At 73.4% G+C, this 112,611-nt stretch carries 97 protein-coding genes, 2 pseudogenes and 1 riboswitch (1 of these 100 running past the window's edge); of the genes and pseudogenes, 52 read left to right on the top strand and 47 right to left on the bottom strand.

Annotation, left to right across the window (positions count from 1 at the left end; all coding sequences use genetic code 11):
- A protein-coding gene (locus tag AB0A69_RS24450; protein WP_361425783.1) for a helix-turn-helix domain-containing protein crosses the window boundary here: on the bottom strand, positions 1-489 show its 5' portion. Its footprint begins 573 nt before the window's first position; only the first 489 of its 1,062 coding nucleotides appear in the window; its start codon is at positions 487-489; the stop codon falls past the left edge of the window.
- A gap of 212 nt (positions 490-701) precedes the next feature.
- Here AB0A69_RS24450 and AB0A69_RS24445 point away from each other — a divergent pair, with 212 nt between their 5' ends.
- The 3 genes from AB0A69_RS24445 (at position 702) to AB0A69_RS24435 (ending at position 8,498) form a co-directional block, all read left to right on the top strand.
- The gene (locus AB0A69_RS24445; RefSeq protein ID WP_361425780.1) at positions 702-1,316 is read left to right on the top strand and encodes a hypothetical protein; all 615 of its coding nucleotides are present in this window, start codon (positions 702-704) and stop codon (positions 1,314-1,316) included.
- A 72-nt stretch (positions 1,317-1,388) separates the two neighbouring features.
- Positions 1,389-3,434 carry a flotillin family protein gene (locus tag AB0A69_RS24440; protein WP_361425777.1) on the top strand — a complete coding sequence of 682 codons (2,046 nt, stop codon included), beginning with the start codon at positions 1,389-1,391 and terminating at the stop codon, positions 3,432-3,434.
- Between the two features lie 153 nt (positions 3,435-3,587).
- Positions 3,588-8,498, top strand: a complete 4,911-nt coding sequence (locus AB0A69_RS24435; protein WP_361425774.1) for a DNA repair ATPase — start codon at positions 3,588-3,590, stop codon at positions 8,496-8,498.
- Positions 8,499-8,666: 168 nt separating this feature from the next.
- Here AB0A69_RS24435 and AB0A69_RS24430 read toward each other — a convergent pair whose 3' ends face one another.
- Together AB0A69_RS24430 and AB0A69_RS24425 are read right to left on the bottom strand one after the other, a co-directional pair.
- Positions 8,667-9,326, bottom strand: coding sequence for a response regulator transcription factor (locus tag AB0A69_RS24430; protein WP_361425771.1), 660 nt, complete (start codon positions 9,324-9,326; stop codon positions 8,667-8,669).
- Positions 9,299-10,561, bottom strand: a complete 1,263-nt coding sequence (locus AB0A69_RS24425; protein WP_361425837.1) for a sensor domain-containing protein — start codon at positions 10,559-10,561, stop codon at positions 9,299-9,301. The genes AB0A69_RS24430 and AB0A69_RS24425 overlap by 28 nt, the downstream gene beginning before the upstream one ends.
- 392 nt (positions 10,562-10,953) lie before the next feature.
- On the opposite strand from AB0A69_RS24425, the gene AB0A69_RS24420 reads away from it, so the two are divergent.
- Both AB0A69_RS24420 and AB0A69_RS24415 read left to right on the top strand, forming a co-directional pair.
- Entirely contained in the window at positions 10,954-11,691 is a 738-nt protein-coding gene (locus AB0A69_RS24420) for an ABC transporter ATP-binding protein (RefSeq protein ID WP_361425768.1), read from the top strand.
- Positions 11,685-14,141 carry an ABC transporter permease gene (locus tag AB0A69_RS24415; RefSeq protein WP_361425765.1) on the top strand — a complete coding sequence of 819 codons (2,457 nt, stop codon included), beginning with the start codon at positions 11,685-11,687 and terminating at the stop codon, positions 14,139-14,141. The genes AB0A69_RS24420 and AB0A69_RS24415 overlap by 7 nt, the downstream gene beginning before the upstream one ends.
- A gap of 91 nt (positions 14,142-14,232) precedes the next feature.
- Here AB0A69_RS24415 and AB0A69_RS24410 read toward each other — a convergent pair whose 3' ends face one another.
- The gene (locus AB0A69_RS24410; protein WP_361425762.1) at positions 14,233-14,754 is read right to left on the bottom strand and encodes a MarR family transcriptional regulator; all 522 of its coding nucleotides are present in this window, start codon (positions 14,752-14,754) and stop codon (positions 14,233-14,235) included.
- Positions 14,755-15,022: 268 nt separating this feature from the next.
- Between AB0A69_RS24410 and AB0A69_RS24405 the strand changes: the two genes are divergently transcribed.
- The 3 genes from AB0A69_RS24405 (at position 15,023) to AB0A69_RS24395 (ending at position 17,808) form a co-directional block, all read left to right on the top strand.
- Positions 15,023-16,420, top strand: a complete 1,398-nt coding sequence (locus AB0A69_RS24405) for a DUF2252 domain-containing protein (protein ID WP_361425759.1) — start codon at positions 15,023-15,025, stop codon at positions 16,418-16,420.
- A gap of 156 nt (positions 16,421-16,576) precedes the next feature.
- Positions 16,577-17,341, top strand: coding sequence for a hypothetical protein (locus AB0A69_RS24400; RefSeq protein WP_361425834.1), 765 nt, complete (start codon positions 16,577-16,579; stop codon positions 17,339-17,341).
- A 122-nt stretch (positions 17,342-17,463) separates the two neighbouring features.
- On the top strand, positions 17,464-17,808 hold the full coding sequence (locus AB0A69_RS24395) for a rhodanese-like domain-containing protein (RefSeq protein WP_361425756.1): 345 nt from the start codon (positions 17,464-17,466) through the stop codon (positions 17,806-17,808).
- 89 nt (positions 17,809-17,897) lie between these two features.
- Here the strand turns inward: AB0A69_RS24395 and AB0A69_RS24390 are convergent, their stop codons facing one another.
- From AB0A69_RS24390 to paaA, 5 genes are read right to left on the bottom strand one after another with little or no spacing between them, the layout of a single operon-like run.
- A complete protein-coding gene (locus AB0A69_RS24390) occupies positions 17,898-18,959 on the bottom strand; it encodes a 2Fe-2S iron-sulfur cluster-binding protein (protein WP_361425753.1) in 1,062 nt (353 codons plus the stop codon).
- A complete protein-coding gene (gene paaD / locus AB0A69_RS24385) occupies positions 18,960-19,502 on the bottom strand; it encodes a 1,2-phenylacetyl-CoA epoxidase subunit PaaD (protein WP_361425750.1) in 543 nt (180 codons plus the stop codon).
- Positions 19,496-20,221: a 1,2-phenylacetyl-CoA epoxidase subunit PaaC gene (paaC, locus tag AB0A69_RS24380; protein WP_361425747.1), complete on the bottom strand. Its 726-nt coding sequence runs from the start codon at positions 20,219-20,221 to the stop codon at positions 19,496-19,498. Before paaC ends, paaD begins: the two co-directional genes overlap by 7 nt.
- Complete coding sequence (gene paaB, locus AB0A69_RS24375; protein WP_361425744.1) at positions 20,218-20,505, bottom strand: 1,2-phenylacetyl-CoA epoxidase subunit PaaB; 288 nt, start codon at positions 20,503-20,505, stop codon at positions 20,218-20,220. The genes paaC and paaB overlap by 4 nt, the downstream gene beginning before the upstream one ends.
- Entirely contained in the window at positions 20,502-21,464 is a 963-nt protein-coding gene (paaA, locus tag AB0A69_RS24370) for a 1,2-phenylacetyl-CoA epoxidase subunit PaaA (protein ID WP_361425741.1), read from the bottom strand. Before paaA ends, paaB begins: the two co-directional genes overlap by 4 nt.
- A 95-nt stretch (positions 21,465-21,559) precedes the next feature.
- Between paaA and AB0A69_RS24365 the strand changes: the two genes are divergently transcribed.
- Genes AB0A69_RS24365 through AB0A69_RS24355 form a run of 3 tightly spaced genes read left to right on the top strand, consistent with a single transcriptional unit; the run spans position 21,560 to position 24,368 of the window.
- Positions 21,560-22,426, top strand: a complete 867-nt coding sequence (locus AB0A69_RS24365) for a DUF5819 family protein (protein WP_361425738.1) — start codon at positions 21,560-21,562, stop codon at positions 22,424-22,426.
- On the top strand, positions 22,423-23,685 hold the full coding sequence (locus AB0A69_RS24360; protein ID WP_361425735.1) for an HTTM domain-containing protein: 1,263 nt from the start codon (positions 22,423-22,425) through the stop codon (positions 23,683-23,685). The genes AB0A69_RS24365 and AB0A69_RS24360 overlap by 4 nt, the downstream gene beginning before the upstream one ends.
- Positions 23,682-24,368: a TrmH family RNA methyltransferase gene (locus AB0A69_RS24355; protein WP_361425732.1), complete on the top strand. Its 687-nt coding sequence runs from the start codon at positions 23,682-23,684 to the stop codon at positions 24,366-24,368. Before AB0A69_RS24360 ends, AB0A69_RS24355 begins: the two co-directional genes overlap by 4 nt.
- Positions 24,369-24,404: 36 nt before the next feature.
- Here AB0A69_RS24355 and paaN read toward each other — a convergent pair whose 3' ends face one another.
- Positions 24,405-26,099, bottom strand: a complete 1,695-nt coding sequence (paaN, locus tag AB0A69_RS24350; RefSeq protein ID WP_361425729.1) for a phenylacetic acid degradation protein PaaN — start codon at positions 26,097-26,099, stop codon at positions 24,405-24,407.
- Positions 26,100-26,222: 123 nt separating this feature from the next.
- On the opposite strand from paaN, the gene AB0A69_RS24345 reads away from it, so the two are divergent.
- Together AB0A69_RS24345 and AB0A69_RS24340 are read left to right on the top strand one after the other, a co-directional pair.
- Positions 26,223-27,791, top strand: coding sequence for a 3-hydroxyacyl-CoA dehydrogenase (locus tag AB0A69_RS24345; protein WP_361425726.1), 1,569 nt, complete (start codon positions 26,223-26,225; stop codon positions 27,789-27,791).
- Complete coding sequence (locus AB0A69_RS24340) at positions 27,788-28,390, top strand: TetR/AcrR family transcriptional regulator (protein WP_361425723.1); 603 nt, start codon at positions 27,788-27,790, stop codon at positions 28,388-28,390. The genes AB0A69_RS24345 and AB0A69_RS24340 overlap by 4 nt, the downstream gene beginning before the upstream one ends.
- A gap of 1 nt (position 28,391) precedes the next feature.
- On the opposite strand, the gene AB0A69_RS24335 is transcribed toward AB0A69_RS24340, so the two are convergent.
- Positions 28,392-28,931, bottom strand: coding sequence for an Lrp/AsnC family transcriptional regulator (locus AB0A69_RS24335; protein WP_361425720.1), 540 nt, complete (start codon positions 28,929-28,931; stop codon positions 28,392-28,394).
- 183 nt (positions 28,932-29,114) lie between these two features.
- Between AB0A69_RS24335 and pdhA (AB0A69_RS24330) the strand changes: the two genes are divergently transcribed.
- The 7 genes from pdhA (AB0A69_RS24330) (at position 29,115) to AB0A69_RS24300 (ending at position 36,948) form a co-directional block, all read left to right on the top strand.
- Positions 29,115-30,248: a pyruvate dehydrogenase (acetyl-transferring) E1 component subunit alpha gene (gene pdhA / locus AB0A69_RS24330; RefSeq protein WP_361425717.1), complete on the top strand. Its 1,134-nt coding sequence runs from the start codon at positions 29,115-29,117 to the stop codon at positions 30,246-30,248.
- A complete protein-coding gene (locus AB0A69_RS24325; protein ID WP_361425714.1) occupies positions 30,248-31,273 on the top strand; it encodes an alpha-ketoacid dehydrogenase subunit beta in 1,026 nt (341 codons plus the stop codon). The genes pdhA (AB0A69_RS24330) and AB0A69_RS24325 overlap by 1 nt, the downstream gene beginning before the upstream one ends.
- Positions 31,273-32,655, top strand: coding sequence for a dihydrolipoamide acetyltransferase family protein (locus AB0A69_RS24320; RefSeq protein WP_361425711.1), 1,383 nt, complete (start codon positions 31,273-31,275; stop codon positions 32,653-32,655). The genes AB0A69_RS24325 and AB0A69_RS24320 overlap by 1 nt, the downstream gene beginning before the upstream one ends.
- A 100-nt stretch (positions 32,656-32,755) precedes the next feature.
- A complete protein-coding gene (locus AB0A69_RS24315; protein WP_361425708.1) occupies positions 32,756-33,598 on the top strand; it encodes an NTP transferase domain-containing protein in 843 nt (280 codons plus the stop codon).
- The gene (locus tag AB0A69_RS24310) at positions 33,595-34,824 is read left to right on the top strand and encodes a molybdopterin molybdotransferase MoeA (protein WP_361425705.1); all 1,230 of its coding nucleotides are present in this window, start codon (positions 33,595-33,597) and stop codon (positions 34,822-34,824) included. Before AB0A69_RS24315 ends, AB0A69_RS24310 begins: the two co-directional genes overlap by 4 nt.
- Positions 34,825-34,844: 20 nt before the next feature.
- Positions 34,845-35,903: a potassium channel family protein gene (locus AB0A69_RS24305; RefSeq protein ID WP_361425702.1), complete on the top strand. Its 1,059-nt coding sequence runs from the start codon at positions 34,845-34,847 to the stop codon at positions 35,901-35,903.
- Positions 35,904-35,967: 64 nt separating this feature from the next.
- The gene (locus tag AB0A69_RS24300; RefSeq protein ID WP_361425699.1) at positions 35,968-36,948 is read left to right on the top strand and encodes an NAD(P)H-quinone oxidoreductase; all 981 of its coding nucleotides are present in this window, start codon (positions 35,968-35,970) and stop codon (positions 36,946-36,948) included.
- 90 nt (positions 36,949-37,038) lie between these two features.
- Here AB0A69_RS24300 and AB0A69_RS24295 read toward each other — a convergent pair whose 3' ends face one another.
- The 5 genes from AB0A69_RS24295 to AB0A69_RS24275 form a co-directional block, all read right to left on the bottom strand.
- On the bottom strand, positions 37,039-37,581 hold the full coding sequence (locus tag AB0A69_RS24295) for a bacterial proteasome activator family protein (protein WP_361425696.1): 543 nt from the start codon (positions 37,579-37,581) through the stop codon (positions 37,039-37,041).
- 88 nt (positions 37,582-37,669) lie between these two features.
- Entirely contained in the window at positions 37,670-40,522 is a 2,853-nt protein-coding gene (locus tag AB0A69_RS24290; RefSeq protein ID WP_361425693.1) for an FtsX-like permease family protein, read from the bottom strand.
- Positions 40,519-41,262, bottom strand: a complete 744-nt coding sequence (locus AB0A69_RS24285) for an ABC transporter ATP-binding protein (RefSeq protein WP_361425690.1) — start codon at positions 41,260-41,262, stop codon at positions 40,519-40,521. Before AB0A69_RS24285 ends, AB0A69_RS24290 begins: the two co-directional genes overlap by 4 nt.
- A 96-nt stretch (positions 41,263-41,358) precedes the next feature.
- Positions 41,359-42,060, bottom strand: coding sequence for a PadR family transcriptional regulator (locus AB0A69_RS24280; RefSeq protein WP_361425687.1), 702 nt, complete (start codon positions 42,058-42,060; stop codon positions 41,359-41,361).
- Between the two features lie 95 nt (positions 42,061-42,155).
- The gene (locus AB0A69_RS24275) at positions 42,156-42,335 is read right to left on the bottom strand and encodes a hypothetical protein (protein ID WP_361425684.1); all 180 of its coding nucleotides are present in this window, start codon (positions 42,333-42,335) and stop codon (positions 42,156-42,158) included.
- Between the two features lie 130 nt (positions 42,336-42,465).
- Here AB0A69_RS24275 and AB0A69_RS24270 point away from each other — a divergent pair, with 130 nt between their 5' ends.
- A complete protein-coding gene (locus AB0A69_RS24270; RefSeq protein WP_361425681.1) occupies positions 42,466-42,921 on the top strand; it encodes a hypothetical protein in 456 nt (151 codons plus the stop codon).
- Between the two features lie 249 nt (positions 42,922-43,170).
- Here AB0A69_RS24270 and AB0A69_RS24265 read toward each other — a convergent pair whose 3' ends face one another.
- The gene (locus tag AB0A69_RS24265; RefSeq protein WP_361425678.1) at positions 43,171-44,853 is read right to left on the bottom strand and encodes a protein kinase; all 1,683 of its coding nucleotides are present in this window, start codon (positions 44,851-44,853) and stop codon (positions 43,171-43,173) included.
- Between the two features lie 501 nt (positions 44,854-45,354).
- Between AB0A69_RS24265 and AB0A69_RS24260 the strand changes: the two genes are divergently transcribed.
- Positions 45,355-47,007, top strand: a complete 1,653-nt coding sequence (locus AB0A69_RS24260; protein ID WP_361425831.1) for a protein kinase — start codon at positions 45,355-45,357, stop codon at positions 47,005-47,007.
- A 121-nt stretch (positions 47,008-47,128) separates the two neighbouring features.
- Here the strand turns inward: AB0A69_RS24260 and AB0A69_RS24255 are convergent, their stop codons facing one another.
- The 3 genes from AB0A69_RS24255 to AB0A69_RS24245 all read right to left on the bottom strand — a co-directional run bounded on the left by AB0A69_RS24255 (position 47,129) and on the right by AB0A69_RS24245 (position 49,299).
- Positions 47,129-48,157: a phosphotransferase gene (locus AB0A69_RS24255; protein WP_361425675.1), complete on the bottom strand. Its 1,029-nt coding sequence runs from the start codon at positions 48,155-48,157 to the stop codon at positions 47,129-47,131.
- A 15-nt stretch (positions 48,158-48,172) separates the two neighbouring features.
- Positions 48,173-48,553, bottom strand: a complete 381-nt coding sequence (locus AB0A69_RS24250) for a pyridoxamine 5'-phosphate oxidase family protein (RefSeq protein ID WP_361425672.1) — start codon at positions 48,551-48,553, stop codon at positions 48,173-48,175.
- A gap of 89 nt (positions 48,554-48,642) precedes the next feature.
- Positions 48,643-49,299: a response regulator transcription factor gene (locus AB0A69_RS24245; RefSeq protein ID WP_361425669.1), complete on the bottom strand. Its 657-nt coding sequence runs from the start codon at positions 49,297-49,299 to the stop codon at positions 48,643-48,645.
- Positions 49,300-49,639: 340 nt separating this feature from the next.
- On the opposite strand from AB0A69_RS24245, the gene pdhA (AB0A69_RS24240) reads away from it, so the two are divergent.
- From pdhA (AB0A69_RS24240) to AB0A69_RS24220, 5 genes are all read left to right on the top strand, one after another.
- Complete coding sequence (gene pdhA, locus AB0A69_RS24240) at positions 49,640-50,812, top strand: pyruvate dehydrogenase (acetyl-transferring) E1 component subunit alpha (protein ID WP_361425666.1); 1,173 nt, start codon at positions 49,640-49,642, stop codon at positions 50,810-50,812.
- 2 nt (positions 50,813-50,814) lie between these two features.
- On the top strand, positions 50,815-51,795 hold the full coding sequence (locus tag AB0A69_RS24235; protein ID WP_361425663.1) for an alpha-ketoacid dehydrogenase subunit beta: 981 nt from the start codon (positions 50,815-50,817) through the stop codon (positions 51,793-51,795).
- Between the two features lie 30 nt (positions 51,796-51,825).
- Positions 51,826-53,262 carry a dihydrolipoamide acetyltransferase family protein gene (locus AB0A69_RS24230; RefSeq protein ID WP_361425828.1) on the top strand — a complete coding sequence of 479 codons (1,437 nt, stop codon included), beginning with the start codon at positions 51,826-51,828 and terminating at the stop codon, positions 53,260-53,262.
- A 98-nt stretch (positions 53,263-53,360) separates the two neighbouring features.
- Complete coding sequence (locus AB0A69_RS24225; protein ID WP_361425660.1) at positions 53,361-54,014, top strand: GntR family transcriptional regulator; 654 nt, start codon at positions 53,361-53,363, stop codon at positions 54,012-54,014.
- Positions 54,011-55,321, top strand: a complete 1,311-nt coding sequence (locus AB0A69_RS24220) for an MFS transporter (RefSeq protein WP_361425657.1) — start codon at positions 54,011-54,013, stop codon at positions 55,319-55,321. The genes AB0A69_RS24225 and AB0A69_RS24220 overlap by 4 nt, the downstream gene beginning before the upstream one ends.
- A gap of 14 nt (positions 55,322-55,335) precedes the next feature.
- Here AB0A69_RS24220 and AB0A69_RS24215 read toward each other — a convergent pair whose 3' ends face one another.
- A complete protein-coding gene (locus AB0A69_RS24215) occupies positions 55,336-56,160 on the bottom strand; it encodes a maleylpyruvate isomerase family mycothiol-dependent enzyme (RefSeq protein ID WP_361425654.1) in 825 nt (274 codons plus the stop codon).
- Positions 56,161-56,295: 135 nt separating this feature from the next.
- Here AB0A69_RS24215 and AB0A69_RS24210 point away from each other — a divergent pair, with 135 nt between their 5' ends.
- Together AB0A69_RS24210 and AB0A69_RS24205 are read left to right on the top strand one after the other, a co-directional pair.
- The gene (locus tag AB0A69_RS24210; protein WP_361425651.1) at positions 56,296-57,081 is read left to right on the top strand and encodes a carbon-nitrogen family hydrolase; all 786 of its coding nucleotides are present in this window, start codon (positions 56,296-56,298) and stop codon (positions 57,079-57,081) included.
- 102 nt (positions 57,082-57,183) lie between these two features.
- Positions 57,184-59,013, top strand: coding sequence for an NHL domain-containing thioredoxin family protein (locus AB0A69_RS24205; protein WP_361425648.1), 1,830 nt, complete (start codon positions 57,184-57,186; stop codon positions 59,011-59,013).
- Positions 59,014-59,021: 8 nt separating this feature from the next.
- On the opposite strand, the gene AB0A69_RS24200 is transcribed toward AB0A69_RS24205, so the two are convergent.
- Positions 59,022-59,252, bottom strand: a complete 231-nt coding sequence (locus AB0A69_RS24200) for a hypothetical protein (RefSeq protein WP_361425645.1) — start codon at positions 59,250-59,252, stop codon at positions 59,022-59,024.
- A 78-nt stretch (positions 59,253-59,330) separates the two neighbouring features.
- Complete coding sequence (locus AB0A69_RS24195; RefSeq protein ID WP_361425642.1) at positions 59,331-60,629, bottom strand: M18 family aminopeptidase; 1,299 nt, start codon at positions 60,627-60,629, stop codon at positions 59,331-59,333.
- Between the two features lie 123 nt (positions 60,630-60,752).
- Here AB0A69_RS24195 and AB0A69_RS24190 point away from each other — a divergent pair, with 123 nt between their 5' ends.
- Positions 60,753-61,001, top strand: coding sequence for a hypothetical protein (locus AB0A69_RS24190; protein ID WP_361425639.1), 249 nt, complete (start codon positions 60,753-60,755; stop codon positions 60,999-61,001).
- A 104-nt stretch (positions 61,002-61,105) separates the two neighbouring features.
- On the opposite strand, the gene AB0A69_RS24185 is transcribed toward AB0A69_RS24190, so the two are convergent.
- A complete protein-coding gene (locus AB0A69_RS24185) occupies positions 61,106-62,932 on the bottom strand; it encodes an acyl-CoA dehydrogenase (protein ID WP_361425636.1) in 1,827 nt (608 codons plus the stop codon).
- A 263-nt stretch (positions 62,933-63,195) separates the two neighbouring features.
- On the opposite strand from AB0A69_RS24185, the gene AB0A69_RS24180 reads away from it, so the two are divergent.
- The 3 genes from AB0A69_RS24180 to AB0A69_RS24170 all read left to right on the top strand — a co-directional run bounded on the left by AB0A69_RS24180 (position 63,196) and on the right by AB0A69_RS24170 (position 64,848).
- The gene (locus tag AB0A69_RS24180) at positions 63,196-63,648 is read left to right on the top strand and encodes an SseB family protein (protein WP_031072101.1); all 453 of its coding nucleotides are present in this window, start codon (positions 63,196-63,198) and stop codon (positions 63,646-63,648) included.
- A 60-nt stretch (positions 63,649-63,708) separates the two neighbouring features.
- Complete coding sequence (locus tag AB0A69_RS24175; RefSeq protein ID WP_361425631.1) at positions 63,709-64,290, top strand: hypothetical protein; 582 nt, start codon at positions 63,709-63,711, stop codon at positions 64,288-64,290.
- Positions 64,291-64,356: 66 nt separating this feature from the next.
- The gene (locus AB0A69_RS24170; RefSeq protein WP_361425628.1) at positions 64,357-64,848 is read left to right on the top strand and encodes a GNAT family N-acetyltransferase; all 492 of its coding nucleotides are present in this window, start codon (positions 64,357-64,359) and stop codon (positions 64,846-64,848) included.
- Here the strand turns inward: AB0A69_RS24170 and AB0A69_RS24165 are convergent.
- The gene (locus tag AB0A69_RS24165; protein ID WP_361425625.1) at positions 64,820-66,115 is read right to left on the bottom strand and encodes a DUF4241 domain-containing protein; all 1,296 of its coding nucleotides are present in this window, start codon (positions 66,113-66,115) and stop codon (positions 64,820-64,822) included. The two genes, AB0A69_RS24170 and AB0A69_RS24165, sit on opposite strands and share 29 nt — an antisense overlap.
- 155 nt (positions 66,116-66,270) lie before the next feature.
- Between AB0A69_RS24165 and AB0A69_RS24160 the strand changes: the two genes are divergently transcribed.
- Both AB0A69_RS24160 and AB0A69_RS24155 read left to right on the top strand, forming a co-directional pair.
- Positions 66,271-67,251 carry a pirin family protein gene (locus AB0A69_RS24160; protein WP_361425622.1) on the top strand — a complete coding sequence of 327 codons (981 nt, stop codon included), beginning with the start codon at positions 66,271-66,273 and terminating at the stop codon, positions 67,249-67,251.
- 130 nt (positions 67,252-67,381) lie between these two features.
- A complete protein-coding gene (locus AB0A69_RS24155) occupies positions 67,382-68,428 on the top strand; it encodes an AI-2E family transporter (protein WP_361425619.1) in 1,047 nt (348 codons plus the stop codon).
- Here the strand turns inward: AB0A69_RS24155 and AB0A69_RS24150 are convergent.
- The gene (locus AB0A69_RS24150) at positions 68,401-70,527 is read right to left on the bottom strand and encodes a SpoIIE family protein phosphatase (RefSeq protein ID WP_361425616.1); all 2,127 of its coding nucleotides are present in this window, start codon (positions 70,525-70,527) and stop codon (positions 68,401-68,403) included. The two genes, AB0A69_RS24155 and AB0A69_RS24150, sit on opposite strands and share 28 nt — an antisense overlap.
- A gap of 123 nt (positions 70,528-70,650) precedes the next feature.
- Here AB0A69_RS24150 and aspS point away from each other — a divergent pair, with 123 nt between their 5' ends.
- Positions 70,651-72,468 (top strand): aspartate--tRNA ligase, encoded by a 1,818-nt coding sequence (aspS, locus tag AB0A69_RS24145; protein WP_361425613.1) that lies wholly within the window; start codon positions 70,651-70,653, stop codon positions 72,466-72,468.
- 343 nt (positions 72,469-72,811) lie between these two features.
- A complete protein-coding gene (locus AB0A69_RS24140; RefSeq protein WP_361425825.1) occupies positions 72,812-73,369 on the top strand; it encodes a Uma2 family endonuclease in 558 nt (185 codons plus the stop codon).
- Positions 73,370-73,388: 19 nt separating this feature from the next.
- Here the strand turns inward: AB0A69_RS24140 and AB0A69_RS24135 are convergent, their stop codons facing one another.
- The 3 genes from AB0A69_RS24135 to AB0A69_RS24125 form a co-directional block, all read right to left on the bottom strand.
- On the bottom strand, positions 73,389-74,162 hold the full coding sequence (locus tag AB0A69_RS24135; protein WP_361425610.1) for a hypothetical protein: 774 nt from the start codon (positions 74,160-74,162) through the stop codon (positions 73,389-73,391).
- An 8-nt stretch (positions 74,163-74,170) separates the two neighbouring features.
- Positions 74,171-75,778, bottom strand: coding sequence for a methionine--tRNA ligase (gene metG, locus AB0A69_RS24130; RefSeq protein ID WP_361425607.1), 1,608 nt, complete (start codon positions 75,776-75,778; stop codon positions 74,171-74,173).
- Positions 75,779-75,879: 101 nt separating this feature from the next.
- Positions 75,880-77,100, bottom strand: a complete 1,221-nt coding sequence (locus AB0A69_RS24125) for a VWA domain-containing protein (protein ID WP_361425604.1) — start codon at positions 77,098-77,100, stop codon at positions 75,880-75,882.
- Between the two features lie 654 nt (positions 77,101-77,754).
- Between AB0A69_RS24125 and AB0A69_RS24120 the strand changes: the two genes are divergently transcribed.
- Positions 77,755-79,815: a PhoX family protein gene (locus tag AB0A69_RS24120; RefSeq protein WP_361425601.1), complete on the top strand. Its 2,061-nt coding sequence runs from the start codon at positions 77,755-77,757 to the stop codon at positions 79,813-79,815.
- 11 nt (positions 79,816-79,826) lie between these two features.
- On the opposite strand, the gene AB0A69_RS24115 is transcribed toward AB0A69_RS24120, so the two are convergent.
- From AB0A69_RS24115 to AB0A69_RS24100, 4 genes and pseudogenes are all read right to left on the bottom strand, one after another.
- Positions 79,827-80,837, bottom strand: a complete 1,011-nt coding sequence (locus AB0A69_RS24115) for a hypothetical protein (RefSeq protein ID WP_361425598.1) — start codon at positions 80,835-80,837, stop codon at positions 79,827-79,829.
- Positions 80,837-82,315: an APC family permease gene (locus tag AB0A69_RS24110; protein ID WP_361425595.1), complete on the bottom strand. Its 1,479-nt coding sequence runs from the start codon at positions 82,313-82,315 to the stop codon at positions 80,837-80,839. Before AB0A69_RS24110 ends, AB0A69_RS24115 begins: the two co-directional genes overlap by 1 nt.
- A 57-nt stretch (positions 82,316-82,372) precedes the next feature.
- Positions 82,373-82,731, bottom strand: a pseudogene (locus tag AB0A69_RS24105) (hypothetical protein); the annotation flags it as partial.
- A 108-nt stretch (positions 82,732-82,839) separates the two neighbouring features.
- Positions 82,840-83,067 carry a DUF2630 family protein gene (locus tag AB0A69_RS24100; RefSeq protein WP_361425592.1) on the bottom strand — a complete coding sequence of 76 codons (228 nt, stop codon included), beginning with the start codon at positions 83,065-83,067 and terminating at the stop codon, positions 82,840-82,842.
- Positions 83,068-83,215: 148 nt separating this feature from the next.
- Between AB0A69_RS24100 and AB0A69_RS24095 the strand changes: the two genes are divergently transcribed.
- Entirely contained in the window at positions 83,216-83,617 is a 402-nt protein-coding gene (locus AB0A69_RS24095) for a hypothetical protein (RefSeq protein WP_361425589.1), read from the top strand.
- A gap of 74 nt (positions 83,618-83,691) precedes the next feature.
- On the opposite strand, the gene AB0A69_RS24090 is transcribed toward AB0A69_RS24095, so the two are convergent.
- A complete protein-coding gene (locus AB0A69_RS24090; protein ID WP_361425586.1) occupies positions 83,692-84,759 on the bottom strand; it encodes an LLM class flavin-dependent oxidoreductase in 1,068 nt (355 codons plus the stop codon).
- A gap of 104 nt (positions 84,760-84,863) precedes the next feature.
- Here AB0A69_RS24090 and cbiE point away from each other — a divergent pair, with 104 nt between their 5' ends.
- Both cbiE and cobM read left to right on the top strand, forming a co-directional pair.
- Positions 84,864-86,117, top strand: coding sequence for a precorrin-6y C5,15-methyltransferase (decarboxylating) subunit CbiE (cbiE, locus tag AB0A69_RS24085; protein WP_361425583.1), 1,254 nt, complete (start codon positions 84,864-84,866; stop codon positions 86,115-86,117).
- On the top strand, positions 86,114-86,863 hold the full coding sequence (gene cobM, locus AB0A69_RS24080; RefSeq protein ID WP_361425580.1) for a precorrin-4 C(11)-methyltransferase: 750 nt from the start codon (positions 86,114-86,116) through the stop codon (positions 86,861-86,863). Before cbiE ends, cobM begins: the two co-directional genes overlap by 4 nt.
- Before the next feature lie 4 nt (positions 86,864-86,867).
- On the opposite strand, the gene AB0A69_RS24075 is transcribed toward cobM, so the two are convergent.
- Positions 86,868-87,986 carry a cobalt-precorrin-5B (C(1))-methyltransferase gene (locus AB0A69_RS24075; RefSeq protein WP_361425577.1) on the bottom strand — a complete coding sequence of 373 codons (1,119 nt, stop codon included), beginning with the start codon at positions 87,984-87,986 and terminating at the stop codon, positions 86,868-86,870.
- 11 nt (positions 87,987-87,997) lie between these two features.
- Here AB0A69_RS24075 and AB0A69_RS24070 point away from each other — a divergent pair, with 11 nt between their 5' ends.
- Together AB0A69_RS24070 and AB0A69_RS24065 are read left to right on the top strand one after the other, a co-directional pair.
- The gene (locus AB0A69_RS24070; RefSeq protein WP_361425574.1) at positions 87,998-88,753 is read left to right on the top strand and encodes a cobalt-precorrin-6A reductase; all 756 of its coding nucleotides are present in this window, start codon (positions 87,998-88,000) and stop codon (positions 88,751-88,753) included.
- A 276-nt stretch (positions 88,754-89,029) separates the two neighbouring features.
- The gene (locus tag AB0A69_RS24065) at positions 89,030-89,302 is read left to right on the top strand and encodes a hypothetical protein (RefSeq protein WP_361425571.1); all 273 of its coding nucleotides are present in this window, start codon (positions 89,030-89,032) and stop codon (positions 89,300-89,302) included.
- A 24-nt stretch (positions 89,303-89,326) separates the two neighbouring features.
- Here the strand turns inward: AB0A69_RS24065 and AB0A69_RS24060 are convergent, their stop codons facing one another.
- From AB0A69_RS24060 to AB0A69_RS24045, 4 genes are all read right to left on the bottom strand, one after another.
- Positions 89,327-90,820, bottom strand: coding sequence for an alpha/beta hydrolase (locus AB0A69_RS24060; RefSeq protein ID WP_361425568.1), 1,494 nt, complete (start codon positions 90,818-90,820; stop codon positions 89,327-89,329).
- A gap of 153 nt (positions 90,821-90,973) precedes the next feature.
- Positions 90,974-92,476 (bottom strand): precorrin-2 C(20)-methyltransferase, encoded by a 1,503-nt coding sequence (locus tag AB0A69_RS24055; RefSeq protein ID WP_361425822.1) that lies wholly within the window; start codon positions 92,474-92,476, stop codon positions 90,974-90,976.
- A 32-nt stretch (positions 92,477-92,508) separates the two neighbouring features.
- Positions 92,509-93,156, bottom strand: coding sequence for a precorrin-8X methylmutase (locus tag AB0A69_RS24050; protein WP_361425565.1), 648 nt, complete (start codon positions 93,154-93,156; stop codon positions 92,509-92,511).
- A complete protein-coding gene (locus AB0A69_RS24045; RefSeq protein WP_361425562.1) occupies positions 93,153-94,370 on the bottom strand; it encodes a cobalamin biosynthesis protein CobG in 1,218 nt (405 codons plus the stop codon). The genes AB0A69_RS24050 and AB0A69_RS24045 overlap by 4 nt, the downstream gene beginning before the upstream one ends.
- Before the next feature lie 56 nt (positions 94,371-94,426).
- Positions 94,427-94,567, top strand: a riboswitch (cobalamin riboswitch).
- A gap of 54 nt (positions 94,568-94,621) precedes the next feature.
- Here AB0A69_RS24045 and cobN point away from each other — a divergent pair.
- From cobN to AB0A69_RS24030, 3 genes are all read left to right on the top strand, one after another.
- Positions 94,622-98,215: a cobaltochelatase subunit CobN gene (gene cobN / locus AB0A69_RS24040; RefSeq protein ID WP_361425559.1), complete on the top strand. Its 3,594-nt coding sequence runs from the start codon at positions 94,622-94,624 to the stop codon at positions 98,213-98,215.
- Positions 98,212-98,919, top strand: a complete 708-nt coding sequence (locus AB0A69_RS24035; RefSeq protein WP_361425556.1) for a GNAT family N-acetyltransferase — start codon at positions 98,212-98,214, stop codon at positions 98,917-98,919. The genes cobN and AB0A69_RS24035 overlap by 4 nt, the downstream gene beginning before the upstream one ends.
- Before the next feature lie 87 nt (positions 98,920-99,006).
- Positions 99,007-100,188 (top strand): DUF418 domain-containing protein, encoded by a 1,182-nt coding sequence (locus AB0A69_RS24030; RefSeq protein ID WP_361425553.1) that lies wholly within the window; start codon positions 99,007-99,009, stop codon positions 100,186-100,188.
- On the opposite strand, the gene AB0A69_RS24025 is transcribed toward AB0A69_RS24030, so the two are convergent.
- From AB0A69_RS24025 to AB0A69_RS24015, 3 genes are all read right to left on the bottom strand, one after another.
- The gene (locus AB0A69_RS24025) at positions 100,189-101,127 is read right to left on the bottom strand and encodes a nucleoside hydrolase (protein WP_361425550.1); all 939 of its coding nucleotides are present in this window, start codon (positions 101,125-101,127) and stop codon (positions 100,189-100,191) included. It abuts the gene before it with no gap.
- 113 nt (positions 101,128-101,240) lie between these two features.
- Positions 101,241-101,645, bottom strand: coding sequence for a hypothetical protein (locus AB0A69_RS24020; protein WP_361425547.1), 405 nt, complete (start codon positions 101,643-101,645; stop codon positions 101,241-101,243).
- A 60-nt stretch (positions 101,646-101,705) separates the two neighbouring features.
- A complete protein-coding gene (locus tag AB0A69_RS24015) occupies positions 101,706-102,920 on the bottom strand; it encodes a serine hydrolase (RefSeq protein WP_361425544.1) in 1,215 nt (404 codons plus the stop codon).
- 179 nt (positions 102,921-103,099) lie between these two features.
- On the opposite strand from AB0A69_RS24015, the gene AB0A69_RS24010 reads away from it, so the two are divergent.
- The 4 genes from AB0A69_RS24010 to AB0A69_RS23995 all read left to right on the top strand — a co-directional run bounded on the left by AB0A69_RS24010 (position 103,100) and on the right by AB0A69_RS23995 (position 105,258).
- Entirely contained in the window at positions 103,100-103,522 is a 423-nt protein-coding gene (locus tag AB0A69_RS24010; RefSeq protein ID WP_361425541.1) for an SsgA family sporulation/cell division regulator, read from the top strand.
- A gap of 31 nt (positions 103,523-103,553) precedes the next feature.
- A complete protein-coding gene (locus AB0A69_RS24005) occupies positions 103,554-103,973 on the top strand; it encodes a CrcB family protein (protein WP_361425538.1) in 420 nt (139 codons plus the stop codon).
- Between the two features lie 46 nt (positions 103,974-104,019).
- Positions 104,020-104,364: a fluoride efflux transporter CrcB gene (gene crcB, locus AB0A69_RS24000; protein ID WP_361425535.1), complete on the top strand. Its 345-nt coding sequence runs from the start codon at positions 104,020-104,022 to the stop codon at positions 104,362-104,364.
- 93 nt (positions 104,365-104,457) lie between these two features.
- Positions 104,458-105,258: a (2Fe-2S)-binding protein gene (locus AB0A69_RS23995; RefSeq protein ID WP_361425532.1), complete on the top strand. Its 801-nt coding sequence runs from the start codon at positions 104,458-104,460 to the stop codon at positions 105,256-105,258.
- Positions 105,259-105,261: 3 nt separating this feature from the next.
- On the opposite strand, the gene AB0A69_RS23990 is transcribed toward AB0A69_RS23995, so the two are convergent.
- From AB0A69_RS23990 to AB0A69_RS23975, 4 genes are all read right to left on the bottom strand, one after another.
- The gene (locus tag AB0A69_RS23990) at positions 105,262-105,954 is read right to left on the bottom strand and encodes a hypothetical protein (protein WP_361425530.1); all 693 of its coding nucleotides are present in this window, start codon (positions 105,952-105,954) and stop codon (positions 105,262-105,264) included.
- Positions 105,951-107,180, bottom strand: a complete 1,230-nt coding sequence (locus tag AB0A69_RS23985; protein WP_361425527.1) for an MAB_1171c family putative transporter — start codon at positions 107,178-107,180, stop codon at positions 105,951-105,953. The genes AB0A69_RS23990 and AB0A69_RS23985 overlap by 4 nt, the downstream gene beginning before the upstream one ends.
- A 38-nt stretch (positions 107,181-107,218) precedes the next feature.
- Positions 107,219-107,779, bottom strand: a complete 561-nt coding sequence (locus AB0A69_RS23980; protein WP_361425524.1) for a toxin — start codon at positions 107,777-107,779, stop codon at positions 107,219-107,221.
- A gap of 75 nt (positions 107,780-107,854) precedes the next feature.
- Complete coding sequence (locus tag AB0A69_RS23975) at positions 107,855-108,298, bottom strand: hypothetical protein (protein WP_361425521.1); 444 nt, start codon at positions 108,296-108,298, stop codon at positions 107,855-107,857.
- A gap of 448 nt (positions 108,299-108,746) precedes the next feature.
- Between AB0A69_RS23975 and AB0A69_RS23970 the strand changes: the two genes are divergently transcribed.
- Positions 108,747-109,556: a VOC family protein gene (locus tag AB0A69_RS23970; RefSeq protein ID WP_361425519.1), complete on the top strand. Its 810-nt coding sequence runs from the start codon at positions 108,747-108,749 to the stop codon at positions 109,554-109,556.
- Between the two features lie 44 nt (positions 109,557-109,600).
- On the opposite strand, the gene AB0A69_RS23965 is transcribed toward AB0A69_RS23970, so the two are convergent.
- The gene (locus AB0A69_RS23965) at positions 109,601-110,842 is read right to left on the bottom strand and encodes a serine/threonine-protein kinase (protein ID WP_361425517.1); all 1,242 of its coding nucleotides are present in this window, start codon (positions 110,840-110,842) and stop codon (positions 109,601-109,603) included.
- A 179-nt stretch (positions 110,843-111,021) separates the two neighbouring features.
- Here AB0A69_RS23965 and AB0A69_RS23960 point away from each other — a divergent pair.
- A pseudogene (locus AB0A69_RS23960) lies at positions 111,022-112,611 on the top strand (hypothetical protein); the annotation flags it as partial.

Raw genomic sequence — 112,611 nt, 5'->3', positions numbered from 1 at the left:
GAGGGACGACTCGACACCGCGGGTGACGGGGTAGCCGTCGTCGTACGGCTCCGGGCCCTCGGCGACGGCCACCGCGTGGGCGTGGGACAGCAGGAGCCCGAACCGCCCGGCCCGCTCGGCCAGCCGTCCCGGATCGCTGCGGCCGTGGAGCAGGTCGTCGATGAACTCGCGGCGCATCGCCTCCTGCTGACGGATTGCCATCCGCTGGGCCCGCTCGTGCCCCTCCGCGAAGGCGTCCACCGCCTGCGCCACGGCGGCGAGCAGGTGGTCGGCGGCCGGGCCGCGCAGCTCCGCGCGTACGTCCTGGGCGGTGGCGAGGTGGGCGCGGACCAACAGGCGCAGGCCGATGCCGGCTTCGGCGGCCCGCTCGCCCTGGGCCCGCAGCGCTTCCAGTTCGTCCCGGGACAGGCGCCGGCCGGTGGCACAGGCGGCGGCCAGGATGCGCGCGTACCCCGCCAGATACTCCTCGGCCGTGTCCCGCTCCGCCATGGCCCTCCCCGTTCTTGTCGCCTGGCATCAGGGTGGCATGCGGGTTCGGGGGGTCGGCCACCGGCATCAAGAGGACGTAAAGATTGCCGGGCGGCGGCAATGCGAACGGATGTGCTGCCCTGCCAGCATGAGCGGGCCGGGCCCGGCGGCAGAAGACCATGCCGGTCCGCGGAAACCAAGGTGCCAGGCGGAAGACGCGAGGGGGATGGACCATGGCCGAGTTCCTGAGGGCGGTCGCCACCTTCCCCGCCGTGCTGTTCACCGCCGCCCTCGTGGTCGTCGTCGGCTTCTGGCTGCTGGTGCTGCTGGGCGCCGCCGACCACGACGGCTTCGACGCGGACGTGGACACCGACGCCCTGCACCTGGGCGGCGTGCCCGTCTCGGTGGCGGGCTCCCTGCTGATCGCCCTGGCCTGGTTCTTCAGCGTCACCGGCTCCGTCGTCCTCGCCCGTACGGGATGGCCCGGCGCCCTGGTCCACCTGCTCGGTGCCGTCGTGCTCTTCGCCTCCCTCTTCGGCGCCTGGCGGCTGACCCGGGCGCTCGTACGTCCGCTGGCCAAGCTCTTCCCCGATGAACGCGGGCCGTCCCGGCACGACTTCGTCGGGCTGACCTGCACCATCCGCACCGGGCGGGTGGACGCGGACTTCGGCCAGGCGGAGGTCGCCGCCCGGGACGGCTCCACCGCGGTCGTACAGGTCCGCCAGAACGACGGCGGCGCGCTCGGGCCGGGCAGCACGGGGCTGCTCTACGCGTACGACGACGCCGGCGAGTTCTTCTGGGTCGCGCCCTTCAGCCACGCCGACGGGCTGCTGGACCCGCGCGGCTGACGCCGCCGCTCCCCCTCCCCCTCCCCCTTTCCCTCCCCCTCCAGCTTCCATCCTTCGAACCGGGGATCACTCATGGATGCCATCACCGTGGGGCTCGGCGTGCTCATCGCCGTGGTCCTGCTCATCGCCATCGCCACGCTCTTCGTGATCAGCCGCCTGTTCCGCAAGGTGGAGCAGGGCAAGGCCCTGATCGTGTCCAAGATGCGGAAGGTCGACGTGACCTTCACCGGGCAGGTCGTCCTGCCCGTGCTGCACAAGGCCGAGACCATGGACATCTCGGTGAAGACCATCGAGATCTCCCGCACCGGACGGGACGGCCTGATCTGCCGGGACAACATCCGTGCCGACATCCGCATCTCGTTCTTCGTCCGCGTCAACAAGACCGTCGAGGACGTCGTCAAGGTCGCCCAGGCCATCGGCACCGCCCGCGCCAGCGACCAGGCGACCCTGCAGGAGCTGTTCAACGCCAAGTTCTCCGAGGCGCTGAAGACCGTCGGCAAGCAGCTCGACTTCACCGACCTCTACACCATGCGCGACGAGTTCCGCGACCGGATCATCCAGGTCATCGGCACGGATCTGAACGGCTACAGCCTGGAGGACGCGGCGATCGACTACCTGGAGCAGACGCCGCTCGCGCAGCTGGACGCCTCCAACATCCTCGACGCCCAGGGCATCCGGAAGATCACTGAGCTGACGGCCGTGGAGCACGTGCGCACCAACGAGTTCCGGCGCACGGAGGAGAAGGAGATCACCCGGCAGAACGTCGACGCCCGCGAGGCGATCCTGGAGCTGGAGCGCCGCCAGGCCGACGCCGAGATCAAGCAGAAGCGCGAGATCGAGACCGTACGGGCCCGGGAGGAGGCCGAGACGGCCCGGGTGGCCGAGGAGGAGCGGCTGCGGGCGCAGAGCGCGTTCCTGAAGACCGAGGAGCAGCTCGGCATCCAGCGCGAGAACCAGGCCCGCGAGGTCGCGGTCGCGCAGAAGAACCGCGAGCGGGTCATCGCCATCGAGAACGAGCGCATCGAGAAGGACCGCCTCCTCGAGGTCATCGCCCGCGAGCGGGAGACCGAGCTGACCCGCATCTCCGCGGAGAAGGAGGTCGAGACCGAGCGGCGCGAGATCGCCGAGGTGATCCGGGAGCGGGTCGCCGTGGACCGTACGGTCGCCGAGCAGGAGGAGTCCATCAAGCGGCTGCGCGCCGTCGAGGAGGCCGAGCGGCAGCGTCAGGCCGTCGTCATCGCCGCCGAGGCGGAGGCGCAGGAGCGGCTGGTCAAGGACATCAAGGCCGCCGAGGCGGCCGAGCAGGCCGCGGTCCACCGCGCCGCCGAGGAGCTCACGCTGGCCGAGGCCCGCAACAAGGCCGCCGACCTGGACGCCCGCGCCAAGGTCCGCCTCGCCGAGGGCGTCCAGGCCGAGGCGGCGGCCGAGGGCCTGGCCGCCGTCCAGGTACGGGAGAAGGAGGCGGACGCCATCGAGAAGGCGGGCCGCGCCGAGGCCGGGGCGATGGCCGCCCGGCTGAAGGCGGAGGCCGAGGGCGCCCGCGAGAAGGCGCTGGCCGAGGCCACCGCCATCGGCGAGAAGCTCAAGGCGGAGGCCGCGGGCCTCACCGAGAAGGCGGCCGCCATGGCCGCACTGGACGAGGCGTCCCGTACGCACGAGGAGTACCGGCTGCGCCTGGAGGCGGAGAAGGACGTCCGGCTCGCGGGGCTGGAGGCGCAGCGGCGGGTCGCCGAGGCGCAGGCCGCGGTGCTCGCCACCGGCCTGGAGAAGGCGGACATCAACATCGTCGGCGGGGACTCGGTCTTCTTCGACCGGCTGGTGTCGTCCATCGCGCTGGGCAAGGGCCTCGACGGCTTCGTCGAGCACTCGCGGACCGCGCAGGCGCTCGCCGGACCGTGGCTGGACGGCTCGGCCTCCTTCACCGAGGACCTGACGACGGTGCTGGGCTCGGTCTCCACCGCCGACGTACAGAACCTCACCGTGTCCGCGCTGCTGATGAAGCTGATGCCGGCCGGGTCCGGGCAGCTGGACGAGCTCATCGGCAAGGCACGGCAGCTGGGCCTCGCCGACATGCCGGTCGCGGAACTCGCGGGCCTGAACGGCACCGCGAAGAACTGACGGCCGGCCAGGGGCTTCCGGAGCTGCCGCGCGGGGGGCGGCAGCTCCGGAGGAACGACCACACGGGGGCGGCGGCTCCGGAGGAACGACCGCGCGGGGGGCGGCGGCTCCGGAGGAACGACCACACGTACACGAGGGAGCGGGACGGGATCCATGGAGACGACGGGGATGGACGCCGGTACGTACGAGGTGCTGCGCGACCGGCTCGGAGCGCGGGCCGATGAGCTCGCCCGGCGCGCCGACGCCCTCAACACCGCCCGCGTCGAGGCCTTCGGCTCCACCGGCCTCGCCCTCCTCGGCACCGAGCGGATCCGCACGGAACGCACCGCCGTACCCCGCGACGCCGTCGCGGTCGGCGACACGCTGCTCGTGGGGTACGAGGCCCCGGCCGCGGAGGACGTCTTCGCCCTCTACGACCGCGACCTGAACCGGCTGCCGGACGACGCGGTGCCCGGCCTGCTCGACGACCCGACCTTCGTCCGCGAACACGCCGCCCTGCACCGCTACTTCCAGGGCGCGCGGCTCCTGCGCCTGCGCACAGTGGACGGCAGGCTGCTGGCGGTGTTCCGGACCGGGGAGCAGGCCGAGGACGTCCGCGTGCTGCGCTGGTCGGTCGCGGCCTCCGGCGAGGTGCGGTTCCTGGACGCCCGGGGGGACCGGGACCACGTCCTGCCCGCCCCGTACGACTTCGCGTGGGTCGAGACGACCCGCGACGACCACGTCCTGGGCCGCCACCCGCACGTGTCCGTCGCCGGCGGCGCGGTCTTCGTCTCGACGGCCGGCGGCACGCTGACCGTCAAGACGGAGAACGACACGGAGTCGGGCGAGGGCATCTACAGCGAGCCGGTCGACGAACCGCTGCAGTCGCTCGCCGACGCCGAGGTGGCGTACGCGGTCGTCGGCCCCCTGGTGCTGATCCGCGTCCGGCCGTACAAGGAGGAGACCCGCCGGTACCTGGTCTTCCAGACCCTCACGAAGTCCGTGGTGCGGCTGGACGGCATCGGGCAGGCGTGCCGCCGCCTGCCCGACGACCAGGGCATCGTCTTCCCCGGCGGCTACTGCCTCGCCACGGGCGCGGTGAAGATCTTCGACGCGGAGCGCACCGAAGGACTGGAGTACGAGCGCGCCGTCCGCTCGCCCAACGGCGAGGACGTGCTCTACGTCTTCCACGAACGGGCCGAACGGGCCGAGTCGGCCGACCGGGCGGACTCGGCCGACCGGGCCGGGGGCCGCACCCTCCTCCTGCCGTACAACCTCATCCGCAAGGAGGCCGCCGCCCCGCTGACCTGCCGCGGTCACGCCCTCTTCGACGACGGCACCCTGGTCCTGCTGCGCCCGGAGTCCGGCGAACCGGCGCGCGTCCACCCGGTGCGGGTGTGGCGCACGCCGTACGTCTCCGACACCCACACCGTTCCCGTGGGCGACGGACCGCTCGCCCGGATCGGCAACGCCGACCTCGTGCGCGGCATCTCCGACTGCCTCGCCATCGCCCGCCAGGCCCGCGAGACCACCGCCACCACCGAGCTGTACGAGGCGCTCGTCGCCGCCTGCGCGCGGGCCGCCGACCGCTTCCACTGGCTGGGCGACGCGGACGCCGGCGACCTGCGCACCCCGCTGGAGGAGGTGAGGGCCACCGCCGAGCAGGTGCTGGAGGAGTTCGCGTCCGTCCAGGACCTGACCCGGCGGGCGGCCGAGGCGGTCGCCGAGAGCGCCGAGCACCTGCAGCGGCTGGTGCGGCGCGTCCGGGGCGAGGCCCCCGCGACGGCCGGCGAGTGGATCGAGCGCCTCTCCGCGCTGCGCCGGGCCCAGGGACGCCTGGTGACCCTGAAGGAGACGCGGTACGCGGACACGGAGGCCATCGACGCGCTCGCCGGGGAGACCGAGCGCCACATCGCCTCCACCGCGCAGCGGGCGGTGGCCTTCCTCCGGCGCGACGACGCGTTCGCCGGCCACCACGCCGCGGTGGAGCGGCTCACCGCCGACGCCGGGGCGATCGCCACGACCGCCGAAGCCGACCCGGTCACGGAGCGGCTGGACGAGCAGGTCTTCGGCCTCCAGACCCTCACCGAGGTCGTCGCCGGCCTCGACATCACCGACGCCACCGTGCGCACCGCGATCCTGGAGCGGCTCGCGGACGTACTCGCCGGACTGAACCGCGCCCGCGCGATCCTCGCCGCCCGCCGCCGCGAGCTGGTCGAGCAGGAGGGGCGGGCGGAGTTCGCGGCGCAGTTCGCGCTGCTCGCGCAGTCCGTCACCGGGGCGCTGGCGGCAGCCGACACCCCGGAGACCTGCGACGCGCAGCTCGCCCGGCTGCTGCTCCGGCTGGACACCCTGGAGTCGCGGTTCGCCGACCACGACGGCTTCCTCGCCGAGATCGCCGACAAGCGCGCCGAGGTCCACGACGCCTTCTCCGGCCGCAGGCAGGCCCTCCAGGACGCCCGGGCCCGGCGCGCCGAGCGCCTCGCCGGGTCCGCCGCGCGCGTCCTGGAGACGATCGCCCGCCGGGCGGCCGGCCTGGACGGCGCGGACGCGGTCAACACGTACTTCGCCTCCGACCCGATGGTGGCCAAGGTCCGCCGTACCGCGGACGAGCTGCGCGACCTCGGGGACCAGGTCCGCGCCGAGGAGCTGGAGGGGCGCCTCAAGGCCGCCCGCCAGGAGGCCGGCCGGGCCCTGCGGGACCGCACCGAGCTGTACGCGGACGGCGGCGAGACCCTCCGCCTGGGCGCCCACCGCTTCGCGGTCAACACCCGGCCGCCGGAGCTCACCCTCGTACCGGACGCGGACGGAGGGATGGCGTTCGCGCTCACCGGCACCGACTACCGCCGCCCCGTCACCGACCCCGGGTTCGCGGACACCCGCGCCTACTGGCGGCAACCGCTGCCCTCCGAGAACGCCGACGTCTACCGCGGCGAGTACCTCGCGGCGCGGCTGCTGACCGAGCACGGCGCGGAGGCCCTCACCGACGCGGACCTCCCCGCGCTCACGCGGCGGGCGGCCGAGGCCGCGTACGACGAGGGGTACGAGCGCGGCGTCCACGACCACGACGCGGCCGCGATCCTCTCCGTGGTCCTGCGCCTGCGGGAACGGGCCGGGCTGCTGCGGTACCCGGCCGCCGACCGCGCCGCCGCCCAGCTGTTCTGGGCGCACGGGACGACGCCGGAGGACCGGGACCTGTGGGCGCGGCAGGCCGCGTCGCTGGTCCGGGCGCGGGAGACGTTCGGCACCGCCCCGGCCGCGCTGGGCGCGCTGCGCGGCGAACTCGCCGACGCGGGCGGGCTGACCGCCCGTGCGGCCGCGTACCTCGTCGAGGAGCTCGCGACGGGCGGGTCCTTCGTCGCGGGCCCTGCGGCGCGCACGCTGCTGGAGAAGTTCCACCGGTCGGTGGGTTCGACGCCGTACGCGGACGACGTGCGCGACCGGCTGGCCGCCGGGGACACCGCGGGCGCGCGCCGGCTGGCCGAGGGCTGGCTCGCCTCGTACGCCGCCGCGAGCGGCGAGGACCCGGACGCCGGTGACCTCGCCGAGGCCGTCGCGATCGAGGTCTGCCCCGCGCTGGTGCGCCACGACGCCGACGCCGCGCTCACGGCCACGGTCGGGGGCCTGCTGGGGACGCACCCGCGGATCGCGCGGGGCGCCCTCGCCCTGCGGCTCGACGAGTTCCTGGCGAGGACCGCCGACTTCGCGTCCACGGTGGTGCCCGGCTTCCGCGCCTACCAGCGGCGCAGGGCCGCCCTGGTCGCCGCCGAGCGCCGACGGCTGCGCCTGGACGAGTACCGGCCGCGTGTCATGTCGTCGTTCGTCCGCGGGCGGCTGGTCGACGAGGTGTACCTGCCGCTCGTCGGGGACAACCTGGCCAAGCAGCTCGGTGCCGCCGGGGACGCCAAGCGGACCGACAGCCACGGCCTGCTGCTGCTCGTCTCTCCGCCCGGCTACGGCAAGACGACCCTCATGGAGTACGTCGCCGACCGCCTCGGCCTGCTCCTGGTCAAGGTCGACGGACCGGCTCTCGGGCACACCACCACCTCCCTCGACCCGGCCGAGGCGCCGAACGCCGCCGCCCGTCGGGAGGTCGAGAAGATCGACTTCGCGCTGGCGGCCGGGAACAACGTCCTGCTGTACCTGGACGACATCCAGCACACGTCGCCCGAGCTGCTGCAGAAGTTCATCCCGCTGTGCGACGCCACCCGCACCCTGAACGGCCACGACCTGCGCGGCAAGCGCTTCGCCGTCTGCATGGCCGGCAACCCCTACACCGAGTCCGGGCAGCGCTTCCGCATCCCCGACATGCTCGCGAACCGGGCCGACGTCCGGAACCTCGGTGACGTCCTGGCCGGGAAGGAGGACGCCTTCGCGTTCAGCTTCATCGAGAACGCCCTCACCTCCAACGCCGTGCTCGCCCCCCTCGCCGGACGCGACCGCGCCGACCTGGAGCTGCTGGTACGGCTCGCCGCCGGCGACCCGGCGGCCCAGCGGACGGGGCTCACGCACGCCTACGCGGCGGCCGAGCTCGACCGGATCCTCGCGGTGCTGCGCCACCTGCTCACCGCACGCGACACGGTCCTCGCGGTCAACGCCGCGTACATCGCCTCCGCCGCCCAGGCCGACGCGACGCGCACCGAGCCGCCGTTCCGGCTCCAGGGCTCGTACCGCGACATGAACAAGATCGCGGCGCGCGTCTCACCCGTCATGAACGGCGCCGAGCTGGCGGCCGTCATCGACGACCACTACGCGGGAGAGGCACAGACCCTCACCACCGGGGCCGAGGCCAACCTCCTGAAGCTGGCCGCCCTGCGGTCGACCCTCACCGAGGAGCAGCGGGCGAGGTGGCAGGTCCTGACGTCGGCGTACCTCCGCTCCCAGGAACCGGGCGGCGCCGCCGACGACGCTCTCGGCCGGGCGGTGGCCGTGCTCGGCCTGCTCGCCGACCGGGTCGCGGCCGTCGAGAACGCGATCGACCGGGCCACGGACCCACGCCGCCTGCTGAGCCGTCCACCCGGCCGCCACGCGGCCCGTCACGCGGGCGGGGGCGGGGGCGGGGGCGGGGGCGAGGGCCCGCAATGACGCGTTGCCCGCGCTGAGGAGCGCCGGGAGGTCGGCTCGGCTCGGCGAACAGAGGTCGTCGTCGAACCGGCGCTGGACGCAGGCCGGGTCACGGCCGGGTCAGTCGAGCTCGTCCACCGCGTGCTGGCAGGTCCACGGCGTCGCGTCGCACGCCGTCGTGCGCGCGGCTCACGCCCGCAGGTAGGCCAGCACGGCGAGCACCCTGCGGTGGGTCTCGTCCGTCGGAGGCAGGTCCAGCTTGGTGAGGATGCCGCTGATGTGCTTGCCGACCGCCGCCTCGGAGACCACCAGCTCGCGGGCGATCGCGCCGTTCGACTTGCCCTCCGCGATCAGTGCCAGGACCTCGCGCTCGCGCGGGGTGAGGCGCTCCAGCGGGTCGCGGCGGCGGCGCAGGAGCTGGCGGACCACCTCGGGGTCGACGACGGTCCCGCCGTTCGCGACCTCGTGGAGGGCGTTCACGAACTCCTCGATCTGGCCGACCCGGTCCTTCAGCAGGTAGCCGATGCCCGAGCCGTCTCCGGAGTCGAGGAGTTCGGAGGCGTACGTCCGCTGCACGTACTGACTGAGCACCAGGACCGGCAGGGTGGGCCGTGTCTCGCGGAGCCGCACGGCCGCGTGCAGCCCCTCGTCCTGGAAGCCGGGCGGCATGCGCACGTCCGTCACGACGATGTCGGGTGCGTGGTCCTCGACCGCGGCGATCAGCGCCTCCGCGTCGCCGACGGCCGCGACCACCTCGTGGCCGCAGCGGTTGAGCAGGCCGATGAGGCCTTCCCGCAGCAGCACGCTGTCCTCGGCCAGTACTACGCGGAGCGATCGATCCACTCGCAAGGGAACTCCACACGCAACAGAGTCGGTCCGCCCGGCGGACTGGACAGGGAAAGTCTGCCATCCAGCACCGACACCCGGTCCGCCAGACCGGTGAGCCCGCTGCCCGCGGAGGCGTCGGCGCCGCCGCGGCCGTCGTCGTGCACCTCCAGGGACAGCCGGCCGTCGCGGTGACCGCCCGTCACGCGCGCCCGTGTGGCGCCGCTGTGCTTCGCTATGTTGGCGAGCGTCTCGCAGACCACGAAGTACGCGGCCGCCTCCACCGCTTGGGGCAGCCGCCCCGGCAGTTCGACGTCGACGTCCACCGGCACCACGGAGCGGTCGGCGGCGTCGGCGACCGCCGCCTCCAGGCCGTAGTCCGCGAGGACCTTGGGATGGATGCCGTGGATGAGCTCGCGCAGCTCCGCAAGTGCCTTGCCCGCCTCATCGTGGGCCTTGGCCAGCTGGTCGGCGAGCGGGCCGGGTGGCGCGTCCAGCCGGGCGAGGCCCAGCGTCATCGTCAGGGCCACCAGCCGCTGTTGGGCCCCGTCGTGCAGATCGCGCTCGATGCGGCGCCGCTCCGCCTCGAAGGCGTCGACCAACCGGACGCGGGAGCGGGCCAGTTCGACGACCTTGGCCCCCAGGTCCCCGTCCCGGGAGGCGATCAGGAGCCGGGTCAGTTCGCCGCGGGCGCCCGCCGCGACCCCGAGCACGTACGCGCCCAGCGCCATCAGGACGAGCCCCAGCACGGCCACCCCGAAGGCGGCCGGCCACGTGGTGACCGTCCACTGCTTGAGCACCTTCGCCTCGTGGCCGTCGCCGACCGTGGCCATCAGCAACGGGGTGGCCACCATGGACACCGGGAAGAGCAGCGCGACCGTCACCACGAGGGCGTCGACCGGCCACAACAGGACGGCGAACAGGAGCGTGTAGCCGAGCTCCCGCCAGGTCGCCTGTTCGCGCAGCCGGGTCGTGAGCCAGTTCCACAGTCCCGGCGCGGCCGGATCGCGGTGCTCGTCGGCCGCCGGGTCCACGTCGACCAGGCGCAGCCTGCGCCGCTCCACCCAGGCCACCGGGATCCCGGCGAGGGCGACGGCCACGAGCAGGGGCAGCCCCACCAGGAGGATGGCGAGGGCCCCGCCGAGCACGGCCACGGTCAGCACCACCACCAGGGCGACGACGCCCGTCACCGAGCCGGTGACGAGATACGCGACCGAGCGCCACGGCCACGCCGACAGCAGGAAGCCGGGCCGGGACATGGCCTGCCACACATTCCGGGGGTGCATGGGATCACCGTAGGAGCCGCACGCGGTGCGGTGCCATCGGTCCAGCCGGCGCTTCCGGGGTAGGGCCGGCCCTACCCCAAGTCTCGTTCCTGCCGCACTGCGTGGTGGTGCCCTCGCGCGGTTTCGTGGAGACATCGCGGAAGAGAGGGAGGCGGCGCCCCATGACGGCTCGGCTGGACAACTGGACGAGCAGGTGCCGGCGTACGGAGGCTTCGGCGTCCTCGCCGCGGTGCTGCTGCCGCCCGCCCCGGAGGCAGCGCGGAGGCTGCGCGGCGTCCGTTGGGATGGCCTGGCCGACGCCCTTTCCCCAAGCTTCCGTCCCGCCCAGATGCGCGGGAGGACCGACACCACAGGAGTGGGGACAGATGAGTAACGACGCGATCCAGTTGCGCTCCGCCACCAGGCGGTACGGATCGGGAGACCATTTCGTCACCGCGCTCGACGGGGTCTCGCTCTCCTTCCCCAGGGGGACGTTCACCGCCGTGATGGGCCCCTCCGGCTCCGGCAAGTCGACGCTGCTGCAGTGCGCGGCGGGCCTGGACCGGCCCACGTCCGGCTCGGTGACGGTGGGCGGGACCGAGCTGACCAAGCTGAGCGAGACCAAGCTGACCCTGCTGCGCCGCGAGCGCATCGGCTTCGTCTTCCAGGCGTTCAACCTGCTGCCGTCCCTGACCGCCGAGCAGAACGTGGCGCTGCCCCTGCGGCTCGCCGGCCGCCGCCCTCCGAAGGGCCAGGTCCGCGAGGTGCTCCGGCAGGTCGGGCTCGCCGACCGGGCGCGGCACCGGCCGACGGAGATGTCCGGCGGCCAGCAGCAGCGGGTCGCCCTGGCCCGCGCCCTGATCACCCGCCCCGAAGTCCTCTTCGGCGACGAGCCGACCGGCGCGCTCGACTCCCAGACCAGCCGTGAGGTGCTGGCCCTGCTGCGCGGGATGGTCGACCACGAAGGCCAGACGATCATCATGGTGACGCACGACCCGGTGGCCGCCTCCTACGCCGACCGCGTCGTCTTCCTCGTCGACGGGCGCGTCAACGGCGAGCTGGTCAACGGTTCCGCCGAGGAGATCGCCGCCCGCATGACCAAGCTGGAGGCCGTGCCGTGCTGAGCACCGCCCTGCGCACCCTGCGCACCCGCTGGATCACGTTCGTCGGCAGCTTCGTCGCCCTCTCCCTGGGCGTGGCGCTGATCGCCGTCATGGGGCTGGCCCTGGCGTCGTCGCTGGACGCCCCCGAGCGCAAGCCCGAGCGGTTCGCCGCGGCGCCCGTCGTCGTCAAGGGCGCGGACACCCTGCGGGTGCCCACCTCGATCGGCGACCAGGTGCAGAAGCTCGCACACCCGCGCCCCGTGCCCGAGGAGGCCGTCGCGAAGCTCAGGGAGCTCGGGACGGTCGTCGAGGACCGGTCGTTCGCCGTACGGGCCGAAGGCGGGCCCCGGGACCTGGTGGGCCACCCCTGGTCCACCGCCGCCTTCACCCCGTACCGCATCGACGAGGGACGCGCGCCGCGCGCCGCCGACGAGGTCGTCATCAGCGGCGACTGGGCCGAACCGGGTTCACGGGTGAGGACCGACGGCGGCACCGTCCAGGTCGTCGGCACGGTCGACGGGCCCGGCTTCGAGAACGCGGTCTTCTACACCGACCGCCGCGCCGCCGAACTGGCGCCGCACAGCACCCAGCTCGTGGTGGACGCCGACGCCGAGGCCGTGCGCGAGGCGGTGCGCGGCAGTGAGGGCGTACAGGTCCTCACCGGCGACGCGCGCCGGTTCACCGACGCCGACCCCGAGCGGGACAGCGAGGCGCTCACCGCGATGAACGCGATGTTCGGTACGGCCGGCGGCGTCACCGGGTTCGTCTCGGTGTTCGTGGTGGCGTCCACCTTCGCGTTCGCCGTCGCCCAGCGGCGCCGGGAGTTCGGGCTGCTGCGCACCGCGGGCGCGACGCCCGGGCAGATCCGCCGCATGGTGTTCGCCGAGGCGCTCGTGGTCGGCGTGCTCGCCTCCGCCGCCGGGTGCGTGCTCGGCGCGTACGGGGCGCCACGGCTGGCCGAGTGGGTCGTGGACGGCGGTCTCGCGCCGCGCTGGTTCACCATCGGCGACTACACCTGGCCGTACCACACGGCCTTCTGGACGGGCCTGCTCGTCGCGCTGTGCGGTGTGGTGGCCGCGTCCTGGCGGGCCGGGAAGACCGGCCCCACGGAGGCGCTGCGCGAGGCGTCCGTGGACACCAAGGCCATGACGTGGGGCCGCTGGCTGTTCGGCGGAGTCCTGCTGCTGACGGCCGCCGTGACGCTGGGGCTGGCCCTGCTGGGCGACCCGGGTGACCTGCTGCACCGCAAGACCTATGTGAGCCGGCCGATGCTGCTGATCACCGGGGTGGCGCTGCTCGCGCCGGTGCTGGTGCGGCCGCTGGCCCGGCTGATCGCCTGGCTGCCGGCCCAGCTCCCCGGCGCCGCCGGCATGCTGGTGCGGGAGAACGCCTCCGCCGGAGTCCGGCGCACCGCCGCCATCGCGGCGCCCGTCCTGGTCACGGTCGCGCTGGCGGGCTCGCTCCTGGGCGCCACCGCCACGCTGAACGAGGCGAAGGCCACCGAGGTGCGCGAGCAGACGGCCGCCGACTTCGTGGTCACCCCGGCGGGCGGCGCCGGTTTCGACCGGGCGACGCTGGACAAGCTGCGCGCCGTGCCCGGCGCCGAGGTGTCGGCGACCTCGCAGAGCGCCGTGTACGTCCTGGAGGAGGGCGTGGCGCTCATCAGGTCCGACGCCCGCGCGGCCGACCCCGCGCTGCTCGCCGCCACCACCCGGCTGCCGGTCGCCGCCGGGAAGGTGAGCGACCTCGACGACGACTCGATCATCGTCAACGAGGAGTGGGAACGGCACTCCGTGGGGCAGCGGGTGGACGTGTGGCTAGGTGACGGTACGAAGAAGTCGCTGCGGATCGCCGCGGTGATGGCCATCGGCACCGGTGACAACGGCGTCTACGTCACGCCGCGCAACGCTCCGGGCGCGCCCGTCGACCGGGTCGACGTCGGCCTCGCGGACGGGGCGGACACCGCCGCGGTGGCGGCCGGGCTGCGCGACGCCCTGAAGGCCCCGGGCGGGCAGGTCTTCACCAAGGACCAGTGGGTGCAGGCCGGCTATCCCGAGACCAACCGGACCACCCGGCTCGGCTTCCTGCTGGTCCTCGGCATCGCCCTCCTCTACACGGGTATCTCGCTGGCCAACACCATGGTCATGGCGACCTCCGACCGGGTCCGCGACCTGGCCGTACTGCGCCTGGCCGGGGCCACGAAGTGGCAGGTACTGCGCCTGGTGGGCGCCGAGGCGCTGATGGTGGTCGCGGTCGGCGGGGTGCTGGGAGTCCTGGTCGCCGTGCTCAACCTGATGGGTATGTGGGGCGCCCTGGGCCTGCTTTCGGTGTGGACCTCGATCGAGATCCCGTGGGCGGTGATCGGCACGGCCGTGGGTGCCTGTGCGGTGCTCGCCGTGGTCTCGGCCGTCGCCCCGGCCGGGCTCTCCCTGCGGCGCAGGGCCGTGGAGCTGGCGGGCGTACGGGAGTGACCCCCTGACGGCCCCCCGACGCCCCCCTGGCCCGGCGCCGGACGGTCCTCCCCCGGCCGTCGCCCGGGGCCGGACCTTCGGTCGGCGTTTGTCATGAGCCGGGGCCGGGGCCGGGAGGCGGGTCGTCGGCCGCGGCCGCGTTGTAGCGGAGCAGGTACGCGGCGAAGCGGTCGAGGTCCTCGGTGGACCAGTCGGCGAGGCGGGCCTCGTAGGCGGCGCGGCGGCTGGCGTGGGTGGAGGAGAGCAGCCGGCGGCCGGACTCGGTGGGGTGCAGGACCTGGACACGGTGGTCGTTGGGGTCGGGGCGCCGTTCGATGAGGCCCAGCTTCTCCAGGACCGCGATCTGGCGGCTGACGGTCGATTTGTCGAGCATGTAGTGGGCCGCGAGGTCGGTGGCGCGGCAGCCGTGACGGTGGTCGATGTGCGCGAGGAGCGTGTACGAGACGAGGGGCAGCTCCGGGTGCAGCCGGGCGGCCGCGGCGCGGGCGCGGCGGGCGAACGCCGTGAGCTCGCGCTGGATGACGTCGAGGGCCTCGTTGCGGGCGCCGCGGACCTCGTCGATCTCGTGGAACTCGTGGACGTCGCGGACGGACTCGTGGCGCGCCCCGGGCATCGGTCGGCCTTCCTCTGGGGGTGTGTGGCGTGTGCGGTCTGGGGTGTGCATGAGGGCGGGTACCGCGTGGTGCGCGGGTTATCCACAGCGAGTTGTCCACAGGGGGAGACGCGTGTGCGAAAGCGGCGGTACGGTCGGCGTCATTCGAGCGGCCGGGGGTGTGCGGATGGACGGGGACGTCAGGTACGTGGCGGGCGGGGCGGATGTGGCGGATAGGGCGGCCGGGACATACCAGGGGGCAGACGAGGGCGGCGGGCGGATACCGGTGGTGCCGGGGTTCGCGCAGCGGACCGCCGGGACGGGCGGCGCGACCGGCGGCGCGGCGGCCGAGACCCCGAAGGCGCGCGGCAAGGCGCTACGCGCCCGGGTGCCGAGGGCCGCGCAGGGCGAGCTGGTCCTCGACGAGGGGCGGCCGGACGCGGTGCGCGCGGTGAAGGAGTCGAGCCGGGACCGGGTTCCCGCGCTGGCGCCGATACGGGTCGGCCGAATGGCCGCGACACCCTTTGCGTTCCTGCGCGGCGCCGCCGGGCTGATGGCGTACGACCTGGCGGGGTCGCCGGTCACCGGCATCGGTGCGCAGATCTGCGGGGACGCGCACGCGGCCAACTTCGGGCTGTACGGCGACGCGCGCGGCCGGCTCGTGATCGACCTGAACGACTTCGACGAGACCGCGGTCGGCCCCTGGGAGTGGGACCTCAAGCGGTTGGCGACGTCGCTGGTGCTCGCCGGGCGGGTGGCGGGCGCGGACGAGGACGTGTGCCGGTCGGCGGCGTTCGACACGGTGGGCGCCTACCGGCGGACCATGCGGCTGCTCGCCCGGATGCCGGTGCTGGACGCGTGGAACGCCATCGCCGACGAGGAGCTCGTCTCGCACACGGACGCGCGGGACCTGCTGGGCACGCTGGAGCGGGTCGAGGAGAAGGCCCGGGCCAACACCAGCGCCCGCTTCGCCGCCAAGTCGACGGAGGTGTGCGCGGACGGTGGACGCCGCTTCGTGGACGCCCCGCCCGTGCTGAGGCGGGTCCCGGACGCGGAGGCGGCGGCGGTCGCCGCGTCGCTGGGGGAGTACCTGGGGACGCTGCCGGAGGACCGGCTGCCGCTGCTCGCGCGGTACGCCATCCACGACGTGGCGTTCCGGGTGGTCGGCACCGGGAGCGTGGGGACCCGCTCGTACGTGGTGCTGCTGCTCGACCACCGGGGCGAGCCGCTGGTGCTGCAGGTGAAGGAGGCACGGCCCTCGGCGCTGCTGCCCTACCTGCCCCGGGTGGGGTTCGGCGCGCCGGGCGTGGAGCACGAGGGGCGGCGCGTGGTCCTGGGGCAGAAGCGGATGCAGGTGGTCAGCGACAACCTGCTGGGGTGGACGACCGTCGAGGGCAGGCCCTACCAGGTGCGCCAGTTCCGCAACCGCAAGGGCAGCGTGGACCCGGCGGCGCTGTCGGCCGACCAGATCGACGACTACGGACGGATGACGGGCGCGCTGCTGGCCCGGGCCCACGCGCACAGCGCCGATCCCCGGCTGATCGCCGGATACTGCGGCAAGAACGACGAGCTGGACGAGGCGGTCGCCCGGTTCGCCGTGGCGTATGCCGACCGCACGGAGGCGGACCACGCGGAGCTGGTCGCCGCGGTCCGGAGCGGGCGGATAGCCGCGGAGCTGGGGGTGTGACCGGCGAGGGGCTTCCGCCCGTACGCTGGTCGGGTGACGACCCCGAGCGACGACGTGACCGGCGAGCAGAGCACCGACCAGACCGACCAGGCCGCCTGGACCAGCCCGGCTGATCAGGCCGACCAGGCCGATCAGGCCGAGCGGCCCGAGGCGCGGCTGGAGCGGGCGGTGCGCGCGGCCGAGCAGGCGCTGATCGAGTTCGAGATCGCAGTGGAGACCTTCCGGGTCGAGGTGGAGAACTTCTCCCGGCTCCACCACCAGAAGCTCGGCCCGATGTACGCGCGCCTGGACGAGCTGGACGCCCTCATCGCCGAGGCCCGGGCGGCCCGCACCGGCGACCCGGACGACCTGCGCAAGGCGCGGGAGGCCCGGGCGATGGTGCTGCCGATGCCCGGTGTCGAGGAGCTCTTCCACCACTGGGTCGACTCCGATGGCCTGTCCCCCGAGGCCGCCGCGATGCTCACGGACCGGTCCGTGCAGCCCCCGAAGCGGGTGCGGGTCCGCGACGAGGTGCGCAAGCTCTACCGCGAGCTCGCGCGCAAGGCCCACCCGGACCTGGCCCGCGACGAGGAGGAGCGGCAGCGGCGCGAGGAGTTCATCACGCGCGTCAACGCCGCCTACGGCCGTGGCGACGAGGCGCTGCTGCGGGAGCTGTCCGAGGAATGGGCGCGCGGCCCGGTCCCGGCGGCGACCGAACTGAGCGAGAGCGAGGAGCTCTACGCCCGGCTGGACTGGCTGGCACGCCGCAAGGAGCTGCTGACGATCGTGGCCCAGGACCTGGAGGAGAGCGCGATCGGCGCGATGCTCCGGATGGCGCCCGACGACCCGGACCGGCTGCTGGAGGAGATCGCCGAGCAGCTGCTCGCGCAGGTCGCCGAGCGCGAGACGGAGCTGGCCGCGCTCACGCGCCAGGTGCAGTAGGTTCGAGGCGTACGTGACAGGTGGCGTACGTGAGGCGTGACGTACCTGACACGAGACGTATGTGAGACGTGACGTACGTGAGACGTGACGTGCGTTCGATGCGACGAGAGAAGGCGTGACCCATGAACTTCGCCCAGCTGCCCGCGGTGGACGCCGTGTCCGTCCCGGCCGACGGGCTGGTACTGGACGTCCGCGAGGCCGACGAGTGGGCGGCCGGACACGTCGAGGGCGCGCTGCACGTGCCGATGAGCGACTTCGTGGCCCGCTTCGGCGAGGTGACGGAAGCGGTGGCCGACGGGCGGCGCGCCTATGTGATGTGCCGGGTCGGCGGCCGCTCCGCCCAGGTCACGCAGTACCTGGTCCAGCAGGGCATCGACGCCGTGAACGTCGACGGCGGCATGCTCGCCTGGGAGGGCGCCGGCCGCCCGATGGTCACGGACAACGGCACCGAGCCCTTCGTCCTGTAGCAGCCGTACGGAACAGACGGGACGGACAGGACGGGACGGACAGGACGGGACGGGCCGTGGGCTCGGCCCGTTCCCGCCCCCTCGGCGCGTCAGCGGTCGAAGTCCAGCTCGACCTCAGGTGTGGCGGGATGCGACTGGCAGGCCAGCACATAACCCGCCTCGGTCTCCTCGGGCTCCAGTGCGTAGTTGCGGTCCATCCGCACCTCGCCCCTCACCAGGAACGCCCGGCAGGTCCCGCAGACGCCGCCCTTGCACGCGTACGGCGCGTCCGCGCGGGCGCGCAGCACCGTGTCGAGGAGCGACTCCGCCTCCTGCACCGGCCAGGTGCCGGACCGGCCGTCCAGGGTCGCGGTCAGGGTGGCGTGCGCGGGTATCGCGGCCGCCCGCACGGCGGCGGACGCCGTCCCGTCGTCCACGTGGAAGATCTCCTGGTGGACGCGGCCGCGCTCCACACCGAGCCCGCGCAGCGCGCGCTCGGCCGCCTGCACCAGCCCGAAGGGCCCGCACAGATACCAGCCGTCCACCTCGCCGACCGGCAGCAGCCGGGGCAGCAGCTCGGTCAGCCGCTCGCGGTCGAGCCGCCCGGACGGCAGCCCCGCCTGCTGCTCCTCCCGCGACAACGCGGTGACCAGCTGGAACCGGCCGGGGAACCGGTCCTTCAGGTCGGCGACCTCGTCCACGAACATCGTCGAGGCGGCGGTGCGGTCGCTGCGTATCAGGCAGAACCGGGCCTCCGGCTCCCGCTCCAGGACCGTCGCCGCCATCGACAGCACCGGCGTGATGCCGCTGCCGCCGACGATCGCCGCGAAGCGCCCGGGGCGCGGCGCCAGCAGGAACCGGCCCATCGGCTCCATGACGTCGACCGCGTCCCCGGTGGCGAGCTCCTTGAGCGCGTACGTCGAGAACTCGCCGCCGTCCACCAGCCGGATGGCCACCTTCAGCACGGGGTCCACGCCCGGGGGCGCGGCGGGGGAGCAGATCGAGTACGTCCGGCGGATCTCCTCTCCCCGGGCCGTGGTGTGGCGCAGGGTGACGTGCTGGCCGGGGGTGTGGCGGAAGGCCTCGCGCAGCTCGGACGGCACGTCGAAGGTGACCGCCACCGAGTCGTCCGTGAGTCGCTCGACCTCGCTCACCCGGAGCGGGTGGAACATCTACAACTCCTTGAAGTGGTCGAACGGTTCGCGGCAGGCGGTGCAGCGGCGCAGTGCCTTGCAGGCGGTGGAGGAGAACCGGCTCAGCAGCTCCGTGTCGGTCGATCCGCAGTGCGGGCAGCGGATCGCGAGCGACACCGGAACCGGCCCGCCCCCGCCTCCGCCCTGGTGGCGGGGCGGCGCTATGCCGAAATCGGCGAGCTTGCGGCGCCCTTCCGCGCTGATGTCGTCGGTCGACCAGGCGGGGGAGAGCACCGTCACCACGGAGACCTCCGGTACGCCGTGGTCGTGCAGCACCCGCTCGATGTCCGAGGACATCGCCTCGATGGCCGGGCAGCCGGTGTACGTCGGGGTCAGCTCGACCTCCACCCGGCCGGGGGCGAGGAATCGCACCCCCCGCAGCACGCCGAGCTCCTCCAGCGTCAGTACGGGCAGCTCGGGGTCGGGAACCGAGCCGGCCAGCCGGCTCAGCTCCTCCTCCAGCGCCGTCCGGTCCGCTTCCGTCCGGTCCGCTTCCGTCCGGTCCGCCGTGCCGGTCACCATGACGCCCCCGGGTGGCTGCGGTGCAGGTGCTGCATCTCGGCGAGCATCCGGCCGAACGGCTCCGTGTGCAGGCCCTGCCGTCCGGCGCCCGCTCGCCACGCGCCGCCGCGCGGGCCGTCCGGCACGGTGAGCGTGGCCCGCTCCAGGACCGCCGTCACCGACGCCAGCCAGTCGGACTCCAGCTCCGGCCAGTCGACGTCGAGCCCCTCCAGCGGCTGGAACAGCTCACCCGTGAAGCGCCACAGCGCCTGGCAGGCCCGCTGCATCCGCTCATGGCTCTCGGCGGTGCCGTCGCCGAGCCGCAGTGTCCACTGTTCGGCGTGGTCCTGGTGGTAGGCGACCTCCTTGACCGCCTTCGCCGCGAGCCCGGAGAGGTCGCCCGCGTCCGCCGCCGCGGCCAGCCGGCCGTACAGCAGCCGCTGGTAGGTGGAGAAGTACAGCTGGCGGGCGATGGTGTGGGCGAAGTCGCCGTTGGGCTGCTCCACCAGCTGGACGTTGCGGAAGGCCCGCTCCTCGCGCAGATACGCGAGCTCGTCCTCGTCCCCGACGAGGGAGAGCAGCACGCGCGCCTGGCCGAGGAGGTCCAGCGCGATGTTGGCGAGGGCCACCTCCTCCTCCAGGACGGGGGCGTGGCCCGCCCACTCCCCGAGCCGGTGCGACAGCACCAGCGCGTCGTCGCCGAGGGCGAGCGCCGCGGCGGTGCTCACGGTGGCGGTCACAGGTTCTTCACCCCCTCCGGCACCTCGTAGAAGGTCGGGTGCCGGTACGGCTTGTCGGCGGCCGGCTCGAAGAACGGGTCCTTCTCGTCCGGCGAGGAGGCGGTGATCGCCGAGGAGGGCACGACCCAGATCGACACGCCTTCGTTCCTGCGCGTGTACAGGTCGCGGGCGTTGCGCAGGGCGAGCTCCGCGTCCGGCGCGTGCAGGCTTCCCGCGTGAGTGTGGGACAGCCCGCGGCGCGAGCGCACGAACACCTCCCACAGCGGCCAGTCGCTGGTCGTCATGCCGTCGCCTCTCCGTGCTTCGCGGCGTACGCCGCCGCCGCTTCCCTGACCCAGGCGCCGTCTTCGTGTGCCCGCCGCCGCTGGGTGATCCGCTGTTCGTTGCAGGGCCCATTGCCCTTGAGGACGTCCCAGAACTCCGCCCAGTCGATCGGGCCGAAGTCGTAGTGCCCGCGCTCCTCGTTCCACCGCAGGTCGGGGTCCGGGAGCGTGAGCCCGAGGGCCTCGGCCTGCGGCACGCAGATGTCGACGAAGCGCTGGCGGAGCTCGTCGTTGGAGTGCCGCTTGATCTTCCAGGCCATGGACTGCGCCGAGTGCGCCGACTCGTCGTCCGGCGGGCCGAACATCATCAGCGAGGGCCACCACCAGCGGTTCACCGCGTCCTGGGCCATCGCGTGCTGCTCGGGCGTGCCGCGCGAGAGCGCGAGCAGCGACTCGTACCCCTGGCGCTGGTGGAAGGACTCCTCCTTGCAGATCCGGACCATCGCGCGGGCGTACGGGCCGTAGGAGCAGCGGCACAGCGGCACCTGGTTGGTGATCGCGGCGCCGTCCACGAGCCAGCCGATGGCGCCGACGTCGGCCCAGGTCAGCGTGGGGTAGTTGAAGATCGACGAGTACTTCTGGCGGCCCGAGTGCAGCTTGTCGAGCAGCTCGTCGCGGCTGACGCCGAGCGTCTCCGCGGCGCTGTAGAGGTACAGGCCGTGCCCGGCCTCGTCCTGCACCTTGGCCATGAGGATGGCCTTGCGCCGCAGCGAGGGCGCGCGCGTGATCCAGTTCGCCTCGGGCTGCATGCCGATGATCTCGGAGTGGGCGTGCTGCGCGATCTGCCGGATGAGTGAGGCGCGGTACGCCTCCGGCATCCAGTCGCGCGGCTCGATCCGCTCCTCGGCGGCCACGGCGGCGTCGAAGGCCGCCTCGTACGCCTCCTGCGCGCCCTGCGTGTCCGTGGTCACTGCCGTCATCGGACCCCCTACCGACCGATCGTTCGGTTGAATGACTTCAATGGTGAGTCGGCGGCCCGTAAGGTGTCAACCCTGTGGATAACTGCGGTGGATCGATGCGGATGGATGCGGATCGGGGCGGGATGGACTCGTACGACAAGGAGCGCGGGCACACCGAGCCCGCCGCGTACCCGGTGACCAGCACCGCGGCTGCCTCCCGACCTGCCGACCCCGTCCCCGCCGACGCGGAACCCGCTGCCGGATCCGCCCCCGACTCCGGCGCCGACTCCGGATCCGCCTCCAGCGCCGGGCGCCGCGCTGACGCGGGCATAGCCGGGCTCTCGCTGCCGTACCAAGTCGTCGCCTCCGTCGCCGTCGCGGTCGTCGCCGTCTTCGCCTGCTACCACGTGGCCATGGTGTTCCTGCACGTCGCGCCGTCGAACACGCTCACGAAGCAACACGGCGAGGCAGTCGACCAGTGGGTCTTCCCCGAGTTCGAGCAGAACTGGAAGCTCTTCGCGCCCAACCCGCTCCAGCAGAACATCGCCGTCCACGCCCGCGCCGAGGTCATACGCCCCGACGGCAGCCGCCGGACCACCGAGTGGATCGACCTCAGCGCCGACGACGGCGAGGCCATCCGGGGCAACCTCGCCCCGAGCCACGTGGACCAGAACCAGCTGCGCCGCGGCTGGGACTTCTACGCCAACTCGCACACCGCCGACAACCGCGCCAACGGCATGCGCGGCCGGCTCTCCGAGCGCTACATCCGGCGCATCACGATGCTCCGCCTGGAGGCCCACGACCTCGGCGGCCGCGTCGATCGCATACAAGTGAGGAGCTCGACCCGGGCCGTCGGGGCCCCGCCCTGGAGCGAGGAGAAGACCGACACCCGCGCCTACTACCGCACGCTCCCCTGGTGGACGGTGACCGCCGCCGACCTGCCCGCCGGCGTCGACAACGGCCGGACGGAGGCGCACCGGTGAACCAGACCCCCGCCACGCCCCCGGCCTCCGCCTCCGCCCCCGCCCCGGCCCACGCTTCCCAGACGCTCGACCGCCGGCTCGCCCGCGCCGTCCAGCGCGTCACCGCCACGGCCCTCGGCCCGTACCAGACCGCGATCATCCGCATCGGCTTCGCGGCCACCTGGTTCTTCTTCCTGCTGCGGGAGTTCCCCCACCGCCATGAGCTGTACGGACCCGAGGGTCCCTGGGCCTGGGACATGGGCCAGGAGCTGATCGCGCAGAACCACTCCTTCACCGTCCTGATGTGGTCGGACAGCACGGTCTGGTTCGAGATCGTGTACGCGGTCGCCATGCTCTCCAGCGTGCTGCTGCTGATCGGCTGGCGCACCCGCACGGTGTCGGTGCTCTTCATGGCCGGGGTGCTGTCGCTGCAGAACCGCTCCATCTTCATGGGCGACGGCGGTGACAACGTCGTCCACCTCATGGCCATCTACCTCGTCCTCACCCGCTGCGGACAGGTCTGGTCCCTCGACGCCCGCCGTGCGCGCCGCGCCGCCCGAGAAGCCGTGGGTACGGGCTTCCGCCGCGACCCCGTCGGCCCCGCGCTCTGGACGGTGCTCGCCATCCCCCTGGTCGCCGCGACCGTCCTCAGCGACCGCACCGGCGAGACCTGGCTCCTGGTGCTGCTGTGGCTCCTGTGGGCGGCGCAGGGCCTGTGGTGGCTGGTGTGCCGGTACGCGCCCGGCGAGCCGCGCGTCCTGCTCGACTCCTTCGCCAACCTCGCCCACAACGCCACGCTCGCCGTGATCATGGCCGAGGTGTGCCTGATCTACGCCACCGCCGGCTGGTACAAGATCCAGGGCTCGCGCTGGCAGGACGGCACCGCGCTGTACTACCCGCTCCAGCTGGACTACTTCACGCCCTGGCCGTTCCTCTCCGACGTCCTCGCCGGCAGCGGCGTGATCGTGATGCTGGTGACGTACGGCACGGTGATCGTGCAGGTCGCCTTCCCCTTCACGCTGTTCAACCGGCGCGTCAAGAACGTCCTGCTGGTCGCGATGATGCTGGAGCACGCGGGGATCGCGCTGCTGCTCGGGCTGCCGTTCTTCTCGCTCGCGATGATCACCGCGGACGCCGTCTTCCTGCCGACCGCCTTCCTGGTCTGGCTGGGCGCCCGGGTCAGCCGGGGCCGGGAGCGGCTGCGGCCCCGCTCGAAGCGCCCGCCGGCCGAGCAGCGGCCCGCCGACGCGCCGCCCGCCCCCCGTACCCTCGTGGGGTGAGCAGCCAGACCAGCGAGACCAGCGAGACCAGCGGGGACTCCCTCCAGCCCGTCCAGTACGACGAGGGCTACGGCCCCGAGATCGGCGTCGGCCCGCACCCCCTGCCGTGGCCGCAGGGCGAGCGGTACGACCCCGAGCTGCTCGCCCACGGTGACCGGCGCAACGTCGTCGACCGCTACCGGTACTGGACGCGCGAGGCGATCGTGGCCGACCTGGACACCCGGCGCCACGACTTCCACGTCGCCGTGGAGAACTGGGGCCACGACTTCAACATCGGCTCCGTCGTACGCACCGCCAACGCCTTCCTGGCGAAGGAGGTGCACATCGTGGGCCGCAGGCGCTGGAACCGGCGCGGTGCGATGGTCACCGACCGGTACCAGCACGTGCGCCACCACCCGGACACCGAGTCGCTGACCTCCTGGGCCGCCGCCGAGGGGCTGCCGGTCATCGGGATCGACAACCTCCCCGGGGCCGTCCCCCTGGAGCGGACCGAGCTGCCGCGCCGCTGCGTGCTGCTGTTCGGGCAGGAGGGTCCGGGCCTCACGGAGGAGGCCCGCGCGCACGCGGCGATGGTCTGCTCCATCGCGCAGTTCGGCTCGACCCGGTCGATCAACGCCGGAGCGGCCGCGGCGATCGCCATGCACGCCTGGGTGCAGCGGTACGCGGAGATCGACACCCCCTAGGAAAGACAGGCCCTAGATCCCGGTGGATCCCGGGGCCTATGCCTGGCGGCGCACCTCCACCACCCGGAAGCGGTTCGCCACGAAGGCGCCGTCGCACAGCGCGGCGTTCGCCGCCGGGTTGCCGCCGGAGCCGTGGAAGTCGGAGAACGCCGCCGTCTGGTTGACGTACACCCCGCCCGTCAGGTTCAGCGACAGCTGGGCCGACTCCTCCAGGCAGACCTCCTCGACGGCGCGCTCGACGTCCGCCGAGGTCGTGTACGCGCCGACCGTCATGGCGCCCTTCTCGCGCACCGTGCGCCGCAGCAGCTCCAGCGCGTCGGCGGTCGAGTCGACCGAGACGGCGAAGGCGACCGGGCCGAAGCACTCCGACATGTACGCCGCTTCCGCGTCCGGCTTGGAGCCGTCGAGCTTGACCACGACGGGCGTACGGACGACGGCGCCGGGGAAGTCCGGGTTGGTGACCTCGCGGGAGGCCAGGGCCACCTCGCCGAGTCCGGCGGCCGCCTCCAGGCGGGCCTTCACGTCCGGGTTGACGATGGCGCCCAGCAGCGCGTTGGCCCGGGCGTCGTCACCGAGCAGCCCGTCGACCGCGGCCGCGAGGTCGGCCACGACCTCGTCGTACGTCTTCGGTCCGGCGTCCGTCGTGATGCCGTCGCGCGGGATGAGCAGGTTCTGCGGGGTGGTGCACATCTGGCCGCTGTACAGGGAGAGGGAGAACGCCAGGTTCGACAGCATCCCCTTGTAGTCGTCGGTGGAGTCGACGACGACGGTGTTGACGCCCGCCTTCTCCGTGTAGACCTGGGCCTGACGGGCGTTGGCCTCCAGCCAGTCGCCGAACGAGGTCGACCCCGTGTAGTCGATGATCCGGATCTCCGGACGGACGGCGAGCTCCTTGGCGATGCCCTCGCCCGGCCGCTCGGCGGCCAGCGCCACCAGGTTGGGGTCGAAGCCCGCCTCCACCAGCACCTCGCGGGCGATCCGGACCGTCAGCGCCAGCGGCAGCACGGCGCGCGGGTGCGGCTTGACCAGGACGGGGTTGCCGGTGGCCAGGGAGGCGAACAGGCCGGGGTAGCCGTTCCACGTGGGGAAGGTGTTGCAGCCGATCAGCATCGCGATGCCGCGCCCGACGGGCGTGAACGTCTTGCGCAGCTCCAGCGGGTCCCGCTTGCCCTGCGGCTTCGACCACTCCGCGTCCAGCGGCGTGCGGGTCTGCTCGGCGTACGCGTACGCCACCGCCTCCAGGCCGCGGTCCTGCGCGTGCGGCCCGCCCGCCTGGAACGCCATCATGAACGCCTGCCCGCTGGTGTGCATCACCGCGTGCGCGAACTCGTGCGTACGGGCGCTGATCCGGGCCAGGATCTCCAGGCACACCAGGGCGCGGGTCTCGGCGCCGGCGTCCCGCCAGGCGGCCATGCCCGCGCGCATCGCCGGCAGCAGGACCTCGATGTCGGCGTGCGGGTACTCCACGCCCAGCTCCGGCCCGTACGGCGAGACCTCGCCGCCCGTCCAGCCGTCCGTGCCCGGCTGGTCCAGCTCGAAGCGGGTGCCGAGCACCGCCTGGTGCGCCGCGAGGCCGTCGGCGGCGCTGAGTGAGCCGCCCTCCCCGTACGCCTTCGGGTGCTCCGGGTGCGGCGACCAGTAGGCGCGGGTGCGGATCGCTTCCAGGGCCTGATCCAGCGTGGGCCGGTGCCTCTCGGACAGGTGGTCGGGGGTGAGCTGAGCGGCGGCCATGACGGACCAACTCCTCGTCGAGCTGGGCAGGGACAGGCGGACAGAGCTAGAGTAACCGAACGATCGGTCGGGACAAGGGGGCCTCCCGAACCTGTGGACAACTCATCGGGGAGGATCACTGTCATGACCGACAACCAGGCAGAGAGCCAGGCCGCCGAGCCCACCGGCACCACGGCCGTCGAGCGGGCCCGCACCGTCGCCGTCGTCGGCACCGGCACCATGGGCCAGGGAATCGCCCAGGTCGCCCTGGTCGCCGGCCACCCCGTCCGCCTCCACGACACCGTGCCCGGCCGCGCCCGGGAGGCCGCCGCGGCCATCACCGGCCGCCTCGACCGGCTCGTCGAGAAGGGCCGGATATCGGCGGAGGACCGCGCCGCCGCCGTCGCCCGCCTGCGGGTCGCCGACAGCCTCGACGACCTCGCCGACGCCGCGCTCGTCGTCGAGGCGATCGTCGAGCGGCTCGCGGTCAAGCAGGAGCTCTTCACCGCGCTGGAGAAGATCGTCTCCGACGACTGCCTCCTCGCCACCAACACCTCGTCGCTCTCCGTCACCGCCATCGCCGGGGCGCTGCGCCTGCCCGGCCGCTTCGTCGGCATGCACTTCTTCAACCCCGCGCCCCTGCTCCCGCTGGTCGAGATCGTCAGCGGCTTCGCCACCGACGAAACCGCCGCCACGCGCGCGTACGCCACCGCCAAGGCATGGGGCAAGACGCCGGTGCGCTGCGCCGACACCCCCGGCTTCATCGTCAACCGCATCGCCCGCCCCTTCTACGCGGAGGCGCTGCGCCTGTACGAGGAGCGGGCCGCGGACCCGGCCACCATCGACGCCGTCCTGCGCGAGTGCGGCGGCTTCAAGATGGGCCCCTTCGAGCTGACCGACCTCATCGGACAGGACGTCAACGAAGCGGTCACCCGGTCCGTCTGGGAGGCCTTCTACCAGGACCCGAAGTTCACCCCGTCCCTCGCCCAGCGGCGCCTGGTCGAGTCGGGACGCCTCGGCCGCAAGACGGGCCGGGGCTGGTACGCGTACGGCGAGGGCGCCGAGCGCCCCCAGCCCCGTACCGAGGCCCCGGCGCCCGCGCCCGCCAAGATCACCGTGCACGGCGGTCTCGGCCACGCCGAGCCGCTCGTCGGGATGATCGAGGACGCGGGCATCAAGGTCCGGCGCCACAAGCGCGGCAACTACATCATCCTTCCTGGCGGCGGGCACCTCACGCTCGCCGACGGCGAGGCGGTCTTCGAGTACGAAGGCGAGGAGATCGTCTATTTCGACCTCGCGCACGACTACAGGACCGCCACCCGCATCGCCCTGGCCACCGCCCCGACCACCTCGCCCGAGACCCTCCAGGAGGCCGTCGGCCTCTTCCAGGCACTCGGCAAGGACGTCACGGTGGTGGGCGACGTGCCCGGCATGATCGTCGCCCGTACGGTCGCGATGCTGGTCGACCTCGCCGTCGACGCCGTCGAGCGCGGTGTCGCCTCCCCCGAAGACATCGACACCGCCATGCGCCTGGGTGTCAACTACCCCGCGGGGCCCATGGAGTGGGGCGCACTGGTCGGCTACGAGTACGTGGCCGAGGTACTGCGCGCCCTGCACGAGCGTTATCCGACCGGCCGCTACGCCCCCTGCCTCGGCGTCGCCCGCAAGGACCACGAGGAGAGGGCCGCGATGAAGGACCAGGACAGCCGATGACCACCGCCAGGCGTGACACGTACACCCCCGAGACGCTGCTGTCCGTCGCCGTCCGGGTCTTCAACGAGCGCGGCTACGACGGCACCTCCATGGAGCACCTCTCCAAGGCGGCCGGGATCTCCAAGTCCTCGATCTACCACCACGTCACCGGCAAGGAGGAACTGCTGCGGCGCGCGGTCAGCCGGGCCCTGGACGGGCTCTTCGCGGTCCTGGACGAGCCGGGGGCCGCGCGCGGGCGGGCCATCGAGCGCGTCGAGTACGTGACGCGGCGCACCGTCGAGGTGCTGATGGACGAGCTGCCGTACGTGACGCTGCTGCTGCGCGTCCGCGGCAACACGAAGACCGAGCGGTGGGCGCTGGAGCGGCGCCGCGAGTTCGACCACCGGGTCGCCGACCTGCTGAAGGCCGCCGCGGCCGACGGCGACCTCCGCGCCGACGTGGACATACGGCTCGCCACCCGGCTGCTCTTCGGCATGATCAACTCGCTGGTGGAGTGGTACCGGCCGCAGCCGGGCGGTGACACCGAGCGCCAGCAGCTCGCCGACACCGTCGCCCGCCTCGCCTTCGACGGGCTGCGTACGGCCCGGGGCGCTTCGTAGGTCAGGCCTCGTCCGCCGGTAGCCGCCGGTTCAGGTCCGTCTCCTCGAAGACCAGCAGCGTCCGCGTCGACAGCACCTCCGGGATGGACTGGAGCCTGGTCAGGACCAGCTCGCGCAGGGTGCGGTTGTCTGGCATGTGCACCAGCAGCAGGACGTCGAAATCGCCGCTGACCAGGGCGATGTGGGCGGCCCCGGGGAGGGCCTGGAGCTTCTCGCGGACCGTGCGCCAGGAGTTCTGCACGATCTTGAGGGTGATGTACGCGGATGCGCCCTGCCCGGCCCGCTCGTGGTCCACCCGGGCGGTGAAACCGCGGATCACCCCGTCGTCGATGAGCCGGTTGATCCGCGCGTAGGCGTTGGCGCGCGACACGTGGACGCGGTCGGCCACGGAGCGTATCGAGGCGCGGCCGTCCGTTTGGAGGATCCGGAGGATGTCGCGGTCGATCGCGTCGAGCGGGCGCGGCGCCTGGTCCGGCTCGCCTCCCGTCGGCCGCAGCTCCCCGCCGTCCGGCCTGCCGTCGGCCATTTGTTCAGCTGCCATGCCCCCCCGCCTCTCCTCCATGGACGACCTGCCTTCATCCCAGGCTGTGGAGAACCGTTTGTCCACAGGCTGAAGGTGCCTGTAGCCAAAATGCATCCACGACCGAACAATCGGTAGGTGAGGCGCGTCACAGGCGCGCCGCCCTTCGGGTCTTATGCCCCGCTCCCACGAGGAGGTGCTGTCATGACGGTCCAAGAGCTGCCTGGTGCGGCCTCTTACCGGCCCGCCCCGCCCCCGGCGTGGCGGCCGCGCACCGATCCCGCACCGCTGCTCCCGGACCCCGAGCCGTACCGGGTGCTCGGCACGGACGCCGCGGCCGGGTTCGCGCCGGAGCTGCTGCGCAGGCTGTACGCCGAGCTGGTGCGCGGCCGCCGGTACAACGCCCAGGCGACGGCCCTCACCAAGCAGGGCAGGCTCGCGGTGTACCCGTCGACCACCGGGCAGGAGGCCTGCGAGGTCGCCGCCGCGCTCGTGCTGGAGGAGCGGGACTGGCTCTTCCCGTCGTACCGCGACACCCTCGCCGCGGTGGCCCGCGGTGTCGACCCCGTCGAGGCGCTGACCCTGCTGCGCGGCGACTGGCACACCGGATACGACCCGCGCGAGCACCGGGTCGCGCCGCTGTGCACCCCGCTCGCCACCCAGCTGCCGCACGCCGTGGGCCTGGCGCACGCCGCCCGCCTCAAGGGCGACGACGTGGTGGCGCTCGCCATGGTCGGCGACGGCGGCACCAGCGAGGGCGACTTCCACGAGGCGCTGAACTTCGCGGCGGTCTGGCAGGCGCCGGTCGTCTTCTTCGTCCAGAACAACGGCTTCGCCATCTCCGTCCCGCTCGCCAAGCAGACCGCGGCGCCGTCCCTGGCCCACAAGGCCGTCGGGTACGGCATGCCGGGCCGGCTCGTCGACGGGAACGACGCGGCCGCCGTGCACCAGGTCCTCTCCGAGGCGGTGGCCCGCGCCCGGCGCGGTGGCGGCCCGACGCTCGTCGAGGCCGTGACGTACCGCATCGACGCCCACACCAACGCCGACGACGCCACCCGCTACCGCGGCGACGGCGAGGTCGAGGCGTGGCGCGCGCACGACCCGATCCGGCTGCTGGAGCGGGAGCTGACCGAGCGGGGCCTCCTCGACGAGGAGGGGATACGGCAGGCCGCCGAGGACGCCGAGGCCATGGCGGCGCGGCTGCGCGAGCGGATGAACGCCGACGCGGAGCTGGACCCGATGGACCTCTTCACGCATGTCTTCGCGGAGCAGACGGCACAACTGCGGGAGCAGGCGGCACAGTTGCGCGCCGAGCTCGACGCCGAGGGAGAGGCGTGATGACGGCGGCGACGAAGACGGCGGCGAAGACGGCGGCCAAGCCCGCCACCATGGCGCAGGCGCTCCAGCGCGCCATGCGCGACGCGATGGCCGAGGACCCGTCCGTCCACGTCATGGGCGAGGACGTCGGCACGCTCGGCGGTGTCTTCCGGGTGACGGACGGGCTGGCCAAGGAGTTCGGCGAGGACCGCTGTACGGACACCCCGCTCGCCGAGGCGGGCATCCTGGGCACGGCCGTCGGCATGGCGATGTACGGGCTGCGGCCGGTGGTCGAGATGCAGTTCGACGCCTTCGCCTATCCGGCGTTCGAGCAGCTGATCAGCCATGTGGCGCGGATGCGGAACCGCACGCGGGGCGCGATGCCGCTCCCGATCGTGGTGCGCGTGCCGTACGGCGGCGGGATCGGCGGCGTCGAGCACCACAGTGACTCGTCCGAGGCGTACTACATGGCGACTCCGGGGCTCCATGTCGTCACGCCCGCGACGGTCGCCGACGCGTACGGACTGCTGCGGGCGGCGATCGCCTCCGACGACCCGGTCGTCTTCCTGGAGCCGAAGCGGCTCTACTGGTCGAGGGCCGAGTGGTCGCCGGACGCGCCGGAGCCGGTGGAGCCGATCGGCCGCGCGGTGGTGCGGCGGACCGGGCGCAGCGCGACGCTCGTCACGCACGGGCCGTCCGTGCCGGTCTGCCTGGAGGCCGCCGAGGCGGCGCGGGCGGAGGGCTGGGACCTGGAGGTCGTGGATCTGCGGTCGCTGGTGCCGTTCGACGACGAGACGGTCTGCGCGTCGGTGCGGCGCACGGGGCGCGCGGTCGTCGTCCACGAGTCGAACGGCTTCGGCGGCCCGGGCGGGGAGATCGCCGCGCGCATCACGGAGCGGTGCTTCCACCACCTGGAGGCGCCCGTGCTGCGGGTGGCCGGCTTCGACATCCCGTACCCGCCGCCCATGCTGGAGCGGCACCACCTGCCCGGCGTGGACCGGGTGCTGGACGCGGTGGCGCGACTGCAGTGGGAGGCGGACAGCTGATGGCCCAGGTGCTGGAGTTCAAGCTGCCGGACCTCGGTGAGGGGCTCACCGAGGCGGAGATCGTGCGCTGGCTGGTGGAGGTCGGGGACGTCGTCGCCATCGACCAGCCCGTCGTCGAGGTCGAGACGGCCAAGGCGATGGTGGAGGTGCCGTGCCCGTACGGGGGCGTGGTGACCGCGCGGTTCGGCGAGGAGGGGACGGAACTGCCCGTCGGCGCGCCGCTGCTGACGGTGGCGGTGGGGGCGGAGGCCGGGTCTTCCGGGGGGTCTGCCGAGTCCTCCGGGGAATCGAAGGCGTCCGCGTCCGAGGAGGCGTCCGGGAACGTCCTGGTCGGCTACGGGACGGGCGCGCCGGCCGCGCGCAGGCGCCGCGTGCGGACGGGCTCCGCCACGCCTCCCGCCGCCGCGCCTTCCGCCCCGGTGGCTCCTGCCCCCGCCCCCGTCCCCGTCCCCGCCCCGGCGCAGGCTCCGGTGGCTCCGGTGACTCCGGTGGTTCCGGTGGTTCCGGACGGCCCGGTGCCGGTGATCTCGCCACTCGTGCGGAAGCTGGCCCGGGAGCGCGGCCTCGACCTGCGCCAGGTGCGCGGCTCCGGTCCCGACGGACTGATCCTGCGCGCGGACGTGGAACGGGCGACCGCCGAGCGTTCCGCGCCCGCTCCCGCCCCCGCGGAGGCCGCTCCCGTGCCCGCCACGGCCGGCGAGCGGGTGCCCCTGCGCGGCGTGCGCGGGGCGGTCGCCGACAAGATGGCGCGCAGCCGGCGCGAGATCCCCGAGGCCACGTGCTGGGTCGACGCCGACGCGACGGAGCTCATGGCCGCGCGCGCCGCGATGAACGCCGCCGGGGGTCCGAAGATCTCCCTGCTGGCGCTGCTCGCCCGTATCTGTACGGCCGCGCTCGCCCGCTATCCGGAGCTGAACGCCACGGTGGACACCGAGGCGCGCGAGATCGTGCGCCTGCCCGCGGTGCACCTGGGCTTCGCCGCCCAGACCGACCGGGGCCTGGTCGTCCCCGTCGTACGGGACGCGCACCGCCGCACGGCCGAGTCGCTGTCGGCGGAGTTCGCCCGCCTGACGGAGGCGGCACGCGCCGGGACGCTGACCCCGGCCGACCTGACCGGCGGCACCTTCACGCTGAACAACTACGGGGTCTTCGGGGTGGACGGCTCGACGCCGATCATCAACCACCCGGAGGCGGCCATGCTCGGCGTGGGCCGGATCGTCCCGAAGCCCTGGGTGCACCAGGGCGAGCTGGCCGTACGCCAGGTCGTCCAGCTGTCGCTCACCTTCGACCACCGCGTCTGCGACGGTGGCACGGCGGGCGGGTTCCTGCGGTACGTCGCCGACTGCGTGGAGGCGCCCGCGGTGCTGCTGCGCACCCTCTGACGCCCTCCGGCCGCCTCCGGCGCCCTTCGCCGGCACGGCCCCCGGATCGTCCCACCGACCCGGGGGCCGGGGCCCGGGCGGCCCGGGGAATACTGAGGGGGTGACCCGATGTGACGTTGTCGTGCTTGCCGGGGGATCGGCCAAGCGGCTCGGCGGAGTGGACAAACCCGGGGTGAGCGTGGGCGGACGCGCCCTGCTGGACCGCGTGTTGGCCGCCTGCCGGGAGGCCCCGCGGGTCGTGGTCGTCGGCGGTCGGCGGGCCACCGTACGACCTGTGGTGTGGGCGCGGGAGGAGCCGCCCGGGGGCGGGCCGGTCGCCGCGCTCGCGGCCGGGCTGCGGCAGGTGGAGACCGACACCGTGCTCGTCCTGAGCGGGGACCTGCCGTTCCTGGAGGAGGGCAGCGTACGGAAGTTGACCGAGGCCCTCCGGGACGGGACCGCCGAGGGCGTGCTGTCCGTGGACGCCGAGGGGCGCGACCAGCCGCTCGTCGCCGCGTACCGCACCGAACCCCTACGGCGCGAAGTCGCGCTGCTGGCAACGGAATACGGCAGCTTGTCCGGTTTGCCGCTGCGGTTGCTCACCCAGGAGCTGGATCTCGTACGGCTCCCGCTCGGACCGCTGGCCTCCTTCGACTGCGACACCTGGGAGGACATCTCCACGGCCCGTGCCCGCATCAGGGAGCATGGGCACGTGCTGGACGAATGGATCACCGCAGTCAAGGCCGAACTCGGCATCGAGCTGGACGTCGACACCGGCCTCCTCCTCGACCTGGCCCGTGACGCCGCCCACGGCGTCGCCCGGCCCGCCGCGCCGCTCACCACCTTCCTGGTCGGTTACGCCGCGGCCAAGGCCGGCGGTGACGGCCCCGAAGCCGTCGCCGAGGCGGCGCGCAGGGCCGCGGCGCTCGCTGACCGCTGGGCGAAGGAAGCCGACGAGGAATGACCGGACCGGGAGCGCAGGAGCGGCACCGCGCCACACCCTGGGGCGAGGCCCGGGTCGTCGCCGCCTGCGAAGGGCGGGCCGGACCGGCGCGGTCCCGCCGGCTGGCGTCGGCCCACGCGCTCGGGCGGGTGCTCGCCGAGCCGCTCGTCGCGCTCACCGACCTGCCGTCGTTCGACACCTCGGCCATGGACGGCTGGGCCGTCGCCGGGCCCGGACCCTGGACGGTGGCCGGGAGCGGCTCCGTGCTGGCCGGTCACGCCACGGCCGGCGAGCTGCCCGACGGCTCGGCGGTACGGATCGCCACCGGCGCCCGGGTACCGCGGGGGGCCACCGCCGTGGTCCGCGCCGAGCACTCCCGTACGGAGGCCGACGGCACCCGGCTGCACGCCGAGCGCGAGGTCCTGCCCGGGCAGGACATCCGCCCCCGGGGCCAGGAGTGCCGCTCCGGCGACGAACTGCTGCCCGCGGGCAGCCCCGTGACACCCGCCGTGCTGGGCCTCGCCGCGGCCGCCGGGTACGACGACCTGCCGGTCATCGAGCTCCCCCGCGTGGAGGTCCTCGTCCTGGGCGACGAGCTGCTCACCACGGGGCTCCCGCACGACGGGCTCATCCGTGACGCCCTCGGGCCCATGCTCGGCCCCTGGCTCACCGCACTCGGCGCGGACGTCATCGCCACCCGGCGCATCGGCGACGACGCCGAGGCGCTGTACGCGGCGGTCACCGGGTCCTCGGCCGATGTGGTGGTCACGACCGGGGGCACGGCCGCCGGCCCCGTCGACCACGTCCACCCGGTCCTCCGCAAGGCCGGCGCCGAGCTGCTGGTCGACGGCGTGAAGGTGCGCCCCGGCCACCCGATGCTGCTCGCCCGCCTCGCCCCCGGCACGCACCTGGTGGGGCTGCCCGGCAACCCGCTCGCCGCCGTGTCCGGGCTGCTCACCCTCGCCGAACCCCTGCTGCGCGGCCTCGCCGGCCGACCGGCCCCCGAGCCGTACCGGCTGCCCGTACGCGACGAGGTGCAGGGACATCCGTACGACACGCGGCTCGTGCCGGTCGTGCGGCGGGCCGGGCAGGCCGTGCCGCTGCACTACAACGGCCCGGCCATGCTGCGCGGCATAGCGGCGGCCGACGGGCTCGCGGTCGTCCCTCCGGGCGGCGCCGCGTCCGGTGACGTCCTGGAGATCCTGGGCCTGCCCTGGCCATCAACCACCGAAGGGTGTTTCACGTGAAACTTCCCGGCCATGACGCGATGGCCAGACGGGCCGAAGAGCAGCTGATCACCTCACGGATCAGACTGCCCCGCCAGGTCATGGAGCGCCCCCTGCGGCAGGTGGCCAAGCGGCTGCTGATGGCCCTGTGCGTCCTCGCGCTCACCGTCTTCATCGTCGTCGTGGACCGACACGGCTATCACGACAACGCCGACGGGAAGGTCGGCGTCCTCGACGCCATCTACTACGCCACCGTGACGCTGTCCACGACCGGATACGGCGACATCGTCCCGCACAGCGACAGCGCGCGGCTCGTCAATGTGCTGCTGGTGACGCCGCTGCGCGTGCTGTTCCTGATCATTCTCGTCGGCACCACTCTCGAGGTCCTCACCGAGCGCACCCGGGAGGAGTGGCGGCTGAACCGCTGGAGGTCCACGTTGCGCGACCACACCGTCATCGTCGGATTCGGTACGAAGGGCCGCTCGGCGGTCCAGACGCTCTGCGCGACCGGCCTGAAGAAGGAGCGGATCGTCATCGTCGACCCGAGCGACAAGGTGATCGAGACCGCCAACAGCGACGGGCTCGTCGGGGTCGTCGGCGACGCGACCCGCAGCGACGTCCTGCTGAGAGCCGAGGTACAGCGGGCGCGCCAGATCGTGGTGGCGACGCAGCGCGACGACACGGCGGTGCTGGTCACCCTGACGGCGCGCCAGCTCAACCGCGGCGCGAAGATCGTCGCCACCGTCCGCGAGGAGGAGAACGCACCCCTGCTGCGCCAGTCGGGCGCGGACGCCGTGATCACCAGTGCCAGCGCGGCGGGCCGGCTGCTCGGCCTGTCGGTGCTGAGCCCGAGCGCGGGCACGGTGATGGAGGACCTGATCCAGTCGGGCAGCGGCCTCGACCTGGTCGAGCGGCCGGTGATAAAGGCCGAGGTCGGCAAGAGCGTGCGGGAGACCGACGACCTGGTCGTCAGCGTGCTGCGCGGGCACCGGCTGCTGGGGTACGACGACCCGGAGGCGAGCCCGCTCCAGCTGACGGACCGGGTGATCACGATCGTCCGGGCCAAGCCCGTCACACCGCTGAGCACGCCGCCCGAGTAGCGGCAGCCGCCGGAGCAGGAGGAGAAGGAGCAGGAGAAGAAGGAGCAGGAGTAGCGTCGCCGCCATGCATGCGATCACGATTCCGGAACCAGGTGGACCAGAGGCGCTCGTCTGGGCCGAGGTGCCCGATCCCGTGCCGGGCGAGGGCGAGATCCTCATCGAGGTGGCCGCCGGCGCCGTCAACCGAGCCGACCTGCTCCAGCGGCAGGGCTACTACGACCCGCCGCCCGGGACCTCCCCGTACCCGGGGCTCGAATGCTCCGGGCGCGTGGCGGCGCTCGGCCCCGGCGTCGCGGGGTGGTCCGTCGGCGACGAGGTGTGCGCGCTGCTGGCCGGCGGCGGCTACGCGGAGAAGGTCGTCGCGCCGGTGGGGCAGGTGCTCCCCGTGCCCGAGGGCGTGGACCTGGTGACGGCGGCGGCGCTGCCCGAGGTGACCGCGACGGTGTGGTCCAACGTGTTCATGGTGGCGCACCTGCGGCCGGGTGAGACCCTCCTCGTGCACGGCGGCTCCAGCGGCATCGGCACGATGGCGATCCAGCTGGGGAAGGCGGTGGGCGCGCGGGTCGCGGTCACGGCCGGCGGCCCCGAGAAGCTGGCGCGCTGCGCCGAGCTGGGCGCGGACATCCTGATCGACTACCGCGAGCAGGACTTCGTCGAGGAGATCAAGAAGGCCACGGACGGCGCGGGTGCGGACGTCATCCTCGACATCATGGGCGCCAAGTACCTGGACCGGAACATCAAGGCGCTCGCCGTGAACGGCCGCCTCGCGGTCATCGGACTGCAGGGCGGCGTCAAGGGCGAGCTGAACCTCGGGGCGCTGCTGGCGAAGCGCGCGGCGGTGACGGCGACCTCGCTGCGGATGCGGCCGCTGGAGGAGAAGGCGGCGATCGTGGCGGCGGTGCGGGAGCACGTCTGGCCGCTGCTCGCGGCGGGCACGGTGCGGCCGGTGGTGGACCGCGCCTTCCCGATGCCGGAAGCCCCGGAGGCGCACCGCACGCTGGAGTCGAGCACCCACGTGGGCAAGGTCCTGCTGGTCACCCCCTGACCGTGCGCACGGGCGAGGCCCGGCCCCCGTGAAGGGAGCCGGGCCTCGAAGCGCCGTACACGACAAGCCCTACAGGTTACGGAACAAGCCCTACAGGTACGGGCCCGAGCGGATGGCGCCGTGGGAGCGGTCGTCATCGTCGTGGTGCGCGGCGGCGGGAAGCGCGCGGCGCATCTGCTCCAGCTGCGCGCGGGCCGCCATCTGCTGGGCGAACAGCGCCGTCTGGATGCCGTGGAACAGGCCCTCCAGCCAGCCCACCAGCTGGGCCTGCGCGATGCGCAGCTCCGCCTCCGACGGGACCGCCTCATCCGTGAAGGGCAGGGACAGGCGCTCCAGCTCCTCGACCAGCTCCGGCGCCAGACCGTCCTCCAGCTCCTTCACGGAGCCGCGGTGGATCTCCTTGAGGCGGACCCGGCTGGCCTCGTCCAGAGGAGCCGCGCGGACCTCTTCCAGCAGCTGCTTGATCATGCTGCCGATGCGCATCACCTTCGCCGGCTGCTCGACCATCTCGGTCACCGGGATCTCGCGCGGCTCGTCGTCGCCGTCCCCGCCGCCGAGCGCCATCCCGTCCTGCCCCACTACGAGGATGTGGGGGTTGCTCTCCTGCGACCGTTCATTCCTCGGCATCTCCATGGCGCCCATTCTCTCGTACACGTGCGTCATCACACGGTCTGCCCCTGGAGGAGGGTGATCCACCCTCCTCCAGGGGCACACGTGCGGCCTAGGTGGCGGCGCGGCGGGCCAGCGCCCCCCGGGAGCGGGTCACCAGGGCCGCGAGCAGCGCCGCGCCCAGCGGGACGGCGACCAGCAGGGCGGCCAGCGTCTCCCACGGGACGATGATCGGCACGTGCGGCGGCGGGCTGAACGTCATCCCCTGGTCCAGGGCCTCCTGGTACCACTTCATCTCCTGGCGCCGCTCGGTCAGCCGGAGCCCGATCGCGGGCAGTACGCCCGCCGCCGAGCCCAGCAGCACACCCATCACGGCGACCACCCCGCACTGGAAGCCGCTGAGCGTCCGGCGCACCCGCGGCGGCGCCCCCACCGCGGCCAGCGTCTTGAGGTCGGCCTCGGCGTCGGCCTGGGCGAGCCCGGTGGCGATACCGGCCGCGCCGATGGTGATGAGGGTCGCGAAGACGGTCAGCGACAGCAGCACGATGCTGTTCTCGCTGACGAACCCCTCCTCCACGTAGAGCTCGACACCGACGCCCGTCTTGGCGAGGTCGTCGTCCAGCTTCTGGCGCTGCTCACCGCTCGGCATGGTGCCGGTCGTGAAGAGCGCGCCCAGCGGCTGCGTGGCCAGCCCCGCCGCCTTGGCCGCGGCCGGCGACATGATCCCCGCCACGCCGTACCCCTTGGTGCCCTCGGCCACCTGGTACGCGGGGAAGGACTTCACCCGGCCCGGGCGCTCCTTGCCGGCCATGGCGGCCTCGTCGGCCGCCTGCTGGTCGGTGATCAGCCGGATGGAGATGTTCCGGCTCTTGTCGACCATGGGCCGCGAGAAGGCCACGACCTTGCCCTCGGCCAGGGCCTTCGCGGCCCCCGGGTCCTTGACCCCGAGCACCGCCAGCAGCTTGGCGTCGGCGACGACCAGCCCGGACTCGCTGAACGCCATGGTCTCCGTGTTCTGGCAGCGCCAGTCGCGCCCGAGCTTGCGGCGCTCCTCCTTGCTGAGCTTCTCCGCCGGGTCGGAACCGTCCGGCGTGGCGGCCCACAGCGGGCACTCGTTGGCCTTCGGGATGACGACCTCATAGGTGCCACAGCCCTCGGCGCTGCTGTACACGTCGCAGCCGGCTCTGCCGACCACGATCCGGTCCAGATCGGCCCGCAGGTCGACGGGCAGGTTCTTCTGGACCGCGTCGCGCACCGCCGGGACATCCCGGCCGCCGCCCTCCCGCACCAGCACGGAGACCGCGCCGTGCGGCAGCTGTGCCTCGTAGCCGGCCCGCTCCTGCGCGTCGCGGCTCACCGTGTACGTCGCCACGGCGACCGTGCCCGCGACCGCGGCCAGTACCGCGGCGACCGCCGGAGCCGTACGGCCCCGGTTGCGCACGGCGTCCCGCAGCGCCAGTCGTGGCGACAGCGGCAGCCAGCGGCCCACGCGCCCGAACAGTCCGACCAGGGCGGGGGTCATCGCCACCGCGCCGAGCTCGGCCAGGGCGCTGCCGGCCGCGACGAGGAGGAACTGGTCGGAGAAGACCGACCCGTACAGCGCGATCGCGGCGCCCAGTGCCACCGCGCCCAGCCCGATCAGCGGCAGCACCCGGCTGCTGCGGCGCACCCCGCGGCGACCGGTGAGCGAGGCCAGCACCGTCTGGCGCGAGGCCGTGACGGCCGGCACGATCGCGGCAAGCAGACCGGTCAGCACCGCCAGCAGTCCGATGCCCAGCAGCTCCAGCGGGCGGACGTCGAAGCTGCCGAACCGCCGGCCGATGGTCTCCTCCAGCACCGGCTGGAGCGCGAAGGTCAGGACGATGCCGAGGACCGTGCCGGTCACGGCCGCCGCGGCGCCGATCACGAGGCCGCCGGCGAGGACGATGGCCCGGATGTGGTGGCGGTCGCCGCCGTTGGCACCGACCAGGCCCAGCTGGCGGCGCGAGCGGCGGGCGCCGACGGCGAACGCGGGACCGGCCAGCAGGCAGATCTCCAGCATCGCCAGGCCCACGACCGTACCGGCGGCAGCGAGGGCGGCCGCGTTGGCGGCACCGCTCTCCTCGTACGGAGCCCAGCCCTCCTCGGTGTACAGCGGGACGTCGGACTGGGCGGGCGGGTCGAGGAGGACGGCGCGCGAGGTCACCGTCACGCCCTTGGTGTTGGCCTCCTTGACCATGTTCCACGTGAAACCACCGGGCACGCGGAGCAGGTGCGTGGTGGTCGTGGTCGTGCCGGACAGCCCCTCCGCCTTGAGCGCCTTGTCGAGCGGAGCCAGGAACGCGCCGGGCACGGCGATGACCTCGTCGTCCTTGAGCCCGTTGGGCATCTCGTACGTGCCGACGATGCGGTACTCCCGGTCCAGGCCGCGCGCGGTGAGCGTCGAGCCGACACGCAGGCCGCTGGCCTCCAGGAAGTGGCCGGTCACGGCCACCTCGTCGGCCTTCTTCGGGAACCGGCCGTCCAGCAGGTTCACCAGGCCCTCGGCCATCGGGTCGTCGGCCTTGAGCTCCCGGATCTGGGCGTGCAGCAGACCGTACGCGGTGCGCACCTTCCCGTAGCCGACCGAGTCCGGCAGGACCGTCGCGTTCGCCGGGAACGCCTTGGAGACGTCCGTCGCGCCTTCCGGGTACGGCTTGCCGTCGAACTCCCCGACCGGCGTGGACTGGTCGCCCTCCGGGTTCTGGTACAGCGGCGCCCCGCCGTACCCCGGGTCGGATATCCGCGCGTCCGCGGCACCCAGCGTGCGCGTCACCTTCTCCTCGGCGGACAGCTCCGCCGAGCGCAGGGTCAGGTCGGCGGCGCTGACACCGAGGATGGGCAGCGCGATCATCGCGAGGACGAGGAAGCTGCGCCCCTTGAAGCGCCAGGCGTCACGGCGGGCGATGCGCACCGCCGCGCGCCACGAATGGAACCAGTTGTTCACTGTTCGGCCGCCTGGCCCGTGAGCAGGGAGTCGGCGTCGCTGCGGATGGTCTGGTCGACGACCGCGCCGTCACGCAGGAACACCACGCGGTCCGCCCAGGCGGCGAAGCGCGGCTCGTGGGTGACGAGGACACCGGCCGCGCCCGCGTCGCAGCGGGCGCGCAGCAACGCGAGCACCGACTCTCCGGTCTCGGAGTCCAGGGCGCCGGTCGGCTCGTCGGCGAGGACCAGCCGCCGGTCGCCGACGAGCGCACGGGCGATGGCCACGCGCTGCTGCTGGCCGCCGGACATCTCGTCGGGGAACCGGTCGGCGAGGTGGCCGAGGCCCATTTCCTCCAGCGCGGCGATGGCCTCACCGCGCGCCTTGCGGGCGGAGGTGCCGTCGAGCTCGCGCGGCAGGGCGACGTTCTCGGCGGCGGTGAGCGCCGGGATGAGGTTGTAGTCCTGGAAGACGTACCCGATGCTGCGGCGGCGCAGGGCGGCGAGCGTCTTGCGGTCGGCGTCGGTGATGTCGGTGTCCTCGACGATGACCCGTCCGGAGGACGGGGTGTCGAGGCCGCCCGCGATGGTCAGCAGCGTGGACTTGCCGGAGCCGGACGGCCCCATGACGGCGACGAGTTCACCGGGGAAGACGTCGAGGTCGATGCCGCGCAGCGCGTGCACCTCGGTGGCGCCGGAGCCGTGGACCCGGGTGAGCCGCTGGAGTTGCAGCACCGGCTGCTCGGACTGGCGTGGTGACATGGAGGGGTCCCCCCTTGGGCATACGCGCGCGCGTGCGGGCGTACGCAGCGGATGTTCGTACGAGAGTGGTCTGGGGTGGTGCTCAGCCGGTGCGGGTCACGAGCCGGCGGCCTTGCCCGCGCGCCCGGCGGTGGCGGTGCCTCCCGCAGCACCGCCCACGGGAGCGGAGCCGGGTGAGCCGAGTGGCCCGGCCGTGTCGGCCGTGTCGGCCGTGCCAGCTGTGCCGGCCGTGTCCGTCCGTCCGGTCATGACGGCGTGGGACAGCCGGATGAGCCGGGCCTCGCAGTGGTCCAGCCAGCGCGCCTCGGCCTCCGTCTGGAAGATCAGCTGCTCCAGCACGAGCAGCCAGGCCACGTCGTCGCGCTCGCGCGACGCCCCGCTCTCCAGGGCGGCGATCGCCTGGTGCTTGAGCCGGGTGTAGTCCTGCATCGCCCTGACGGTGTGGCGGCGCTGCGACTGGATGACGGCCCGGATGTCGACGCCGGGGGCGCCGACCGCCATGGCCAGCTTGATGGCCAGCTCGTCGCGCGCCGGACTGGTGCGGTCGACGGGCTTCTCGAACCAGCTCCTGAGCTCGTCGCGGCCCGCCTCGGTGATCGCGTAGAGCGCGTGCCCGGCCTCGTCCGCGCCGCCCTGTTCCACCATGCCGTCGCGCTCCAGGCGGCTGAGCGTGGTGTAGACCTGGCCCACGTTGAGCGGCCAGGTGGAGCCGGTGCGCGACTCGAACTCCGTACGGAGCTGGGAGCCGTAGCGCGGGCCGTGTTCGAGGAGGGCGAGCAGCCCGTGGCGGATGGACATACTCAGTATGTATACCGAGTATGTCGTGCCCGGCAACCGTCGCCCGGAGGACCGGGAACGTCCGTCTCAAGGGGGATCGACGGGGCGGGAAAGGATCAGCGGCGGCGCATCCGGAGTCCCAGGAAGCCGAGTCCCAGGCCCATCGTGGCGAGCCCCACCCCCAGGGTGAGAACGGGAAGCTGCCGGTCAGCGGCGGTCTCGGCGGAGTTTTCGGCGGCCCGCGCGGCGGGCTCGTACGCGTCGGCGGCCGGCGTACGGGAGGGCTCGCCGGGCACCGCGGCGTCCGTCTCCGGTACCTCGTCCCACGGCTCGTCCCCGTCGGGGGCGTCCGGCGCTGTTGCAGTTTTGGTACGTGACGGGTCTCCCGCGCCCGACTCCGTCCCCGACGGGTCCCCCGACGGGTCCGTGGACGGCGACGCCGATGGCGACGGCGACGGCGACGGTGGCTGGGGCCGCCCCGGCCGCTCCCGCCCCGCCCCGGCGGGCCGCCCGGCGAGCGACGGCGACGTCGACGGCCTGCCCGGCACCTGGGCCGGGTGCAGCGCCCCGTCCGCGCCTCCGGGAAACGTGGGGGACGTCCCAGGCGTCGGAACCCCCGGGGAGGCGCCCGGACCGCTGGGCACCGGCGCGACCGGTGCCGGGACCGGGACCGGGACCGGTGTGGCCGGCCGTGCCGCCGCGCTCCCGGCGGGGTTCAGCGGCCGGACGGCGGGCCGGCCCGCGCCCGGCGGCGTACCCGGGGGCGTACCCGGGGGCGTGCTCTCGTCCGCGTACGCGGAGCCGACCGGCGCGACCGCCCAGACGAGCAGTATGAGGAACGCGCACCGCGACCGTGAGCCGAGTTTCGGAGTCACCGCGTGACCCCCTCCCGTGGCGAGCCACTTCGTACAGTGGCCTCAGCGTCACACGGGGCGGGGGCCCCGGCATCCCGGGCGGCCCCAGGGCCACCCGCAGGGGTTACGACGGCGGAATCCACCGACGGATCCACCGACCGATCCACCCGACCGATCCACCGACGGTCGGCCGCGCACTCGACCGGCGCGAGCGGGCGAGCGGCCGCGCGATCAGCGCCCGCCGGTCACTGACCCGGGCCGCCCGTCGCGTCCCCGGTCACTGACCCGGGTCGCCCGTCGCGACCGTCAGCTCGAAGGTCTGGTTGCCCGGCACCACGGCGGTCCCCTCCGTCGGGAACTGCGAGATCACCTGGTCCTCGGCGTACTGCGGGTTGTCCACTTCCTTGACGCTGTACTTCCAGCCCGCCGCCTGGAGGCACGACTTGACCGACAGCACGTCCTTGTAGGTGAAGCTCGGCGCCTGCACCTTCTGCGGGTCGTCGCTGTCCTCCCGGGCGTCCGTGCACTCTTCCTTGTCGATGGTGCGGTTCCGCTCCGGCGGCTTGTGTCCCGCCTGGGCCTGCTCACCGGAGGCCGTGGCGCCGCCGCCCGCCGCCGGGCCCGGGTCGTCCTCGCCGCCGCTGAGCACGACCGCCGTGACGACGCCGCCGATGACGATGAGCGCCGCCACGACCGCGCCCACGACGACCGCCGTGTTGCCGCCGCGCCTGCCGCCGCCGCTGCCACCGGGGGCCGGGGCCGACTGCGGCGCGATCGTGTACGGCGGCGGGGTCTGCTGGTACGGCGCCGGGCCGGGGCCCGGGGCCGGGGTGTGCACCTGCTGCGGGTAGCCGTAGCTCGGCGGCGCCGGGGTCGGCGCACCGTACGGGCCGGGAGCCGGGGTCGCAGCCGGGCCGGGGCCGGTCTGGTACGGGGTCTGGACGCTGTGCGGCCCGGGCGCCGGGGTGGTGTGGTCGACCGGCGGGAAGACCGCCGAGCCGACGCCCGCGCCACTGTTCACCGGCCCGCCACCGGCCACGATCACCGGCGCGCCGGTCTGGCCGGCCGACAGCAGCCGCAGGCACTCGTCGCGCATCGCGGCAGCGCTCGGGAAGCGCTCGTTCGGGTTCTTCTTCAGCGCCCGCGCCACCAGCGCGTCCATCGCCGGCGTGACCGCCCGGTTGATGGAGGAGGGCGCGACCGGCTCCTCCTGCACATGGGCGTACGCGATGGCCAGCGGCGAGTCGGCGTCGAACGGGATGCGGCCGGTCAGCAGCTGGAAGAGCATGATGCCGACCGAGTACAGGTCGGAGCGCGCGTCGACGCCGCGCCCCAGCGCCTGCTCCGGCGACAGGTACTGCGGCGTGCCGACCACCATGCCGGTCTGCGTCATCGAGGTGACGCCCGACTGCATGGCGCGCGCGATGCCGAAGTCCATCACCTTGACCACGCCGCGCTTGGTCATCATCACGTTGCCCGGCTTGATGTCCCGGTGGACCAGGCCCATCTCGTGGCTGGTCTCCAGGGCGGCGAGCACGTCGGACGTGACCTTGAGCGCCTTGTCGGCCGGCATCGCGCCGTACTGCCGGATGTCCGCCTGCAGGACGGACCCGAGGGGCTGGCCCTCGACGTACTCCATGACGATGTACGGCATGACGCCGTCGCCCGCGGCGGAGCCGCCGAATGTCACCGTGTCCTCGCCCGTGTCGAACACCGAGACGATGTTGGTGTGCTGGAGCTTGGCGACGGCCTGCGCCTCGCGGCGGAACCGTTCGCGGAAGGACTGCTCGCGCCCCAGCTCCGTGTGGAGCGTCTTGATGGCGACCTGGCGGTCCAGGGCCGTGTCGTACGCCAGGTACACGGACGCCATGCCGCCTTCGCCGAGCAGATCGCGAAGCTGGTACCGGCCGCCCGCGACCGAACCGCCCGCATAGCGGCCCCGTGCGCCGTCCTGGCTCATTCCTTGCTCCCCCGTGCGCGCGCGTGGCCGCGGTGATCCGGTTTTACGGGCCCAGTCTGCCCGAGGGCCGGGACACGTCAAGCCGGGTGCCCGTTCCGTGACCGTACGCACAAGAAGCGTCTCGGAAGCGTTACACGCCGGGAACGCAATTTGCACAGGTGTACGTGGAACCGATTGGATGGCCGGTCCATCCGGAACCGGCCCGGCGCGCGGAGGCTGTAGCGTGACGGGGCGTAGTACCCCTTAGGAACACGGCGGCACACCGCAGGCACACCCAGCACGCGGGCACAGAAACGACGGCGAGGACTGATGGCACCCGGATCCGAAGCAGGCGGCGGCGGAGGAGTGTCGGATGGCGGCGGAGTGTCGGACGGCGGAGCGCGCGACGCCCGGGCGGACGTGAGCGACTCGCCGGACCAGCGTGACGGGCGCGACCAGCAAGGCCACCGTGACGAGCGTGACCAGCGCGATGAGGACAGTGGGTCCCGCGGCGGACGCGAGATCCGCGACGAGGCGTCCGACTGGGGCGTCGGCGGCCTCGTCGGCGACGGCCGCTACCGCCTGACCCACCGCCTCGGCCGCGGCGGCATGGCCGAGGTGTTCGCCGCCGAGGACGTACGCCTCGGGCGCACGGTCGCCGTCAAGCTGCTGCGCGCGGACCTCGCCGAGGACCCGGTCTCCAAGGCCCGCTTCACCCGCGAGGCGCAGTCCGTCGCCGGGCTGAACCACCACGCGATCGTCGCCGTGTACGACTCCGGCGAGGACGTCGTGGGCGGTCAGTCCGTCCCCTACATCGTGATGGAGCTGGTCGAGGGCCGCACCATCCGCGACCTGCTGCACACCGCCGAGGCGCCGCCGCCCGAGCAGGCGCTGATCATCGTCTCCGGCGTGCTGGAGGCGCTCGCGTACTCGCACCAGCACGGCATCGTGCACCGCGACATCAAGCCCGCGAACGTCATCATCACCCACAGCGGCGCCGTCAAGGTGATGGACTTCGGCATCGCCCGCGCCCTGCACGGGGCGTCCACCACCATGACGCAGACCGGCATGGTCATGGGCACCCCGCAGTACCTCTCGCCCGAGCAGGCGCTCGGCAAGGCCGTCGACCACCGCTCCGACCTGTACGCCACGGGCTGCCTGCTCTACGAGCTGCTCGCGCTGCGGCCGCCGTTCACCGGCGAGACACCGTTGTCCGTGGTGTACCAGCACGTCCAGGACATCCCGGTGCCGCCGTCGGAGGTCTCCGACGTGGCGCCGCCGGAGCTGGACGGGCTGGCCATGCGCGCGCTCGCCAAGGACCCGGACGACCGGTTCCAGAGCGCCGAGGAGATGCGCGGCCTGGTGCAGTACGGGCTGCAGATGCTTCAGCAGCAGGGCGGCCACTCCGGCACCTGGAACACCGGCCCCGTCGACACGCACGACGGTGTCCGCACCCCGGCCGGCGGCGTCGCCGCGACCTCGGTCATGGGCCACCCCGTCCACGGCGAGACCTCGCAGGGCCCGATACTGCCGCCGATGAACCCCGACGACGGGGCGTACGCGTACGGGTACGACGGCGGCCACGGCGGCAAGGGCGGCTCCGGCCGCGGCAAGCTGGTGCTGTTCGTCGCCCTCGCGCTCATCGCGATGGTCGCCGGTGCGGTGTACGCGCTCAACAAGGCCGACACCCCCAAGGGCGGGCAGGACACCAAGACGCCGAAGACGACCGCGCCCTCCACGCCCGGCAAGGACAGCAGCCCGTCGCCGAGCGACGACCCGACGGAGGAGACCCAGGAGCCCGACGGCTCCTCGGGCGGTGGCAACAACTGGAACGACAACCCGCCGTCGTACCGCCCGCCGACGGACTCGAAGACGGACGAGCCGTCACCCTCCGGCGGCACCCCCTCGTCCCCCGGCACGACCGACGGCGGTACGGACCAGGGGACGACGGACGGCGGCACGGACACCGGGGGCCAGACCGACGGCGGACAGACCGACGGCGGCCAGACGGACACGGGTGGTCAGACGGACGGTGGTCAGACGGACACCGGCGGCCAGACCGACGGCGGTCAGACGGACGTCGGCGGCCAGACCGACGGCGGCAACACCACCACCGGCGGCCAGGCGGACGGCGGCAACGCCACCACCACGGGCTCGACCACGCAGGGCCAGTAGCCACTCGCCGGACCGCCCGACCGCCGGACCGCCCGACCGCCGCGCCGCCCGACCGCCGCGCCGCCCGACCGCCGCGCCGCCCGACCGCCGGACCGCAGCGCCGCCGGGCCGTGCGGCAGGGTCAGGCGGTGAAGGCGTCGCGCACCGCCTCGTACTCCCGCGTCCACCACACCGCCAGGGCCGACGCCGCAGGAAACTGCGGGTCGGCCCTGCCGTCGTGCAGCTGGTAGCGCCAGCGCAGTATCCAGAAGTCGTTCAGCCGCTCCCACCACACCCGGTGCACCGCCGCCGCCAGCTCGGCCGCGTCGGCCCCGGCCGCCCGCCGGTAGGCGCGCGCGTACGCCCGTACCTTGGCCAGCTCCAGTTCACCCGCCGGCTGGACGAAGAAGATGACGGCCGCCCGTACGGCCTCCTCGGCGCGCGGCTGGACGCCCAGGCGGTCCCAGTCGATGATCGCGGCGGGCTCCGCGCCCCGGTAGAGCAGGTTCAGCGGGTGGAAGTCGCCGTGCACCCAGCCGCCCGCGTCGGCCCGCGGGGGGCGGCGGTGGGCGTGCTCGGCGAGGAGCCGGCGCCGTTCCAGCAGCCGGTGCTCGGCGAGCTCGTCGAAGGTGTCGCGGGGGCGGCGGGCGCGGGAGAGGGCCAGCAGCCGGTCGATGAGCCGGAAGGTGTCCTCGGGGTCGGCGCTGCGGTGCCCGTGGTCACGGTCCGGGTGCGGTTGCGGCTCCATCACCTGCTCCAGGCACGTGTGGACGAGCCCGAGGAGCGCGCCGAGGCGCCGCGAGCCGGCCGTCGTCAGCTGGGCGCCGTCCCGGTGGCGGCCGTCGACCCACGGGTGGAGCGCGTAGCACCGGCCGCCGATCTCGGCGACGGTCCGGCCCTCGGTGTCCGCGAGCGGCGGGGCCACCGGGACGCCGAGGTGGTGCAGGCGCTGGGTGGCGCGGTGCTGGCGGACGATGGTGTCGCGGTCGGCGGTGGGGGCGTCGAGGTGCTGTTTCAGGAAGTACGCGCCGCGGGTGGTGGCGAGGCGGTAGCCGCGGTTCAGCAGGCCCTGGGTGACGGGGACGCAGGAGAGCGGCTCGCCGGGGCCGTCGTAGCGGCGCAGCAGCGCACTCAGGGGTGGGGCGGGGGGTGTTGCAGATGAGCGCGGCACTCCGCAGATGTTAGATCACGCAGCGTGGGGGGTGTGCACGGAGACGAACCTCGGCTCGACGCGCAGGTAGGCCGGGTCCAGGTGGTGCGGGGCCGGGCCGAAGAGGGCGAGCTCGCGAGGCGTGGGGTCGGCGAGGCGGGCAGTGCCGGTGACCTGGACGGACCACAGGACGTCGGCGCCAGAGTGGAAGTTGTCGGCGCCGTACGCGACGACGGTGCCGTGGCAGGCGCGGTGGTGGCCGAGGCGCCGGTCCATGCGCAGCACGACGTCGCCGTCGCCGCTCACGATGTGCCGCGCGGGGGCCACGGCGGGCATGGCCCGCAGGCTGGTCGCGATGCGGCCGTACGGCACGCGCGCGAGCAGCTCGATGGCGCGCGGTTCGTCGGTGAGGGGCATGGCTCCACCCTCACGCGCCCCCGCGCCCCCTAGAAGGGCCGCCCGGCCCGGCGGGGACGGGACCTAAGTCCCGCGTGAGGCTCAGGGGCTCAGCGGCGTTCCGACTGGAGGCGGGCCACGTACGCCGCCGCCTGGCTGCGGCGCTCCATGCCCAGCTTCGACAGCAGGCTGGAGACGTAGTTCTTGATGGTCTTCTCCGCCAGGTGCAGCCGCTCACCGATCGCGCGGTTCGTCAGGCCCTCGCCGATGAGGTCGAGGATCCGGCGTTCCTGCTCCGTCAGGGAGGCGAGTCTGGCGTCGCCCTTCGGGGCGCCGTCGCGCAGGCGCTCCAGGACGCGGGCCGTGGCCACCGGGTCCAGCAGGGACTTGCCGGCGGCGACGTCGCGGACCGCCGTGAGGAGTTCGCTTCCGCGGATGGCCTTCAGGACGTACCCGGAGGCGCCCGCCATGATCGCGTCGAAGAGGGCCTCGTCGTCGGCGTACGACGTGAGCATCAGGCATTTCACGGAGTCGTCGTGGGAACGGATCTCGCGGCAGACCTCGACGCCGCTGCCGTCCGGGAGGCGTACGTCGAGGATGGCGACGTCCGGACGCGTCGCCGGGATGCGGGAGAGGGCCTCCGCCGCCGTGCCGGCCTCGCCGACGACCTCGATGTCGGGTTCACCCGAGAGCAGCTCGTGCACGCCACGGCGTACGACTTCGTGGTCATCGAGCAGAAATACCGTGATTTTTCCGTCTTCGCGCACGGAATCAGTCTCACATACTCACTCTTCCCGTGCCCGGGGTCCGCGGGATAACGTGCCCGTGTTCCGGCGGCCCGCAAGGCTGTGACCAGTGCTGTTTTCGTTCCTCGCCCCCGCAATTCTCGATTTACTTGGAAATCCAAGCAAAATCGCAGGTCAAAGGGGGTTTCGCAGTAATGCGGCGCACTGGGTAACGTGCCTTTGACGGGGTGCTCGCCGGGGCACCTGTCACGCCTGTTCCCGGCCGAGGGCACCCACCCCGTGCGCGTACGTACGGAAACAGGCGGAGCCGACTGGCCTACCCGGCGGACCCCGGGGGCCGGACAGACGGAGGAGCACGCACGTGACCGTGGAAGGCACTGCCGCGCGCAAGCCGCGACGCAGCAGTAAGCGCACCAGCGCGAGCGGGACCAAGGCAGCCGGCGCCCAGGGCGGCGCCGAGCCCCAGCTCGTACAGCTGCTCACCCCCGAGGGTGAGCGCGTCCAGCACCCCGAGTACGACATCGACCTCAGCCCCGAGGAGCTCCGCGGTCTGTACCGCGACATGGTGCTGACCCGCCGCTTCGACGCGGAGGCCACCTCCCTCCAGCGCCAGGGCGAGCTGGGCCTGTGGGCCTCGCTCCTCGGCCAGGAGGCCGCCCAGATCGGCTCCGGCCGCGCGCTGCGCGACGACGACTACGTCTTCCCGACGTACCGTGAGCACGGCGTCGCCTGGTGCCGGGGGGTCGATCCGACCAATCTGCTCGGAATGTTCCGTGGCGTGAACCACGGCGGCTGGGACCCGAACAGCAACAATTTTCACCTGTACACGATCGTCATCGGGTCGCAAACGCTGCACGCCACCGGATACGCCATGGGCGTGGCGAAGGACGGCGCGGACAGCGCGGTCATCGCCTATTTCGGTGACGGCGCATCCAGCCAGGGTGACGTCGCCGAGGCCTTCACCTTCTCCGCGGTCTACAACGCCCCCGTCGTCTTCTTCTGCCAGAACAACCAGTGGGCGATCAGCGAGCCCACCGAGAAGCAGACCCGCGTGCCGCTCTACCAGCGCGCGCAGGGCTTCGGCTTCCCCGGCGTCCGCGTCGACGGCAACGACGTCCTCGCCTGCCTGGCCGTGACCCGGTCCGCCCTGGAGCGGGCGCGGCGCGGCGAGGGCCCGACGCTGGTCGAGGCGTTCACGTACCGCATGGGCGCGCACACCACCTCCGACGACCCGACCCGCTACCGCCACGACGACGAGCGGGCGGCCTGGGAGGCCAAGGACCCGATCCTGCGGCTGCGGACGTACCTGGAGAAGCAGGGGCACGCCGACGCCGCCTGGTTCGAGGAGCTGGAGGCGGAGAGCGAGGCGCTCGGCAAGCGCGTCCGCGAGGCGGTGCGGGCCATGCCCGACCCCGACCACCTGGCGATCTTCGAGAACGTGTACGCCGACGGGCACACGCTCGTCGATGAGGAGCGCGCGCAGTTCGCCGCCTACCAGGCGTCGTTCGCCGACGCGGATGGCGAGGTCAAGTAACCATGGCTGTACAGAAACTCCCGCTCGCGAAGGCGCTCAACGAGTCCCTGCGCACGGCGCTCGAGAACGACCCCAAGGTCCTCATCATGGGTGAGGACGTCGGCAAGCTCGGCGGCGTCTTCCGTGTGACCGACGGTCTCCAGAAGGACTTCGGCGAGGAGCGGGTCATCGACACCCCGCTCGCCGAGTCCGGCATCGTGGGCACGGCCATCGGCCTCGCGCTGCGCGGCTACCGGCCGGTCGTCGAGATCCAGTTCGACGGCTTCGTCTTCCCCGCGTACGACCAGATCGTCACGCAGCTCGCCAAGATGCACGCCCGCTCGCTGGGCAAGGTCAAGCTGCCGGTCGTCGTCCGCATCCCGTACGGCGGCGGCATCGGCGCCGTCGAGCACCACAGCGAGTCGCCCGAGTCGCTCTTCGCCCACGTCGCCGGGCTCAAGATCGTCACGCCGTCGAACTCCTCGGACGCCTACTGGATGCTCCAGCAGGCCATCCAGAGCGACGACCCGGTGATCTTCTTCGAGCCGAAGCGCCGTTACTGGGACAAGGGTGAGGTCGACACCGAGGCCATCCCGGGCGAGCTGCACCGCGCGCGGACGGTGCGCGAGGGCACCGACCTGACGCTGGTCGCGTACGGGCCGATGGTGAAGGTGTGCCTGGAGGCGGCCGCGGTCGCGGCGGAGGAGGGCCGGTCGGTCGAGGTGCTCGACCTGCGCTCGGTCTCGCCGCTCGACTTCGACAGCGTGCAGGCGTCCGTGGAGAAGACCGGGCGGCTGGTGGTCGTGCACGAGGCGCCGGTCTTCTTCGGCTCCGGTGCCGAGATCGCCGCGCGCATCACGGAGCGGTGCTTCTACCACCTGGAGGCGCCGGTCCTGCGGGTGGGCGGCTACCACGCGCCCTATCCGCCGGCCCGGCTCGAAGAGGAATACCTGCCGGGTCTCGACCGGGTGCTCGACGCCGTCGACCGCTCGCTCGCGTACTAGAGGAGGCCCGCTGTGATCCGCGAGTTCAAGATGCCGGACGTCGGCGAGGGCCTCACCGAGGCCGAGATCCTGAAGTGGTACGTCCAGCCCGGTGACACCGTCACCGACGGGCAGGTCGTCTGCGAGGTGGAGACCGCGAAGGCGGCGGTGGAGCTGCCGTGCCCGTACGACGGGGTGGTGCACGAGCTGCGCTTCCCGGAGGGCACGACGGTCGACGTCGGCGAGGTCATCATCTCGGTGGAGGTCGCCGGTGGCGCCGCCGCCGAGGAGCAGCCGCAGACCGCCCAGCCGGCGGCGCAGGAGCCCGCCGCGAAGGACGCTGCCGCGTCCGACGACGCCGAGCCCCAGGGGCGCCAGCCCGTGCTGGTCGGGTACGGCGTCGCCGCGACGTCCACCAAGCGCCGCCCGCGCAAGCAGGCGCCCGGGGCCCCGGCCCAGGAGCCCGCGGCCGCGGCGATCCAGGGCGAGCTGAACGGGCACGGGGCCCCGGCCCCTGCCCCGGAGGCTCCCGCGCCCACCACCGCGCCCGCCGGCCCCCGGCCGCTGGCCAAGCCGCCGGTGCGCAAGCTGGCGAAGGACCTGGGGGTCGACCTGGCGACGGTCACCCCGACCGGGCCCGGCGGGACCGTCACCCGCGAGGACGTCCACGCGGCCGTGTCCCTCGCCGCCGCCTCGGTCGGCGCGCCCGCCGCCGTACCCGTACAGGCCCCGGCGCAGGCCCCGGCTCCGGCCCCGCAGCCGGAGGCGCCGGTCACCACAGGTGCCGGCCGGGAGACGCGCATCCCGATCAAGGGCGTACGCAAGGCGACGGCCCAGGCGATGGTCGGCTCGGCCTTCACCGCGCCGCACGTCACCGAGTTCGTCACGGTCGACGTCACCCGCACCATGCGGCTCGTCGAGGAGCTCAAGTCCGACAAGGACATGGCCGGGCTCCGGGTGAACCCGCTGCTGCTCATCGCCAAGGCGCTCCTGGTCGCGATCAAGCGGAACCCGGAGATCAACGCGTCATGGGACGAGGCCGCCCAGGAGATCGTGGTCAAGCACTACGTGAACCTCGGCATCGCGGCGGCCACGCCGCGCGGTCTGATCGTGCCGAACATCAAGGACGCGCACGCCAAGACCCTGCCGCAGCTGGCGGAGGCGCTCGGCGAGCTGGTGGCCACCGCCCGCGAGGGCAAGACCACCCCGGCGGCCATGCAGGGCGGCACCGTCACCATCACCAACGTCGGCGTCTTCGGCGTCGACACCGGTACGCCGATCCTGAACCCGGGCGAGTCCGCGATCCTCGCGGTCGGCGCGATCAAGCTCCAGCCCTGGGTCCACAAGGGCAAGGTGAAGCCCCGTCAGGTCACCACCCTCGCGCTCTCCTTCGACCACCGGCTGGTCGACGGCGAGCTCGGCTCCAAGGTCCTGGCGGACGTCGCCGCGATCCTGGAGCAGCCGAAGCGGCTCATCACCTGGGCGTAGGGACCTGGGCGTAGGGCCCGCGCACGGCTCATGTGAGGCCCGTCCCATTTCCGGGGCGGGCCTCACTCTTGTACCCATCATGTATCTAAGCTGTACGCATGCCCCCAGCCCCTTCCGCGTCCCCTCCTGCCGCCGACCGCGTCTACACCCACGTCAAGCAAGCCGTCCTCGACCGCCGCTACCAGGGCGGCACTCTCCTCACCGAGGGCGAACTCGCCGAAGCCGTGGGGGTGTCCCGTACTCCCGTGCGGGAGGCGCTGCTCAAGCTGGAGATGGAAGGGCTGCTGAAGCTCTACCCCAAGAAGGGCGCCCTCGTCCTCGCCGTGTCGGCGCAGGAGATCGCGGACGTCGTCGAAACCCGGCTGCTGGTCGAGCAGTTCGCGGTCCGCAAGGCCGTACCGGCGTCACCGCGGCTGATCGAGCGGCTGGAGGAGCTGGTGGAGGAGCAGCGCCGTCGTGCCGAGGACGGCGACCTGGCGGCCGTCGCGCTGACGGACCGCACCTTCCACGCCGAGATCGTGGGCCACGCGGGCAACGAGATCCTCTCCCGCCTCTACGACCAACTGCGCGACCGGCAGCTGCGGATGGGCGTCGCCGTCATGGAGGCCCACCCCGACCGCATCGCCAAGAACATCGCCGAGCACGCCGAGATCCTCGCCGCCGTCCGCGACGGGGACGCCGAGCGCGCCGCGCAGTGCGTGCACCGCCACGTCAGCCGGGTCAAGGACCTGGTGCGGGGTGAGGAGCGGTGAGCCACGCCACTCCCGTGCCCGCGCTGCCGCACGATCCTCCGGGCGGCCGCCGCGCCGCCCTCGTCTGGGGTGTCGGCGTCTGCGTCTACCTGGTCGCCGTCATCTTCCGTACGTCCCTGGGCGTCGCGGGGCTGGACGCCGCCGACCGCTTCGGCATCAACGCCTCCGCCCTGTCCACCTTCTCCATCCTCCAGCTGCTCGTCTACGCGGGCATGCAGATACCCGTCGGCCTGATGGTCGACCGGCTCGGCACGAAGAAGGTCCTCACGCTCGGCGTGGTGCTGTTCACCGTCGGCCAGCTGGGCTTCGCCCTCTCGCCGTCGTACGGCATGGCGCTGGCCTCGCGCGCGCTGCTGGGCTGCGGCGACGCGATGACGTTCATCTCGGTGCTGCGGCTGGGCACGCGCTGGTTCCCCGCGCGGCGCGGACCGCTGATCGCGCAGGTCGCCGGGCTCTTCGGGGTCGTCGGCAACCTCGTCTCGACGATCGTGATCGCGCGGACACTGGACGGGCTGGGGTGGACGGCGACGTTCGCCGGCAGCTCGCTCGCCGGTGTGGTCGTCCTCGTCCTGCTCGTGCTGTTCCTGAAGGACCACCCCGAGGGGTACGCACCGGAGCCCGTGCGCCACGCGGGCGCGGCGTTCGTCCGCCGCCAGATCGCGCGGTCGTGGCGCGAGCCCGGCACCCGGCTCGGTATGTGGGTGCACTTCACCACCCAGTTCCCGGCGATGGTGTTCCTGCTGCTGTGGGGCCTGCCGTTCCTCGTCGAGGAGCAGGGCCTCGCCCGGGGCACGGCCGGCGACATGCTGACGCTGACGGTGCTCGCCAACATGGTCTTCGGCATGACCTACGGCCAGATCATCGCCCGCCACCACGGCGCGCGCGTGCCGCTCGCGCTCGGCACGGTCGCGGCGACGGCGGTCGTGTGGGCGGCCACCCTCGCCTACCCGGGGGACCACGCCCCGATGTGGCTGCTGGCCACCCTCTGTGTCGTCCTCGGCGCGTGCGGGCCCGCCTCGATGATCGGCTTCGACTTCGCACGGCCGGCCAACCCGCCGGAGCGGCAGGGCACGGCCTCCGGGATCGTCAACATGGGCGGGTTCACCGCCTCGATCACGACGCTGCTCGCCGTCGGCCTGCTGCTGGACGCGACCGGCGACGACTACCGGATCGCCTTCTCGTCGGTCTTCGCGCTCCAGGCGCTCGGGGTCACGCAGATCCTGCGCCTGCGGGCCCGTACGGCGCGGCGGGAGCGGGACCGGCTGGTCGCGAGCCGGGTGGAGACCGTGCACGTGCCGGCGGCGTGACGCACGGGCGCTCCTTACGGAGTGACCGCGAAGTGCGCGAGGATCGCGTCGGCCAGCTCCTGGTCGCCCTCGACCTTGACCCGGTCCGCCACGGCCGAGGGCCGTACGCGCCCGCACGCCAGGCGCATGTACGTCTCCCAGTCCGTCGCGATCGTCACGGCGGGCCCGAGGGACGGCGCCCCGTCGATCGTGCCGCGCCCCTCCGCGTCCACCCGTACCGTCCGCAGGAACTCGACCGGCCCGTGGATGTCGAAGACGACCGCGGTGTTCGGGGGCGCGCCCGCGTCCTTGGCGACGACCCGGGGCAGCACGTGCAGGAAGTTGTCGCGGGCGACGTACGCGCCGGGGGAGTCGAGGTTGCCGGGCTGCCCGAGCGCGGTGCGCAGGTCCTGCTCGTGGACCCAGACGTCGAAGGCGCGCATCCGGTAGGCGAGTTCCAGCGACTGCTGGGCGCCGAGGGGGGCGCGGATCAGGGTGTCGGGGGAGCGGTTCTCGTTGCGCAGCCGGCGGGCGCGGCGGATGAGGACGTACTCCAGTTCGGCCGTCATCTCCGGGGCGGTGTGGTGGCGCCGCGCGTCGACCTGCACCTCCATGTAGCGGGCGAAGTCGCCGCGCACGTGGAACAGGTCGCGGGGAAGGGAGTGGATCGGGCGCGGGTCGCCCAGCATCTCGCACTCCATGCCGATGACGTGCGACACGATGTCGCGCACCGACCAGCCCGGGCACGGTGTGGCGCGGTTCCACTCCCCCTCGGCGAGCGGCTGCACCAGCTCGGCTATCGCTTCGATGGAGTGGGTCCAGGCGTCGGCGTAATTCTGGAGGCTGGGATGGACGGTCACGGGACCCCTCGGGCGGTTGGTACGCGGGCTGGGTGCTGTGCAGTTAAGTTACGCTGCCGCGAGGCACCCCGGCAGTGCTTTCGTGTGACGATCGTAGGCCGGAGTTGACGACTCGAATGCCAGGACGGTGGTAGTGTGCGCGCCTCGCTGATCCAGATCGCGGTAGACCCGGACGAATCGCCCCAAGCCCGTCGTACGCGCGTGGCGTCGCTCGTGGCCGGACAGCGCGGGGTCGCCGATCTCGTCGTCCTCCCGGAGCTGTGGCCCATCGGCGCCTTCGCGTACGAGTCGTTCGAGGCGGAGGCCGAGCCGGTGCCCGGCGGCCCGACGTACGAGGCGATGGCGAAGGCCGCGGCCGAGGCGGCGGTGTGGCTGCACGCCGGCTCCGTCGTGGAGCGCGGGCCCGACGGCCTCCTCTACAACACCTCGCTCGTCTTCTCCCCCTCCGGCGATCTCGCCGCGACGTACCGCAAGATCCACCGCTTCGGCTTCGACCAGGGCGAGGCCGTGCTGATGGCGGCGGGCTCCGAGCTCGTCACCGCCCCGGTGCCGGACTTCCCGCTGGGCGTCGCGACCTGCTACGACCTGCGCTTCCCGGAGCTGTTCCGGGGCCTGGTCGACGCGGGCGCGCTCGGGTTCGTCGTCGCGGCCGGCTGGCCCGCGCGCCGCCGCGACCACTGGACGCTGCTGGCCCGGGCGCGCGCCGTCGAGAACCAGGCGTACGTCCTCGCCTGCGGTACGGCCGGCACGCACGCGGGCGTCGAGCAGGCGGGCCACAGCATCGTCGTCGACCCGTGGGGCGAGGTCCTCGCGGAGGCGGGCCCGGGCGAGGAGACCCTGACGGTCGAGCTGGACCCGGAGAAGGTGGCCACCACGCGCGACCGCTTCCCGGCTCTGAAGGACCGCGTCCTCGGCCGCTGAGGGCCTGCGGGGGAGCGGCTGGAACCGCCGCTCCCCGGGGGCGTGCGGGAGCGGCTGGAACCGCCGCTCCCTCGCGGAGTGCGCGGATGGCACCCTTGAACCATGAACGACTCCGCTCGCGCCTCCGCACCCCGCCGTGCCCGTGTCCGCGCCCCCGAGCTCGTCGGCAAGGGCGGCTGGCTCAACACGGGCGGCAAGGACCTGACCCTCGCCGATCTGCGCGGCCGCATCGTCATCCTCGACTTCTGGACGTTCTGCTGCATCAACTGCCTGCACGTCCTCGACGAGTTGCGCGAGCTGGAGGAGAAGCACCGCGACACGGTGGTGATCATCGGCGTCCACTCGCCCAAGTTCGTGCACGAGGCCGAGCACCAGGCCGTCGTCGACGCCGTGGAGCGGTACGGCGTGCACCACCCGGTCCTGGACGACCCCGAGCTGGCCACCTGGAAGCAGTACGCCGTACGGGCCTGGCCCACGCTGGTCGTCATCGACCCCGAGGGGTACGTCGTCGCCCAGCACGCGGGCGAGGGCCACGCCACGGCCATCGAGCGGCTCGTGGACGAGCTGGAGGCCGCGCACGAGGCCAAGGGCACCCTGCGGCGCGGCGACGGCCCGTACGTCCCGCCGGAGCCCGTCGCCACCCACCTGCGCTTCCCGGGCAAGGCGCTCCTGCTCGACAGCGGGAACTTCCTGGTCTCCGACACCACCCGCCACCAGCTGGTCGAGCTGGCGCCGGACGGCGAGAGCGTCGTACGCCGCTACGGCTCCGGCGAGCGCGGTCTCACGGACGGCGCGGCCGGCGAGGCGCGCTTCAACGAACCGCAGGGCCTCGCGCTGCTGCCCGAAGGCCGTGTCGTCGTCGCCGACACCGTCAACCACGCCCTGCGGCTCCTGGACCTCGCCGACGGCGAGGTCTCCACCCTCGCCGGCACCGGCGCGCAGTGGTGGCAGGGCTCCCCCACCTCCGGCCCGGCCCGCGAGGTGGCGCTCTCCTCCCCCTGGGACGTCGCCTGGTGGCAGGGCAGGGTGTGGATCGCCATGGCGGGCGTCCACCAGCTGTGGGCGTACGACCCCGAGCACGGCACCGTCTCCGTCGCCGCCGGGACCACCAACGAGGGCCTGGTCGACGGCCCCGCCGACGAGGCCTGGTTCGCCCAGCCGTCCGGGCTCGCGGCCGCCGGCGACCGGCTGTGGATCGCCGACTCGGAGACCAGCGCCCTGCGCTGGATCGACGCCGACGGCGCCGTCCACACGGCGGTCGGCACCGGTCTGTTCGACTTCGGCCACCGCGACGGCGCGGCCGGTCAGGCGCTGCTCCAGCACCCGCTGGGCGTCACCGTCCTGCCGGACGGCTCGGTCGCCGTCTCGGACACGTACAACCACGCCCTGCGCCGCTACGACCCCTCCTCCGGTGAGGTCACGACCCTCGCCACCGATCTGCGCGAGCCGAGCGACGCGGTGCTCGTCGGCGACGAGATCGTGGTCGTCGAGTCGGCCCGGCACCGCCTGACCCGGCTGCGGCTCCCCGATGAGGCCGTCCAGGTGGAGGCGGTGGCCCACCGCACGCAGCGCGAGGCGACCGAGGTCGCGCCCGGCACGCTGCGGCTGGACGTGGTCTTCCAGGCCCCGGCCGGCCAGAAGCTCGACGACCGGTACGGGCCCTCCACCCGGCTGTTGGTGTCCTCGACGCCGCCGGAGCTGCTCGCGTCCGGGGACGGCACCGGCACGGACCTGTTCCGGGAGCTCGCGCTGAACCCGGAGGTCACCGAAGGGGTCCTGCACGTGTCGGCGATGGCCGCCTCGTGCGACGACGACCCCCAGAACGAGTACCCGGCGTGCCACGTCCACCAGCAGGACTGGGGCGTCCCGGTGAAGGTCACCACCGGGGGCGCCACGCGCCTGCCCCTGATCCTCGCGGGACTCGACGCGTAGGTCCCTCGTCAGAGCGGCGGGCGGCGGTCGTCGCGCGGGTCGGCCATCGGGTCGACCACGGGGGAGACGACCGCCCTGCGGCGCCGGTAGATGCTGGTGAAGGTCGCGACACCGATGAGACCGACCGCCATCAGGATCAGCCCCACGAGATCGAGGTTGACGCTCTCGGCTTCCCAGTCGGTCGCGAAGGTGAGGATCGCACCCACCCCGATGAGGATGATGCAGCCACCCAGGCCCATGATTTCCCGCCTCCTCGTCAACACAACGTAGGCGTTCCGGGTACCCGGACCCGGAACGCCTACGCGGTACGGGAGGTGTCAGTCCGTCAGGAACGCGGTAAGCGCGTTGGCGAGCATGAACGGGTCGTCGGCGCCGCACAGTTCGCGGGCGCTGTGCATCGACAGGATGGCCACGCCGATGTCGACCGTCTGGATCCCGTGGCGCGCGGCGGTGATCGGGCCGATGGTGGTGCCGCACGGCATGTCGTTGGCGGAGACGAACGACTGCCACGGCACGCCCGCCTTCTCGCACGCCGCCGCGAACACGGCCCGCCCGCTGCCGTCCGTGGCGTACCGCTGGTTGACGTTCACCTTGAGGATGGGGCCGCCGCCCGCGCGCGGGTGGTGCGTTGGATCGTGGCGCTCCGCGTAGTTGGGGTGCACGGCGTGGCCCGTGTCGGACGACAGGCACACGGTTCCGGCGAAGGCGCGCGCCCGGTCCTCGTAGCCGCCGCCGCGCGCGAACACCGAGCGCTCCAGGACCGTGCCGAGGAGGGGGCCTTGGGCGCCGGTGTCGGACTCGGAGCCGTTCTCCTCGTGGTCGAAGCCGGCGAGGACCGGGATGTACGACAGGCCGTCGCCCGCGGCGGCCGCGGCGGCGAGCGCGGCGGCGCCCGCGTGCACGGACAGCAGGTTGTCCATGCGGGGCCCGGCGAGCAGTTCGCGGTCCCGTCCGAGGTAGGCGGGCGCCTCCAGGGCGTGCACCATCAGGTCCCAGCCGGCCACGTCGTCGGCGGCCACGCCCGCCTCGTCCGCGACGAAGGCGATCAGGTCGCCGTCGCGGACGTCGTCGCCGAGGCCCCAGATGGGCTGCATGTGCCGCTGGCGGTCCAGCTTGAGGCCGTCGTTGGCCTGCCGGTCCAGGTGGATGGCGAGCTGCGGCACGCGCAGCAGCGGCCGGTCCACGTTGGCGAGGACGTGGCTGCCGTCGCGCAGGGTCAGTCGGCCGGCCAGGCCCAGGTCGCGGTCGAGCCACGTGTTGAGCAGCGTCCCGCCGTACGTCTCCACGGCGACCTGCCGCCAGCCGTGCGCGCCGGTGTCGGGGCGGGGCTTGACGCGCAGGTTGGGCGAGTCGGTGTGCGCGCCGATGATCCGGAAGGGGGTGTGGGGGGCGGCGCCCTCCGGTACGTACCAGGCGATGATCGCGCCACCGCGGATCACGTACTTGCCGCCGGTCGTCCCGTCCCAGGCGGCGGTCTCCTCCACCTGCGCGAAACCGGCCTTCTCCAGCCGTTCGGCGGTGTTCGCGACGGCGTGGTACGGGGACGGGGAGGACGCCAGGAAGGACATCAGGTCGTCGGTGTGGCCGCGGTCGAAGCGGGCGGGAGAGCTGGTCATGAGATCACCATACGGCGGGCACCCGGGCCGGGCCCGGGCGATCGCGAGGCCGATTGTCAGTGGTGGCTGCGACGATCGGAACGAGTCCACCGCAATGGACCGAACGCGACCGGAGGTGTCCTGGTGACCACGACGACGACCGGCTCCACCCGCACCCGTGCCCTTGCCGCCCTCGCCCCGCTCCCGGCGTGCGCCGCGTGCGCGGCCCCCGACGCGCAGTGGCGTGCCCAGCTCCTGATGCCGCTGTGCGCGGCGTGCGCCGACGCGGCGACGGGGACCCCGGAGCGGGACCCCGTGCGCCTCGGCGACCTCCTGCCGGTGACGGCGGCGGTGCTGATCGCGCGCGCGTCGATACGGGCGTCGGCGGCGTGACGGGCACGCCCGCCTTCCCGTACGCCGCCGTGTAAAAGGGCGGCGGCCCGCCCCCGGGAACCTCGGGGAGCGGGCCGCCAGGACCAGGCCGCGTTGCTTGGGACTTAGAACGCGGACTCGTCCAGCTCCATCAGGGCGTTGTCGACGCCCTCGGCGATGGCGCGCTCGGTCGAGACGCCCGGCAGGACGTTGGCGGCGAAGAACTTCGCGGCCGCGATCTTGCCCTCGTAGAACGCCTTGTCCTTGGCGGACGCCGTCGGAAGCTTCTCGGCGGCGACGGCGGCACCGCGCAGCAGCAGGTAGCCGACGACCACGTCACCGGAGGCCATCAGGAGGCGGGTGGTGTTGAGACCGACCTTGTAGATGTTCTTGACGTCCTCGCCGGTGGCGGTGAGGTCGGTCAGCATCGTGCCGACGATCGCCTCCAGGTCGACGGCCGCCTTGGCGAGCGCGTCGCGCGCCGGGGCGAGGTCCTCGCCGCCGGTGCCGACGGCCAGGAACTTCTTGATCTCCTCGGCGAGCGCGTTCAGCGAGGCGCCCTGGTCGCGGACGATCTTCCGGAAGAAGTAGTCCTGACCCTGGATCGCCGTCGTGCCCTCGTACAGGGTGTCGATCTTGGCGTCGCGGATGTACTGCTCGATCGGGTACTCCTGGAGGTACCCGGAGCCGCCGAAGGTCTGGAGCGACTGGGCGAGCTGCTCGTACGACTTCTCGGAGCCGTAGCCCTTCACGATCGGGAGGAGCAGGTCGTTCAGGCCGATGAGCGCCTTGGCGTCCTCGCCGGCCGCCTCCTTGATCTGGATCTCGTCCTGGATCGCGGCGGTGTACATGACGAGGGCGCGCATGCCCTCCGCGTACGCCTTCTGCGTCATCAGCGCGCGGCGCACGTCGGGGTGGTGCGTGATGGTGACCTTGGGCGCGGTCTTGTCCATGAAGTTCGCCAGGTCCGGGCCCTGCACGCGCTCCTTGGCGTACTCCAGCGCGTTCAGGTAGCCGGTGGAGAGGGTGGCGATCGCCTTCGTGCCGACCATCATGCGGGCGAACTCGATGATGCGGAACATCTGGCGGATGCCGTCGTGCTTGTCGCCGATCAGCCAGCCCTTGGCGGGGTGCTTGTCGCCGAAGGTCATCTCGCACGTGTTGGACGCCTTGAGGCCCATCTTGTGCTCGACGTTCGTCGCGTACACGCCGTTGCGCTCGCCCAGCTCGCCGGTCTCCCAGTCGAAGTGGAACTTCGGCACGAGGAAGAGGGACAGGCCCTTGGTGCCCGGGCCGTGGCCCTCGGGGCGCGCGAGCACGTAGTGGAGGATGTTCTCCGACATGTCGTGCTCACCGGACGTGATGAAGCGCTTCACGCCCTCGATGTGCCAGGAGCCGTCCTCCTGCTGGATGGCCTTGGTGCGCCCGGCGCCGACGTCCGAGCCCGCGTCGGGCTCGGTCAGCACCATCGTGGAGCCCCACTGCTTCTCGACGGCGATGGAGGCGATCTTCTTCTGCGCCTCGTTGCCCTCCTCGAAGAGGATGCCGGCGAAGGCCGGGCCCGAGGAGTACATCCAGATCGCCGGGTTCGAGCCGAGGATCAGCTCCGCGTACGCCCAGATCAGCGAGCGCGGCGAGGTCGTGCCGCCGATCTCCTCGGGCAGGCCGAGGCGCCAGTACTCGGAGTCCATGAAGGCCTTGTAGGACTTCTTGAAGGTCTCCGGGATCGGCGCGGTGTTCGTCTCCGGGTCGAACACCGGCGGGTTCCGGTCGGCGTCCGCGAAGGACTCGGCGAAGTCGTTCTCGGCGAGACGGCGCATCTCGTCGAGCACGCTCTTCGCGGTCTCGACGTCCATCTCCTCGAACGGACCGGTGCCGTAGACCTTGTCGCGCCCGAGGACCTCGAAGAGGTTGAACTCGATGTCGCGGAGATTCGACTTGTAGTGCCCCATGGCGACGGCTCCGTAAGGCTCGGGGAGGCGGAATCCTCGTACACGTACCAGCAAGTAGCTACGATGATGCTACCCGCCGGTAATAAGAGCAACCCCTATCGGGCGATCTGTGACGAGCGACGCGCCCCAGGCCCGCCGTCAGGCACGCGGCGTCCACAGGATCCGGGCGCGATGCCGCCGGCGCCGTCGGCGGCTGTCTGAAACCGTGCCCGGGGCGGGTGGTGGGCCCACGAGGCCGCTTCGTACTCAGTACCCTGGTGGCCATGTACGGCTACGACCAGAACCAGGGCGCCCAGCAGCAGTACGCCCCGCCCCAGCAGGGGTACGCGCAGCAGCCGCCGCTGTACCCCGAGCCGTCGCCGCCCTCGCTCGCCGACGCCGTGCGGGCGTTCACCACCGGGTCGCTGTCCGCCGAGGACTTCCAGCAGATCTTCGCCACCTCGAAGGTCTACTGCCCGCGCGGTGACAACCCCGGCTTCCTCGCGCTGCACAACACCCAGCAGCCGGTCATCCCGATGTTCACCTCGCTGAAGGAGCTGCGGCGGTACGCGGGCAAGGAGTCCAAGTACTTCGTGATCACCGGCGCCGAGGTGATCGACCTGCTGCCCACCGGGTACGGCTTCGTCCTCGACATGGAGGGCGACCACCGGATCGTCTTCGACGCCAAGGCCGTCGAGCAGATGGTCGACTTCGCGATGCGGCGGATGTACGGCTAGGGGGCGTCTCCGACCTGAGGATGAGGTACCGGCCTCACCGCGCCGCATAGCGTTCCGCGTATGCAGCAGTTGAGTGAGTTCCGCATGGCCCAGAAGATCACCGCGCTCGTGAACCGCTATGTGATCACGGCCCCCGACGGCGACCACGTCGTCGCCTTCGCCGAGCAGAAGCGGATGAAGCTCAAGGAGGAGGTCACCCTCTGGACCGGCGAGGACCGCTCCCAGGTGCTCGCCCGCTTCAAGGCCCAGAGCCTCATCGACTTCGGCGCCACGTACGACGTGACGGGCGCCGACGGCACCCCCATCGGCAGCTTCCGCAAGGACGGCAAGGCCTCGCTGCTGCGGTCCACCTGGCACCTGACCCAGGGCGAGGAACCGCCCGTCACCGGCAAGGAGCGGAGCCAGGGGATCGCGCTGGCCCGCCGTGCCGTGCAGCTGGCGGACGCGGTCCTGCCGATTCCGGTGCCGATTCCCTTCGTGTTCCACTTCGACTTCGCCCGGGAGGACGGCAGCCCCGTCATGTCGGTCGAGCGGAAGTGGGGACTCCGCGACCGGTACGTGATACGCGTCGAGGACCCGTCGCTCGACCGCCGGCTCGCCCTGTGCCTGACCGTCGCCCTGGACGCCCTCCAGTCGCGCTGAGCGGACGCGCGCCGGGTGCGTAAATGCAGGTGACCGGCCGTCGGCGGGGCACTTAGGGTGCCGGGCATGACAACAGCGCTCCGCCTGGAGAAGATCACCCCCGAGAACGTCCTCGACGCGTGCAAGCTCACCGTCCGCCCGGACCAGGAGCGCTTCGTCGCCCCGGTCGCGCGGTCGCTGGCCGAGGCGTACGCCCGGCCCGAGACCGCCTGGCCCCGGCTGGTCTTCGACGGAGACCGGCTCGTGGGCTTCGTGATGGCCTTCTTCGACATCAGCTTCGCCCCCGAGTGCGAGGACCCGCGCCCGCGCTCCGGTCTGTGGCGGCTGGCCATCGCCGCCGGTGAGCAGGGCAAGGGGTACGGCCGCTTCGCGGTCGAGGCGGTCTGCGAGGAGATCCGCAGACGCGGCGGCACGCGCGTGACGGTGACGTGGGTGCCGGGGGCGGACGGGCCGGAGGAGTTCTACCTGCGGCTCGGCTTCCAGCCGACCGGCGAGAAGGCCGAGGACGAGATCATCGGCGAACTGGACCTCACGGCCGAGGGTCCGACAGGACTCTGAGGTCCTGCAGGTACCCCACCTGTATGTCCACGCAGGCGAGGTCGCCGGAGGCCGCGCGGCCCAGCCAGACGGCGTAGGTGCCGTCCCCGCCGGTGGCGAAGGCCATCAGGTCGGCGCCCGTCGCCTCGTCCGACGTCCGCATGAGGAACATCGAGTCCCTGTTCCCCGAGAGGTCCTCTCCCGCGGTCTCGTCGTTCTCGAACAAGGCCCGGGCGTACAGCCGCTTGAGCGGCTCCCAGGCGGCGCCGTCCGCGAAGCACCCCGTCGCGCTGTCGGTGTCGAAGCCGTACGCCCCGCCGTCCGGCAGCAGCCGGGGGTCGTGGTCCTCCCCGAGGGCCATCTCCCACCGCACCGGCGGCGCGTCGCTCAGCCGGAGCCGTACGGCCGGAAGGTCGGTCGTGGTGACCCAGCGGCCCCGGAACTCGCAGTCGTAGCCGTACGAGAGCCGCGCCGTCTCCAGCGGGTACGTGCCCGGCGGGACCGGGATCGTGAAGGCCGGGCCGTCACCGTTGTCGGGGGCGTCGACGGCCAGGACGCCGCCGGGTATCCGGATCTGCAGGCTCCGGTCCGGTTCCAGCACCGTCATCTCGGGGTGGTGGCGCGTGGCCAGGCGCGTACCGGGCTGGAACAGCGCGCCACGGTCGCCGTAGCCGCCGGGGCGCGGCGGGTGCCACTCCTCCCGGGGCTCCACGCCCGCACCGGGCTCCACCTCGGCCTCGCGGAACGAAGCGTTCTCGGGGACCGCCGCCTGCGCCGCCTCCGCCGAGAACAGCGGCCACCCCCCGAAGGCCGGCCGCGCCAGCCACCGCTCCTCCTCCGCGAGGTCCGGCGTCGTCACGAGGGTGCCGCCGCCCGGCCCGGGCCGGTGGCGCTCCAGCGACCCCCGCCCGTCGGGGAACAGCTCCAGCGTCGTACGGGCGCAGCCGTCGTCGAACTCCGGGGTCCCGGCGTCGGCGTACTCCCAGTGCCGCGTGAGGCGGTGCAGCAGCCTGTCCCCGTCGAGCAGCCGCAGGTCCAGGTGGTGCGTACGCCGGCCCTCGGCGTCGTAGACCCACACCCCCGCGTAGTGGTCCCGCCAGGACACCAGCCGGACCTCGAGGGGCGCCTCGCGGCCCGGTATCCGCAGCGCCACGGCGTACGGCAGGCCCGCGCCGTCCCGCGCGAGCGCCGCCTCCCGGCTCAGGGGCCGTACCAGCGCGCGGGCCGCCAGGTCCCAGCCCTCGCCGTACGCCACCTCGATGACGACCGTTCCCGTCTCGCTCTCCATGCCGGGGATGATCGCAGGCGCCACTGACAACGGGACCACGGGGGAACGGGGGAACGGCGGAACGGGGGAATGCCGGAGCACGCAGCCGTGTTCCAGTGGCAGGAAGTTCAGGATTCAACTAATCTGGAACGCAGCCCCACCCCGAGGAGGACGCCATGCCTGCCGTGACCGCCGAGAACCCGCTCGCCCTGCCGCGCGTCACCGCACCGGCCCAGGCCCCGGCGCGACCCGTGCTGGCCGTGACCACCGCGCCCAGCGGCTTCGAAGGGGAGGGCTTCCCGGTGCGGCGCGCGTTCGCCGGGATCAACTACCGGTACCTCGACCCGTTCATCATGATGGACCAGATGGGCGAGGTGGAGTACGCGCCCGGCGAGCCCAAGGGCACCCCCTGGCACCCGCACCGCGGCTTCGAGACCGTCACGTACCTCCTCGACGGCACCTTCGTCCACCAGGACTCCAACGGGGGCGGCGGCACCATCACCAACGGCGACACCCAGTGGATGACCGCCGGGTCCGGGCTGCTGCACATCGAGGCGCCGCCGGAGGAGCTCGTCCTGTCCGGCGGCCTCTTCCACGGGCTCCAGCTGTGGGTGAACCTGCCCGCCAAGGACAAGATGAAGGACCCCCGCTACCAGGACATCCGCGGCGGCCAGGTCCAGCTCCTCGCCTCGCCCGACGGCGGCGCGCTGCTGCGCGTCATCGCCGGTGAGCTCGACGGGCACCAGGGCCCCGGCATCACGCACACGCCCATCACCATGGTCCACGCCACCCTGCGCCCCGGCGCCGAGGTCACCCTGCCCTGGCGCGAGGACTTCAACGGCCTCGCGTACGTCCTCGCCGGGCGCGGCTCCGTCGGGCGCGAGCGGCGGCCCGTCCACATGGGGCAGACCGCCGTCTTCGGCGACGGCGGCTCGCTGACCGTGCGCGCCGACGAGCGGCAGGACGGCCACACCCCCGACCTGGAGGTCGTCCTCCTCGGCGGGCGGCCCATCCGGGAGCCCATGGCGCACTACGGGCCGTTCGTGATGAACACCCGCGCCGAGCTCCAGCAGGCCTTCGAGGACTTCCAGGCCGGGCGCCTCGGCCGCATCCCCGCCGTCCACGGCATGAAGCCCGGCGGCCTCCAGGGCAGCTGACGCGCCCCTCCTGGCCGGCTGACGCGCCCTCCAGGACATCTGACGCGCCGCTCCCGGGAAGCTGACGCCGCGTCACCCGGCCGGGGCCCGTCCACGGGCGGCCCCCGGCCGGGCGTGGTGCGCTGGGGGCGTGCACACCCTGCTGCCCGAGCCCGTCCGGCGCCTCGCCGCCTGGTGCGTCGTCATCCTGCTCCTGACCGGCGTCGCGGCCGTCGGCGTCTGGCTGTGCGTCACCTTCCAGACCGCCGTGACCCCGGTCCTGCTCGCCCTGCTCGGCGCGGCGCTCCTCGGGCCGCTCCACCGGCGGCTCCTCGCCATGAAGGTGCAGCGGTCACTGGCCGCCGGGCTGACCTGCGCCGCCGTCGTGGCCGTGGTCGGCGGCGCCACGTACGTCGTCGCCCGGGTGCTCATCGACACCGGCGACCAGATCCTCGCCTCGCTGCGGCGCGCCGCGGACGGCCTCGCCCCGCACTTCGGCGCGGCCGGCACCTCGCTCGGCGACCTCGCCGCCAACGCACGCGAGCTGCTCGGGAAATTCGGCGGTACGGCGGCCTCCGGAGTGATCAGCGGGCTCAGCGTGGTCGGCGAGGTGATCGCGATGACCGTCCTCGCCCTGCTCCTGGTCTTCTTCTTCCTCCGCGACTCCGGACGCGCGATGGCGGCGCTGCGCTCGCTCGCGCCGCGCCACAGCGCCGACCACGTCGAGGCCATGGCCCGCCGCGCCTTCGGCGCCATGGAGGGGTTCATGCGGGGCACGACGTTCATCGCGCTGATCGACGCGGTGCTCATCACCATCGGCATGCTGATCCTGCGCGTGCCCGGCGCCCTCGGCCTCGGCGCGCTCGTCTTCGTCGGCGCGTACATCCCGTACCTCGGCGCCTTCATCTCCGGCGCCGTCGCCATCCTCGTCGCACTCGCCGACCGGGGCTGGGTGATCGCGCTGTGGGCGGTCGGCGTCGTCCTCGCCGTACAGCTGCTGGAGGGGCACGTCCTCCAGCCGGTGATCCAGTCCCGCACGGTCCAGATGCACCCGGCCGTCGTCATGCTGGCCATCACGGCGGGCGCGTCGGTCGCCGGCATCCTCGGCATGCTCCTGGCGGTGCCGCTGACGGCGGCGGCCTTCGGGGTGCTCGGCGAACTGCGCAGGCGTTACGCGAGCGGGTCCTCCGCCTCGTAGAACGCCACGGGCCCCGCCGACTCCGCCGGCGCCGCCCCCTCGCGGAGCTCGAACCAGATCGACTTGCCCTCGCCCCGCGGGTCCACGCCCCAGGCCTGCGCCAGCATCTCCATCAGCAGCAGGCCCCGGCCCGACGAGGCCATCTCGCCCGGGCGCCGCTTGTGCGGCAGCTCGTCGCTCGCGTCCGCGACCTCGACGCGCAGCAGGCGCGCCCCGCGTTCGCCCGTCGCCTCGGCGACCAGCAGCGCGTCGCCGTCCGTGTGGACGAGGACGTTCGTCAGCATCTCCGAGACCATCAGGACCGCCGCGTCCACCTGCTCGGGGTCCGCCCAGTCGTGCAGCAGCTCCCGCAGCTGCTGCCGCCCCGCCGCGATGCGCTCCGGCTCCGCCTGGGCGACGGTCAGCGCGGTGCGGCGGACCGGCACCCGCTGCGCGGCGCCCTCCGGCGTACGCGACAGCAGCAGCACCGCGATGTCGTCCTCGCGCCGGTCGGCGAACGGCCCCGTGGTGTAGTGCGAGCCGGGCCCGTGCACCGCCTGGACCAGGCAGTCGGCCAGCACCTCCAGCCCGTCGGCGGCGTCGTGCTGTTCCAGCAGCTTGCGGATCCGGGCCCAGCCCGACTCCAGGTCGTGCCCGCCGGTCTCCAGCAGCCCGTCCGTGCAGATCATCAACGTCTCGCCGGGCTCCAGCGTGAGGCGCGTCGTCGGGTAGTCGGTGTCCGGGACGATGCCGAGCGGCAGGCCGCCCGCGGTGGGCCGCTGCACCACCGTCCCGTCGGCCATCCGGATCGCCGGGTCGGGGTGCCCGGCCCGCGCGATGTCCACCGTGCCCGTCGCCGGGTCGACCTCCAGGTACAGGCAGGTCGCGAAGCGCCCGCCGTGGTCCCCCTCGGCGCTGTCGGTGATCCCGTACAGGAAGCGGGAGGCGCGCGACAGCACCGCGTCCGGCCGGTGGCCCTCGGAGGCGTACGCGCGCAGGGCTATCCGGAGCTGCCCCATCAGGCCGGCGGCCCGTACGTCGTGTCCCTGTACGTCGCCGATGACGAGAGCGGTACGCCCGGCCGGCAGCTGGATCACGTCGTACCAGTCGCCGCCGACCTGCAGCCCGCCGCCCGTGGGCACGTACCGCGCGGCCACCTCCATGCCGGGGATCGCCGGGCCGAGCACCGGCATCATCGTGCGCTGGAGGCCCAGCGACAGCTCGCGCTCGGACTCCGCGACCCCCGCGCGCGCGAGCGCCTGCGCCAGCATCCGCGCCACGGTCGTCAGCACGGACCGCTCGTCGGGCGTGAAGGCGACCCGGTGCTTGAACGCCGCCATCCAGGCACCCATCGTGCGCCCCGCGACGATCAGCGGCAGGAAGGCCCAGGACTCCCTGCCGAAACGTTGCGCCAGGGGCCAGGTCGCCGGGAAGCGGGCGCGGTACTCCTCCGGCGACGGCAGGTAGATCGCCCGCCCGGACCGTACGACCTCGGCCGCCGGGTAGTCCGTCTCCAGCGGCATGTCCGCGAAGGGGCCGTCGTCGCCCGCGTTGTGCCCGTGGTGGCCGATGATCGTCAGCCGGTCGCCCGCCACCCCGAAGACCGCGAGGCCGTCCGGCGAGAAGCCGGGCATCGACAGCGACGCCGCCACCCGCAGCACCTCCGCCGTGGACCGCGCCTCCGCCAGCGCCCGCCCCGCGTCCAGCAGGAACGCCTCGCGCGAGCGGCGCCAGTCGCCGGTGACGGGGGTGCGGGCGGCGGTGCCGGCCGGCGGCTCCGCGACCTCCTGGAGCGTGCCGACGAGGTGGTAGTCGGTGCCGTCGATGAACGGCCGGGAGCGGCTGCGTACGGTACGGAGCACCCGGCCGGTCTCGTCCACGATCCGCAGGCGCGCCTCGGCGAGGGTGCCCTCGGCGACGGCGAGGTTCACGATGCCGTCGATCTCGTTCCAGTCGACGGGGTGGAAGCGGGAGCGTACGGCGGCCTCCGTCAGCTCCACCGGCTCGGCGGGCAGCCCGAGCAGCCGGGCGGCCTCCGCGTCGAGCGTGACGATCCCGGTCGCGTTGTCCCAGCGCCACAGGCCGGTCGCGATCGCGGCCAGGACGTCCTCGGTGCGCATTGACCCACTCTAAGAAGACGGGCAGACCGCCCGCCACCGGCGATCTCGGAAACCTCGCCGAGGCGCGGCCGGTACCCTTGACGCGTCGAGCCCTATCCCTATCCCGAGACTGGATGAACGACGATGCATCGGTACAGGTCCCACACCTGCGGCGAGCTCCGCGCCTCTGACGTCGGTACCGACGTCCGGCTGAGCGGCTGGCTGCACAATCGGCGCGACCTGGGCGGCATCCTCTTCATCGATCTGCGCGACCACTACGGCATCACGCAGCTGGTCGCCCGGCCCGGCACCGCCGCGTACGAGGCGCTGGACAAGCAGACGAAGGAGTCCGTCGTCCGCGTCGACGGCAAGGTCGTCTCGCGCGGCACCGAGAACGTCAACCCCGACCTGCCGACCGGCGAGATCGAGGTCGAGGTCGCCGAGGTCGAGGTGCTGGGCGCCTCCGCCCCGCTGCCGTTCACGATCAACGCGGACGACGGCGTGAACGAGGAGCGGCGCCTGGAGTACCGCTTCCTCGACCTGCGCCGCGAGCGCATGCACCGCAACATCATGCTGCGGTCCGCCGTGATCGCCGCGATCCGCTCCAAGATGGTGGCCCTCGGCTTCAACGAGATGGCGACCCCGATCCTCACCGCGACCTCCCCCGAGGGCGCCCGTGACTTCGTCGTGCCGTCCCGCCTGAACCCGGGCAAGTTCTACGCGCTGCCGCAGGCGCCGCAGCAGTTCAAGCAGCTGCTGATGATCTCCGGCTTCGACCGCTACTTCCAGATCGCGCCCTGCTTCCGCGACGAGGACGCGCGCGCGGACCGCTCGCCGGGCGAGTTCTACCAGCTCGACGTCGAGATGAGCTTCGTCGAGCAGGAGGACGTCTTCCAGCCGATCGAGAAGCTCATGACCGAGCTCTTCGAGGAGTTCGGCGGCGGCCGCCCCGTCACGTCCCCCTTCCCGCGGATCCCGTTCCGCGAGGCGATGCTGAAGTACGGCAACGACAAGCCGGACCTGCGCGCCCAGCTGGAGCTCGTCGACATCACGGACGTCTTCGCCGACTCCGAGTTCAAGGCGTTCGCGGGCAAGCACGTGCGCGCGCTGCCGGTGCCGGACGTCGCGTCGCAGACCCGCAAGTTCTTCGACGGCCTCGGCGACTTCGCGGTCGAGCACGGCGCGAAGGGCCTGGCCTGGATCCGCGTCGGCGAGGACATGTCCTTCACGGGCCCGATCGCCAAGTTCCTCACCGAGGACAACGTCAAGACGCTGACCGAGCGCCTCTCCCTGGCCCCGGGCCACGCGGTCTTCTTCGGCGCCGGCGAGTTCGACGAGGTCTCCAAGATCATGGGCGCGGTCCGCGTCGAGGCCGCGAAGCGCGCCGGCCACTTCGAGGAGAACGTCTTCCGCTTCTGCTGGATCGTCGACTTCCCGATGTACGAGAAGGACGAGGAGACCGGCAAGATCGACTTCTCCCACAACCCCTTCTCGATGCCCCAGGGCGGCATGAAGGACCTGGAGGAGAAGGACCCGCTGGACATCCTGGCCTGGCAGTACGACATCGTCTGCAACGGCGTTGAGCTCTCCTCCGGCGCGATCCGGAACCACGAGCCCGAGATCATGCTGAAGGCCTTCGAGATCGCGGGCTACGACCGCGACACCGTCGAGCAGGAGTTCGCGGGCATGCTCCGCGCCCTCCGCTTCGGCGCCCCGCCGCACGGCGGCATCGCCCCGGGCGTGGACCGCATCGTCATGCTCCTCGCGGACGAGCCGAACATCCGCGAGACGATCGCCTTCCCGCTGAACGGCAACGCCCAGGACCTGATGATGGGCGCCCCGACGGAGCTGGACGAGTCCCGCCTCCGCGAGCTGAACATCGCGCTCCGCAAGCCGGTGGCGCCGAAGTCGGCGGAGTCCCGCCCGGTGACCGAGTCGGTCCACCCGGACGCGGCGCGGTAAGCGACACGAGGCACTGACGAAGGGCCCGGAACCGTACACACGGTTCCGGGCCCTTTCGTACGGAAGCCCTCAGGCCGATCGAGCCCGTGCCGCATCGACCCCTTCAGCCACCGTGGCGTTCAGGAACGCCTCGGTCCCGGCGATCAGCGTGTATCCGCCACAGCTGCTCCGCCTCCGCCGCCACCCGGCTTCCGCAGGTCCCCCGGACGCTCGTTCGGGGGACTTTCGCGTTCCCGGCGTACGTGGCGAGACCGTACCGTGGAACATGGCTCCGACCTGGTTCCCACTGTCTCGGGAAGGAGCGACTGTCGTGAGCATCGTCCCCGAGGAGCGGTCCGTGACCATGACCCAGGACGAATTCGAGGAGATCGCCCGCCACGCCATACGTACGAGCGAGGCACTGCGGCTGGAGTTCGTCGGCGGGAAGATGGGGGTCAAGGCGGTGCCGGACGGCGATCACGGGCGGATCATCGAGTGGCTGACTCGGCTGTGCATTCAGGCCGATGCCGCGTGGTGGCTCTACCCGGACCAGGGGCTCCACATCGAGACGTACCGCAAGGGCAACGCCCGCCCGGACGGCTGCCTTGCGCGGAGTGGCACCTTCGTCGGGCAGGGTGAGTGGGCCAGTCCCGACGGGGTGCTGATGGTCGTCGAGGTCACGTCCGGCGACCCCGACACCGACCAGCGGGACCGCGTGGAGAAGCCGCGCGCGTACGCCGAGACCGGAATCCCCGTCTATCTGCTGATCGACCGGGACAGCTGTGAGATCAAGGTCCACTCGCAGCCGGACGGCACCAGGTACGAGCTGGTGAACACGGTCCCCTTCGGGAAGAGCGTCACCCTTCCCGACCCGGTCGGGATCGAGCTGGACACGGAGCCGCTGAAGGACTGGGTGCACTGAACTCTACGGACTTCACGGTTCATTCATGGTGGAGGTCTGCGCCGCAGAAGACGCACACGAAGAAGCCGTCCCGCACCACGTTCAGCTGCTCGCAGCCGCCGCAGTGGCGGAAGACGAACGCGTGGGTGAAGCCGTCGGTGTAGGCGAGGCCCGCGAGGGAGAGGGCGGCGGATACGGGCGGCCAGGAGTCCGGGTCCGGGCAGTAGCCCGTGGACTGGTTGGTCAGGGACGTGACCGCCCAGCCGTCGCCGTCGTGGGTGAAGGCGATCTCGCCCGCGCCGAAGACCCATCCCCGGGCCGCGCAGGCGACGTGTTCGCTGTGGCGGGGGGCCAGGCGGAGCACGCCGTCGGCGTCGATGACGTAGGTGAAGGGCTCGGCGAGGTCGTCGGGTGTCTGCTCCGAGGCCCAGGCGGCGAAGTCCCCCGGCGTGCGGATCGCGCGGCCCTCGGTGCCGGGGCGCACGGCGGCCCGGATCGCAGGGTCGCCGACGTAGCCGTAGAGGCGTGGTCCGGTCGGCGAGATGGCGGTGCTGTGGCGCAGGCGCGGGACCGCGTCGCCGGAGAAGGTGACCTTGGCCGAGTGGGCCGTGTCCAGCGTCTCGACGCGGCGGCTGTACCGCTGGATCGCCGTGACGGTCAGGCGGCCGTCCTCAAAGGTCTGCCCCACGCGTACGGGGCCCGACCAGCACCGTACGACGCACACCGGGCCTTCCACCGAGTAGATCTCCAGCTGGGGCACGGCGAGGCCGCCGGCTCCGGGTGGGAGCGCGGCGGCCTCGGCGTCGGTGTGCATGGGGCGGGTCAGGCCTTCTTCGGGTCCTCCAGGCGGGGGAAGAGCACCGCGCCCTTCGTGACCGTCGCGCCGGCGGGCAGCTGCCCCCATGTGGCGGCGTCCTGGACGCGCTGGTCGGCCAGGGCGCCCAGGGCGGGCTCCGCGCCCAGGGAGTCCCACAGCTTGGCCGAGGTGTCCGGCATGACCGGGTTCAGCAGGACCGCGACCGCGCGCAGGGCCTCCGCGGCGGTGTAGAGGATCGTCGCCAGGCGGGCCCGGCCCTCCTCGCTGTCGTCCTTGGCCACCTTCCACGGCTCCTGCTCCGTGATGTAGCCGTTGACCTGCTTCACGAAGTCGAAGATCGCCAGGATGCCGCCCTGGAAGTCCAGCTCCTCGCCGATCTTCCGGTCCGCCTCCGCGACCGCCGTGGCCAGGCCTGCCTGGACGGCCTCCTCCGCCGCTCCGGACGCGGTCGCGGCGGGCAGGGCACCCTCGAAGTACTTGCCGACCATCGCCGCCACGCGCGAGGCGAGGTTGCCGTAGTCGTTCGCCAGCTCGGAGGTGTAGCGGGCGGTGAAGTCCTCCCACGAGAACGACCCGTCGCTGCCGAACGCGATCGCCCGCAGGAAGTACCAGCGGTACGCGTCCACACCGAAGTGCGAGGTCAGGTCCTGCGGCTTGATGCCCGTCAGGTTCGACTTCGACATCTTCTCGCCGCCGACCATCAGCCAGCCGTTCGCCGCGACCTTGCCCGGCACCGGCAGCCCCTGCGCCATCAGCATCGCGGGCCAGATCACCGCGTGGAAGCGCAGGATGTCCTTGCCGACCAGGTGCACGTTCGCCGGGAACGTCTCGTCGAACTTCGCCGGGTTCTCGTTGTAGCCGACCGCCGTCGCGTAATTCAGCAGCGCGTCGACCCACACGTAGATGACGTGCTTCTCGTCCCACGGGATCGGAATGCCCCAGTCGAACGTCGACCGCGAGATGGAAAGGTCCTGAAGGCCCTGCTTCACGAAGTTCACGACTTCGTTGCGGGCCGACTCCGGCTGGATGAAACCGGGGTTCTTCTCGTAGAAGTCGAGCAGCTTCGGGCCGTACTCGCTCAGCTTGAAGAAGTAGTTCTCCTCCTTGAGGATCTCCACCGGCTTCTTGTGGATCGGACACAGCTTCGTGCCGTCCTCCGCCTCGATGAGATCGCCCGGGAGCTTGTACTCCTCGCAGCCCACGCAGTACGGGCCCTCGTACCCGCCCTTGTAGATCTCGCCCTTGTCGTACAGGTCCTGCACGAATTCCCGGACGCGGTCCGTGTGCCGCTTCTCGGTGGTGCGGATGAAATCGTCGTTCGCGATCTCCAAGTGCTCCCAGAGGGGCTTCCACGCCTCCTCGACGAGCTTGTCGCACCACTCCTGCGGAGTGACGTTGTTCGCTTCGGCCGTGCGCATGATCTTCTGACCGTGCTCGTCCGTGCCGGTGAGGTACCACACCTTCTCGCCACGCTGGCGGTGCCAGCGGGTGAGCACGTCGCCTGCGACGGTCGTATAGGCGTGGCCCAGGTGAGGAGCGTCGTTGACGTAGTAAATGGGGGTCGTGACGTAGTACGCCTTCGTCCCCTGCTTCTCGGATCCAGTGGCCGCCATGGTCGAAATCCTATCCGCCGCCGCGCGCTGCCCTCACCTTCGTTTCAAGGGGGGAGACGGCCGGGTCCCGGCCGTCTCCCCCCTTGGGCGTACGCCGTCGGTCAGACCGACCAGTCCGCGAGGAGCTCGCGGTAGAACGTCGCGTGCGGGACCTCCCGGGGCTCCGGGCCCGCGTGGAAGAAGCCCGCGTTCTCCGCCTGCAGCTTGCGCAGGTAGTCGAACGCCTTCGCGTCCTTCTCCCCGAACGCCACGAACCGCCACTGGATGCCGCCCGCGCGAGCCGCGGCGTCCGCCAGCGCCTGCGTCGCCGCCGTCTTCGACTCCGGCGCGCCGTCCGTCTGGAAGATCACCAGCGCCGGGCGGTCGGCCGCGCCGGACTTCTCGTGCAGCGAGAGCACCTCCGCGATCGCCCGGTCGTAGTTGGTCCGGCCCATGCGGCCGAGGCTGTCGTGCAGGGCCTCGATCCTGCCGTCGACGTCGTCCAGGGTCACCTCGCCGGTGCCGTCGATCTCCGTCGAGAAGAACACCACCGGGACGGTGGCGTCCTTGTCCTCGTCCAGGTGCGCGGCGAGCGCGAGCGCCTGCTCGGCGAGGTGCTGGGCGCTGCCGTCCTTGTAGTACGGGCGCATCGAGCCGGACCGGTCCAGCACCAGGTACACGCTGGCCCGCGCGCCGGTGAGGCCGCGCTTCTTGAGTACGGAGCCGGCGGCCTTGTACGCGTCCACGACCGCGCCCTGGGGCGCTCGCGCCTTGACGCGGGCGAGCGTGTGCGCGGGCTTGCCCGCGGGCGCCGTCGGCTGCTCCTCGACGGGCTCGGTCGATGCGGCCGCGGGCGTGGGTGTGGGCGTGGTGTCGTCGGTGCCGTCCTCGCTCTCGGCGGGGGCCGGTGCTTCGGCGACGGGCTCCGGCTGCGCCTCCGCCTCGGGCTCCGGCTGGGGCTCGGGAGCCTCGGCCTCGGCGGCCGCGGCCTCGGGCTCGGCGGTCTTGGTTTCCGCAGCGGCGGCCACCTCGGGCTCCGGCTGCGCCTCGGCGGCCGGAGCGGCCTCCGGCTCCGCGCTCTCGGGCTCGGCCTCGGGCTCGGCGGTCCTGGCCTCCGCAGCGGCGGCCACCTCGGGCTCCGGCTGCGCCTCGGCGGCCGGAGCGGCCTCCGGCTCCGGGGTCTCGGCGGCCTCAGGCTCGGCGGTCTTGGCCTCCGCCGCGGCGGCCACCTCCGGCTCCGGGGTCTCGGCGGCAGGCGCAGCGGCCGCCTCCGGGGTCTTCGCAGCGTCCGGGGCCTCCGCGGGCTTGGGTACCCCGGCCACCTCGGGCGAGGGCTCAGGCACCTCAGGCGTCCCCGACGTGGACGACGTGGACGACGCGTCCCGCGCCGGGGGGATCGTCGTGCGGCGCGGGCGAGGCGCGTCGAAGGCGGCGGCCACCAGGTCCGCTGCCGCCTGTTCCGCGGGGGACGACTCCGCGGGGGACGACTCCGCGGAGGACGACTCCGTCGAAGAAGGCGCCGCGGGGGACGACGTCGCGGAGGACGACTCCGCCGACGAGGGCGCCGCAGAGGACGACACCGCAGAGGCCGAAGGGGCCGATTCCGCGGGGGAAGCAGGTGACTGCGACGGAACCGTCGTCGTCGGGGGCACCGCCCGTTCCGTCTGGGGCGGGACGGAGGGGGCCGTGGCCGCCGACTCGTTACGCTCCGCACGGTCGCGTCCAAACACCTTGCGCAGCAAGCTCCGAATGCCCATGGGCGAGGCCTTTCGCATGTTGGGTGCCGTGTATGTCCGTACTGCGGGAATCATCCCCGGCCAGGGCGGACACGTAAGGTTAGCCGCCCCGTGTGGCGCCGAAAGGCAAGGGGCAATCGCGTCAAGCCCGCCCCCGACGCCCTCGATTCATGCATCGTTCATCTTGTCGCCGCCGCGCTGCTCATATCCGCACTTAGCGTCACGCCGGACGGAATTCGCGAAACGAGGAAGAGGAACGAAGTGCGCAGACTGCTGCCGCTGCTGAGCACCCACTCGCACGGGGGCGGTCGGTCCGCCCTCACCTGCCGCTACCGCTGCGGTGACGCCTGCTTCCACGAGGTGCCGAACACCAGCGACAACGAGTACGTCGGCGACGTCATAGCCGGCGCCCTCTCGCGCCGGTCGATGATGCGGGCCACCGCCGCCGTGACCGTCGCCGCCACCGCGGGCGGCGCCCTCGCCGTACAGGGCGGGCAGGAGGCGGTCGCCGCCACCCCGGCGGCCCCCACCGCCGGGAAGGGCGCGGGCAGGAGCGCCGGCGCCCGCGGACTCCGCTTCGCCCCCGTCGCGCCCAACACGGACGACAAGGTCACCGTCCCCGACGGCTACGCCCAGAGCGTCGTCATCCGCTGGGGCGAGCCCATCCTGCGCGGCGCGCCCGCCTTCGACGCCGACCGGCAGTCCGCGAAGGCGCAGGCCGGGCAGTTCGGGTACAACAACGACTTCCTGTCGCTGCTGCCCCTGAAGGGCGAGTACGGGCGCCAGGTGATGGTCGCCAACCACGAGTACACGGACGAAGTCCTGATGTTCAAGGGGTACGACCCCGAGAACCCGACCCGCGAGCAGGTCGAGATCGCCTGGGCCGCGCACGGCCTGTCCGTGGTCGTCGTCCAGGAGGAGCACCGCTCCGGCCGGCTCACGCCCGTCACCCGCCACCCGCTCAACCGCCGCCTCACCGCCACCAGCACGTTCGAGCTCACCGGCCCGGCGGCGGGCGGCGACCTCCTCAAGACCAGTGCCGACCCGGCCGGCCGTACGGTCCTGGGCACCCTCAACAACTGCGCCGGGGGCACCACCCCCTGGGGCACCACGCTCCACGGCGAGGAGAACTTCAACCAGTACTTCGCCCACGGTTCGTCCCCGACCGACAAGCGGTACGGCATCGGCTCCGGCGCCACCGAGCGCAAGTGGGAGCGGTTCGACAAGCGCTTCGACGTCAAGCAGGAGCCCAACGAGCCGCACCGCTTCGGCTGGGTCGTCGAGCTCGACCCGTACGACCCCGACTCCACGCCCCGCAAGCGCACCGCGCTCGGCCGCTTCAAGCACGAGGCCGCCCAGCCGCGCCTGACGGCCGACGGCCGGCCGGTCGTCTACATGGGCGACGACGAGCGGTTCGACTACTTCTACAAGTTCGTCTCGTCGAAGCGGATGATGAAGGGCACCTCGCGCCGCGCCCGCGAGCACAACCTGACGCTGCTCGACGAGGGCACGCTGTACGTCGCCAAGCTCACCGGCGACTCCCCGTCCGACGTGGACGGCACCGGCAAGCTGCCGAACGACGGCGAGTTCGACGGCAGCGGGCAGTGGATCCCCCTCGCGACGGGCACGACCAGCCACGTCCCCGGGATGACCGCCGAGGAGGTGTACGTCTTCACCCGCGTCGCCGCCGACAAGGTGGGCGCCACCAAGATGGACCGCCCGGAGGACGTCGAGCCGTCCCCGCGCACCGGCCGCGTGTACGTCGCGCTGACGAACAACAAGGACCGCGGCGCGGCCGGCAAGGCCGGTGCCGACGAGGCCAACCCGCGCAACACCAACAAGCACGGCCACGTCCTGGAGCTCGCCGAGCACTGGGACGACCCGGCCTCGGACGGTTTCGCGTGGCGGCTGTTCCTCGTCGCGGGCGACCCGGAGGACCCGGCGACGTACTTCGCGGGCTACCCCAAGGAGAAGGTCAGCCCCATCTCCTGCCCCGACAACGTCGCCTTCGACCCGTACGGCAACCTGTGGATCTCCACCGACGGCAACCAGCTCGGCTCCCACGACGGCCTGTTCGCCGTCGCCACGCAGGGCGAGCGGCGCGGTGAGCTCAAGCAGTTCCTGACCGTGCCGACCGGCGCCGAGACGTGCGGGCCGGTCATCCAGGAGCGGCGCGTGCTCGTCGCCGTCCAGCACCCGGGCGAAGTCGACGGCGCGTCCGTCGAGAAGCCCGCCTCCGCCTGGCCCGACGGACCCGGGAAGATCGTCCGCCCGGCGGTCGTCGCCGTGTACCGCAAGGACGGCCGGAACATCGGCGTCTGACCCACGGGGGGTCACGAGGTGGCGCGGGCCGTCCCCCCGCGCCACCTCGTGTACTGCTGCGCCGGGTCGCCCGTGTACGCCCACGGCATCCACGACGCCCGCGCCCCCAGCAGCCCGAACAGCTCCCCGTACACCTCCGGCAGGCCCGCGTGGCAGGCCGCGTGCGTCAGGAAGTTGAGCGGCTCGACATCCTCCGGCCGGACCGGCCCGGGCGCGCGGCCGCCGATCCAGCGGTCCCGCGTGCGCCGCACCTCCGTGGCCGCCAGCTCGTGCTTCCAGTGCTGGTCGAAGCCGCGCACCGGGCCCCGGCCGCGCCCGCTCTCGACGACGTACCGGTACTCCTCCACCCGCGCGATCTGCACCAGGACCGGCAGCGGCGAGCCGGGCGGCGCCGCGCCCGCCGCGTCCCGCGCGAAGTCGTACATCGCGCCGTGGGTGCCGTGCCACCGCGCCGACCAGTAGCGCAGCAGCTGGACGTGGCCCTCCAGGTTGTACGGGTCGCGGCGCCGCAACTCGTCCCACCAGCCGCGTAGTTCGCGGCGCCCGACACCGCCCTCGTACAGCCGCGCCACCGTCAGCAGCGACACCCACGGCATCGGGTCGGCGGGCCGCGCGTCCGCCGCGGTCAGGCAGGCGAGGACCGTGGCGTCGAGGCGCGCCCGGTCCACCGCCGTGCCCGGGCCGGGCGGTGTGCCCGCCGCGATCGCGGTGGTGAAGACCCGTACGACCTCGGTCGCGGCCCGCAGCACCGCCGCGTCCGGGTGGTCGGGCTCGGCCGCCCGCCACGCCTCCACCACCGTGGAGCCGGCCGCCGCGTGGGCCAGCATCCGCAGCCGCAGGGTGCGCCGGGCCCAGCCGCCGTCCCCGTCCGGTGCGGCCAGCAGGTCGCGTACGCCCTGCCAGCGGCCGATGACGATGTCGTGCCGGGCGGCGGTCAGCGCCCGGTCCCCGAAGTCCGGGTCGAAGTCGGGCGTGAAGCGGGCCGAACGGCGGTGGGCCGACCGCCGGCGGGCGGCCGCCATCAGAAGTCCGTCGCCAGCGGCTCGCCCGCGCCGCCGCGCCGTTGCCCCGGAACACCGCCGTACGGTTCCACCGCCGCCATCGCGCGCACCGCGTCGAGCCGCGCCGGGCAGCGGTAGTAGGCGCTGCCCTTGCGCCAGTACCAGAGCATCGGGACGAGCCCGGCGGCCAGCCCGCCCAGGCCGACGGCCACCGAGGTGGGGCTCAGCTCCTCCAGCGCCGTGACGAACACCCAGAACATGTACGCCGAGCCGAGCAGCGGCCACGCCCCGCCCAGCACGAAGTCCCGTACGGAGGCGAACAGCATCCTCCGGTAGGCCACGACCGCGGCGATGCCCGCGAGGCCGTAGTAGAAGGCGATCTGCAGGCCCATGGCATGGACCGCCTCGCCCAGGATGTCGCCCACCGAGCCGAGCGCCGTGGCCGCCGCGAACAGCGCCAGCGCCACCGCCCCCACGACGGTGACGGCCACCCACGGCGTGTTCCAGCGACGGTGTACGGAGCCGAGGGCGGCCGGCATCGTACGGTCCCGGCCCATCGCGAACAGGGAGCGTGTCACCTGGATCAGTGTGGTCTCCAGGGTCGCGACGGTGGAGAGCATGACCGCCAGGATCAGCAGCTTGCCGCCCCAGCCCGGCCAGATCGCGCGGCCGAGGAGCGCGAGGACACCCGTGCCGACCTCCGCGATCTCCTGGGAGGACAGGATGATGTTGACGGCGATCGTGAACGCCTCGAAGAGGAGGAAGACGATCCCGATGCCGATGAGCGCCGCGAGACCGGCGGTGCGGCGGCTGTCGCGGGTCTCCTCGCTGAGGTTGCTGGTGACGTCCCAGCCCCAGTAGCAGAAGGCGGCGATCAGCGCGCCGGACGCGAAGCCCGAGACGCCGTCGAAGTGGGAGAAGCCGAGCCATGACCAGTCGAAGGCGGCGGCCGAGCCGCGGTGCAGCAGCGCGCCGCACACGAAGAGCAGCAGGATGGCCAACTCCACGCCTGTGATGAGGAGTTGGGCCCGTACGGTGAGCCGGGCCCCACCCAGCACCACCAGCAGCATCACCAGGAACCAGCCCGCTCCGACGGCGGTGGCGAGCGTCGTGTTCGCGGCGAGGTGCGGATCGAACAGCGCGAGGGTCAGCTGACCGGCGGGCAGCGAACCGGCCACCATGAAGATCGTGGCGGCGACCACCAGTGCCCAGCCGGAGAGGAACCCCAGGAAGGGGTGGAGGGTGCGCCCCACCCAGGAGTAGCCGGCGCCCGCGTTGACGTCGATCCGGCCGAGCCGGCCGAAGGCCAGCACGATGCCCAGCATCGGGATCGCGCAGTAGAGCAGCGCGGCGGGCGCGGCGAAGCCGACGGCGCCGACGAGGACGGCGGTGGTGGCGGCCAGCGAGTACGCGGGGGCGCTGCCGGCGACGGCCATCACGATCGTGTCGAACGTACCGAGGACATTGGGCTGGAGACCCCTGGGAGTGATGCTGCGCATGGCGAATGTCCTTGGAAGGCACGGCATATGACGGCATATAGCGGTAGGTGCGGTGGTTCAGGAGCGGTGCTGCACGCGTGGATCGTGCGCATCGTAGTCCGGCCCGGGTGAGGCGATCGCCCGGGCCGCCCGCACCTCCTGGCGCAGCGGTCCGAGCACGCTGCTCCCCTCTTCCCCGCCGCCGTCGTCCCATTCCGCTCGTACGCCCGCGACGACATGGCTCGTGCGCAGCCCCGCCGCCAGCTCGCGCAGCTGCCGCTCCACCTCCGCCGCCTCGGCGGGGTCGGGCGGCGGGGCGCCGTGGTCGACGCGGACCCGGGCGGCGGTCGTCGCGTCGATGATCCTCCCCCTCACTTCGTTGGGGGCACCCCCACCACGGCGACGACCAGCGGCCACCAGGCGGTGGCGCGGGTGCCGGCGGCCCGCGGGACGGGCGCGGGCTGCGGGCGCAGGGCCCGCATCAGCCACTCGGGCGGCGCGAGCCGGACGGCCCGGCCGGCGCCTCCCCGGTGGGGGCCGGCGGCTCAGTAGGCCTCGTCACCGGGCGGGCGGACCGTCGCCGTGTCCGGGTCCTCGCCGAACTCCTCCTTGGCGCGCCGCTGCCGCAGCAGATCCCAGCACTGGTCGAGCTGGGCCTCCAGGGACCGCAGGCGCGCCTCCTCGTCGCCGGTGAGGGCGCCGGCGCGGTCGTGCAGCGCCCGTTCCTCGCGGACGAGCGCTCCGATGTGGTCGAGGATCTGCTCGTTGTCCATGGATCCCACCTTCCCGGATCGGGGGCGGGCGCGCAGGTCGGGCGTGACGGGCGGGGGCCGGGCGCCCCGAGCCTGGCTGATCCACTTGCCGGACGGCCGCCACCGGTGTGCTCTGAGGGAGTGAAGTGAGTGCGTGGAAGGAGCCACCATGTCCGCACCCGCCACACCCGGATACACCCGCGCCCGCCACCGCGACGAGAGCCGGACCCGGCCTCGTACGGGCTGGAAGCTGCCGCTCGTCCTCGGCTTCCTCTTCGCCCTCTACGCCCAGCACATCGAACGCGACGGGCGCACGATCACCTTCGGCATCGCGATGCTGGGCCTCGTCAGCGGCCTGGTGTTCGGCGGCCTGTACTACCTCCTGCGCCGCACCCGGGCGTCCCTGCCGCGCGAGCTGCGCGGGGCGGCGTACGGCGCGCTGGTCGGGCTGGGCGTCGGGTGGCTGTACAGCCTGAGCGGCGCCAGCGTCCTGACGGCGGCGGCGGTGTCGCTGGTGGTGGGGGCGGGGGCGGGGCTCATCGCGTTCTACCTCTTCTACACGCACGAGTGAGTACGGGCACGAGTGAGTACGGGCACGAGTGAGCCGTCCGCGCCCACGTCGCCGGCGCTGGCGGGTCGCGAGCGCTAGCGGGCGGTGGCCGGGTGGGGCGGGGCCGTCTCCGGGACGCCCGCCGGGCGCAGGGCCGCGAACTCCTCGCGCAGGACGGGGACGACCTCCTCGCCGAGCAGGTCCAGCTGCTCCAGGACCGTCTTGAGCGGCAGCCCCGCGTGGTCGAGGAGGAACAGCTGGCGCTGGTAGTCCCCCGCCGTGCGGCGGAAGGTGAGGGTCCGCTCGATGACCTGCTGCGGGGAGCCGACGGTCAGCGGCGTCTGGGCGGTGTACTCCTCCAGCGAGGCGCCGTGCCCGTACACCGGGGCGTTGTCGAAGTACGGCCGGAACTCCCTTACCGCGTCCTGCGCGTTGCGCCGCATGAAGACCTGGCCGCCCAGGCCCACGATGGCCTGCTCGGGGTCGCCGTGACCGTAGTGCGCGAACCGCTCGCGGTAGAGGGTCACCATCCGCTTGGTGTGCTCCTGGGGCCAGAAGATGTTGTTGTGGAAGAAGCCGTCGCCGTAGTACGCGGCCTGCTCGGCGATCTCGGGCGAGCGGATGGAGCCGTGCCAGACGAAGGGCGGTACGTCGTCCAGCGGGCGCGGCGTGGAGGTGAAGCCTTCCAGGGGCGTACGGAAGTGGCCCGTCCAGTCGACCGACTCCTGCCTCCACAGCTTGTGGAGAAGTCCGTAGTTCTCGATGGCGAGCGGGATGCCCTGCCGGATGTCCTGCCCGAACCACGGGTAGACGGGCGGGGTGTTGCCGCGCCCCAGCATCAGGTCGACGCGGCCGTCCGCGAGGTGCTGGAGCATCGCGTAGTCCTCGGCGATCTTCACCGGGTCGTTGGTGGTGATGAGGGTCGTGGACGTCGACAGCACCAGCCGGCGGGTGCGGGCGGCGATGTACCCGAGGAGGGTCGTCGGGGACGACGGCACGAACGGCGGGTTGTGGTGCTCGCCGGTGGCGAAGACGTCGAGGCCCACCTCCTCGGCCTTGAGGGCGAGGGTCACCATGGCCGCGATCCGCTCGTGCTCCGTCGGCGCCCGACCGGTCGTCGGGTCGGGGGTCACGTCGCCGACGGTGAAGATCCCGAACTCCATCGCCCTCACACCTCTCGAAACCGGGGTCGGTAGGGACACGGGTACCCGGCGGCGGGCCTGCCCAGAGGTGGCCGGCACGTGACCACCCGATAGGGTTCGGGCCCGTGAGCAGCAGCCCCATAGCCATCCGCCATCCGGTCACCGTCGTCGGCATCGGCGCGGACGGCTGGGCCGGGCTCGGTGACGCCTCCCGGGACGCCCTGCGCGCCGCCGAGGTCGTCATCGGCGGCGACCGGCAGCTCGCCCTGCTGCCGCCCGCGGAGTGCCGTGGCGAGCGCGTGGCCTGGCCCTCGCCGCTGCGGCCCGCCGTCCCCCGGCTGCTGTCCGAGCACGCCGGGCGCCGGATCGCCGTGCTCGCCAGCGGGGACCCCATGTTCCACGGAATCGGCCGCGCCCTCGCCGAGACCGCCGGCCCCGAGCGGCTGCGCGTCCTGCCGCACCCGTCGTCGGTCTCGTACGCCTGCGCCCGGCTCGGCTGGCCCCTGGAGGAGACGGAGACCGTCACGCTGGTCGGCCGGCCCCTCGCCTCGCTGGCCGCCGCGCTGCACGACGGGCGGCGGCTGCTGGTGCTCAGCGCGGGCGCCGCGACGCCCGGCGAGGTCGCGGCCCTGCTGCGGGAACGCGGCTTCGGCCCCAGCACCCTGCGCGTACTGGAGCAGCTCGGCTCCCCGGAGCGCGAGCGCGTCCTCACCGGCACCGCCGACGCCTGGACCCACGCGCCCGGCGACCCGCTCAACGTCATCGCCGTCACCTGTGTGCGCGCCGACGGCGCGCTGCGCCTCGGGGCCGTGCCCGGCCTGCCCGACGCGGCGTACGAGAACGACGGCCAGCTCACCAAGCGCCACGTGCGCGCCGCGACGCTCGGCGCGCTGGCGCCCGCGCCCGGCGAGCTGCTGTGGGACGTCGGCGGCGGCTCCGGCTCGATCGGCATCGAGTGGATGCGCGCCCACCGCACCTGCCGCGCCATCGCCGTGGAGCGTTCCGCCGAGCGGGCCGCACGGATCACCCGCAACGCGGAGGCGCTGGGCGTCCCCGCCCTGCGCGTGGTCACCGGGCCCGCGCCCGAGGCCCTCGCCGGGCTGCCCGCCCCCGACGCGGTGTTCATCGGCGGCGGGCTGACCGCGCCCGGGCTCCTCGACGCCTGCTGGGACGCCCTGCGGCCGGGCGGGCGGCTCGTCGCCAACACCGTGACCCTCGAATCCGAGGCGCTGCTCGCCGACCGCTACCGGCGGTACGGCGGCGAGCTCGTACGGCTCGCGGTCGCGCACGCCGTCCCGGTGGGCGGTTTCACCGGCTGGCGCCAGGCCATGCCGGTCACGCAATGGTCCGTAACCAAGCCTGGAGCAGTTTCACGATGACCGTCTACTTCATCGGTGCGGGCCCCGGCGCCGCCGACCTCATCACCGTGCGCGGCGCGCGCACCCTCGCCTCCTGCCAGGTGTGCCTGTACGCCGGCTCGCTCGTGCCGCGCGAGCTGCTCGCCGAGTGCCCGCCGGGGGCGCGGCTCGTCGACACCGCGCGCCTCGACCTGGACGCCATCACGGCGGAGCTGGTCCGGGCCCACGAGGAGGGGCACGACGTCGCGCGCCTCCACTCCGGCGACCCGTCCGTCTTCAGCGCCGTCGCCGAGCAGATGCGGCGGCTGGACGCGGCCGGCATCCCGTACGAGGTCGTGCCCGGCGTACCGGCCTTCGCGGCCGCGGCGGCCGCGCTGAAGCGGGAGCTGACCGTGCCGACCGTGGGCCAGACGGTCATCCTGACCCGCATCGCCGAGCAGGCCACGCCCATGCCGGAGGGCGAGGACCTCGCCACCCTCGGCCGCAGCGGCGCGCTCCTGGTGCTGCACCTGGCGGCCCGGTACGTCGACCGCGTCGTCGCCGAGCTGGTGCCGCACTACGGCGAGGACTGCCCCGCCGCCGTGGTCGCTCTCGCGTCCCGCCCGGACGAGGTGATCCTGCGCGGCACGCTCGCGGACATCGCGGCGGCGACGAAGGAGGCGGGCATCACGCGGACGGCGGTGATCCTGGTGGGCCGCACGCTGGCCGCGACGCAGTTCCGCGACAGCCACCTGTACTCGCCGGAGCGCGACCGGCACGTCTGCTGACGCTTCAGCCCTTCACCTCGCTGCGGCCGACGACCGTCCCGGCCCGGTCGATGCAGACCACGTCCACCGCGACCGGGGCGCCGCGCAGCACGGCGAGGGCCTGGTCGCGGGCGGTGTCGGCGACCAGGTCGCCCAGCGGCACGCCCCGCGCGGCGCACAGCTGCAGTGCGGCGAGCCCGGTGTTGGCCTCCGCCACCCGCGCCGCGAGCTCCTCGTCGGCGCCGCCCGCGCGGGCCAGCTCCGCGAGGAACCCCTTGTCGACCTGGGAGCGCGCCGAGTGCAGGTCGAGGTGGCCGGCGGCCAGCTTGGACAGCTTGGCGAAGCCGCCGCAGATGGTGAGCCGCTCGACCGGGTGCCGGCGTACGTACTTCAGCACCGCGCCCGCGAAGTCGCCCATGTCCAGCAGCGCGTCCTCGGGCAGCCCGTAGAGGGAGACGACCGTCTTCTCGGACGTCGAGCCCGTGCACCCGGCGAGGTGCGTGCGGCCCGCCGCCCGGGCGACGTCCACGCCGCGCCGGATGGAGTCGATCCAGGCGGAGCACGAGTACGGCACGACGACCCCGGTCGTACCGAGGATGGACAGCCCGCCCAGGATCCCGAGGCGGGGGTTCCACGTGGAACGGGCGATCTCCTCGCCGTCGTCGACCGAGACCGTGATCTCGACGTCACCGGTGCCGCCGTGCGCGGCGGCGACGCGGGCGACGTGCTCGCGCATCAGCTGCCGGGGCACGGGGTTGATGGCCGGCTCGCCCACCTCCAGCGGCAGCCCGGGCCGCGTGACCGTCCCGACGCCCGGCCCGGCGCGGAACACCACGCCGGCGCCCGGCGGGAGCGTCCGGACCGTAGCCCTGATCAGTGCCCCGTGCGTCACATCGGGATCGTCCCCGGCGTCCTTGACGATCCCGGCCATGGCGCGGCCGTCCGCCAGCTCCTCGGTGGCGAGCGCGAAGGCGGGTGTCTGCCCCTTCGGCAGGCTGATGGTCACCGGGTCGGGGAAGTCCCCGGTGAGCAGCGCGGTGTACGCGGCGGTCGTGGCCGCCGTGGCACAGGCCCCGGTCGTCCACCCGGAACGGAGCCCGGTGTGCTTGAGTTGCGCACTGCGCCCACCCGTCGCCTCACCCATGGACCGTCACCGTGCACATACTCCTCCTCGGCGGTACGACCGAGGCCCGCCGCCTGGCCGAGTCCCTGCACGCGCATGCCGCCGTGCGGGTGACCACCTCGCTCGCGGGCCGCGTGGCCGCCCCGCGGCTGCCCCCGGGCGAGGTGCGGATCGGCGGCTTCGGCGGAGCGGAGGGCCTCGCCCGCTGGCTGCGCGCACACCAGGTGGACGCGGTCATCGACGCCACTCATCCCTTCGCGGACACCATCAGCTCGAACGCGGCCCGGGCGGCCGCCGCAGCCCATGTTCCCCTGCTCGCCCTGCGCCGTCCCGGGTGGGCCCCCGTCGAGGGGGACGACTGGCACCTCGTGGACACCCTCCCCGAGGCGGCGGACACGGCCCGGCGGCTGGGCCGCCGCATCTTCCTCACCACGGGCCGCATGGGCCTCGCCTCCTTCGCCCACGTCACCGACGCCTGGTTCCTCCTCCGCTCGGTCGACCCCCCGGAGCCCCCCTTCCCGCCCCACCTGCAGGTCCTCCTCGACCGCGGGCCCTTCACCCTGGAGGGCGAGCGCGAGGTGCTGCGCCGCCACGCCGTCGACGTCCTGGTCACCAAGGACAGCGGCTCCACCGCGACGTCCCCGAAACTGACGGCCGCCCGCGAGGCCGGCCTCCCGGTCGTCGTGGTCCGACGGCCACCGGTGCCGGCGGGGGTCGCGTCGGTGGGAACGGTGGAGGAGGCGGTGGCTTGGGCGGTTGCCCTGACCGACGGGCCGGGCACCGAGTGACCGCCGCGCGGCGGCGGCCGACGACAAGGCTTGCGTCGGCCCTGTGCGCGGTGGCGCTGGTCCAGGAACCTGTCCTCACCCTTAGGAGACCTCTTGCGTCGCTACCTCCTCACCGCTGCCGCCGTGGCCGCGTTGCTCCTCGTCGGGGGCTGCTCCGACCGGCCTGAGGCGAAGGGGCCGGACCAGGCCCGTCCGACAGCCCCGTCGGGCCGGCCCACACAGGCGCCTTCCGCACCGTCACTCAGCCTGGACCTGCCCCCACGGGCACGGATCCTGGTGGCCGAGACCACGGGCGACGGCGAGAGGGAACTGCCCGCGTTCACCCCGGAGGACGGGGCCTACACGGTCTACGCGGCCTGTGCGGGTAAGGGCAAGGTGTCCATCGGAAATCGAGACGGCGCCGGCAATTCCCACCCGGTCGCCTGCGACGGAGTTCGTACCGGGGGGGTCGTTCACGTGGAAAAGGAGGTCCAGCGCCTCGTGATCCGGGTGGCCGGGGGAACCTCCGAGTGGAAGGTCGCGGTCATCGCCGGAAGCCACCAGCCCTGACACAGCTGTGCAACCCCCTTGCCGTCAGGTACCAGGGCAGTACGTGTCGCGGTTCGGGCGCTCGCCGGTCAGGAGGAAGTCCGTCACCGCGGCGTCGCCGCAGGCGTTGCCATTGGCGAGGTAGGACCCGTGGCCGCCTGCGTCGACCGTGACCAGGCGGGCGCGGTCGCCGAAGGACTCGCGCATCTTCAGGGCGCCGACGTACGGGGTGGCGGGGTCGCGGAGGTTCTGGAGCATCAGGATGTTGGAGGGACCTTCGTCGGTGATGCGGGTGGGCTTGTCCGCGGGGGCGTCCTTCCAGAAGGAGCAGGGCGTGATGTTCACCGGCATGCTGGCCGTCAGGGGGTGGCGGGCGCGGTCGGTCGTCACGGCGCGTTGGTGAGCGGGTATCGAGGAGGGCCAGCGGACGTCGTTGCAGACGACCGCGAGGGTGACGGCCGCGTCGGCGTCGCTGAGGGGGCCGGCGACGTCGGGGGTGAGGGCCGGTATCGCCTGGGGGTCCTGGGCGGCGCGGATGAGGCCGGCGAGGGGGGCGAAGTGCTGGGCGGTGAGGGCGTTCTGGAGGGACTGGCGCAGGCGGTTGCCGGTCAGGGGGACGCCCGGCGTGGTGGTCGTACGGGGTGAGCGGTCGAGCTCGGTCGCCAGGGCGAGGAACAGCGGGCGCACGTCCTGCGGGCGGTCCGCGAGGCGTAGGTGCTCCGGGGTCGTGGGAGCCGAGGCCCAGGCCGCGAAGTCGGGGAACCGGTCCTCGACGCCCCGCGCCATGTTCGCCAGCCAGCCGCGCGCCACGCGCGAGGGGTCCGGGTCACCGCTGCTGTCCAGGACCCAGCGGTCCGTGCGGTGCGGGTACTTCTGCGCGTACACGGCGCCGACGTACGTCCCGTACGACACGCCCCACGCCGACAGCCGCTCCTCGCCCAGCGCCTCGCGGAACCGGTCGATGTCGCGTACTTCGTTCGCCGTGGTGAGGCTGCGCAGCACCGGGCCGCCGTGGCGGGCGCACGCCTCGGCGACGCGCCGGGAGCGGGTGACGTTCTCGGCGATGGAGCCGTCCGGGGAGGGCCACGAGCGCAGCGTCACCAGGTGCCGGTCGGCCTCGGGCAGGCGGCAGCTCGCGGTGGTGCTGCCGCCAACGCCGCGCGGGTCGAGGCCGACCAGGTCGTACGCCCCGGACAGCTCCTTCCGCAGCGCCTCGCCCTTCTGGGAGAGCATGCGCACCCCGGAGCCGCCGGGCCCGCCCGGTATCACCAGCAGCGTCCCGCGCCGGGCCTCGGGGCGCTCGCTGCGCAGGCGCGAGACGGCGACGGTGAGCTGCGGGCCGTCGGGCTCGTGGTAGTCGACCGGCACGGTCAGATCGGCGCATTCCTGCCCGGGCACCGCTCCCTTGTGCGTACAGGAGCCCCACGCGAGGGCGGGAGCGGCGGCCCCGGCGGAGGGCGCGGTGAAGGCGGTCAGCGTCGCGGCGACCGCCGACGCGGCGACGGCGAGCGCGAGGGTTCGTAAGGTGCGAGTGGTCATGCCTCGACGATCCCCGACCGGCCCGGTCCCGCCCATCCGGCGGACCCGACAGCCGGTGCGGGGGCCAGCACCAGTGCGGCGCGGCGCCTCTGCTGCCATGCTCGACGTACCCCCCGGGAAGCCCCCGTCGCCAGACGCTCCCCGCGCTCGACCTCACCCCTCCGGGTACCTCCGCGGCGTCCACGCCACCACGCGGTCGGAACCGTCGGCCCGCCGCACCGACTGCGTCTGGGAAGAGCCGATCAGCAGCAGCGTGCGCATGTCGACCTCCGTCGGGTCGAGGTCCGTCAGCGGCAGGACGCGGACCGACTCCTCCGGGCCGCCGACGTCGCGGGCGACGACCACCGGGGTGTCGGGGGCGCGGTGTTCCAGCAGCAGCTCGCGGGCCTTGGCGACCTGCCAGGTGCGGGAGCGGGAGCCGGGGTTGTAGAGGGCCAGGACCAGGTCCGCCGAGGCGGCCGCGCGCAGGCGCTCGGCGATGACCTCCCAGGGCTTGAGGCGGTCCGAGAGGGAGATCGTCGCGTAGTCGTGGCCCAGCGGGGCGCCCGCCTTCGCCGCGGCGGCGTTCGCGGCCGTGACGCCCGGCAGGACGCGGACCGGGATGTCGAGGTACGGGTCCTGGGAGGCGACCTCCAGGACCGCCGTCGCCATGGCGAAGACGCCCGGGTCGCCGCCCGAGACCACCGCGACGCGGCGGCCGCGCCGGGCCAGGTCCAGGGCGAACTCGGCGCGCTCGGACTCGACCTTGTTGTCGGAGCCGTGGCGCCGCTGGCCCGGCCGGAGCACCGGCACCCGGTCCAGGTAGGTGGTGTAGCCGACGAGGTCGTCGGCGTTCACCAGCGCCCCGCGCGACTCCGGCGTCAGCCACGGCGCGCCCGCCGGGCCGGTGCCGACGACCACGACCTCGCCGGCGGTCTCCCGTGCCTCCGGGACCTCCGCGTCGATGCGCGACGGCAGCACCGCCACCGAGAAGTACGGCACCGTCTGCGGATCGACCGAGGCCAGCTCCCCGGTGCGCTCACCGGACATGAACGCCCGCTCCACGTACCGGGCGTCCTCCAGCCGGCCCGCCCGCTCCAGCGCGCGCCGCACCGTGGGGAAGGTCCGGCCGAGCTTCATCACGACCGCCGAGTCCGTGGCCGCGAGCCGCGCCGTCAGCTCGTCCTCCGGCAGCGTGCCGGGGATGATCGTCAGCACCTCCTCGGCCTCGCACAGCGGCTCCCCGAGCCGGGCCGCCGCCGCGCTCACCGACGTGACGCCCGGGATGACCTCGGTGTCGTAGCGGTGCGCCAGGCGCTTGTGCATGTGCTGGTACGAGCCGTAGAAGAGCGGGTCGCCCTCCGCCAGGACCGCGACCGTGCGGCCGGCGTCCAGGTGGGCGGCGAGCCGGGCCGACGCCTCCTCGTAGAAGTCGTTCAGCGCGCCCCGGTAGCCGCCCGGGTGGTCGGTGGTCTCCACCGTCAGCGGGTACATCAGCCGCTCTTCGATCTGGTCCTCGCGGATGTGCTCCGCCGCGATGGACCGGGCGATCGAGCGGCCGTGGCGCGCGCAGTGGTACGCGATCACGTCGGCGGCCGCGATGGCCTTCACCGCCGCCACCGTCATCAGGTTCGGGTCGCCGGGGCCCAGCCCGACCCCGTACAGCTTCCCGCTCATGGCCGTCGTGCCCGTCGTGCCCGTCATGCCCGTCATGCCTGGATCTCCGCCTCGTGCGCGATCGCGTTGATCGCCGCCGCCGCCATCGCGCTGCCGCCCCGCCGGCCCCGGACCACCAGGGACTCCAGACCGGGGAAGGCCGCCAGCGCGTCCTTCGACTCGGCCGCGCCGATGAAGCCGACCGGGATGCCGAGCACGGCCGCGGGGCGCGGCGCGCCCGCGTCGATCATCTCCAGGAGCCGGAAGAGCGCGGTCGGGGCGTTGCCTATCGCGACGACCGACCCCTCCAGGCGATCGCGCCACAGCTCCAGCGCGGCGGCGCTGCGCGTGGTGCCCAGCTCGGCGGCGAGGGCCGGCACGGACGGGTCGGAGAGCGTGCAGATCACGTCGTTGCCGGCGGGCAGCCGCTTGCGCGTGACACCGCTCGCGACCATCTGCGCGTCGCAGAGGATCGGCGCCCCGGCGCGCAGCGCCTCGCGGGCGCGGGCGACGACGTCGGGCGTGTAGGCGAGGTCGCGGACGAGGTCGACCATGCCGCAGGCGTGGATCATCCGCACGGCGACCTGGCTCACGTCGGCCGGCAGGCCCGCGAGATCCGCCTCGGCGCGGATCGTGGCAAAGGACTGGCGGTAGATCTCCGCCCCGTCCTTCTCGTAGTCGAACACTCTGCTCTCGCTCATCTCGTCGGTCCTTGTACGGTCACGGTCGTCTGGTACGCGCCTTCGGCGGTCGCCACCACGTCCACCCACGCGACGCCTTGGGGATGGCCGCACCGGCGCGCGCAGCCCGACCAGTGGACCGGCAGGCCGCCGTCCACCGGGCGCGCGTCCGCCCGTACGTCGGCCAGGGCCTTCGCGCAGCCCGGCCGGCCCGTGCAGGCGGTCACGCCGGCCCACGGCGAGTCGGCGCGCGTGAGGAACCCGGCCCCGTCCAGCGCGCGCAGCCGCTCCTCCGCGGCCGCCCGGTCCGGGAGGCCCGGCAGTACGAAACCGCGCCACGGCGTGACCCGCACCTCCTCGGCCGGCAGCAGCGCCCGGAACTGCGCCGTCGTCACCCGGCCCAGCCGCGCCAGCACCGAGACCGTGTCCTCGCCGACCAGCCCGGGCGCGAGAGGTGCGCCCGCCGGGACCACGGCATCCCGCACGGGCTCCGCCGCGATCGACGCCCGCCGCAGGTGTCCCGCCACGTCCACGTCCTGCCCCGCCGGCAGCTCCCGCACCCGCCACGCGCCCGTGCCCGCCTCCCGGGCCGCCGCGAGGAACGCCTCCGCCGCCGCCAGCGCGGCCCGCGGCGCGTCGGCGCCCGCGACCCGGTACGCGCCCGGGCCGCCGGCCTGCACGAGAGCCGTGCCCGCCGGTTCTGCGAGCAACGTCACATCCGGGGCCAGCGCCGCCACATCCCCCCGGCCGTCGTCCACGGCGAAGAGGAAGCGTCCGGACAGCTCCAGCGTCCACTCCTCGGCGCACAGCAGCGCGTCCAGGCGCGCGGCCCACGCCCGCACCTCCGGGCCGGCGAGCGGCGAGACGACCATGTTCCGTACGCGCTCGTGCCGTTCGGACTCCGGCAGCAGTCCGGCGTCCCGCAGCAGCTCCGCGAGGCCGAGCCCGCAGCCCTCGCCGAGGCCCCGCAGTTCGAGGTTGCCGCGCGAGGTGAGGGAGAGGTGCCCGTCGCCGAGCCGGTCCGCCACGTCGGCCAGCGCGCGCACCTGACGAGGCGTCAGTACGCCGGTGGGGATGCGCAGTCGGGCCAGCGCACCGTCGTCGGCCCGGTGCAGCCGCAGCGCGCCGGGGCAGGCGTCACCACGGTCGCGTACGCGGTCACGGTCACGGTCCCGCGCGCTGTCCCGTATGTGAGCTTCGCCCCGGTCCTGAGGCATGGGTGGGCTGGGCGGCATGGCGGCGAGCATACGCGCAGCCTCTACTATGCAGACGGCACAGGGTCCCAGGGCCCTAGGGAGGAAGCCCGGTGGGAATCCGGCGCGGTCCCGCCACTGTGAGTCCGCCGACGACCCGGCCGACGACTCCGCTGACAGCTGACGGCTGACAGCGGGGGCGACGCCGACAACGGAGACGACGGACGAGTCAGGAACTCCCGCCACCCACGACCACCCGGGGCGAGGACACCCCGAGGAAGGCCCGGCACGCCGTGATCCTGCTGCTGTCGCACTCCGACACCGACCTGCTGAGCGCCCGCGCGGCCGAAGGCCCGGTCGCGTACCGGTTCGCCAACCCCGCCCGGCTCCCGCTCGACGACCTGCCCGGGCTGCTGGACGGCGCCGACCTCGTCGTCGTACGCCTCCTCGGCGGCATCCGCGCCTGGGAGGAGGGCCTCGACGCCCTGCGCGCGAGCGGCAAGCCGCTGGTCGTGCTGACCGGCGAACAGGCCCCCGACGCCCAGCTCATGGAGACCTCCACCGTCCCCATCGGCATCGCGGCCGAGGCGCACGCCTACCTCGCCCACGGCGGCCCGGACAACCTGGAGCAGCTCGCCCGCTTCCTGTCCGACACGGTCCTCCTCACCGGCCACGGCTTCGAGCCGCCCGCTGCCGCGCCCACCTGGGGCCCGCTGGAGCGGACCGCGCGCACCGCCACCGGCCCGACGGTCGCCGTGCTGTACTACCGCGCCCACCACATGAGCGGGAACACCGCCTTCGTCCACACCCTGTGCGACGCCATCGAGGACGCGGGCGGCCAGGCGCTGCCCCTGTACGTGGCGTCCCTGCGGGCCCCCGAGCCCGAGCTGCTGGACACCCTGCGCACCGCCGACGCCGTCATCACCACCGTCCTCGCCGCCGGCGGCACCAAGCCCGCCGAGGCCCAGGCCGGCGGCGACGACGAGTCGTGGGACGCGGGCGCGCTCGCCGCCCTCGACGTACCGATCCTCCAGGCGCTGTGCCTGACGAGCCCGCGCTCCGCCTGGGAGGAGAACGACGAGGGGCTCTCGCCGCTCGACGCCGCCAGCCAGGTCGCGGTACCCGAGTTCGACGGGCGGCTCATCACGGTGCCGTTCTCCTTCAAGGAGATCGACGCCGACGGCCTGCCCGCGTACGTCGCCGACGCCGAGCGCGCCGCGCGCGTCGCCGGGATCGCCGTGCGCCACGCCCGCCTGCGCCACATCCCGAACGCCGACAAGCGCCTGGCGCTGGTCCTCTCCGCGTACCCCACCAAGCACTCCCGCATCGGCAACGCCGTCGGCCTCGACACCCCCGCCTCCGCCGTCGCGCTGCTGCGCCGGCTGCGCGAGGAGGGCTACGACTTCGGCACGGACGAGGTCCCCGGCCTCGCCTCCGGCGACGGCGACGAGCTGATCTACGCGCTCATCGAGGCCGGTGGCCACGACCAGGAGTGGCTCACCGAGGAGCAGCTCGCCCGCAACCCGGTCCGCATCCCGGCCGCCGACTACAAGCGCTGGTACGCCGGTCTCCCGGAGGAGCTCCGCGAGAGCGTCGAGCGGCACTGGGGCCCGCCGCCCGGCGAGATGTTCCTCGACCGCTCCCGCAACCCCGAGGGCGACATCGTCCTCGCCGCCCTGCGGCGCGGGAACCTGCTCATCCTCATCCAGCCGCCGCGCGGCTTCGGCGAGAACCCGATCGCGATCTACCACGACCCCGATCTGCCGCCGTCGCACCACTACCTGGCCGCGTACCGCTGGATCGCCACCCCGGCCGCCGACGGCGGCTTCGGGGCGGACGCCATGGTCCACCTCGGCAAGCACGGCAACCTGGAGTGGCTGCCCGGCAAGAACGCCGGCCTGTCCGCCGCCTGCGGCCCCGACGCCGCGCTCGGCGACCTGCCGCTGATCTACCCGTTCCTCGTCAACGACCCGGGCGAGGGCACCCAGGCCAAGCGCCGCGCCCACGCCACGCTCATCGACCACCTGGTGCCGCCGATGGCGCGTGCCGAGTCGTACGGCGACATCACGCGCCTGGAGCAGCTGCTCGACGAGTACGCGCAGATCTCCTCCATGGACCCGGCCAAGCTGCCCGCCATCCGCGCCCAGATCTGGACGCTGATCCAGGCCGCCCGGCTCGACCACGACCTCGGCCTTGAGGACCGGCCGGACGACGACGGCTTCGACGACTTCCTGCTCCACGTCGACGGCTGGCTCTGCGAGGTCAAGGACGCGCAGATCCGCGACGGCCTGCACGTGCTGGGCGGCGCCCCGACCGGCCCCGAGCGGGTCAACCTGGTGCTCTCCATCCTCCGTGCCCGCCAGATCTGGGGCGGTACGCAGTCCCTGCCCGGCCTGCGCGAGGCCCTCGGCCTCGACGAGTCCGCCGCCACCCGCACCACCGCCGACGACGCCGAGGAGAAGGCCCGCGCGCTGGTCGAGGCGATGGAGGCCGCCGACTGGAACCCCGCCGCGGTCGCCCGGGTGGCCGAGGGCCACGGCCCGGACGTGGCGCGGATCCTCGACTTCGCCGCCCGCCAGGTCGTCCCGCGCCTCGCCGCCACCACCGACGAGCTCGACAACGCCGTGCACGCCCTCAACGGCGGCTTCGTCCCGGCCGGCCCCTCCGGCTCCCCCCTCCGGGGCCTGGTCAACGTCCTGCCGACCGGCCGCAACTTCTACTCCGTCGACCCCAAGGCCGTCCCCTCCCGCCTCGCCTGGGAGACCGGCCAGGCCCTCGCGGACTCGCTGCTCCAGCGCTACCGCACCGACAACGGCGACTGGCCCACCTCCGTCGGCCTGTCCCTGTGGGGTACGAGCGCGATGCGCACCGCGGGCGACGACGTCGCCGAGGCGCTCGCCCTCCTCGGCATCCGGCCCGTCTGGGACGACGCCTCGCGCCGCGTCACCGGCCTGGAGCCCATCCCGCTCGCGGAGCTGGGCCGCCCGCGCGTCGACGTGACGCTGCGCATCTCGGGCTTCTTCCGGGACGCCTTCCCGCACACCATCGGGCTGCTGGACGACGCCGTGCGCCTCGCCGCCTCGCTCGACGAGCCGGCCGAGGACAACTACGTACGGGCCCACGCGCAGGCCGACCTCGCCGAGCACGGTGACGAACGCCGCGCCACCACCCGCATCTTCGGCTCCCGGCCGGGGACGTACGGCGCGGGCATCCTCCAGCTGATCGACTCGCGCGACTGGCGCACCGACGCCGACCTCGCCGAGGTGTACACGGTGTGGGGCGGGTACGCGTACGGGCGCGGCCTGGAGGGCAAGCCCGCCCGCAGCGAGATGGAGACGGCGTACAAGCGCATCGCGGTGGCGGCCAAGAACACCGACACCCGTGAGCACGACATCGCGGACTCCGACGACTACTTCCAGTACCACGGCGGCATGGTCGCGACCGTCCGCGCGCTCAAGGGCACGGCCCCCGAGGCGTACATCGGCGACTCGACCCGACCGGAGAGCGTCCGCACCCGCACGCTCGTGGAGGAGACCTCGCGCGTCTTCCGCGCCCGCGTCGTCAACCCGCGCTGGATCGAGGCGATGCGCCGCCACGGTTACAAGGGCGCGTTCGAGCTGGCGGCGACCGTCGACTACCTCTTCGGGTACGACGCCACGACCGGCGTCGTCGCCGACTGGATGTACGACAAGCTGACGGAGGCGTACGTCCTCGACCCGGAGAACCGCGCGTTCCTCCAGGAGGCCAACCCTTGGGCCCTGCACGGCATCGCCGAGCGGCTCCTGGAGGCCGAGTCGCGCGGCATGTGGGCCAAGCCCGATCCGCAGGTCCTGGAGCAGCTGAAGCAGGTCTTCCTGGAGACCGAGGGCGACCTGGAGGACAAGTGACCGGCGGCGTGGACCTCACCGTCTCCGCCGAGGACGAGGAGCTGGACGAGCTCCTCGACCGCGAGCTGACGGCGTTCAACACGGCGGCCACCGGCGCCGACGACCACACCGACGTGTACGTCCGCGCCACGGACGGCACGACCGGCGAGGTGGTCGGCGGGCTCACCGGCTGGACGTGGGGCGGCCTCGGCGCGGTCGACATGCTGTGGGTCCGCGAGGACCAGCGGGGCACCGGCCTCGGCACCCGGCTGATGCGGGCGGCCGAGGACGAGGCGCGGCGGCGCGGCTGCGCACGCATGACGGTCTCCTCGTACACCTTCCAGGCGCCAGCCTTCTACCGGCGCCTCGGGTACGTCGAGACGGGACGCGTCCGGGGCGTCCCGGGCGGCCACGTCGACGTGTACTTCGAGAAGCCGCTGGACCCCTCGGCGGCGGCCCCGCCGTTCCAGGTGGCCGTGGTGCTGGACTACCCGGCCGACGCCGTGGAGGACGCCCTCGCCCACGAGGAGCGCACGCTGGAGCTCCTGCCCCGCCACGGCGGCCGGCTGGAGCGGCGGCTGCGCACGCCGGACGGCCGGTCGGAGGTCCACCTGCTGGCCTTCCCGTCCGAGGACGCCTACCGCGCCTTCCTGGCGGACCCGGACCGCGCACCGGACGGGCGCGTCACGGCGCGGGTGCTGGAGGTCGGCGAGGTGTACGACTGAGCCACTGGGGGCTGCATCGTTCGATGTAGTCCCGGTTCGTCCGTCCTCACGACGATTCCGGCGGGGCGCGCCGGAACGATGGAACGCATGACCGACACACTGCGCGCTCCCGTACGGACCGGCACGAAACGGCTCGCCCTCCTCGACGTCCTGCGCGGAGCGGCCATCCTCGGCACCCTCATGACCAACGTCTGGGTCTTCACGGCCCGCGGCGCCGAGTGGGGCGTGCTGCAGGGGAGCCTCGGGCAGGTGACGTTCGGGTCCTTCCCCGAGGCCGCCGAGGGGGTGTTCCGGTTGCTGGCGGACGGGAAGTTCCTGTCGCTGCTGACGATCCTCTTCGGCGCCGGGCTCGCCATCCAGTACGCCTCGGCCGCGCGGCGCGGGCAGCCGTGGCCCGGGCGGTACAAGTGGCGGGCGCTGTTCCTCTTCGCGGAGGGGACCGTGCACTTCGTGCTGGTCTTCGCGTGGGACGTGCTCATGGGGTACGCGGTGACCGCGCTGCTGGTGGCGTGGCTGCTGACGCGCTCCGAGCGGGCGCGGCGCCGGGTGATGTGGTGGGCGGCCGGCGTGCACCTGACGCTCATGGGCCTGCTGACGGCGGTGCTGGCCACCGCCGACAACGACCCGGGCGGCGCCGGCGGGGACGCGGTCTCCCCGGCCGTCGCCGAGCTGTACGCGCACGGCGGCTACCTCGACCAGGTCGCCTTCCGGCTGGAGAACGCCATCGCGCTGCGCCTGGAGCCGGTGCTGAGCTTCTTCCTCCTGCTGTTCCTCTTCCTGCTGGGCGTACGGCTCTTCCGGGCGGGCGCCTTCGGCGCGGACGAGGCGGCGCGGCGGCTGCGGGCGCGGCTGCTGGCCTGGGGCCTCGGGCTCGGCGCGCCGCTCAACGTGGCGGTGGCGCTGGCCGGTCCGGACTACTTCCTGCTGGGCCGCTACGGCGCGGCGCCGCTCATGGCCGTCGGCTACATCGGGCTCATCGGGGCGCTGGTGGACCGGGTGCGCCGCCCGGGGCCGCTGATGACCGGACTCACCTCCGTGGGCCGGACGGCCCTGTCCGGGTACGTGCTGCAGAACCTGCTGTGCATGCTCGCCTCGTACGGCATCGGCCTGGGCCTGGCCACCCGGCTGGGCGACTCCTGGCGGCCGTGGTGGGTGATGGGCCTGTGGGCGGTGGTGTGCGCGGTGCTGATGGTGGGCTCGACGCTGTGGCTGCGCCGCTTCTCCCACGGCCCGCTCGAATCCGTCCAGAAGTGGGCGCTGCGGCGCTGATCAGCGGGCGCCCAGGACGCGTACGGCGTCGACGATGAGGTCCCAGAAGGCGGGGACGTCCACGTCGACGCCGACGTACGCGTTGGGCGCGGCGCCCGTGACCCCGTCGAGGTCGACGACGGTGGCGCCGCGCGTGTGCGTGCCGGTGAGCTCGATGGCGACGGGCGCGTGGACGAGCGTGACGAGGCCAGGGTCGATGAGGTGGGCGACGGTCAGCGGGTCGTGCAGCGGCGGGGCCGGGAAGCCGAAGACCTCGCGGTAGGTGGCGCCGAAGTACGTGAGCAGCTCGGTGCACAGGCGCGCCAGCGGCGTACCGAGGGCGTCGATGCGGGCGACCACGTCGGGGGTGGCGAGCGCCTTGTGGCTGACGTTCAGGCCGATCATGGTGACGGGCAGGCCGCTGGTGAAGACGATGTCGGCGGCCTCCGGGTCGGACAGGACGTTGAACTCGGCCGCCGGGGTCCTGTTGCCGCGCCCCGTCGACCCGCCCATCAGCACGATGCGGCCGATCCGCCCGCCCAGCTCGGGGTGGGCGAGCAGCAGCGCGGCGATGTTGCTGAGCGGGCCGGTCGGTACCAGCGTCACGGGCTCGGGGATCGCGAGGAGCGTGTCGTGCAGGAAGGTCACGGCGTCCCGGTCGTCGACGGGCACGGTCGGCTCCCCGAACCCGGGCCCGTCGAGCCCGGACTCGCCGTGGATGTTCCGCGCGACGATCCCGGAGCCGTGCAGCGGCCCCGCGAGGCCGGCGGCGATGGGCACGCCCTCGATCCCGGCGACGGTGCAGACGCGGCGGGCGTTGAGGGTCGTCTTCTCCACCGTCTGGTTCCCGGCGACGGTGGTGATGCCGAGCAGCCGGACGGCGGGGTGCGCGGCGGCGAGCATGATCGCGAAGGCGTCGTCGTGGCCGGGGTCGCAGTCCAGGATCACGGGGACGGGCATGGCGGCGGCCTCCTGACGCGGGTGCGTACGGGACTACGCTCCCGCGTCCGGGGCCGTCGTGTCACGGACCTCCGCGGGCCCGCGCCCGGTCACGTGCCCGCTCACCTGCCCGCTCACTTCAGCGGCTTGCACACCTCGGTGACCGGCTTGGCGGCACCGTCGGGCGTGTAGGTGACCCTCTTGCCGTCCTTGTGGAACGTGACCTTGTACTCGCGGTTGCTCTCGCCCGGCTTGAGGATGGCCTGGACGAAGTGCCCGGTGCCGTCCACGACGATCGCCCGGCCCTGGTCGATGATCACGAAGGCGTTGCCCTGCCGCAGGCCGCAGAACGGCAGCCCCTTGACGCTCGTGATGGCCTCGCCGACGCGGTAGGTCGGCGATGGGGTGGGCGCCGGCTGGGGCGTGTGCAGGGCCGCCGGGGCGGAGGCCGGGGCGGCCGCGGCCGGGGCGGAGAACGCGGCGCCCACGGCGAGGACGCCGGCGCAGGCGCCGGTGATCAGGTGTCGGGACACACGCATGGCATCGGTCCTTCCGGGAGGGGCCCCGAGCACGTCATGAGTAGCCCGTTTCGCAGATCATTACTCCAACGGAGTGTCCACGCGCCGCCGCACCCACCACAGCGTGGCCGCCGCGACGCACGCCGAGATGACGAAGGTGGCCGGCAGGAAGAGATGCGGGCCGTCGTCCCCGGCGGGTGCCTGGGCCTGGGCCTGGGCCTGGGCCGGGGCCTTCGGCGCGGCCGGGGCCGAGGCCGGCGCCGAGGCCGGGGCACCGGCCGCCACGGGGGCCGTGGAGGCGTCGGGGCGCCGCTTCGCGGGCGGCAGCAGGGAGCCGACCGGGTGGGCGCGCGGGGCGGCGGCGAAGCCCCAGTCGAGCAGCTTGCGCGCCTCCTCGTAGACGGCGTACGCGCCGCCGGAGCGCGGGTTCATCACCGTGACGACGAGCGTGCGCCCGTCCCTGCGGGCGGCGGCGATCAGGGTGTGGCCGGCGCCGCTGGTGTAGCCGTTCTTCACGCCGAGGATGCCGGGGTAGCGGGCCACGCCGTCGTCGCCGGTGAGGAGCCGGTTGGTGTTGCGGATGCCGTACGACCAGCTGCCCGCCGGGAACTTCGCGTACGGCGTCGCGCAGTAGCGGGCGAAGTCCGGGTCGCGCAGGCCCGCGCGGGCGAAGACGGCGAGGTCGTACGCGGACGAGACCTGGCCCGGCGCGTCGTAGCCGTCCGGGGAGACGACCCGGGTGTCGCGGGCGCCGAGCGCCTCGGCGGTGGCCTGCATCTCGCGGACGGTGGCCGCCCAGCCGCCGTTGAGGCCCGCCAGCACGCGCACGGCGTCGTTGCCGGAGCTGAGGAACACCCCGCGCCACAGGTCCGCCACCCGGTAGGTGATCTCCTCCTTGATGCCGACCAGGCTGCTGCCGTCACCGATCCCGGTCAGCTCGTGCCTGCTGACCGTGTGCGGTCGCTCCGGCGACAGCCCCGGCAGTGCGGCCAGCGCGAAGAGCACCTTGAGCGTGGAGGCGGGCGGCAGCCGCTTGTGCGCGTCGTGTGCGGCGAGCACCGCACCGCTGCGGGCATCCGCGACCAGCCACGAGCGGGCGCTCAGCACCGGCGGCCGGGCCACGCCCGGCGGCAGGCGGACCTGGGTGCCGGGACGGTGCAGGAGGGACGCGTCCACGGCCGCGGCGGGGCGCGGCGGTGCGGGCTCCACCGGGAACGGCGGCGCGGCGGGCGGGAGGGCCGGCAGAAGGGAAGGCCCCAGGTAGAGGGCGGCGGCCGCGAGCGAGCTGACGATCATTCAGTCACGTTAAAAAGCCGCCGTCAGCCCCGCAGGGCGAGTGCGCCGTACGGACGACAGCGTGCCCCGGCCGCATCAATCGCCGCTGGGCGGGCACTGGGAAAGCTCGGGCACCGAACCGGCCGGCACCGAACCGACCGGCACCGAACCGACCGGACGAGCTCTCCCGGAGGGACGACATGCAAGCGGACGCGGTCCTGCGCGACAAGGTCTTCATGCGGCTGCTCCCGCAGACGGGCCAGGAGATCCCCGTACTGGCGCACATGGCGTACGACCCCCAGGACCCGTACGCCGTCACCGTCAACTTCACGCACGGCGGCTGGACCTACGCCGAGTGGCGGCTGGACCGCGACATGCTGCGCGACGCGCTGGAGGGCGTGACGGGCGGCGCGGTCGGTGAGGGGGACGTACGCGTGTGGCCGGAGGTGAACGGCACGCGCGAGGAGCTGTGCATCGAGCTGATGCACAGCGCGGTCTTCACGGCGTGGGCGCCGTCGATGCGGGGCTTCCTGGACCGGACGTACGCGGCGGTGCCGGCGGGCGAGGAGCACGTGGAGCTGGACGCGTTCCTCGCGGAGGTCCTGCGGACCGGGAGCCGGTGAGTCCCTGAGACCGGCCTGACACCCTGGCCCCATGGGTGTCGTACGGAATGAGGAGCTCGTCGTCGTGGGGGCGGTGGCGGCCGGGGGCGCGCTGGGGGCCGCCGGCCGGTACGGGGTGTCGCTGGCGTGGCCGGCGGCGCCGGGCGGCTTCCCGTGGGCCACGCTGGGGATCAACGGCGTGGGCTGCGCGCTCATCGGTGTCCTGCTGGTGGTGATCACGGAGGGCGGGGTCCCGGTGCACCGGCTGGTGCGGCCGTTCCTCGGCACGGGTGTGCTGGGCGGGTTCACGACGTTCTCGACGTACGCCGTGGACATCGAGCGGCTGCTGCGGCGGGGCGAGACCGCGACCGCGCTGGCCTACCTGGCGGCGACGGTGCTGGTGGCGCTCGCCGGCGTCTGGGCGGCGGCCCGGCTGACGCGCCGGGCGCTGGTGCGGAGGGCGGTGCCGTGAGGGCGGGCGCCGGAGACAAGCGAGGCCGTCCGGTGGTGGTGACCGGGTGAACTGGCTCCTTGTGATCGTCGGCGGCGCGGTCGGCGCGCCGCTGCGGTACCTGACCGACCGGGCCGTGCAGGCCCGCCACGACTCGGTCTTCCCCTGGGGCACCTTCACGGTCAACGTGACCGGCTGCCTGCTCCTGGGCCTGCTGACCGGCGCCGCGTCCGAGGCGCAGCTGCTGCTGGGGACGGGGCTGTGCGGGGCGCTGACCACGTACTCGACGTTCTCGTACGAGACGCTCCGGCTGGCCGAGACGGGCGCGAAGCCGTACGCGGTCGTCAACGTGGCGGCGAGCGTGGCGGCGGGTCTGGCGGCGGTGTTCGCGGGGGCGGCGCTGGTGCGGTGAGCGCCACGGAGTGACCGTTCGGCGCGCGCACCGATGTGACGGCTGATAATAATGAGGCAAGGCTTGCCTAACTCCGCCTCCCCGAGGATGTGTATGCCCGCCACCGCCGTACTGCCGCAGCGCCCCGCCCTGGCGCCGGTCGCCGATGCGTACCGCCGGATGGCCGCCGCCTCGCCGTACCTGCGGATGGAGGTGGCCGAGCAGCCCGCCCCGAGCGGCGACTGGGTTCGCGCCCGGCGGCTCGCGGAGGACCCCGACGCCGTGGCGACGCTCGTCGCGGCCGAGGAGCGGCGCATCCACGAGACCTACGGCGTACGGCCGCGGCCCGACGTCGCGCCCACCTGGGTGCTGCACCGGTACGCCTTCACCGCCGCGCTCGCCATGAGCGGCCCCTGGTACCTGGAGCGCCGGGTGCCGCGCCTGACGGCCGACGGCGTGACGTACGGCTGGCGGACGCGGCGGCTCGTGGTGGCGCCTGGGACGGAGACCGTCGCCGCCGCGTCCGAGGCCGTCCTGGAGGCCGAGCTGCGCGCGGCGGTGGCCGCGCACCTGGCCCCGGTCCTGGAGGCGTTCCGGCCGCTCGTACGGCGGGGCGAACGCGGCATGTGGGCCCTGGTCACCGACGCGCTTGCGCAGGGCCTGTGGCACCTGGGGCGCGGGCTCGGCGACCCCTGGGCCGCCGCGCGCGCCGCCGACGCCCTGCTTCCGGGCGGCACGGCCCCGCTCCCGGGCGCGGCCGCCTTCCGCCCGGACCCGGCGCCGGAGGCGTGCGGCGAGCCGACACGCACCCGCGTGAGCTGCTGCCTGCTCTACACGCTGCGGCCGGAGGACACCTGCGCGACCTGCCCCCGGCGGCAGCGCCGGCCCTCCGCCGCGTGGACCTCCGCCGCGTAGAACTCAGACCAGCAGGAACGCCGCGGCCGTCGCCGCGCCCAGACTCGCGCCCGCCACCGTCTGGGCGACCGTGTGGTACCGCAGCGCCACGCGGGACCAGCACACGGCGGCCGTCATGGCGTAGGCCAGGAGCCACCAGGGGGAGTGGACCGCGGAGAGCAGGGCCACGACCGCCGAGGCGACGGCGGAGTCGACGGAGATCTTCCAGACGGTGTTGACCGCCAGCAGGCCCACCGTCATCGCCCACAGCGCCAGCATCGCGACGAGGATGCCGGTCGGCGCGTGGCCGAGGGTCATGACCAGGGAGCCGGTGCCGATGGACCCGAGGATCACGAAGAAGATCGGCGCGCGCTTGGTCCGGTCGACGACGTGCCGGTCGCCCCAGGTGCCGCGCCCCCGCTCCCACTCGATGTACCCGGCGGGGATGAGGCCCGCGCACAGAGCACCGAGGAGGCCCCACAGCAGGCCGCTCCAGTGGCCGGCGGACGCGTAGCCGATGACCGTCATGCCGACCAGCAGGACGTTGCGGGGCTGCAGGACGTCCGTGACGGTACGGGCCACCCGCTTCGGCTCGGCGGGCTCCAGGCTCTCGGCGGACTCGATTCCCGCGCCGGACCCGATGCCCTCGGGGGGCTGGACGCCCTCGCCGGGCTCGATGTCCGCGCCGGGTTCGGTCCGCTCGGTCGTGCCGCTCATGCGCGCTCCTCCGCGAGCTCCGCGAGCCGGGCCGCCCGCTCCCCGTCGACCGTCCGGTACGCCCCCGCGACGCAGACGAGCCACGCCACCTCGTCGTCCTGGTCGGTGGCGTGCTTCGCCTCGATGGCCGCGGCCCTCCCGGCGGGCGCGCCGGCCGCCTTGGCGGCGAGGGCCGCCTTGATCCAGTACGCGTCCGCCAGCGGCCCCGGCTCGCCGCCCGCCGCCGCGCGGGCCGCGTCGACCAGGCCGTCGGGGACGTAGTGCCGCAGCTTCTCGACCGCGTCCGCGATGTCGGCGGCCCAGCGGTCCACGCGCAGGTCGGCCGGGGTCCCGAACCGGGTCAGCTCGCGCGCGAGCGAGGCCGGCGGCTCGAAGGGCTGGTCGGGGAAGGCGACCATCAACTCCCGCCACAGCGGGTGCAGTCTCGCCTGCGCCCGCCACAGCTTCACGCGCCGCCAGCCCTTGCTGAACGCCGGGATGGACGCGCCGACCGCGAAGAAGGCGAACAGCACGACCTGCGCGAACTCCGTCACCTTGTCGAAGGTCTGGGCGAAGGCGTGGCTGGGCTGCTCGACGACGCTGATCCACAGGAACAGCGTCCGGCTGACGGTGTATCCGACGCCGATGAACATGGCGAACGTCATCATGCCGAGCCCGACCCGCAGGTGGCGCAGCGTGGCACCCGCGGTCGCCAGGGCCCACTGGTAGGCGCAGACGGCGGACGCCGCGCCCAGGTAGAGGTAGAAGACGCTCATGTAGAGCGTGGCGCCCCACTGCCCGGCGTGGTCCGAGACGAAGCGGTCGGAGGGGACGGACCGGTCCACGACGGTGAAGAAGAGCACGGTCAGCAGGATCAGCGTGGCGACGGACGCCTTCGCCGCCACGTGCTGCACCATCCGCGCGAACCGCACGTGGCGCGGCACGGCGCCGCCCTCCGGGTAGTGGCCGTAGATGGCGACGATGTAGCTGAGGATGGCGAGGATCGCGATGGTCGCCGTGTAGTGCTTGATGAGGACGGCGAGGTCGACGACGGGGCTGTTGTTGAGCCCGATGCGCACGGCGTGGGTCTTGGTCCACAGGGCCGCGGCGAACCCGGCGTAGCACCCCCACAGGGCGCGGCGGCGCTTGTCCTCCTCGTCGCCCCACAGGGCGGCGGGCATGCGCCACAGCGCGACGGCGGTCATGAGGCCGGCTATGAGGTAACCGGCGATGTCCAGGGCGGTCACGAGGGGTCCTTCACGACGAGTCCTTCACGACGAGTCCTTCACGACGAATCCTTCTTGGTACGGCGGAAGAGGCCGCGCCGCCGGTGGGCGACGGGCCGGGAGAGCGAGTTCGCGAGGCGCCCCACCATGTCGTCGCTCGTCACGTCCCGGGCCATCCGGGGGATGAGCGAGGCGCCGAACTCGGCCACCCGTTCGTCATGGGTGTCGTACTGCGCGCGCGCCTGCACGGTGGCGCCCGAGTGGAGGACGCGCGCGATCAGCGAGGTGTCGAAGACGGGGAGGAGGCGGCGCAGCTGCTCGGCGTCGAGGCTGGTGCCGTGGTCGAACCACTCGTGGCACAGCTCGTGCAGGATGACGTGTTGCGTCTGGTACGCGGTGGGGCGGCGGCGGTAGAGGACGAAGCTGGTGTTCCCGGAGGTGAGGCGCAGCCCGCAGGCGGCGTTGACGCGGGCCAGGCGGTCGGGGAGTTCGCGCAGCACGATGGTGCGGCCCCGGGCCGCCTCCATGTTGGCGACGAGCGCCTCGATGGTGAAGGGGGCGGGGATGGGCAGGTCCGCCAGACCGGCTTCGCACTCTTTGCGCAGTTTGCGCAGGGACATGGATGCTGCCTCTTACGTCCGTCCGACTGTCCACGCGCCGTGGTCACGCGTGCGTGTGACATGCGGTCGGCGAGTTTACCGGCCCTGCCCGTCGCCCCCGTCCTCCTTCTTCTTCGTCTCCTCCAGCAGGGAGAGCGCGAACTCCAGGAGCTCCGCCGGGATGCCGTCCTCGTCGTTGCCGCGCGCCGCCACGCCGCTGATCTCGCCGGTGCGGCGCTTGGCGAGGAACTGCAGTCCGGCGACGACGTCGTCCACGACCTCGGACTCGTCCTTGAAGAAGCGCCAGTCGACGCCGAAGCCGAGGCCGAGCGCCTTGAGGATGTCCTCGGAGGGGTGGGTGACCTTGCCGGCCAGGATGTTGGAGAAGTAACTGTGCGACAGGGAACCGCCGCGCTGTTTGACGAGGTCCGCGAAGAAGCGCCCCGAGACCTTCTGGCCGGGGAAGGTCTTCTCGACCATGTACTCGACCTTCTGCTGCAACGTCCGTAGCTCGGGCGTGCGTTCTTCACCGTTGGTCATCCGGGTCCCCACGTTGCGCGATAGTCGAGTGCGGTCAACGGGCTCGTACTGTAACCGACCCGGAACGGTGGCGCCTTTGCACCAGCGACACAGCGGAGCTTCTCGCTTCCGCGTCGAATCCGGACTTGCGCAAGCACTCTACGTCACTGTTAACTCGAAAAAACACGGGCGGGGGGCCACGAGGGGAGTCCCTTGCCCGTGTGGACAGCCGTGTGCAGGCGGGGCCCGACGGAGTGTGCCCCGTACAAGGATGTAGCCCATCGCGACGGGGGATGCACGATGGGCTACATCCGCATTATGGCACCTCGTCATGCGCGGAGGACAGGCGCCCCGGCGGAGAATTAGCGGCCGTTTACCTTCCGCCTCGGCGCGCGCACCGACGGATGCCTCATTAGCGTGACAAAAGGGACCACGTTCGAGGTGTCGAGTCGGAGAGAGACGGAAGACCATGGCGGTACTACCTGAGGGCACCCCCTGCTGGGCGGACGCGATGTTCACCGACCTGGAGGGCGCGAAGAGCTTCTACGGTGACGTACTGGGCTGGACCTTCGGCGAGGCGACGTCGGAGTACGGCGACTACACGGAGGCGTACGCGGACGGGAAGGCCGTCGCCGCCGTCGTACCGCCCATGCCGGGGCAGGAGGGCCAGGAGAGCAAGTCGGCGTGGTGCCTGTACTTCGCGTCGCCGGACGCCGAGGCCACCGCCCGCAAGATCCGCGACAGCGGCGGCGAGGTGGTCATGGGGCCGATGACCGTCGGCGACTTCGGCACGATGGTGCTGGCCCGCGACCCCGGCGGCGTCGTCTTCGGCGTCTGGCAGGCGGGCATCCACGAGGGCTTCGCCGCGCGGGGCGTGCGCGGCGCGTACTGCTGGGCCGAGGTCTTCACCCGCGACCCCGAGAAGGCCGATCCCTTCTTCGCCTCCGTCTTCCCGTACCGGGTCAAGCGGATGGAGGCGCCTGAGGACATCGACTTCGTCGTCTTCGACGTCGGCGACGACACCGTGCTCGGCCGGATGCGGATGACGAGCGACTTCCCGCCGGAGGTCCCGCCGTACATCAACGTGTACTTCGCCGTCGACGACTGCGACGCGGCGGTCGCGAGGGCGACCGCGCGCGGCGGGGTGCTGCGGTGGGGGCCGATGGACACGCCGTTCGGGCGGTTCGCGTCGCTGACCGACCCGCAGGGCGCGGCATTCTCCGTCATCGACATGGAGCGCACCGAGGGCGAGATGCCGAGGATGACCGAGGTGTCCTGACGCCGGGGCGGGGGCGGGGCTCAGTCCTCGGCGGCGGGCGGGGCTCAGTCCTCGGCGGCGCCGGCTTCCGGCGCGCCGGGCACCGTCGTCACCTGGCGCGGGGGCGTGTCGGCGGAGCTGCTGTCGGGTGAGAACAGCGCCATGCCGGCCAGGACGGCGGCGACGAACGCCACCGCGCCCGCGATGGCGCTCGCGACCCGGGGCCGCCGGCTGACGAACGCCCGCGCCTCACCGAGCCGCTGCGGGGCGGGCGCGGCCCGGCGCCCCCGCCCGCCGCCCGGGGCGGTCCGGGGCAGCGCGTACGTGGCCGGCGCCTGCGCCGGGGCCGGAGCCGGCATGGGGGCGGGCGCGGGCATGGGCGCGGGTCTCTGCGCCCGCCGGGGTGCCGGCGCGTGGGCCGGCCCCGGCCGGGGAGCGGACCCCGGCATGGGAGCCGGCATGGGGGCCGGCATCGGCGCGGGCATCGGTTCCGCGCGGCCCTGCCAGGCACCCGAGCCGAACCAGTCCGCGACCTGCTGCGCCGACGGCCGGTCCTCCGGCTGCTTGGCGAGCATTCCCAGCAGGTACGCCTCGAAGGCGGGCGGTACGTCCGCGCCCAGCCCGCGCGGCGGCACCGGCGGGGTGTCGATGTGCTGGTACAGCGTGGCGGTCGCCGTGTCCGCCTGGAACGGCGGGCGGCCCGTCGCCAGCTGGTACAGCACGCAGCCCAGCGAGTACACGTCGGACGCCGGGCCCGCCGGGCGCCCCAGCGCCCGCTCCGGAGCCAGGTAGAGGCTCGTGCCGACGATCTGCCCCGCCGTCGTGAGCGCGGCCGCGGGATCGTCGACGAACCGGGCGATGCCGAAGTCGCCGAGCTTGACCGTGCCGTCCACGTCGGACATCAGGTTGCCGGGCTTGATGTCCCGGTGGACGATGCCCTGCCGGTGCGCGACGGCCAGGCCCGCCGCCGTCTGCGCGGCGATGGCCGCCACGCGGGGAGCGCGCAGCCGGCCCTCGGCGGCGAGCTCCTGCGCGAGGCTGCGGCCCTCGACGTACTCCATCACCAGGTAGAAGCGGCCCTCCCACGCCCCGAAGTCGAAGACCGCGACCACGTGGGGGTGGCTGAGCCGGGCCGCCGTCTGGCCCTCCAGCCGGAAGCGCGCCGCCGCCTGCGAGTCGGCGTCGTCGCCGAGCATCAGCTTGACGGCCACCGGCCTGCCGAGCACCTCGTCCGTGGCCCGCCAGACCTCGCCCATTGCGCCACGGCCGATGGCTGACTCCAACCGGTACCGATCCGCCACCAGCACGTGCGCACCAACCTCTATCCCGATCAAACCCGATCGACCCTGGGAGCAGGGTACCGACCCGGGAGATGAGGGTCGGTCAGCAAGGTCGCCGCACAGGAGGGTTGCCGCTCGTCCATCGTGGTGCACCCGCCGCACGAACAGCGCAACCGGGAGTCGCCCGGCTTTCGGGACTCCGGCATATGACGAACGCTGCTGCCGTGACGGACGCCGCCCGGCCCAGGTCCATGACGCGCGCCAGACCCCTGCTCTTCGCCGCCGGAGCCCTGCTCCTGGTGGCGCACGCGAGCGGGTGGCCCCTGGCGTCGCGGCCCCCGCGGGCGGCCGCGGACGGGGTGGGCAAGCACGCCCTCGGGCTCTCGGTCACCGTCAACAAGCACCCGACGCCGGAGGCGGAGCGCATCGGCATCCGGGTCGGCCACGTCGTGGTCAAGCGGTACCGGGTGACCAATCGCTCCGGTGCCGACCTGCACCGGGTGACCGTCCACGACCCGGCCGTACCGGCGGGCGCCGTGCGCTGCCCGGGCGGGCAGGGCTTCTGGATGCGCGGGCTGACGTCCGTCACCTGCATCTCGCGGGTGCCGGCCCTGCCGGGGCACCACGCCGTCACCGTGCGCGCCCGCGCGCAGGTGCCGTCGCTGGGGATGCGCGTCGAGGCGTCCGCCAGGGCCGCGTACCGGGGCGTGGGCGGGGCGCTGACGCTCGCCGTGGGCGTCGCGGTACGGGACACGGGGGCGGGGGCGGCCGGCGCGGTCGTGCGGTACACCGTCACCAACCCCGGAAACCGCACCGTGTACGGCGCCCGGCTCACCGACGCGGCGCTCGGCAACCCGCCGGTGAGCTGCGGGGGCCGCCCCGCAGTGCCGCAGGCGCTGCCGCCGGGGGGCGTCGTGGTGTGCGTGGCGCGACTGGAGGGGCTGCGGCCCGGTACGTACCGGAGCGCGCCCGAGGTGCGGGGCAGCGACCGGCTGTTCACGCTGGGCCCGACGTGCGAGCGGCCCGTGCCGCCGCCGACGCTGGTGGCCCGCGCGGTGGCGCCGTTCGCGGTACGGGCCCCCCGGCCCCGCCCGGCCCCGCCCCCGCCGGGACCCCCGGGCCCACCGGCTCCGCCCGCTCCGCCGGGCCCGCCGGGGCCCGCTCCGGGTGTTCCCGGGGTGCCGGGGGTGCCGCTGCCACCTGGTGTGGTGCCGGTGCCGGGGGCGGTGGTGCCGCCGTTGCCGCCGGTGCCGGGGGCGGTGGTGCCGCCGTTGCCGCCGGTGCTGCTGCCGCCGGGGATCGCGGCGCCGGTGGCGGGTGTGGCGGGTGTGCTGGGTGTGCCCGGTGTGCCGGGTGCTGCGGGTGCTGCGGGTGCTGCAGCCGTTCCGGCTGTTCCGGCTGTTCCGGGGGGCGTAGGTGTCGGGGCCGGGGCGGCCCCAGGCGTGGTGGCGGCCGCCGGTACGGGGGTCGCCACCCTCGCCGGTGCGACGGGCGCCGCTGCCGGTGCCGCCGCGGCCGCGGGCGCGGGCGCGGGCTTGGGAGCGGCCGCCCTCGCGGAGGCGGCCGCGGCTGCGGGAGCCGCGCCTGCCGGTGCCGCTGTGCCGGGAGCTGCGGGGGCGGGCGCCGCGGTGCCGGGAGCCCCCGCAGCACCTGGGGCGGCGGCGGTGCCCCCCGGGACGGTGGCGGTTCCGCCAGGAGCGGCGGCAGCTGTACCGCCGGGAGCGGCGGCGGCAGTTCCACCAGGTGCGGCAGCGGCGGTCCCACCGGGAACAGCCGTACCGCCCGGAGCCGCCGTA

The organism is Streptomyces sp. NPDC045431 (assembly GCF_040646655.1).
In the GTDB taxonomy this organism is placed as follows: Bacteria; Actinomycetota; Actinomycetes; order Streptomycetales; family Streptomycetaceae; genus Streptomyces.
The sequence above is the reverse complement of the archived record's forward strand: the minus strand, read 5'-3'. Positions and strand labels throughout refer to the sequence as shown.

What these genes read in the sequence shown, in the direction of transcription:
- AB0A69_RS24445 (WP_361425780.1), top strand. Translation starts at nt 702, where the DNA reads ATGGCCGAGTTCCTGAGGGCGGTCGCCACCTTCCCCGCCGTGCTGTTC.
- AB0A69_RS24440 (WP_361425777.1), top strand. Translation starts at nt 1,389, where the DNA reads ATGGATGCCATCACCGTGGGGCTCGGCGTGCTCATCGCCGTGGTCCTG.
- AB0A69_RS24435 (WP_361425774.1), top strand. Translation starts at nt 3,588, where the DNA reads ATGGAGACGACGGGGATGGACGCCGGTACGTACGAGGTGCTGCGCGAC.
- AB0A69_RS24425 (WP_361425837.1), bottom strand. Translation starts at nt 10,561, where the DNA reads ATGTCCCGGCCCGGCTTCCTGCTGTCGGCGTGGCCGTGGCGCTCGGTC.
- AB0A69_RS24420 (WP_361425768.1), top strand. Translation starts at nt 10,954, where the DNA reads ATGAGTAACGACGCGATCCAGTTGCGCTCCGCCACCAGGCGGTACGGA.
- AB0A69_RS24410 (WP_361425762.1), bottom strand. Translation starts at nt 14,754, where the DNA reads ATGCCCGGGGCGCGCCACGAGTCCGTCCGCGACGTCCACGAGTTCCAC.
- AB0A69_RS24395 (WP_361425756.1), top strand. Translation starts at nt 17,464, where the DNA reads ATGAACTTCGCCCAGCTGCCCGCGGTGGACGCCGTGTCCGTCCCGGCC.
- AB0A69_RS24390 (WP_361425753.1), bottom strand. Translation starts at nt 18,959, where the DNA reads ATGTTCCACCCGCTCCGGGTGAGCGAGGTCGAGCGACTCACGGACGAC.
- paaD (WP_361425750.1), bottom strand. Translation starts at nt 19,502, where the DNA reads ATGGTGACCGGCACGGCGGACCGGACGGAAGCGGACCGGACGGAAGCG.
- paaB (WP_361425744.1), bottom strand. Translation starts at nt 20,505, where the DNA reads ATGACGACCAGCGACTGGCCGCTGTGGGAGGTGTTCGTGCGCTCGCGC.
- paaA (WP_361425741.1), bottom strand. Translation starts at nt 21,464, where the DNA reads ATGACGGCAGTGACCACGGACACGCAGGGCGCGCAGGAGGCGTACGAG.
- AB0A69_RS24365 (WP_361425738.1), top strand. Translation starts at nt 21,560, where the DNA reads ATGCGGATGGATGCGGATCGGGGCGGGATGGACTCGTACGACAAGGAG.
- paaN (WP_361425729.1), bottom strand. Translation starts at nt 26,099, where the DNA reads ATGGCCGCCGCTCAGCTCACCCCCGACCACCTGTCCGAGAGGCACCGG.
- AB0A69_RS24345 (WP_361425726.1), top strand. Translation starts at nt 26,223, where the DNA reads ATGACCGACAACCAGGCAGAGAGCCAGGCCGCCGAGCCCACCGGCACC.
- AB0A69_RS24340 (WP_361425723.1), top strand. Translation starts at nt 27,788, where the DNA reads ATGACCACCGCCAGGCGTGACACGTACACCCCCGAGACGCTGCTGTCC.
- AB0A69_RS24335 (WP_361425720.1), bottom strand. Translation starts at nt 28,931, where the DNA reads ATGGCAGCTGAACAAATGGCCGACGGCAGGCCGGACGGCGGGGAGCTG.
- pdhA (WP_361425717.1), top strand. Translation starts at nt 29,115, where the DNA reads ATGACGGTCCAAGAGCTGCCTGGTGCGGCCTCTTACCGGCCCGCCCCG.
- AB0A69_RS24325 (WP_361425714.1), top strand. Translation starts at nt 30,248, where the DNA reads ATGACGGCGGCGACGAAGACGGCGGCGAAGACGGCGGCCAAGCCCGCC.
- AB0A69_RS24320 (WP_361425711.1), top strand. Translation starts at nt 31,273, where the DNA reads ATGGCCCAGGTGCTGGAGTTCAAGCTGCCGGACCTCGGTGAGGGGCTC.
- AB0A69_RS24310 (WP_361425705.1), top strand. Translation starts at nt 33,595, where the DNA reads ATGACCGGACCGGGAGCGCAGGAGCGGCACCGCGCCACACCCTGGGGC.
- AB0A69_RS24305 (WP_361425702.1), top strand. Translation starts at nt 34,845, where the DNA reads ATGGCCAGACGGGCCGAAGAGCAGCTGATCACCTCACGGATCAGACTG.
- AB0A69_RS24300 (WP_361425699.1), top strand. Translation starts at nt 35,968, where the DNA reads ATGCATGCGATCACGATTCCGGAACCAGGTGGACCAGAGGCGCTCGTC.
- AB0A69_RS24295 (WP_361425696.1), bottom strand. Translation starts at nt 37,581, where the DNA reads ATGGAGATGCCGAGGAATGAACGGTCGCAGGAGAGCAACCCCCACATC.
- AB0A69_RS24285 (WP_361425690.1), bottom strand. Translation starts at nt 41,262, where the DNA reads ATGTCACCACGCCAGTCCGAGCAGCCGGTGCTGCAACTCCAGCGGCTC.
- AB0A69_RS24280 (WP_361425687.1), bottom strand. Translation starts at nt 42,060, where the DNA reads ATGTCCATCCGCCACGGGCTGCTCGCCCTCCTCGAACACGGCCCGCGC.
- AB0A69_RS24265 (WP_361425678.1), bottom strand. Translation starts at nt 44,853, where the DNA reads ATGAGCCAGGACGGCGCACGGGGCCGCTATGCGGGCGGTTCGGTCGCG.
- AB0A69_RS24250 (WP_361425672.1), bottom strand. Translation starts at nt 48,553, where the DNA reads ATGCCCCTCACCGACGAACCGCGCGCCATCGAGCTGCTCGCGCGCGTG.
- AB0A69_RS24235 (WP_361425663.1), top strand. Translation starts at nt 50,815, where the DNA reads ATGGCTGTACAGAAACTCCCGCTCGCGAAGGCGCTCAACGAGTCCCTG.
- AB0A69_RS24230 (WP_361425828.1), top strand. Translation starts at nt 51,826, where the DNA reads ATGCCGGACGTCGGCGAGGGCCTCACCGAGGCCGAGATCCTGAAGTGG.
- AB0A69_RS24225 (WP_361425660.1), top strand. Translation starts at nt 53,361, where the DNA reads ATGCCCCCAGCCCCTTCCGCGTCCCCTCCTGCCGCCGACCGCGTCTAC.
- AB0A69_RS24205 (WP_361425648.1), top strand. Translation starts at nt 57,184, where the DNA reads ATGAACGACTCCGCTCGCGCCTCCGCACCCCGCCGTGCCCGTGTCCGC.
- AB0A69_RS24200 (WP_361425645.1), bottom strand. Translation starts at nt 59,252, where the DNA reads ATGGGCCTGGGTGGCTGCATCATCCTCATCGGGGTGGGTGCGATCCTC.
- AB0A69_RS24195 (WP_361425642.1), bottom strand. Translation starts at nt 60,629, where the DNA reads ATGACCAGCTCTCCCGCCCGCTTCGACCGCGGCCACACCGACGACCTG.
- AB0A69_RS24185 (WP_361425636.1), bottom strand. Translation starts at nt 62,932, where the DNA reads ATGGGGCACTACAAGTCGAATCTCCGCGACATCGAGTTCAACCTCTTC.
- AB0A69_RS24180 (WP_031072101.1), top strand. Translation starts at nt 63,196, where the DNA reads ATGTACGGCTACGACCAGAACCAGGGCGCCCAGCAGCAGTACGCCCCG.
- AB0A69_RS24175 (WP_361425631.1), top strand. Translation starts at nt 63,709, where the DNA reads ATGCAGCAGTTGAGTGAGTTCCGCATGGCCCAGAAGATCACCGCGCTC.
- AB0A69_RS24170 (WP_361425628.1), top strand. Translation starts at nt 64,357, where the DNA reads ATGACAACAGCGCTCCGCCTGGAGAAGATCACCCCCGAGAACGTCCTC.
- AB0A69_RS24165 (WP_361425625.1), bottom strand. Translation starts at nt 66,115, where the DNA reads ATGGAGAGCGAGACGGGAACGGTCGTCATCGAGGTGGCGTACGGCGAG.
- AB0A69_RS24160 (WP_361425622.1), top strand. Translation starts at nt 66,271, where the DNA reads ATGCCTGCCGTGACCGCCGAGAACCCGCTCGCCCTGCCGCGCGTCACC.
- AB0A69_RS24150 (WP_361425616.1), bottom strand. Translation starts at nt 70,527, where the DNA reads ATGCGCACCGAGGACGTCCTGGCCGCGATCGCGACCGGCCTGTGGCGC.
- aspS (WP_361425613.1), top strand. Translation starts at nt 70,651, where the DNA reads ATGCATCGGTACAGGTCCCACACCTGCGGCGAGCTCCGCGCCTCTGAC.
- AB0A69_RS24140 (WP_361425825.1), top strand. Translation starts at nt 72,812, where the DNA reads ATGACCCAGGACGAATTCGAGGAGATCGCCCGCCACGCCATACGTACG.
- AB0A69_RS24135 (WP_361425610.1), bottom strand. Translation starts at nt 74,162, where the DNA reads ATGCACACCGACGCCGAGGCCGCCGCGCTCCCACCCGGAGCCGGCGGC.
- metG (WP_361425607.1), bottom strand. Translation starts at nt 75,778, where the DNA reads ATGGCGGCCACTGGATCCGAGAAGCAGGGGACGAAGGCGTACTACGTC.
- AB0A69_RS24115 (WP_361425598.1), bottom strand. Translation starts at nt 80,837, where the DNA reads ATGGCGGCCGCCCGCCGGCGGTCGGCCCACCGCCGTTCGGCCCGCTTC.
- AB0A69_RS24110 (WP_361425595.1), bottom strand. Translation starts at nt 82,315, where the DNA reads ATGCGCAGCATCACTCCCAGGGGTCTCCAGCCCAATGTCCTCGGTACG.
- AB0A69_RS24100 (WP_361425592.1), bottom strand. Translation starts at nt 83,067, where the DNA reads ATGGACAACGAGCAGATCCTCGACCACATCGGAGCGCTCGTCCGCGAG.
- AB0A69_RS24095 (WP_361425589.1), top strand. Translation starts at nt 83,216, where the DNA reads ATGTCCGCACCCGCCACACCCGGATACACCCGCGCCCGCCACCGCGAC.
- AB0A69_RS24090 (WP_361425586.1), bottom strand. Translation starts at nt 84,759, where the DNA reads ATGGAGTTCGGGATCTTCACCGTCGGCGACGTGACCCCCGACCCGACG.
- cobM (WP_361425580.1), top strand. Translation starts at nt 86,114, where the DNA reads ATGACCGTCTACTTCATCGGTGCGGGCCCCGGCGCCGCCGACCTCATC.
- AB0A69_RS24075 (WP_361425577.1), bottom strand. Translation starts at nt 87,986, where the DNA reads ATGGGTGAGGCGACGGGTGGGCGCAGTGCGCAACTCAAGCACACCGGG.
- AB0A69_RS24060 (WP_361425568.1), bottom strand. Translation starts at nt 90,820, where the DNA reads ATGACCACTCGCACCTTACGAACCCTCGCGCTCGCCGTCGCCGCGTCG.
- AB0A69_RS24055 (WP_361425822.1), bottom strand. Translation starts at nt 92,476, where the DNA reads ATGAGCGGGAAGCTGTACGGGGTCGGGCTGGGCCCCGGCGACCCGAAC.
- AB0A69_RS24050 (WP_361425565.1), bottom strand. Translation starts at nt 93,156, where the DNA reads ATGAGCGAGAGCAGAGTGTTCGACTACGAGAAGGACGGGGCGGAGATC.
- AB0A69_RS24045 (WP_361425562.1), bottom strand. Translation starts at nt 94,370, where the DNA reads ATGCCGCCCAGCCCACCCATGCCTCAGGACCGGGGCGAAGCTCACATA.
- AB0A69_RS24030 (WP_361425553.1), top strand. Translation starts at nt 99,007, where the DNA reads ATGACCGACACACTGCGCGCTCCCGTACGGACCGGCACGAAACGGCTC.
- AB0A69_RS24025 (WP_361425550.1), bottom strand. Translation starts at nt 101,127, where the DNA reads ATGCCCGTCCCCGTGATCCTGGACTGCGACCCCGGCCACGACGACGCC.
- AB0A69_RS24020 (WP_361425547.1), bottom strand. Translation starts at nt 101,645, where the DNA reads ATGCGTGTGTCCCGACACCTGATCACCGGCGCCTGCGCCGGCGTCCTC.
- AB0A69_RS24015 (WP_361425544.1), bottom strand. Translation starts at nt 102,920, where the DNA reads ATGATCGTCAGCTCGCTCGCGGCCGCCGCCCTCTACCTGGGGCCTTCC.
- AB0A69_RS24010 (WP_361425541.1), top strand. Translation starts at nt 103,100, where the DNA reads ATGCAAGCGGACGCGGTCCTGCGCGACAAGGTCTTCATGCGGCTGCTC.
- AB0A69_RS24005 (WP_361425538.1), top strand. Translation starts at nt 103,554, where the DNA reads ATGGGTGTCGTACGGAATGAGGAGCTCGTCGTCGTGGGGGCGGTGGCG.
- AB0A69_RS23995 (WP_361425532.1), top strand. Translation starts at nt 104,458, where the DNA reads ATGCCCGCCACCGCCGTACTGCCGCAGCGCCCCGCCCTGGCGCCGGTC.
- AB0A69_RS23990 (WP_361425530.1), bottom strand. Translation starts at nt 105,954, where the DNA reads ATGAGCGGCACGACCGAGCGGACCGAACCCGGCGCGGACATCGAGCCC.
- AB0A69_RS23980 (WP_361425524.1), bottom strand. Translation starts at nt 107,779, where the DNA reads ATGTCCCTGCGCAAACTGCGCAAAGAGTGCGAAGCCGGTCTGGCGGAC.
- AB0A69_RS23975 (WP_361425521.1), bottom strand. Translation starts at nt 108,298, where the DNA reads ATGACCAACGGTGAAGAACGCACGCCCGAGCTACGGACGTTGCAGCAG.
- AB0A69_RS23970 (WP_361425519.1), top strand. Translation starts at nt 108,747, where the DNA reads ATGGCGGTACTACCTGAGGGCACCCCCTGCTGGGCGGACGCGATGTTC.